The organism is Pseudomonas rhizosphaerae, assembly GCF_000761155.1.
Classification (GTDB): Bacteria; Pseudomonadota; Gammaproteobacteria; order Pseudomonadales; family Pseudomonadaceae; genus Aquipseudomonas; species Aquipseudomonas rhizosphaerae.
The window spans coordinates 973,941-1,089,283 of the sequence record NZ_CP009533.1; the positions used below are offsets into that span (position 1 = coordinate 973,941).

At 61.7% G+C, this 115,343-nt stretch carries 93 protein-coding genes and 2 tRNA genes (1 of these 95 only partly in view); 43 read left to right on the forward strand and 52 right to left on the reverse strand.

Going from position 1 to position 115,343, the window contains the following annotated elements; translation table 11 throughout:
• On the forward strand, nt 1–624 hold the 3' portion of the coding sequence (locus LT40_RS04445) for a class I SAM-dependent methyltransferase (protein WP_043187000.1). 573 nt of this gene lie to the left of the window's left edge; 624 of the gene's 1,197 nt are visible here — the last part of the coding sequence; the start codon falls outside the window, past its left edge; its stop codon occupies nt 622–624.
• A gap of 95 nt (nt 625–719) precedes the next feature.
• Nucleotides 720–932, forward strand: a complete 213-nt coding sequence (locus LT40_RS04450) for a response regulator transcription factor (protein ID WP_324184114.1) — start codon at nt 720–722, stop codon at nt 930–932.
• A 22-nt stretch (nt 933–954) separates the two neighbouring features.
• Here the strand turns inward: LT40_RS04450 and LT40_RS04455 are convergent, their stop codons facing one another.
• Nucleotides 955–1,974, reverse strand: coding sequence for a DUF4917 family protein (locus LT40_RS04455; RefSeq protein WP_043187004.1), 1,020 nt, complete (start codon nt 1,972–1,974; stop codon nt 955–957).
• Nucleotides 1,975–2,114: 140 nt separating this feature from the next.
• Here LT40_RS04455 and LT40_RS04460 point away from each other — a divergent pair, with 140 nt between their 5' ends.
• Nucleotides 2,115–3,185, forward strand: coding sequence for a glycerophosphodiester phosphodiesterase (locus tag LT40_RS04460; RefSeq protein WP_043187006.1), 1,071 nt, complete (start codon nt 2,115–2,117; stop codon nt 3,183–3,185).
• A 77-nt stretch (nt 3,186–3,262) separates the two neighbouring features.
• Here LT40_RS04460 and LT40_RS04465 read toward each other — a convergent pair whose 3' ends face one another.
• The 3 genes from LT40_RS04465 to LT40_RS04475 form a co-directional block, all read right to left on the reverse strand.
• Nucleotides 3,263–3,577, reverse strand: a complete 315-nt coding sequence (locus LT40_RS04465; protein ID WP_052393237.1) for a hypothetical protein — start codon at nt 3,575–3,577, stop codon at nt 3,263–3,265.
• A 100-nt stretch (nt 3,578–3,677) separates the two neighbouring features.
• Nucleotides 3,678–4,259: an AAA family ATPase gene (locus LT40_RS04470; protein WP_043187008.1), complete on the reverse strand. Its 582-nt coding sequence runs from the start codon at nt 4,257–4,259 to the stop codon at nt 3,678–3,680.
• 328 nt (nt 4,260–4,587) lie between these two features.
• Entirely contained in the window at nt 4,588–6,027 is a 1,440-nt protein-coding gene (locus LT40_RS04475) for an NCS1 family nucleobase:cation symporter-1 (RefSeq protein ID WP_043187010.1), read from the reverse strand.
• 307 nt (nt 6,028–6,334) lie between these two features.
• Between LT40_RS04475 and LT40_RS04480 the strand changes: the two genes are divergently transcribed.
• Together LT40_RS04480 and LT40_RS04485 are read left to right on the forward strand one after the other, a co-directional pair.
• Nucleotides 6,335–7,048: a GntR family transcriptional regulator gene (locus LT40_RS04480; RefSeq protein WP_052393241.1), complete on the forward strand. Its 714-nt coding sequence runs from the start codon at nt 6,335–6,337 to the stop codon at nt 7,046–7,048.
• 19 nt (nt 7,049–7,067) lie between these two features.
• On the forward strand, nt 7,068–7,802 hold the full coding sequence (locus tag LT40_RS04485) for an aspartate/glutamate racemase family protein (RefSeq protein ID WP_043187011.1): 735 nt from the start codon (nt 7,068–7,070) through the stop codon (nt 7,800–7,802).
• 57 nt (nt 7,803–7,859) lie between these two features.
• On the opposite strand, the gene LT40_RS04490 is transcribed toward LT40_RS04485, so the two are convergent.
• From LT40_RS04490 to LT40_RS04510, 5 genes are all read right to left on the reverse strand, one after another.
• Nucleotides 7,860–8,825, reverse strand: coding sequence for an alpha/beta hydrolase (locus LT40_RS04490; RefSeq protein ID WP_043187013.1), 966 nt, complete (start codon nt 8,823–8,825; stop codon nt 7,860–7,862).
• A 49-nt stretch (nt 8,826–8,874) separates the two neighbouring features.
• Entirely contained in the window at nt 8,875–9,897 is a 1,023-nt protein-coding gene (locus LT40_RS04495) for a transketolase family protein (RefSeq protein ID WP_043187015.1), read from the reverse strand.
• Entirely contained in the window at nt 9,894–10,742 is an 849-nt protein-coding gene (locus LT40_RS04500) for a transketolase (RefSeq protein WP_043187017.1), read from the reverse strand. The genes LT40_RS04495 and LT40_RS04500 overlap by 4 nt, the downstream gene beginning before the upstream one ends.
• 18 nt (nt 10,743–10,760) lie before the next feature.
• Nucleotides 10,761–12,062, reverse strand: coding sequence for an MFS transporter (locus LT40_RS04505; RefSeq protein WP_043187019.1), 1,302 nt, complete (start codon nt 12,060–12,062; stop codon nt 10,761–10,763).
• 100 nt (nt 12,063–12,162) lie between these two features.
• Nucleotides 12,163–12,912, reverse strand: a complete 750-nt coding sequence (locus tag LT40_RS04510; protein WP_043187022.1) for an SDR family NAD(P)-dependent oxidoreductase — start codon at nt 12,910–12,912, stop codon at nt 12,163–12,165.
• 190 nt (nt 12,913–13,102) lie between these two features.
• Between LT40_RS04510 and LT40_RS04515 the strand changes: the two genes are divergently transcribed.
• The gene (locus tag LT40_RS04515; protein ID WP_043187026.1) at nt 13,103–14,020 is read left to right on the forward strand and encodes a LysR substrate-binding domain-containing protein; all 918 of its coding nucleotides are present in this window, start codon (nt 13,103–13,105) and stop codon (nt 14,018–14,020) included.
• 230 nt (nt 14,021–14,250) lie between these two features.
• Here the strand turns inward: LT40_RS04515 and leuS are convergent, their stop codons facing one another.
• The 4 genes from leuS to LT40_RS04535 all read right to left on the reverse strand — a co-directional run bounded on the left by leuS (nt 14,251) and on the right by LT40_RS04535 (nt 18,624).
• Nucleotides 14,251–16,845, reverse strand: coding sequence for a leucine--tRNA ligase (leuS, locus tag LT40_RS04520; protein WP_043187028.1), 2,595 nt, complete (start codon nt 16,843–16,845; stop codon nt 14,251–14,253).
• Nucleotides 16,846–17,460: 615 nt separating this feature from the next.
• A tRNA-Gly gene (locus LT40_RS04525) sits at nt 17,461–17,534 on the reverse strand.
• 165 nt (nt 17,535–17,699) lie between these two features.
• Nucleotides 17,700–18,392 (reverse strand): pseudouridine synthase, encoded by a 693-nt coding sequence (locus tag LT40_RS04530; RefSeq protein WP_043187031.1) that lies wholly within the window; start codon nt 18,390–18,392, stop codon nt 17,700–17,702.
• Between the two features lie 7 nt (nt 18,393–18,399).
• On the reverse strand, nt 18,400–18,624 hold the full coding sequence (locus tag LT40_RS04535) for a cysteine-rich CWC family protein (protein WP_043187032.1): 225 nt from the start codon (nt 18,622–18,624) through the stop codon (nt 18,400–18,402).
• A gap of 216 nt (nt 18,625–18,840) precedes the next feature.
• Between LT40_RS04535 and LT40_RS21070 the strand changes: the two genes are divergently transcribed.
• Complete coding sequence (locus LT40_RS21070) at nt 18,841–19,230, forward strand: hypothetical protein (protein ID WP_084139713.1); 390 nt, start codon at nt 18,841–18,843, stop codon at nt 19,228–19,230.
• Between the two features lie 54 nt (nt 19,231–19,284).
• Here the strand turns inward: LT40_RS21070 and LT40_RS04540 are convergent, their stop codons facing one another.
• Nucleotides 19,285–20,397, reverse strand: a complete 1,113-nt coding sequence (locus LT40_RS04540) for an enoyl-CoA hydratase/isomerase family protein (protein ID WP_043187034.1) — start codon at nt 20,395–20,397, stop codon at nt 19,285–19,287.
• 176 nt (nt 20,398–20,573) lie between these two features.
• On the opposite strand from LT40_RS04540, the gene ung reads away from it, so the two are divergent.
• Nucleotides 20,574–21,260 (forward strand): uracil-DNA glycosylase, encoded by a 687-nt coding sequence (gene ung / locus LT40_RS04545; protein ID WP_043187036.1) that lies wholly within the window; start codon nt 20,574–20,576, stop codon nt 21,258–21,260.
• Here ung and LT40_RS04550 read toward each other — a convergent pair.
• From LT40_RS04550 to LT40_RS04565, 4 genes are all read right to left on the reverse strand, one after another.
• Complete coding sequence (locus tag LT40_RS04550; RefSeq protein WP_043193296.1) at nt 21,257–22,294, reverse strand: AbrB family transcriptional regulator; 1,038 nt, start codon at nt 22,292–22,294, stop codon at nt 21,257–21,259. The genes ung and LT40_RS04550 overlap by 4 nt on opposite strands.
• Entirely contained in the window at nt 22,287–23,801 is a 1,515-nt protein-coding gene (locus LT40_RS04555) for a tripartite tricarboxylate transporter permease (RefSeq protein ID WP_043187038.1), read from the reverse strand. The genes LT40_RS04550 and LT40_RS04555 overlap by 8 nt, the downstream gene beginning before the upstream one ends.
• 1 nt (nt 23,802) lies before the next feature.
• Complete coding sequence (locus LT40_RS04560; protein ID WP_043193299.1) at nt 23,803–24,261, reverse strand: tripartite tricarboxylate transporter TctB family protein; 459 nt, start codon at nt 24,259–24,261, stop codon at nt 23,803–23,805.
• 153 nt (nt 24,262–24,414) lie between these two features.
• Complete coding sequence (locus LT40_RS04565; protein ID WP_043187040.1) at nt 24,415–25,398, reverse strand: Bug family tripartite tricarboxylate transporter substrate binding protein; 984 nt, start codon at nt 25,396–25,398, stop codon at nt 24,415–24,417.
• 281 nt (nt 25,399–25,679) lie between these two features.
• Here LT40_RS04565 and LT40_RS04570 point away from each other — a divergent pair, with 281 nt between their 5' ends.
• Nucleotides 25,680–26,351: a response regulator gene (locus LT40_RS04570; protein ID WP_043187043.1), complete on the forward strand. Its 672-nt coding sequence runs from the start codon at nt 25,680–25,682 to the stop codon at nt 26,349–26,351.
• Entirely contained in the window at nt 26,344–27,726 is a 1,383-nt protein-coding gene (locus tag LT40_RS04575) for a sensor histidine kinase (protein ID WP_043187044.1), read from the forward strand. The genes LT40_RS04570 and LT40_RS04575 overlap by 8 nt, the downstream gene beginning before the upstream one ends.
• Here the strand turns inward: LT40_RS04575 and LT40_RS04580 are convergent.
• Nucleotides 27,723–28,535 carry an HDOD domain-containing protein gene (locus LT40_RS04580; protein ID WP_043187046.1) on the reverse strand — a complete coding sequence of 271 codons (813 nt, stop codon included), beginning with the start codon at nt 28,533–28,535 and terminating at the stop codon, nt 27,723–27,725. The two genes, LT40_RS04575 and LT40_RS04580, sit on opposite strands and share 4 nt — an antisense overlap.
• 53 nt (nt 28,536–28,588) lie before the next feature.
• Nucleotides 28,589–29,530: a CAF17-like 4Fe-4S cluster assembly/insertion protein YgfZ gene (gene ygfZ / locus LT40_RS04585; RefSeq protein ID WP_043187047.1), complete on the reverse strand. Its 942-nt coding sequence runs from the start codon at nt 29,528–29,530 to the stop codon at nt 28,589–28,591.
• 126 nt (nt 29,531–29,656) lie between these two features.
• Here ygfZ and LT40_RS04590 point away from each other — a divergent pair, with 126 nt between their 5' ends.
• Both LT40_RS04590 and LT40_RS04595 read left to right on the forward strand, forming a co-directional pair.
• On the forward strand, nt 29,657–29,911 hold the full coding sequence (locus tag LT40_RS04590) for an FAD assembly factor SdhE (RefSeq protein WP_043187050.1): 255 nt from the start codon (nt 29,657–29,659) through the stop codon (nt 29,909–29,911).
• Entirely contained in the window at nt 29,895–30,347 is a 453-nt protein-coding gene (locus LT40_RS04595) for a protein YgfX (protein WP_043187052.1), read from the forward strand. Before LT40_RS04590 ends, LT40_RS04595 begins: the two co-directional genes overlap by 17 nt.
• Here the strand turns inward: LT40_RS04595 and nadB are convergent.
• Nucleotides 30,316–31,932 carry an L-aspartate oxidase gene (nadB, locus tag LT40_RS04600; protein WP_043187054.1) on the reverse strand — a complete coding sequence of 539 codons (1,617 nt, stop codon included), beginning with the start codon at nt 31,930–31,932 and terminating at the stop codon, nt 30,316–30,318. The two genes, LT40_RS04595 and nadB, sit on opposite strands and share 32 nt — an antisense overlap.
• 565 nt (nt 31,933–32,497) lie before the next feature.
• Between nadB and rpoE the strand changes: the two genes are divergently transcribed.
• The 11 genes from rpoE (at nt 32,498) to pdxJ (ending at nt 42,890) form a co-directional block, all read left to right on the forward strand.
• Nucleotides 32,498–33,079 (forward strand): RNA polymerase sigma factor RpoE/AlgU, encoded by a 582-nt coding sequence (gene rpoE / locus LT40_RS04605; protein WP_011535354.1) that lies wholly within the window; start codon nt 32,498–32,500, stop codon nt 33,077–33,079.
• Between the two features lie 30 nt (nt 33,080–33,109).
• Entirely contained in the window at nt 33,110–33,703 is a 594-nt protein-coding gene (locus tag LT40_RS04610) for a sigma-E factor negative regulatory protein (protein WP_043187057.1), read from the forward strand.
• An 8-nt stretch (nt 33,704–33,711) separates the two neighbouring features.
• On the forward strand, nt 33,712–34,662 hold the full coding sequence (locus LT40_RS04615; RefSeq protein ID WP_043187060.1) for a MucB/RseB C-terminal domain-containing protein: 951 nt from the start codon (nt 33,712–33,714) through the stop codon (nt 34,660–34,662).
• 320 nt (nt 34,663–34,982) lie between these two features.
• Nucleotides 34,983–36,368: a DegQ family serine endoprotease gene (locus tag LT40_RS04620; protein ID WP_237749312.1), complete on the forward strand. Its 1,386-nt coding sequence runs from the start codon at nt 34,983–34,985 to the stop codon at nt 36,366–36,368.
• Between the two features lie 252 nt (nt 36,369–36,620).
• Nucleotides 36,621–38,417 (forward strand): translation elongation factor 4, encoded by a 1,797-nt coding sequence (lepA, locus tag LT40_RS04625; protein WP_043187066.1) that lies wholly within the window; start codon nt 36,621–36,623, stop codon nt 38,415–38,417.
• Between the two features lie 9 nt (nt 38,418–38,426).
• On the forward strand, nt 38,427–39,281 hold the full coding sequence (gene lepB / locus LT40_RS04630; protein WP_043187067.1) for a signal peptidase I: 855 nt from the start codon (nt 38,427–38,429) through the stop codon (nt 39,279–39,281).
• Nucleotides 39,282–39,333: 52 nt separating this feature from the next.
• Nucleotides 39,334–39,711, forward strand: a complete 378-nt coding sequence (locus LT40_RS04635) for a DUF4845 domain-containing protein (protein ID WP_043187070.1) — start codon at nt 39,334–39,336, stop codon at nt 39,709–39,711.
• Nucleotides 39,708–40,397, forward strand: a complete 690-nt coding sequence (gene rnc / locus LT40_RS04640; protein WP_043187072.1) for a ribonuclease III — start codon at nt 39,708–39,710, stop codon at nt 40,395–40,397. The genes LT40_RS04635 and rnc overlap by 4 nt, the downstream gene beginning before the upstream one ends.
• Complete coding sequence (gene era, locus LT40_RS04645) at nt 40,390–41,292, forward strand: GTPase Era (protein WP_043187075.1); 903 nt, start codon at nt 40,390–40,392, stop codon at nt 41,290–41,292. Before rnc ends, era begins: the two co-directional genes overlap by 8 nt.
• A 125-nt stretch (nt 41,293–41,417) precedes the next feature.
• On the forward strand, nt 41,418–42,104 hold the full coding sequence (gene recO / locus LT40_RS04650) for a DNA repair protein RecO (protein ID WP_043187077.1): 687 nt from the start codon (nt 41,418–41,420) through the stop codon (nt 42,102–42,104).
• A 9-nt stretch (nt 42,105–42,113) separates the two neighbouring features.
• Nucleotides 42,114–42,890 (forward strand): pyridoxine 5'-phosphate synthase, encoded by a 777-nt coding sequence (gene pdxJ, locus LT40_RS04655; protein WP_148308511.1) that lies wholly within the window; start codon nt 42,114–42,116, stop codon nt 42,888–42,890.
• On the opposite strand, the gene LT40_RS04660 is transcribed toward pdxJ, so the two are convergent.
• From LT40_RS04660 to copM, 5 genes are all read right to left on the reverse strand, one after another.
• Nucleotides 42,887–44,074, reverse strand: a complete 1,188-nt coding sequence (locus LT40_RS04660; RefSeq protein ID WP_043187081.1) for a M20 aminoacylase family protein — start codon at nt 44,072–44,074, stop codon at nt 42,887–42,889. The two genes, pdxJ and LT40_RS04660, sit on opposite strands and share 4 nt — an antisense overlap.
• Nucleotides 44,075–44,098: 24 nt before the next feature.
• Entirely contained in the window at nt 44,099–45,400 is a 1,302-nt protein-coding gene (locus LT40_RS04665; RefSeq protein ID WP_148308512.1) for an MFS transporter, read from the reverse strand.
• A 347-nt stretch (nt 45,401–45,747) separates the two neighbouring features.
• Nucleotides 45,748–46,677 carry a LysR family transcriptional regulator gene (locus tag LT40_RS04670; RefSeq protein ID WP_043187083.1) on the reverse strand — a complete coding sequence of 310 codons (930 nt, stop codon included), beginning with the start codon at nt 46,675–46,677 and terminating at the stop codon, nt 45,748–45,750.
• Between the two features lie 54 nt (nt 46,678–46,731).
• Nucleotides 46,732–47,559, reverse strand: a complete 828-nt coding sequence (nadE, locus tag LT40_RS04675) for an ammonia-dependent NAD(+) synthetase (RefSeq protein ID WP_043187086.1) — start codon at nt 47,557–47,559, stop codon at nt 46,732–46,734.
• Nucleotides 47,560–47,645: 86 nt separating this feature from the next.
• Nucleotides 47,646–47,987, reverse strand: a complete 342-nt coding sequence (copM, locus tag LT40_RS04680; RefSeq protein WP_043187088.1) for a CopM family metallochaperone — start codon at nt 47,985–47,987, stop codon at nt 47,646–47,648.
• 302 nt (nt 47,988–48,289) lie between these two features.
• Between copM and LT40_RS04685 the strand changes: the two genes are divergently transcribed.
• From LT40_RS04685 to LT40_RS04695, 3 genes are read left to right on the forward strand one after another with little or no spacing between them, the layout of a single operon-like run.
• Nucleotides 48,290–48,640 (forward strand): metalloregulator ArsR/SmtB family transcription factor, encoded by a 351-nt coding sequence (locus LT40_RS04685; RefSeq protein ID WP_043187091.1) that lies wholly within the window; start codon nt 48,290–48,292, stop codon nt 48,638–48,640.
• 22 nt (nt 48,641–48,662) lie between these two features.
• On the forward strand, nt 48,663–49,952 hold the full coding sequence (locus LT40_RS04690) for an arsenic transporter (protein ID WP_043187093.1): 1,290 nt from the start codon (nt 48,663–48,665) through the stop codon (nt 49,950–49,952).
• Nucleotides 49,953–49,961: 9 nt separating this feature from the next.
• Nucleotides 49,962–50,432, forward strand: a complete 471-nt coding sequence (locus LT40_RS04695; RefSeq protein WP_043187095.1) for an arsenate reductase ArsC — start codon at nt 49,962–49,964, stop codon at nt 50,430–50,432.
• A gap of 164 nt (nt 50,433–50,596) precedes the next feature.
• Here LT40_RS04695 and LT40_RS04700 read toward each other — a convergent pair whose 3' ends face one another.
• The 8 genes from LT40_RS04700 to LT40_RS04735 form a co-directional block, all read right to left on the reverse strand.
• Entirely contained in the window at nt 50,597–53,482 is a 2,886-nt protein-coding gene (locus tag LT40_RS04700) for a ribonucleoside-diphosphate reductase subunit alpha (RefSeq protein WP_043187097.1), read from the reverse strand.
• 470 nt (nt 53,483–53,952) lie between these two features.
• The gene (locus tag LT40_RS04705; protein ID WP_043187099.1) at nt 53,953–58,389 is read right to left on the reverse strand and encodes a SpvB/TcaC N-terminal domain-containing protein; all 4,437 of its coding nucleotides are present in this window, start codon (nt 58,387–58,389) and stop codon (nt 53,953–53,955) included.
• Between the two features lie 144 nt (nt 58,390–58,533).
• Nucleotides 58,534–63,366 (reverse strand): Tc toxin subunit A-related protein, encoded by a 4,833-nt coding sequence (locus LT40_RS04710; protein WP_043187102.1) that lies wholly within the window; start codon nt 63,364–63,366, stop codon nt 58,534–58,536.
• A gap of 99 nt (nt 63,367–63,465) precedes the next feature.
• Nucleotides 63,466–66,996: a Tc toxin subunit A gene (locus LT40_RS04715; RefSeq protein WP_043187104.1), complete on the reverse strand. Its 3,531-nt coding sequence runs from the start codon at nt 66,994–66,996 to the stop codon at nt 63,466–63,468.
• A gap of 168 nt (nt 66,997–67,164) precedes the next feature.
• Complete coding sequence (locus LT40_RS04720; RefSeq protein WP_043187106.1) at nt 67,165–71,928, reverse strand: Tc toxin subunit A-related protein; 4,764 nt, start codon at nt 71,926–71,928, stop codon at nt 67,165–67,167.
• Between the two features lie 165 nt (nt 71,929–72,093).
• Nucleotides 72,094–75,630, reverse strand: a complete 3,537-nt coding sequence (locus LT40_RS04725) for a Tc toxin subunit A (RefSeq protein WP_158497436.1) — start codon at nt 75,628–75,630, stop codon at nt 72,094–72,096.
• A 190-nt stretch (nt 75,631–75,820) separates the two neighbouring features.
• Nucleotides 75,821–78,754, reverse strand: a complete 2,934-nt coding sequence (locus tag LT40_RS04730; protein ID WP_052393244.1) for an RHS repeat protein — start codon at nt 78,752–78,754, stop codon at nt 75,821–75,823.
• A gap of 134 nt (nt 78,755–78,888) precedes the next feature.
• Nucleotides 78,889–80,412 (reverse strand): fumarate hydratase, encoded by a 1,524-nt coding sequence (locus LT40_RS04735; protein WP_043187111.1) that lies wholly within the window; start codon nt 80,410–80,412, stop codon nt 78,889–78,891.
• A 330-nt stretch (nt 80,413–80,742) separates the two neighbouring features.
• On the opposite strand from LT40_RS04735, the gene LT40_RS04740 reads away from it, so the two are divergent.
• Together LT40_RS04740 and LT40_RS04745 are read left to right on the forward strand one after the other, a co-directional pair.
• Nucleotides 80,743–81,849: a GGDEF domain-containing protein gene (locus LT40_RS04740; protein WP_043187113.1), complete on the forward strand. Its 1,107-nt coding sequence runs from the start codon at nt 80,743–80,745 to the stop codon at nt 81,847–81,849.
• Nucleotides 81,842–82,771: an iron-sulfur-binding ferredoxin reductase gene (locus tag LT40_RS04745; protein ID WP_043187114.1), complete on the forward strand. Its 930-nt coding sequence runs from the start codon at nt 81,842–81,844 to the stop codon at nt 82,769–82,771. The genes LT40_RS04740 and LT40_RS04745 overlap by 8 nt, the downstream gene beginning before the upstream one ends.
• Nucleotides 82,772–83,048: 277 nt before the next feature.
• Here LT40_RS04745 and pyk read toward each other — a convergent pair whose 3' ends face one another.
• A complete protein-coding gene (gene pyk, locus LT40_RS04750) occupies nt 83,049–84,503 on the reverse strand; it encodes a pyruvate kinase (protein ID WP_043187116.1) in 1,455 nt (484 codons plus the stop codon).
• Between the two features lie 190 nt (nt 84,504–84,693).
• On the opposite strand from pyk, the gene LT40_RS04755 reads away from it, so the two are divergent.
• Both LT40_RS04755 and LT40_RS04760 read left to right on the forward strand, forming a co-directional pair.
• On the forward strand, nt 84,694–85,068 hold the full coding sequence (locus LT40_RS04755) for a tetratricopeptide repeat protein (protein WP_043187119.1): 375 nt from the start codon (nt 84,694–84,696) through the stop codon (nt 85,066–85,068).
• Between the two features lie 122 nt (nt 85,069–85,190).
• Entirely contained in the window at nt 85,191–85,553 is a 363-nt protein-coding gene (locus tag LT40_RS04760) for a PilZ domain-containing protein (RefSeq protein WP_043193304.1), read from the forward strand.
• Between the two features lie 15 nt (nt 85,554–85,568).
• On the opposite strand, the gene LT40_RS21535 is transcribed toward LT40_RS04760, so the two are convergent.
• Genes LT40_RS21535 through LT40_RS04775 form a run of 3 tightly spaced genes read right to left on the reverse strand, consistent with a single transcriptional unit; the run spans nt 85,569 to nt 88,662 of the window.
• Nucleotides 85,569–87,374 carry a DUF4350 domain-containing protein gene (locus LT40_RS21535; protein ID WP_052393245.1) on the reverse strand — a complete coding sequence of 602 codons (1,806 nt, stop codon included), beginning with the start codon at nt 87,372–87,374 and terminating at the stop codon, nt 85,569–85,571.
• A 44-nt stretch (nt 87,375–87,418) separates the two neighbouring features.
• Complete coding sequence (locus tag LT40_RS04770) at nt 87,419–88,126, reverse strand: 4'-phosphopantetheinyl transferase family protein (RefSeq protein WP_043193307.1); 708 nt, start codon at nt 88,124–88,126, stop codon at nt 87,419–87,421.
• Between the two features lie 41 nt (nt 88,127–88,167).
• A complete protein-coding gene (locus tag LT40_RS04775) occupies nt 88,168–88,662 on the reverse strand; it encodes a SprT family zinc-dependent metalloprotease (RefSeq protein ID WP_043187121.1) in 495 nt (164 codons plus the stop codon).
• Between the two features lie 158 nt (nt 88,663–88,820).
• Here LT40_RS04775 and ttcA point away from each other — a divergent pair, with 158 nt between their 5' ends.
• Nucleotides 88,821–89,645, forward strand: a complete 825-nt coding sequence (gene ttcA, locus LT40_RS04780) for a tRNA 2-thiocytidine(32) synthetase TtcA (RefSeq protein ID WP_043187124.1) — start codon at nt 88,821–88,823, stop codon at nt 89,643–89,645.
• Nucleotides 89,646–89,914: 269 nt separating this feature from the next.
• On the opposite strand, the gene LT40_RS04785 is transcribed toward ttcA, so the two are convergent.
• The 6 genes from LT40_RS04785 to minC form a co-directional block, all read right to left on the reverse strand.
• Nucleotides 89,915–92,053: a mechanosensitive ion channel domain-containing protein gene (locus tag LT40_RS04785; RefSeq protein WP_043187127.1), complete on the reverse strand. Its 2,139-nt coding sequence runs from the start codon at nt 92,051–92,053 to the stop codon at nt 89,915–89,917.
• 106 nt (nt 92,054–92,159) lie between these two features.
• Nucleotides 92,160–93,449 (reverse strand): M18 family aminopeptidase, encoded by a 1,290-nt coding sequence (locus LT40_RS04790; RefSeq protein WP_043187129.1) that lies wholly within the window; start codon nt 93,447–93,449, stop codon nt 92,160–92,162.
• A gap of 252 nt (nt 93,450–93,701) precedes the next feature.
• Entirely contained in the window at nt 93,702–94,337 is a 636-nt protein-coding gene (locus tag LT40_RS04795; protein WP_043187131.1) for an RluA family pseudouridine synthase, read from the reverse strand.
• Nucleotides 94,338–94,427: 90 nt separating this feature from the next.
• Nucleotides 94,428–94,682: a cell division topological specificity factor MinE gene (minE, locus tag LT40_RS04800; protein ID WP_043187133.1), complete on the reverse strand. Its 255-nt coding sequence runs from the start codon at nt 94,680–94,682 to the stop codon at nt 94,428–94,430.
• Nucleotides 94,682–95,494 carry a septum site-determining protein MinD gene (gene minD / locus LT40_RS04805; protein WP_043187135.1) on the reverse strand — a complete coding sequence of 271 codons (813 nt, stop codon included), beginning with the start codon at nt 95,492–95,494 and terminating at the stop codon, nt 94,682–94,684. The genes minE and minD overlap by 1 nt, the downstream gene beginning before the upstream one ends.
• Before the next feature lie 153 nt (nt 95,495–95,647).
• Nucleotides 95,648–96,373, reverse strand: coding sequence for a septum site-determining protein MinC (minC, locus tag LT40_RS04810; RefSeq protein WP_043187137.1), 726 nt, complete (start codon nt 96,371–96,373; stop codon nt 95,648–95,650).
• A 138-nt stretch (nt 96,374–96,511) separates the two neighbouring features.
• Between minC and LT40_RS04815 the strand changes: the two genes are divergently transcribed.
• Nucleotides 96,512–97,441: a lipid A biosynthesis lauroyl acyltransferase gene (locus tag LT40_RS04815; protein WP_043187139.1), complete on the forward strand. Its 930-nt coding sequence runs from the start codon at nt 96,512–96,514 to the stop codon at nt 97,439–97,441.
• A 102-nt stretch (nt 97,442–97,543) separates the two neighbouring features.
• On the opposite strand, the gene LT40_RS04820 is transcribed toward LT40_RS04815, so the two are convergent.
• The 3 genes from LT40_RS04820 to LT40_RS04830 all read right to left on the reverse strand — a co-directional run bounded on the left by LT40_RS04820 (nt 97,544) and on the right by LT40_RS04830 (nt 100,306).
• Nucleotides 97,544–98,323, reverse strand: coding sequence for an MlaA family lipoprotein (locus tag LT40_RS04820; RefSeq protein WP_043187141.1), 780 nt, complete (start codon nt 98,321–98,323; stop codon nt 97,544–97,546).
• Nucleotides 98,316–99,614 carry a serine/threonine protein kinase gene (locus LT40_RS04825; RefSeq protein WP_043187143.1) on the reverse strand — a complete coding sequence of 433 codons (1,299 nt, stop codon included), beginning with the start codon at nt 99,612–99,614 and terminating at the stop codon, nt 98,316–98,318. The genes LT40_RS04820 and LT40_RS04825 overlap by 8 nt, the downstream gene beginning before the upstream one ends.
• Before the next feature lie 179 nt (nt 99,615–99,793).
• Nucleotides 99,794–100,306, reverse strand: a complete 513-nt coding sequence (locus LT40_RS04830; protein WP_043187145.1) for a DUF2062 domain-containing protein — start codon at nt 100,304–100,306, stop codon at nt 99,794–99,796.
• A gap of 147 nt (nt 100,307–100,453) precedes the next feature.
• On the opposite strand from LT40_RS04830, the gene LT40_RS04835 reads away from it, so the two are divergent.
• The 8 genes from LT40_RS04835 to LT40_RS04870 all read left to right on the forward strand — a co-directional run bounded on the left by LT40_RS04835 (nt 100,454) and on the right by LT40_RS04870 (nt 107,461).
• The gene (locus LT40_RS04835) at nt 100,454–102,685 is read left to right on the forward strand and encodes a DNA internalization-related competence protein ComEC/Rec2 (RefSeq protein WP_043187146.1); all 2,232 of its coding nucleotides are present in this window, start codon (nt 100,454–100,456) and stop codon (nt 102,683–102,685) included.
• Nucleotides 102,686–102,765: 80 nt separating this feature from the next.
• Nucleotides 102,766–103,401, forward strand: a complete 636-nt coding sequence (locus LT40_RS04840) for a MotA/TolQ/ExbB proton channel family protein (protein WP_043193308.1) — start codon at nt 102,766–102,768, stop codon at nt 103,399–103,401.
• Nucleotides 103,398–103,826 (forward strand): ExbD/TolR family protein, encoded by a 429-nt coding sequence (locus tag LT40_RS04845; protein ID WP_043187149.1) that lies wholly within the window; start codon nt 103,398–103,400, stop codon nt 103,824–103,826. The genes LT40_RS04840 and LT40_RS04845 overlap by 4 nt, the downstream gene beginning before the upstream one ends.
• The gene (lpxK, locus tag LT40_RS04850; protein WP_043187151.1) at nt 103,826–104,821 is read left to right on the forward strand and encodes a tetraacyldisaccharide 4'-kinase; all 996 of its coding nucleotides are present in this window, start codon (nt 103,826–103,828) and stop codon (nt 104,819–104,821) included. The genes LT40_RS04845 and lpxK overlap by 1 nt, the downstream gene beginning before the upstream one ends.
• 26 nt (nt 104,822–104,847) lie before the next feature.
• Nucleotides 104,848–105,033, forward strand: coding sequence for a Trm112 family protein (locus LT40_RS04855; protein WP_043187152.1), 186 nt, complete (start codon nt 104,848–104,850; stop codon nt 105,031–105,033).
• Nucleotides 105,030–105,794: a 3-deoxy-manno-octulosonate cytidylyltransferase gene (gene kdsB / locus LT40_RS04860; RefSeq protein ID WP_043187155.1), complete on the forward strand. Its 765-nt coding sequence runs from the start codon at nt 105,030–105,032 to the stop codon at nt 105,792–105,794. Before LT40_RS04855 ends, kdsB begins: the two co-directional genes overlap by 4 nt.
• Complete coding sequence (gene murB, locus LT40_RS04865; RefSeq protein ID WP_043187156.1) at nt 105,791–106,813, forward strand: UDP-N-acetylmuramate dehydrogenase; 1,023 nt, start codon at nt 105,791–105,793, stop codon at nt 106,811–106,813. The genes kdsB and murB overlap by 4 nt, the downstream gene beginning before the upstream one ends.
• A 54-nt stretch (nt 106,814–106,867) precedes the next feature.
• Nucleotides 106,868–107,461: a nucleotidyltransferase family protein gene (locus LT40_RS04870; RefSeq protein WP_043187157.1), complete on the forward strand. Its 594-nt coding sequence runs from the start codon at nt 106,868–106,870 to the stop codon at nt 107,459–107,461.
• 65 nt (nt 107,462–107,526) lie between these two features.
• Here LT40_RS04870 and LT40_RS04875 read toward each other — a convergent pair.
• Nucleotides 107,527–107,603: transfer RNA gene (locus LT40_RS04875), tRNA-Met, on the reverse strand.
• Nucleotides 107,604–107,859: 256 nt separating this feature from the next.
• Between LT40_RS04875 and dinB the strand changes: the two genes are divergently transcribed.
• Nucleotides 107,860–108,924, forward strand: a complete 1,065-nt coding sequence (gene dinB / locus LT40_RS04885; protein WP_043187162.1) for a DNA polymerase IV — start codon at nt 107,860–107,862, stop codon at nt 108,922–108,924.
• Between the two features lie 9 nt (nt 108,925–108,933).
• On the opposite strand, the gene LT40_RS04890 is transcribed toward dinB, so the two are convergent.
• From LT40_RS04890 to LT40_RS04900, 3 genes are all read right to left on the reverse strand, one after another.
• Complete coding sequence (locus LT40_RS04890) at nt 108,934–109,884, reverse strand: lipoprotein (RefSeq protein ID WP_043187165.1); 951 nt, start codon at nt 109,882–109,884, stop codon at nt 108,934–108,936.
• A gap of 15 nt (nt 109,885–109,899) precedes the next feature.
• On the reverse strand, nt 109,900–111,615 hold the full coding sequence (locus LT40_RS04895) for a proline--tRNA ligase (protein ID WP_043187168.1): 1,716 nt from the start codon (nt 111,613–111,615) through the stop codon (nt 109,900–109,902).
• 162 nt (nt 111,616–111,777) lie between these two features.
• The gene (locus LT40_RS04900; protein WP_043187171.1) at nt 111,778–113,049 is read right to left on the reverse strand and encodes an OprD family porin; all 1,272 of its coding nucleotides are present in this window, start codon (nt 113,047–113,049) and stop codon (nt 111,778–111,780) included.
• An 860-nt stretch (nt 113,050–113,909) separates the two neighbouring features.
• Here LT40_RS04900 and LT40_RS04905 point away from each other — a divergent pair.
• Together LT40_RS04905 and LT40_RS04910 are read left to right on the forward strand one after the other, a co-directional pair.
• Entirely contained in the window at nt 113,910–114,341 is a 432-nt protein-coding gene (locus LT40_RS04905) for an HIT domain-containing protein (protein ID WP_043187173.1), read from the forward strand.
• Complete coding sequence (locus LT40_RS04910; protein ID WP_043187176.1) at nt 114,338–114,544, forward strand: SlyX family protein; 207 nt, start codon at nt 114,338–114,340, stop codon at nt 114,542–114,544. The genes LT40_RS04905 and LT40_RS04910 overlap by 4 nt, the downstream gene beginning before the upstream one ends.
• 61 nt (nt 114,545–114,605) lie before the next feature.
• Here the strand turns inward: LT40_RS04910 and LT40_RS21900 are convergent, their stop codons facing one another.
• A complete protein-coding gene (locus LT40_RS21900) occupies nt 114,606–115,196 on the reverse strand; it encodes a cold-shock protein (RefSeq protein ID WP_043187178.1) in 591 nt (196 codons plus the stop codon).
• Between the last annotated feature and the right edge of the window lie 147 nt (nt 115,197–115,343).

A 115,343-nucleotide genomic window follows, 5' to 3' on the forward strand; every position in this document is an offset into this window, starting at 1 on the left:
TTTGGCTCGGGCAAGGGTTACCTGACGTTCGCCATCCATGACTACCTGGCCAATTCCTTGCAGCGGCAGGCACAGGTCACCGGTGTGGAACTGCGCCCGGACATGGTCGAGTTGTGCAACGCCGCAGCCGCTTCGCTGGAGCATCCGGGGCTGGTGTTCGAGTGCGGCGACGTACGCTCGGTGGTGCCCAGCGAAATCGATGTGATGATCGCCCTGCATGCCTGCGACGTCGCCACCGACTATGCCATCCATACCGGTATCCGTTGCGGTGCGGCGATCATCATGTGCTCGCCATGCTGCCACAAGGAAATCCGCCTGCAGATCCAGAGCCCGGGTCTGCTCAAACCCATGCTGCAATACGGCCTGCACCTGGGCCAGCAGGCCGAGATGGTCACCGACAGCCTGCGCGCCCTGCTGCTGGACGCCTGCGGTTATGAAACCAAGGTGTTCGAGTTCATTTCCCTGGAACACACCAACAAGAACAAGATGATTCTGGCGGTCAGACGTGACACGTCCGGCCCGAGCGGCGAGGCGCTGGCCAGGATCGAAGAGCTGAAGGCGTTCTACGGCATTCGCGAACAGCGCCTGCAGACCCTGCTGCAGGAAGACGGCCTGCTGGGATAGCCGCTGTCAGGCGTCGGCACTACAAGTCGCCGTCGTTGTGACCCGCTCCAGCCGAGCGCCACCATGGGCGCTCAAGTCAAGGGTTGGAGTTTGCAGTGACGCTCGACATCAAGCTGACGCCGCGCGAGCAGGAAGTGCTCGTGTGGAGTGGCAGGGGCAAGTCCTCATGGGAAATCTCGCGCATATTGGCCTGCTCCGAAGCCACCGTGAATTTCCATTTCGCCAACATCCGCCGCAAGTTCGCCGTGGGCTCGCGCAGCGTGGCGGTCCTTTTGGCACTGGAAAAAGGCCTGATCACGTTGTGCTGACAGCGCTGCCGGTTTCCAGCTTTCAGCGACGTTTCTTCACCACCGCAGGCACCGCCACATTCAGTTGCGCACTGCCCAGGCCATGGCTGGTCGCGTCGAAAAAGTGCAGGGTTTTGCCGCTGCCGGCAAACAGTGCTTCGAAGCGTTGTTTCTGGGTGATGATCCAGGCATCGCTCAGCGGAAAGATCGAAATGTACAGGGTCTGCGCAGGCGCCGAACACAACGCCTGGAGAATGTGCGCATCGTCGCCGTCCAGGTTGTGGCCGAAGATGCACAGCGTGCCGTCCTGCCGGCTCAACTCGCCATGGCACCAGCTCAGATAATCCGAATCGCGGATGGTGCGCAGTTTCTGCGCGCTGCTGCCTTCGTTGACCAGCAGCGGCACATCCCCAGGCGTGTTGATCGCAAACCCATCGAGCAAGGCTTCGCCTTCTGCAGTGCGTTGCCGGGTGGTGCCGTCGCTGTTCTTGATCAGGTGCAACCCGCCGTGCAGGTACAGCATGCGGCAGCCTTCAGCCCCGGTGCGACGGATATCGAAGCCGGTGTCCACGTCCATCAGCTCGGCGAAGCCATGCGGGTCATGCTGGACGGCCCATGGGCAGAGCAGGTCGTAGTTGCTGCTGTACACCGTGTCGAAGGCGCGCAGTTCGCGGTTCAGGACGGCCAGGCGCGCTCCATCCAGTAGACGAAAGGGAATGTGCACGCTGCGCACCGCATGGATCAACGCTTCCTTGATCGCATAGTAGCGGTTGAGCGGTGCAGTCGAACTGATCGCCAGGGCGGCGTTGACCCGTACGGTGCTGTTGAGCAGCGCGAGCACCTGCTCGAAACTGTGGGTCTGCAGCGACTTGAACAAGGCCAGGTCGGTGAGGCTCAAGGGTTTGTTGCGCACCTTTTGCGCGCGTTCGAACAGGGACGCGTAGGCGAAGCTGCGCCAGACTGCGCGGCTGGCGCCGTTGCCCAGCAGCAGGCTTTGCGCGCGCTGTCGGGTGTGCAGGGTCTGCCAGTCGTCGAGCTGGGCGTCGAAGGTGTCATGTGCCATGGTGATGATTCGTTCTACTCGTGTCTGGAACAAGGGCGCGACTCTAGCACGCCATCTCCTGTCATCCGACGCCGTCTATGCTAGGTCGGTTCATCGGCATTGCGCCGCGCCGTTTTCGATCATCTCTGAAAGGACTAAGCATGTTGGCACACCTGTACAAGACCCTTTGCCTGACCGCCGCCCTGGGCGCCGCCGCCTCGGCCCATGGGCAAACCCCCGAGCAGTTGGCCCACGCCGCCAACATTCCCCACCCTGCAGTGATTGCCCACCGCGGTGCTTCGTACGATGCGCCGGAGTCGACGCTGCCGGCTTACCTGCTGGCCCGGGACCTGGGCGCCGACTACCTGGAGCTCGATGTACAGCGCACGCGCGACGGGCAATTGATCGCACTGCACGACGACACCCTGCTGCGCACCACCGACATCGCCAGCAAGTTTCCCGAGCGCAAGGACAAGCCCGTCAGCGACTTCACCCTGGCCGAGCTGAAAACCCTCGACGCCGGCAGCTGGTTCAATGCCGCGCATCCGCAGCGTGCCTGTGACAGCTACAAAGGTCTGAAGATTCTGACGCTGGACGAAGTGCTCGACGTGGCCCAAGGCGGCGCCCATAAGCCTGGGGTGTACATCGAAACCAAGGTGCCGCAGCAGTTTCCCGGCATCGAGCATGATCTCAAGGCCAAGCTCGCGCAGCGCGGCTGGCTAGACGGCCAGCATCGTGTGGTTTTGCAGACGTTCGAGAAAGGCAGCCTGGAATTGTTGGCCAAGGAAATGCCCCAGGTGCCCAAGGTGTTGTTGCTGTGGGTCGGCGAGGGCAGCATCGAGCCCAAATCCACGGTGGCATTCGCTGCGTCCGGCATGAAGGACAAGGCCGCCTACTATGCCCAGCAACAGCCCCGTGATCGGGCCGAATTCGAGCGCTGGTTAGACATCGCCAAGGCCAACGGTGCAGTGGGCACCGGTCCGTCGGCAGCGTTGACCGAAGGCGGCGAGCAGAGCTACATGGACCTGGTGCAGCCCTGGATGAACAAGCTGACCCACGACAAAGGCCTGCTGGTCCACGTGTATACCGTTGACGAGGCCGTCGATTTCAAAAAGGTCAGCGAGGCAGGTGTGGACGGTATCTTTACCAATCGCACCAGTGAATTGCTGAAGTTCTACGACCGTGCTTCGACCGAATCCGTCAGCCAGATTCTTCAGCGAAACGGTTACTGAAGGGCAGACATGACAACGGCGCAGATCGCCTGTCACTGAAGACCGAAATCTGCGCCGCTGTGACGGCTGCGGTGCGCTTATTTACCGGCGCCGCTGCCATTGCCACCGCTGTTGCCCGAACTGCCGTCGCCTTTGGTCGCGCCCATTGGCGTTGGACCGCCATCGGTAGTGCCGGCATCGGCGCCCTGGCTCATGGACCCGGACTTGCCATCGATCCCGGTGGCATTGCCGTTATCCGGGGACTTGTCGGTGCCTGGAATGACCTGCTTGCCCGATGGCGCTTCCGGGGTGGCGGTGGGGTTGCTGTCGTTGGACGCCGCCATCGCCGCGAAGGACGAGGCCGACAGAAGACCGGCCAGAGCCAGCGAGGCGAGCTTTTTGCTAATCATCATGGTGCATCTCCGCAGTGAGTGGGGGGTACAAGCATTGGGCCACCCCCCGGTGCTCAACGTGCCCTCGGGGCGACGAGCGGCATGTTGCCCATGGACTGACTCAGCGGTACAAACGATGAAACCCCGGTGGATGGCTTCGGGCGGTATCGATGGAAATGGGCTGGCCGCGCTTCAGCCAGGCGTCCACGGTCTGGCCGAAGCTGTGTTCGGTGCAGTCGCGCAGTAACATCAGCGGAATCTGGAGATGGCGCGCCACCGCCCGCGCGCTGTCCCGTTCCTGTTGCTGGAACACCTCCACTTCGGTCGCCGACGCATGACTGGCCGGCAGGCGCTGGAGCACCGTCCACGGCTCGCTCTCCAGCAACACGATTGCACCCAGGGAAAGCCGCTCGAAGGCGGCCAGATCAATGCCCAGCGCGCGAGGGCGCTTGCCCATCAACACAACGTTGCCTTCCAGCAACATCGACTTGCCGGTGGCGGCGATGCTGGTCAGGGCCAGTTCGAGAGCCTGGCGATTCCGGTCGCGGTTGGTCGCATAGCGATCATCGCTCCATTTCACACTGGCCAGCACCTGCCGCACCAACCCCGTCGCACTGCTGTGCAACACGCCTCGCCGATGGGCGTAGTGCTCGCAATGCCAAGTCTTCCCTACGCCATGAATACCCGCTACCAGGATGATCATGATGGATGTCCCTATCAAGTGAGAGGTTATTACTAGACTGGACGGACTGCGGAAGCGTCAACCGAAGTGTCAGAAATTTCTGATTGATGCTGGAGATATTTCTTCTGGGATTGGCGTAACTTGCTGTTTGCGGGGGGAAAGCAAGGAGGCAAAAGCGCGGGGGCGAGGGCGTAGAGAACGCTGATCTGTACTGGTCGGTACGGGCTATCTGTAGCTTGTTAACGCCTGATAAATGAGAAATGGCTTATAAAAGCGTTATGCCCTGGTACTCCTGTGATTGAAGGTGTACGCCGCCGCATCCACTGCGGCCGACGTACACCTTCTCCAATCAGACCCCTGCCAGGCTCAACGAACGCACGTCTCGCCGCGCCAGCAGCCAATAGAAACCGCCACCCAGGAAGCAACCGGTGAACCAGGCGAAGTTGGCGATCGGCTTGAACCAAGGCACGAAGGTCACGACCACCCCGATCAGCGTCGCCGCCAGCAGCGCCTTGATTGCCACCGGGTTGAAGCCGTTGCTGTACCAGTAGCGCCCGCTCGGTGAGTCATCGAACAGCGCCGCCACGTCGATCCGCTGCTGCTTGATGCAGTAGTAGTCCACCAGCAGGATCCCGAACAGTGGGCCGATGAAAGTCGCCAGCACGTCGAGGGTGTAGTGGATCACTTCGGGGTTGTTGAACAGGTTCCAGGGGGTGATGAAGATCGACGCCACCGCGGCAATCATCCCGCCCGCACGCCAGCTGATCTTGCTCGGCGCGCAGTTGGCGAAGTCGAAGGCCGGCGAGACGAAGTTGGCGACGATATTGATGCCGATCGTTGCCGTGACGAACGCGAATGCGCCCAATAGCACCGCAACGTCGTTGTCGATGCGCGCTACCGTCGCGATGGGGTCGTGAAGCATTTCGCCGAACACGGGCAAGGTGCCCGATACGATCACCACAGTGACCAGCGAAAACGCCAGGAAATTGACCGGCAAGCCCCAGAAGTTGCCGCGCCGCACATCCGCCATGGTCCGGCAATAACGGCTGAAATCGCCAAAGTTCAGGGTCGGACCGGAGAAGTACGACACCACCAGGGCGGTCGCCATCACCACCTGGCCAAAGGCTTCCCAGCCGCTCAGGGATTTTTCCGCAAGGGTAAAGCTGATGTTGCTCCAGCCCGCTTTCCAGACGATCCAACCGGCGAGAATGAACATCGCTGCGTAGACCACCGGCCCGGCCCAGTCGATGAAGCGCCGGATCGAGTCCATGCCGGTCCAGAACACCGCTGCCTGCACCGCCCACAAGAACAGGAAGCCCATCCAGCCCAGGTACGACAAGCCCGCAAACTGCACCTGTGCGTAGCTTTCCATGCCAGGGAAGAAGCGCAACACCACGATGATCAGCGCGCTGGAGGCCAGGTACGTCTGCACGCCGTACCAGGCGACCGCGATCAGGCCGCGGATCACCGCCGGAATGTTCGCGCCGAACACGCCGAAGGCCAGTCGGCAGATGACCGGGTACGGTACAGCGGCCTGCTGGCTGGGCTTGGCGACCAGATTGGCGATCACCTGAATGATCCCGATGCCCACCAGCAGCGCGATCAGCACCTGCCAACTGGCCAGGCCCAGGGCGAACAGGCTGGCAGCGAACACATAGCCGCCGACGCTGTGCACATCGCTCATCCAGAAGGCGAAGATGTTGTACCAGTTCCACTTCTGCGCCACCGGGCCCAGGTCTTCGTTGTACAAGCGAGGGCTGTAGCCCTTGGGAAGGTCGGGATTGTTCACGCACACGCTCCAGGGTCGTGGCCGTTCCGGGCATTGCATACGGAGATCGGCAGGGTTGTATACGATCTGCCGAGCAGGATGCGTGCCAGAGAGTATCGAGGCCTTAGGCAACGGGGTGTGTAGCCATAATCTGGCCGGTGCAAGACTGTCCGCAAGACTATGTGAGCGCCTCTTTTAGCGCATCTAAACGCTGCCGAGACCCGTGTTGGTGCAGCGGCAATGCTTCCCATACGTTGCAAGACGAGCGTTGGCCAAGGCCGGCCTCTTTGTATACGATTGTCCCCGTGTGATCCCAGGAACCGATTCCGTGAACTCTCGTCTTTTTCTTGCCAACAGCGTTGATGGTGCGACTGCGACCAGCCGCGACGAGCACATTTATCAGGAGATTCTCGACGCTATCGTCGAGCGTCGCTTGCAGCCCGGCGTGCGCCTTCCTGAAGATGCCTTGGCCGAGGTGTTCAACGTCAGCCGCACGGGCATTCGCAAGGCCTTGCAGCGGTTGGCGCTGGAACGGCTGGTCACCTTGCGTGCGAACCGCGGCGCGGAAGTGGCGCACCCCAGTGCCAAGGAGGCCCAGGACGTGTTCGCCGCTCGGCAACTGATCGAGCCTGCGCTGATGCCGACCGTGGTCGCCCATGCCACGGCCGAGCATTTCAAGCAACTGCGCGAGCTGGCCGAACAGGAGCAGCAGGCGCAACGCCAAGGCAGGCACAGCCATGCCATTCAGCTGTCGGCGCGCTTTCACGTGCAGCTCTCGGTGGCCGCCGACAACCAGGTGCTCAGTGAGCAGATCGCCCAGTTGACTACCCGCTCTTCATTGATCATCGCGGTGTACGGCTCGCGCCACAGCGTCGGCTGCGATTGCGGCGAGCATGGCGAGTTGATCGAACTGCTGGAACGCGGGGAGGGCGCCCAGGCGTCGAACTGGATGGCCCGGCATCTGGCGAGCATTCGCGCCAGCCTTCAGCTGGACGCCAAGCCCATGGCCGAACCCGACTTCAAATCTATCTTCAAGCGCTAATGCAGCCGTCGAGTCCCGTATGAAAGTTCAGGTCATCAACCCCAACACCAGCCAGTCCATGACCGCCAGCATCGGCCGCGCAGCGCGTGCCGCCGCCGGCCCCGACACGCAGGTCATCGCCTGTTGCCCAGACGATGGCCCGGAATCTATCGAAGGCCACTTCGATGAAGCCATCGCCGCCGTGGGTGTGCTGGAAGAAGTGCGCAAGGGCGTAGCCGCCGGTTACGACGCGCACATCATCGCCTGCTTCGGCGACCCCGGCCTGCTGGCCGCCCGCGAGCTGGCACGCGGCCCGGTGATCGGCATCGCCGAAGCCGCCTTCCATGTCGCCAGCCTGCTGTGCACCCGCTTCGCCGTGGTCACCACGCTCACCCGCACACGCATCATCGCCGAGCACCTGCTGCGCAACTACGGCATGGCCGAGCATTGCACCTCGGTACGCTGCGTCGACATCGCCGTGCTGGAACTTGAAACCCTGGGCGACGATGCATTGGTCGAGCGCATTGCCGAACAGGCCCTGCAAGCCCGTGACCACGAAGGCGCCGGCGCCATCGTGCTGGGATGCGGCGGTATGGCGGACCTGCCAGCGCGGGTCAGCGAACGCGTCGGCCTGCCCGTGATCGATGGCGTGGCCGCAGCGGTGAAGCTGGCGCAAGTGTTGGTGGAAATGGGATTGGGGACGAGCAAGCACGGGGATCTGGCGTATCCGCTGGCGAAGCGGTTCAGTGGACGGTTTGGGCATTTTGGGGGGTGAGGCGGTTTGCCCGAAGCGGAATCAGTGAGAACACGCACACAGAAGATTCGCGTCTAGTCACGCTTCAGTTGCCACTGCAACGTGCAACATCTTCTCAAGTGCTGTTCTCACGTCGTTTTTGCTTTGCTCGGTCACGGCCCCCGGGTACTGATCGAACATATGAGGCACGCCTGGGTAGACGTGCATCTCCACCGGAACGCCGGATCGTGACAATTTCACACCGAATTCCACGTTTTCTTCCAAAAACAGATCCAGCGCGCCAACACCGATGAAGCTCGGTGGAAGGCCCTCGAGATGGGGCGCGAGCGAAGGAGACAATAAATACGCTCGTTCATCATTGGCCTCGTATCCCCCTTGCATGCACTGCCAACAGAAATGGTTCGCCGCTCGCGACCAACTCAGCCTGCCTGTCGTCAGGTTATTCATGGTCGATGAGGCAGATCCCGTTCGATGATCGAGCATGGGGTAAATCATCACCAGACCTGCAGCCTTGCGTTGCTCCCTGTCTCTTGCCAACAGCGCCAGAGCGGCAGCGAGCCCGCCCCCGGCGCTGTGGCCCATGATGACTATTCTATGTTCGTCTATGCCTTGGGAAGCCGAGTTGAGACGCATCCAGGTCAGTGCCCTGTAGCAATCCTCGAGGGGCGCCGGGAAAGGATGTTCCGGCGCCAGGCGATAGTCGACTGCAACCACGACGACCTTTAGATCGTCGGCAAGGCCGGCCAGATAGCCGTCCGCCATCTCCGGACAACCCAGAACGAAGCCACCCCCGTGGATATACAGAATCGCCGGCAATGGTGGGTTTTGGGTCGGTCTGGATCTTGGTCGATGAATGCACAAGCGCACCGGTGGACAGGCACCATCACCCTCGGTCCATTGTTGCTGGCCGTGAGTCGTGTCGGCTGAGGGATAGTCGTTGTGGATGTGATCCCGGATGCTTGCAAGGGTTTCTCGAGTCCACAGCCTGGTGGGCTCGGTCAGGAACAATTCATAGGACGGATCAAGGAGCCTATCGGTGTACATCAGGCTGTTCCTTCTCGGCATCGGGGGCACGCAGCCCCCGGGGAACGATTCAAAGCCAGCCCTTGATCTGGGCGCATACGGCCTGGGTTGAAATGCCGTAACGATCGTGCAGCGTAGGCAGAGCACCAGCGTCGAGAAAGGCGTCGGGCAATGCAATTTGCCGGAATGCAGGCGTGACACCGTTTCGCAGCAGCACAGTCGCCACTGCTTCACCCAGACCACCAATGATCGAATGGTTCTCTGCCGCCACGACCAGCCTGCCTGGCTTTCGAGCTTCCGCCAGAATGGTTTGCTCGTCCAGTGGCTTGATGGTGGGCACGTGAAGTACAGCCACATCGATGCCATCGGCTTGAAGTGCCTTGGCGGCCTCCAAGGCCCGCATGGTCATCAAGCCGGTCGAGATGATCAGCACGTCATTGCCTGTGCGCAGGGTCTTGGCTTTTCCAATCTCGAAGGTGTAGCCATATTCGTCCAGTACCAGCGGAACGTTGCCGCGCAGCAGACGCATGTACACCGGCCCGTTGTGAGCGGCGATGGCGGGAACGGCCTGCTCGATTTCGAGCGCATCGCAGGGGTCGACAATCATCAGATTCGGCATCGCGCGGAAGATGGCCAAATCATCGGTGGCTTGGTGGCTGGGCCCATAGCCGGTCGTCAACCCCGGCAACCCGCAGACGATCTTTACGTTGAGATTTTCTTCGGCGATGGCCATGCAGATGAAATCATAGGCACGGCGCGAGGCGAACACTGCATAGGTAGTGGCAAAGGGAACGAAGCCTTCGCGGGCCATGCCTGCAGCGGCACTCATCAGCAGCTGTTCAGCCATGCCCATCTGGTAGAACCGGTCGGGATGCGCCTGGGCGAAGATATGCAGATCGGTGTATTTGGCCAGGTCGGCGGAAAGTCCGACGATATCCTGCCGCTCTGCAGCCAGGGCCGCCAGTGCATGGCCAAAAGGCGCCGATCGGGTTGCCTGGCCTTCAGAAGCAATCGACGCAATCATTGCAGAGGTCGTGAGTTTCTTCTTGGCGGCCGCTGGAGCCTGGGCTGCGTCGTTCTTCAAGTCGTTCATACGGTGTCCCCTTCTTCGAGGTGGTTCAAGGCCAGGTTCCACTCATGCTCGTCCACGCGAATGAAATGGGCCTTCTCCCGGGTTTCAAGAAACGGCACGCCTCTGCCCATTTTGGTATCGCAGATGATCACTCGCGGCTGCGTTCCGCCATGACTGCGCGCGGCATCGAAAGCCTCGACCAGCGCGTCCAGATCATTGCCATCCACGCGCTGCGTGAACCAGCCAAACGCCTGCCAACGGTCAACGATGGGTTCGAAGGCCAGCACCTCGCTGGAGCGGCCATCCGCTTGTTGATTGTTGACGTCCACGATGGCGATCAGATTGTCGAGCTTCCAGTGAGAAGCAGACATCACCGCTTCCCAGGTCGACCCTTCGTTCAACTCACCGTCGGACAGCAGATTGTAGACGAACGAGTCGGAACCTTTGCGCTTGAGCCCCAGGCACGCACCAACAGCAATGCCCAGGCCCTGGCCCAGCGAGCCGCCGGTGATTTCCATCCCCGGGGTGTAGGTTGCCATCCCGGACATCGGCAGGCGGCTGTCATCGGAACCGTAAGTTTCGAGCTCGTCCAGCGGGACGATTTCCGCTTCGATCAGTGCCGCATACAGCGCAATGGCGTAGTGGCCAATGGAGAGATAGAAGCGGTCACGCTGTTCCCATTCGGGGTCATGGGGCTTGTAATTCAGCGCGTGAAAGTAGGCCACAGCGAGCAAGTCAGCAGCTCCCAGCGCCTGACCGACGTAGCCTTGGCCTTGAACCTGGCCCATGCGCAGCGCATGACGGCGAATATTGAGGGCACGTTGTGCCAGTGATGTTTCTGAAACAGCGGGCGAAATAGCAGTCATTCCAAGTACTCCGTGGACTCAACGATTGACCGAAGCGGCGGGGATTCGCAGTACCAGGCAGGCACCGATGCACAGCACGCCGGTGATGAGGTACATCCCTATCGCGCTCGATCCGGTCGTAGTGGTAATCCAGCCAATCAAGTAGGGCGAGCAGAAGCCGGCGAGGTTGGCGAAGCTGTTGATGCCGGCGATCCCCGCAGCGGCTGAGACCCCGCCCAGCAGTGTGGTCGGTAGCATCCAGAACAAGGAAGAGGCAGACAGAACGCCTGCAGCCGCCAGGCAGAGGCTCAGGACAGAGAAGACCAGGTTGGCGCCGAAGATGGCTGCCAACGTAAGACCCAAGGCCCCGGCGATCATGGGTGCAATCAGGTGCCACCGACGTTCGCGGTGCTTGTCGCCACTTCGGCCCATCAGCAACATGGCCACGATGGCGCACATGTAAGGCAGGCTGGTGACCAGGCCAATGTGTAGCGGGTCGGAAACCCCGGCGTTGCGAATCAAGGTCGGTAGCCAGAAGGTGATCGCGTATTGACCCATCACGACACAGAAGTAGATGCAGGCGAGCATCCACAGGCGACGATCGCGCAGGAAGTCGCGGACCGAACCGTGAGTGACCTTACGGCTGTTGTCTTCCGCCAATTCCTTGGTCACCAGCTCCTTTTCTTCATCGGTAAGCCAGGTGGCCTGGTGTACACCATCCTTCAGATACGCCAGTACGAAGAAGCCAACGATCACCGTAGGTATCGCTTCAATGACGAACATCCACTGCCAGCCGGCCCATCCGTGAAAGCCTGCGAATTTGGCCATGATCAAGCCGGAAAGGGGTCCGCCGATCATTCCGGAAAGTGGAATCGCGATGAACCAGAGCACGGTCATCTTGGCTCGGCGATACGAGGGGAACCAGTAGGTCAGGTAGAGCAGCAACCCCGGCGCCAGGCCGGCTTCGGCGATGCCCAGCAGGAAGCGCAGCACATAGAACTGCCAGGCCGTTTCGACGAAGGCGAACAGGGCGGAGATAATGCCCCACGAGATCATGATGCGGGCGATCCATCGACGCGCCCCCACTTTGTGAAGAATCAGATTGCTGGGCACTTCGCAGAGAAAATAGCCAAGAAAGAACATGCCGGCACCGAGGCCGTACACAGTTTCACTCAGTGACAAGTCACTCATCATTTGCAGTTTGGCGAAGCCCACATTGACGCGATCCAGATAGGCACACAGATAACAGAGCATCAAGAAAGGCATCAGCCGCCAGGCAGTTTTGCGATAAGCATTCGAGCGCACGGTCGAAACCGCTTCGAGCGTCATGGAAGTCATCATGATTGTCCGATCTCTTGTTTTTATAGACGGCCAGGCGCTGTGGCCTGGCATGCCATCGATCTAGAACACCACGGGTCACTGGCGACCCGGTTACCGGCCCTCAGTGGATCAGCATGCCGCCATTGACATCCAGCGTGATGCCAGTGAGGTATGAAGACAGATCGCTGGCCAGAAACAGCGCAGCGTTGGCGACATCCTGAGCCGCGCCCAGGCGACCCAGCGGAATGCCGTCGATGATCGCGTGGCGACGCTCGTCTTGCATCAAGCCTCCCGTGATATCGGTATGAATCAGGCCGGGAGCGATGGAGTTGACACGGATATTGTCCGGACCGAATTCCCTGGCCATCGCTTTGCCAAGGCCCAATACGCCCGCCTTGGCGGCGCTGTAGTGCGGGCCACCGAATATGCCGCCGCCACGTTGAGCCGATACTGAAGACATGCACACGATGCTGCCGGAAGCTTGGCTCTTCATGACCGGAATGACGGCTTGGGACATGAGCAAAGTGCCACGCAGGCTGACATCCAGCACCTTGTCGTAGTCCGAAGGGCGGATATCGAGGGTCTTGATCGGCTGGGTAATGCCTGCGTTGTTGACCAGAATGTCTATTCGCCCGAACTGCGCGATGACCTTGTCCACGGCCTGCTTGACCTGGTGTTCATCCGCGACGTTGGCGGCCAGACCCAGATGGCCTTCACCCAACGCCGAAGCGGCGTCGCGCGCGGCGGATTCATCGAGATCCACAATGACGACATGGGCACCCTGCTGGGCGAACGTGATGGCCGTGGCCCGGCCAATTCCGCGCTCAGATGCAGCACCCGTGATGATTGCGACTTTGCCTTGAAGAAGCATGGGGGAGTTCCTGTGATTGTTTTTATGATTCGATTCGGGAATCGATGACTCAGGGTGTTCCGCCAACGCATTGGCAGCAATATGGCAAACCTCACTGCTGGCTGAGAAAAATTCACCTCTCGTCAGCAGGCCCGCGGAATGCTTGAATGAGACTCGCCCATAACATCTCAACAATAAGAGCCGAGTACTTATGCGCCTCCACGACAGTGCGCCCCGGGACCTGCCACCGCTGAGGGCCATTCAAGCCTTCGAGCAAACGGCCCGCTTTGGCAATCTCGCCAGAGCCGCCGAAGTATTGAATCTGACACCCTCAGCCGTGAGCCATCAGTTGGCGAATCTGGAAGCGATGATTGGCCGCCAGCTGTTCGTGCGCGCAGCCCGTGGCGTCACCCTCACCCCGGTGGGCGAGCAGTACCTGAAGGATATTTCCGGCTTGTTGCACAGCCTTGAAGTGGCAACCGAAAGAGCCGCCAGTGACGTGAGTCTCGACTGCCTGCGACTGCACTCGTCGCCAAGCTTCGGCCTGCTTTGGCTGATGCCGCGCCTGGAAGCATTCCGCGTGAGTCATCCCGATATCCAGATCAACCTGTCGTGTTCCTACGAGTCACTACACTTTAGCCGGGACAAGATCGACGTCGACATACGCCATGGCCTGCCCAACTGGCCCAGCTACGAAGTGCGAACGGTGCGCAACGAAGCCTTTGCGGTGCTGGCCTCCCCGCAGTTATTGGCAAAACGTCCAGTCGCCAGCGCCAGTGACTTGTTGAACAAGGAACTGATCCTTTCCGAAGCGACGCTGCTCCAATGGCCTGAATGGTTCGCCCAGCACGGCCTCGCCCGCCCCGAACATCCCTATGCGTTGAGCTTCGATCGCTCCTACATGACATTGGAAGCTGCCAGCCACGGCCTTGGGTTCGCACTGGAAAGCACGCTGCTGGCACAGAAATACCTGGCATCGGGCGCACTCGTGGAAGTGGCTCCTGAAGCGCTCAGCGCTGCGGTTGCTGCTCACCACTTGGTGTTTCCCAAAGCCCACTCGTCCTTTCCCAGGGTCAGACGGTTTCTGACGTGGATGGAGGGGGAGATGGGGCATCGGTTTGTATTTTGAGACTTTGTTTGTGAGTGGCCCATTTTGCTTGGGCTCATCTTCTTGGCTTGGAGATACATTTTTAATTCCCGACTCACCCACGTGTGAGCGAGGGTCGAAGCGCTGACCGGCTCGACCGGCGCAGAGCAGTTCCACAGATCTGCTTTGCTACCCGACTTAGGGCTGAACGATAAAACCGGCATTCCGCGAGAAATGCCGGTTTTCTTGTTTCCAGCGGATCAGCTAAATAGTCAGACGATGAAGTTCACCAACCGGTTAGGTACTACGATCATCCTTCCAGCCCCTTCCAGATGTTTGCTTAACACCGCATGGGACAGCGCCTGGCCGCGTATCGTGTCATGGTCGGCGTCGGCCTGGACCAGAATTTCCCCACGCAGCTTGCCATTGACCTGCACCATCATCTTCACTTCGTCCCGCTTCAGGGCGTCGCTATCCGGGGTCGGCCATGCACTGTCGTAGATTGCGCCGGCGAACCCCAATGCCTCCCAGAGCACCTGGGAGACGTGCGGCGTGACAGGGTGCAGAACCTGCAAGAGAATGGACATGCTTTCCCGACACGTTTGACGACCGGCATTGCGAGCCCCCTCCAGCACCTTGAGCATCTTCATCGCACCCGAGACTACGGTGTTGTACTGCAGCCGCTCATAATCGTTATTGATTTGCTGCAGCAAGCTATGGGTCATAAAGCGCACGCGCCTGGCTTCTGCGGCATCTACCGCTTGGTCGTCACCTTTGCCCCAGTGTGCCTGGTCGTCGACGGCAAAACTCCAGAGGCGACGCAGAAACCGATAAGCCCCTTCAACACCGCTATCGCTCCAGATCGTGCTCTGATCAGGAGGGCCGGCGAAGATTGTGAATAATCGAGCAGTGTCCGCACCAAACTTGTTGATGATGTCTTTGGGCTCGACCACGTTGTTCTTCGATTTGGACATCTTCTCCACGCCACCCAAGGTGACGGGCAAGCCGTCTTCAAGCGCTGTCGCACTAATCGGGCGGCTTTTTTCGTCGTAGTGAACCGATACTTCCGAGGGGTAGAACCATCGTCGGCTACCGTCCTCGGCTTTGCGGTAGTAACTTTCCCGCAACAGCATGCCTTGGGTGAACAGATTCTTGAACGGTTCACTGAAGTCCACCAATCCCTCGTCGCGCATTGCTCTACTCCAGAACCTGGCGTAGAGCAAATGCAACACGGCATGTTCAATGCCGCCAATGTATTGGTCGACGGGCATCCAGTATCGATTGCCGGGCCCTACCATCGAGGTGTGGCAGTCGGGATCGCAGTAGCGCATGAAATACCAGCTTGAATCAACGAAGGTATCCATGGTGTCCGTTTCCCGAAGCGCGGGTGCGGCACAACGAGGACAAGCGGCGTGGCGAAACGCTTCATGCTGCAGCAACGGATTGCCACTTCCGTCGGGAATGCAATCGGTCGGCAATACCACCGGCAGATCCGCGTAAGGTACCGGTACATCGCCACAGTGTTCACAATGAATAATCGGGATCGGGGTTCCCCAATAACGCTGCCGGGAGATTCCCCAGTCACGCAGGCGCCACGTGGTGGCTTGCTCGCCGCACCCGCGTTCGGCCAGGGCATCAACGATTGCCTGGGACGCTTGCTCCACCGCGAGACCGTCGTAGGCTCCCGAATTGATCAGGTGACCTTCCCGGCTGCTGTAGCGATCCGACCAGACGGCAGGGTCATAGGGCAACCCCTCAAACGCGATGACAGGCTGCACAGGCAACCCGTACTGACGGGCAAAATCGAAGTCGCGCTCGTCATGGGCCGGAACCCCCATCAAAGCGCCTTCCCCATATTCGCTAACTACATAGTTGGTAATCCACACGGCGATCGGTTCGCCGGTCAACGGATGCTCAACGTGCAATCCACTCGGGATACCGAGCTTCGCTTGCGCGCCGGCGGCCGGGCTGCCCTGCACCGCCTGTCGATACTCCTGCACCTGCGGTTCAAGCCCAGGATCTAGCTCTATGGCACGCCTGGTCAGCGGATGTTCGAGGGAAACGGCGCAAAACGTCACCCCCATCAGCGTATCGACGCGGGTGGTGAACACCCATAGCTTACCCTCGTCGATCAACTGCCCGCTCGCGTCTTCGATAGTATGGACAAACGCCAGGCGGACCCCGCTAGCCTTGCCAATCCAGTTGCGCTGCATGCTACGGACCATGTCCGGCCAACCCTCCAGGGTATCGATGGCCGACAGCAGCTCCTCGCCATACTGGGTGATACGCAGGTAGTAACCGGGAATCTCGCGCTTCTCGACGAGCGCCCCGGATCGCCAGCCGCGACCATCTACCACTTGCTCATTGGCCAATACGGTTTGATCAACGGGATCCCAGTTGACGATCTGAGTTTTTTTGTAGGCCACGCCTTTTTCCAGCAACTTCAAGAAAAACCACTGGTTCCACTTGTAGTACTTGGGATCGCACGTGGCAATTTCCCGTGACCAGTCAAATGCCAGCCCGAGCGGCTGCATCTGCGACTTCATGTCAGCAATGTTCATCCGCGTCCACTGTGCGGGAGACACGCCCGACTGCATTGCAGCGTTTTCTGCTGGCAAACCGAACGCATCCCAACCCATCGGCATCAGGACGTTGTAGCCCTTCATCCGTAAGTGGCGGGCCAACATGTCATTGATCGTGTAGTTGCGCACATGCCCCATGTGTAACTTCCCAGAAGGATAGGGCAGCATGGAACAGGCATAGAACTTTGGTCGGCTTTCGTCTTCGACAGCCTTGAATACATTGTCGCGAAGCCATCTGGCCTGCGCCGTACTTTCAACCCATGCTGGATCATACTGCGACCGCATAAAATTTCCTCTTTTATGAAGGATCCAGCCTCCGATAACAGCCCCTAACCAATAGGATAGTCCTGGGAGTGCCCTTTTTTTGGCACCAGGAATATCCGTGGGTAGGTGATCACCGGCATCCCGCCCTGCTCGTGACCAATCAACTTGATAGTAACGATCCCTTGGCCAGGCCGCGAGCGCGACTCACGTTTGGAAACAACCTCGCTCTCGGCGTAAAGTGGATGCCGACATAGATAGGGTTCGACAGACTTATTTCATCCCACCCTAGATTGGCAATCGCCCGCGCACTCATGGTTGCTACCGTCATGCACTCATGCGTCCTTAGAAGACTGTTCTTTGCACGGGGGAGAGCGAATACCTGCCGGTCTGTAGCTTCCGTTGAGTCTGGTTGGTGGCGGCTGCGTGAAAGGGGTCAGGTGGAAATTATTGCGCGCACGGCTTCGTGGGAGGGTATGGGGCTGCGGGCGGAGAATTCGGTTTCGTTCATAAAAAAATTTCCAGTCTGGCGGGGTGTGCCGTTGCTGCCGTGTGTGCCAGGAGGGAATAAGCGATAGTTGAGCGTGCGGAGATTTAGTGCGGAAGTTTTGATTAAAATCAGTTTTTCTTTGGGAAAACTGGAGCGGGTAGAGGGAATCGAACCCTCAACTAAAGCTTGGGAAGCTTTCGTTTTGCCACTAAACTATACCCGCATGACGCGTTGTTTCCGTGCCGCCGGCCGTTCATTGCGAACTCGATTGCCAGCTTGGCCACCTCGGTGCGATGCGTCTTTCGACACCTGCTCCGGGCGGCTGACTTTGTACCAGAAGCGCCCTGCAATTTGAAGCGCTAATTTTCGTTTCTGTCCTCGATTCCACTCAAACCATACCGATTTCCTCTGCGCTCAGGCTGCGGTATTGGCCGGGTTGCAGGCTTTCGTCCAGCACCAGCTCGCCCATGCGTTCGCGGTGCAGTCTGACCACCTTGTTCTGGAAGTGCCCGAACATCCGCTTCACCTGGTGGTAACGCCCTTCGACGATGCTCAGGCGCGCCTGGCGCGGGCCGAGGATGTCGAGGTGGGCGGGCAGGGTGGTGAGGTCTTCGAAGGCGAAGTAGATGCCTTGCGCGAAGGTCTCGACGTAATGGGGTTCGATGACCTGCTCGGTTTCAACCCGGTAGACCTTGGGCAATTTGGTGGTTGGTTGAGTGAGGCGGCGTGACCATTGCCCGTCGTTGGTGAGGATCATCAGCCCGGTGGTGTTGAAGTCCAGTCGACCGGCCATGTGCAGCTGATCTTTGTCCGGCACTTCGATCAGGTCGAGGACGGTGCGGTGCTGCGGGTCCTGGGTGGCGCTGACGCAGCCGGGTGGTTTGTGCAGCATCAGGTAGCGGGCGGGATGGCCAGCCTGCAGCAATTCCTCGTCGAGGCGGACTTCGCTGAATTCGGTGACGGCGTGCAGCGGGTCGCGTACCACGCGACCGTCGACCTGGATGCGCCCTGCGATCAGGGCAAGGCGCACCTGTTTTCGGTTGAAACGTTCGAGATTGGAAAGAAATCGGTCCAGGCGCATGGCGGCGTTACGCCCTCGATGCGGACAGTTGCTCACTCACTTGAGCGCAGCGGGGGCACAGGCAGGCGGCGTTGCGCAGGTGCTCGGGCAAGGCCTGCAGCACAGCGGGGTCGATGCTCACCGAATAGCACCAGCAGGGCTGGGCGGCGGTCTTTGCATCGGCCAGGGTGCAGTCGTTGCGGCTTCCGCAGGCTGGGCAGAGGTGGCTGGCGAGTGAAGCGGGGGTGGTCATGGGAAATCCATGTAAAGGTGGATGGCCGTATTCTACGGCAGGCTGCAGTACGGCGGTGGATGATGTCGGCGGCACCCTTGAATGACGCTTTGTATCAATTTATTGCCGGGTGAAATGCAGTATCTTTCCCGCTGTCTGAGTTATGCCCAGAACCATCGTTCTGAGTACCGACCAGTCGTGCTGGTTCGATCCCTCTCGCGGTCCAGGAGGCCGCTTATGTCCCTTAGAGCTCTTTTGATCGTGGTATTGGCCTTGTCGACAAGTGCCTGTGTGCCCTATGGAGGGGGAGGTTACTACCGCACCCAAGTCTATTCCGTGGACAGCTCGCCACGAGGGGGCTACTACCCTTACAGCCAGCCCTACAGCAGCGGTTACTACGTTACGCCTGCGCCGCGGTACTACGAAGGACCGCGTTACTTCTCGGCACCACGTTATTACGCGGTGCCCCAGCCGCGTTACTACGGCCCACCACCGCCGCATTTCCGGCCGGGGCGCGGTCCCGATCCGCGTTGGCGCGATGGGCCCGAACGCCACTACGGTCAGGGCTGGAACCGGGGCCGTGGCTCCGACCATGGCCCGGGCCGAGGCCGTGGCGGTCGGCACTAGCCTGCAACGGCGCCCTCAGGGGCGCCGTTTTTCGTTCTCCCAGTCAAACCGGGTTCAGTAGTCACACAGGTCCGCGAGCGGGTGACGTCCCTCCCACGCCTTGCCGAAATGCGCCTCTACCACTGCTTGCGGTACATGGTCGACGTCGGGCCAGTGCCAATGCGGCTGGTTGTCCTTGTCGATCAGGCGCGCACGCACGCCTTCGCTGAATTCAGGGTGGCGGCAGCAGTTCAGGCTCATGCTGTATTCCATCTGGAACACCTGGGCCAGCGACAAGTGCCGGGCGCGGGCCAGTTGTGCCCAGATCAAATGGGCGGTCAACGGGCAACCCTTGGCCAGATTGCCGGCGGCCTTGGCCAGCAAGAGGTCGTCGTGGCGCTGCCATTGCACCAGCGCGTGCCAGGCAGCGGGTGCGTCGCTGACATCCAGTTGCGCGTCGATGGCCGTGCGGCGGGGTAGCCATTGCGCGGCGGGCACCGTGTCGCGGGCATCGTGCTCAAGGGCCTTGAGCAGGCTGTTCAACTGCATCGGTGTCTGTTCCTGCCAATTGAGTTGCAGCAGGCCGTCTAGCAAGTCTTCGTATTGATCATCGCGCAGGCAGCGGTCGGCCAGGTCCAGATCCAGGGCATCGCGCGCGTTGATCTGCGCGCCGGTCAGGCCGAGGAACAAGCCGAGCTTGCCGGGCATGCGCGACAGGAAGCCGCTGGCGCCAACGTCCGGATACAGGCCGATGGTGATCTCGGGCATGGCCAGGCGGCTGCTGGGTGTGACGATGCGGATGCTCGAGGCCTGCAGCAGGCCCATGCCGCCGCCCAGTACGTAGCCATGGCCCCAGCAGATCACCGGCTTGGGGTAGGTGTGCAGGCGGTAGTCGAAGCGGTATTCGGCAGCAAAGAAGCGTGCGGCCAGGTCAGGGACTTCACCGGGGTGGGCGCGACAGGCCTGGACCAGGCTGCGCACATCGCCCCCGGCGCAGAAGGCCTTTTCGCCCTCACCGCGCAGTACGACGCACACCACGCGGTCGTCCTGCGCCCATGCGTCGAATTTTCCTGCGAGCGCTTCGAGCATCGGCAAGGTCAGAGCATTGAGGGTTTTCTCCGCATTCAGGGAGACGATGCCGATACGCGCGCCATTGCCGGCGCTGAGTTCTTCGAAATTCAAATCCATCCTGACCTCGCTTAAAAAGGGGCGGTAGCCGTGGAACGATGACCGCGAATGGCTGATGCAGGGTTGCAGTGCGTGATCCCGTCTGGATTTGACTTTCCGGGTCGGCTTTCCTACCGTCCGCGCACTGATTTCCGGTGCCTGTTTATTGCGGGTGCCTATTCATTTCTGGTGACTAAATGACCGCAGAAGACCGCATCAAACTCGAGCCTAGCTGGAAAGCTGCACTGCGTGAGGAATTCGACAAGCCCTACATGGCGCAGTTGCGCGAATTCCTGCGTGAAGAACATGCGCAGGGCAAAGAGATCTATCCGCCCGGGCCAATGATTTTCAACGCACTGAACACCACGCCGCTGGATCAGGTGAAAGTCGTCATCCTCGGTCAGGATCCCTATCACGGTCCGGGCCAGGCCCACGGCCTGTGCTTTTCGGTACAGCCGGGCATCCCTACGCCGCCGTCGCTGGTGAACATCTACAAGGAGCTCAAGCGCGACCTGAACATCGACATTCCCAACCATGGCTATCTGCAGAGCTGGGCGGAGCAGGGCGTGTTGCTGCTCAACACCACCATGACCGTGGAGAGGGCGAATGCGGCCTCACACGCCAAGAAAGGCTGGCAGCCGTTCACCGACCGCATCATCGAAGTGGTCAGCGAGCAACAGTCCAGCGTGGTGTTCATGCTGTGGGGCGCCCATGCGCAAAGCAAGCAGAAGCTGATCGACACCAGTAAGCACCTGGTGCTGACGTCCGTACACCCGTCGCCGTTGTCGGCGCACAAAGGCTTCATCGGCAACGGCCATTTCAGCCGCGCCAACAAGTTTCTCGAACAGAACGGCAAGACGGCCATCGACTGGCGCCTGCCCTAGGACAGCGGTCGGCGCTTCTGCCACTGGCGAAACAACGGCTCGGCCAGAAACAGCACGAACAACAGGCGCATCACCTGCATCGCCGTCACCAACGGGACCGACAGCTGCAACACCTCGGCGGTCAGGCTCATCTCGGCGATGCCGCCGGGCATCATGCCCAGGGTCAGCGAGCGCAGGTCCAGTTGGGTCAAAGCGCTCAAGCCCAGCGCGCAGCCGGCGGCGATGGCCATGGTCAATGCAGTGCTGACCAGCGTGCGGGCGAGGAACGACGGCGCCCGCCGGAAGAACGCCCGATTGAAGTGACAGCCCAGGCCACTGCCGATCAGCCACTGGCCGATCTGGCTGCCGCCGTCGGGCAGGCCGATGTGCAAGTCGAAACTCACGCTGATGACCGCACTGACCAGCAGCGGGCCGAACAGCCAGGGGTTGGGTTGGTCGAGGCGTTGCCAGATCCAGGCGGCAAGGCCCGCCAGCGGGAAGATCAGCGCGAGCCACGCCCAGTCGACGCCGCCTTCATGACTGATGGGCGTGCCTTCGCCGAGCAGGAACTTGAACAGCGCCGGCACGCACAGCACCACCGCCAGTACCCGCAGGCTCTGCCCGGCGGCGACGCGGCTGAGGTCGGCACCGTTGCGTGCGCCCAGGTTGACCATCTCGCCGGAGCCGCCCGGCATGCTTGAAAAGAAAGCCGTGGGCCGGTCTTCACCGGTGCGCAGCATCAGCCACACGCCCACGGCACTGGAGACGCTGGTGATCAGCGCCCCAAAAAAAATCAGGCCGAAATGGCCTGCGACTTGCTCCATCACCACGGGTGTGAAGTGCAGGCCAATCCCTATGCCGACGATCCATTGGCCGAGCTTGCGGCCGTTGGGTATTTCCGCCAGTTGCCAGGGTGTCAGGCAGCGCACCAGGATGATCGCCAGCAACGAGCCGATCATCCAGGGCAGTGGCCAGCCGATCAGGCTGGCGAGGTAACCGCCAGCCAGACCGACGAAGGGTGTACCCCACCAGTTATGCAGGAACCGATCAAACATCGGCAGCGGCACGACGCAGGGCGGCACGCTTGCGCCAGATACGAACCACGGGCAACAGCAGCATCAGAACGGTCAGTACCCACACACCGGCGGTGATCGGGCTGCCCCAGAGAATCTGCAACTCACCGTTGGAGATCGACAGCGCACGACGCAGGTTCTGCTCCATCAGGCCACCCAGGATGAACCCGAGCAGGACCGGCGACAGCGGGAAATCCAGCTTGCGCAGGATGTAGCCGAAGATGCCGATACCGATCATCAGGAACAGGTCGAAGGTGGTCGCGTGGACTGCGTACACGCCGATCCCGGTGATGATGGCGATCACCGGCACCAGTGCCCAGTTCGGCACGGCGAGGATCTTGGTGAAGATGCGGATCATCGGGATGTTCAGGATCACCAGCATGATGTTGGCGATGAACAGCGAAGCGATCAGGCCCCAGACGATGTCCGGCTGCTGTTGGAACAGCAGTGGGCCGGGGGTGATGTTGTACAGCGACAGGGCGCCGATCATCACCGCGGTGGTGCCCGAACCTGGTACGCCCAGGGTCAGCATCGGTACCAATGCGCCGCAGGCGGTGGCGCCGATGGCGGTTTCCGGTGCGGCCAGGCCGCGCTTGTCACCTTGGCCGAACTTGCCGCTGGCACCGGCCAGGCGCTTCTCGGTGGTGTAGGCCACGGCACTGGCCAGGGTCGCGCCGGCGCCGGGCAGTACGCCCATGATGAAGCCCAGCACGCCGCAGCGAATGTTCACCCAGAACACCGAGGCGGCCTCCTTGAGGTTGAACATCATGCGTCCGGTGGCGGTGACGGCCACGCTGCCGTGGTGAGTCTTTTCCAGCAGCAGGAGGATTTCGCTGATCGAGAACAGGCCCAGCACCAGCACGACGAACTGAATGCCGTCGGCCAGGTGGATGTTGTCGCCGGTGAATCGGTACACGCCACTGTTGGCGTCGATGCCGACGCTGGACAGGAACAGGCCGATCAATGCCGCGATGAAGGTCTTCAGCGGTCGGTCGCCGGCCATGCCGCCCAGGCAGACGATGGCGAACACCATCAGCACGAAGTACTCCGCCGGGCCAAAGGCGATTGCCCATTTGGCCAGGATCGGGGCGAACATGACCATGCCGCAGGTGGCGATGAACGCGCCGATGAACGAGCTCCAGGCCGACAGCGACAAGGCCACGCCGGCCAGGCCCTGACGGGCCATCGGGTAGCCGTCCAGGGTGGTCATCACGGTCGAGGCTTCGCCGGGGATGTTGAGCAGGATCGAACTGATGCGGCCGCCGTATTCGCAGCCCAGGTACACCGCCGCCAGCAGGATCAGTGCCGATTCGGGCGGCAGGCCCAGGGCGAAGGCGATCGGGATGAGCAGTGCCACGCCGTTGATCGGCCCCAGGCCCGGCAACAGGCCGACCACGGTGCCGATCAAGGTGCCCGACAGGGCGGTGATCAGGTTGTAGGGGGTCAGTGCAACGCCGAAGCCCTGACCCAGGTAGCCAAGAGTATCCATGTCAGTTCTCCAGAACGCTGAGCAGGCCCAGGGGCAGCGGCACGTCCATGACTTTATCGAAGAGCACGTACAGGCCGATGCTCATCAAGGTGATGATGATCACGCTGGGCACTGCGCGGCCGCCATACAGCAAGGCCATCGGGATGCCGATCAGCACGCTGCTGAGAATGAAGCCCAAAGGCTCGAACAGCCCGGCGAACACCAGCAGCAAGCCGATGCAGATGGCGATCTTCTTCAGGGTCGGACGGTCCAGCGGCGGTTCTTCCTCGCTGTGCACGATCGGGGTGGGGCGAAACACCAGGTACAGCAAGGCCAGGCTCATAAGGCCCAGCATCAACAGCGGGTAGGCGCGCGGGCCGACCGGTTCATAGGAAAAAGGCGCTTGGTAGGGCCAGGCCATTATCGCCAGGCCGGCACAGACAAGCAGCAACAGCAGGGCGAAGAGCCGTTGAACGATCATGATCATGGTCATGTTCCTTCGTGAAGAGTGAAGGTGGTGGGGGCAGGGCTGAAGCTTTCGCGGGCAGAGCCCCGCTCCCACAAGGGTTCAGAATGTGCAGACCTGTGGGAGCGGGGCTCTGCCCGCGAATGGCTTCACACGTACCCAGCCCGATTACTGAACCAGCCCGAATTCCTTGGCCAGGGTCTTGTACTCGGCCACCTGTTTCTTCACGTAGGTGTCCAGTTCCTGCCCGGTCATGGCGAACGGGAACAGCTCGCGCTGGTCACGCAGCTTGGCGAACTCTTCGGACGCCAGCAGTTTGTCGAACGCCGCTTTCCACCAGTCGTATTCCGCGTCGGTCACCTTCGGCCCGAGGTAGAAGCCGCGCACCACCGGCCAGACGATGTCGTAGCCCTGTTCCTTGGCGGTCGGGATGTCCTTCATTTCCGGCTCGTCCAGGCGCTTGTCGGCGAATACCGCCAGCAGGCGCATGTCGCCGCTGAGGATGTGCGGCATGGAGTCGGAGATGTCGGTGCTGCCTACCTGGATGTGGCCGCCAAGCAAGGCCGTGGCGATTTCGCCGCCACCTTCCAGGGCCACGTAACGCAGGTCGCGCGGGTTGATCCCGGCGGCCTTGGCGATCAAGGCGGTCTGCATCCAGTCCTGGCTGCCGACGGTGCCGCCGGAACCGATCACGACCTTGCTCGGGTCGGCCTTCAGCGCTTTGACCAGGTCGTCCAGGGTCTTGTAGGGCGAATCGCTCTTGACCGCGATGGCGCCATAGCTGGTGCCCACTGCCGCCAGCCAACGTACCGCGTTTTCGTCGAAGCGGCCGAACTTGCCCTGGGCCAGGTTGAGCAGCGAGCCGCTGGACCAGGCCACGAGGGTCCCGGCATCGGCTGGGCGCTGGGCGACCACGGCGTTGTAGGCCACGGCGCCGACGCCCCCTGGCATGTAGGTCACGCGCATGGGCTTGGACAGCAGCTTCTCGTTGACCAGCGCGCTTTGAGCGAGTTTGCAGGTCAGGTCGAAACCACCACCAGGCGAGGCGGGGGCGATGCATTCGGGACGTTTGGGTTCTTCCTGGGCGAGCAGCGGGGCACTGATGAACAGGCAGCTGACAGCCAGGGCTAGCGGACGCATGGCGCGGATCATGGGCATTTCTCCATTGTTGTTCTTGTTATCGAAAACGTATCGTGACGTTTGCGTGGCAGGGTTTCTTTGAACCCGCCTTGCTGAAACTTTATGTTGCGAACCTTTCGCCAAGCTTTCAGTGGCCGGCAATCTGCCAAGAGCGCTTCACAGGCGGGCGCGGCCCTGTAAACTCGGGCACATAAAGCGGTTGATGACTTGCATTCGCCCGCCTTGGCGGCAGCGAACACCGTACTACGGCGACATCATCCCGACCTAGAAAAGATTGGCCGTGAGGAATACCGATGCGTGTCCTGCTTGTAGAAGATCACCTGCAGTTGGCCGAAAGTGTCGCCCAGGCGCTGAAGGCCACCGGCTTGACCGTCGATGTGCTGCACGACGGCGTGGCGGCGGACCTGGCCCTGGCCAGCGAGGAATACGCCGCCGCCATTCTCGACGTCGGCCTGCCCAGGCTCGACGGCTTCGAGGTGCTGGCTCGCCTGCGCGCGCGAGGCAAGAACCTGCCGGTACTGATGCTCACCGCCCGCAGCGACGTCAAGGACCGCGTCCATGGCCTGAACCTGGGCGCCGATGACTATCTGGCCAAACCGTTCGAGCTCACCGAGCTTGAGGCCCGGGTCAAGGCCCTGCTGCGGCGCACCGTGATGGGGGGAGAGCGGCAGCAACGCTGCGGTCCGCTGGCCTACGACCTGGACACGCGCCGCTTCACCCTGGGCAAGGACCTGCTGACCCTGACTTCCCGTGAACAGGCGGTACTCGAAGCGCTGATCGCGCGGCCGGGGCGGGTGATGAGCAAGGAGCAATTGGCAGCCCAGGTGTTCGGCCTGGACGAGGAAGCCAGCGCCGACGCCATCGAGATCTACGTGCACCGCCTGCGCAAGAAGCTCGACAAGCAGCCGATCGCCATCGTCACCTTCCGCGGCCTGGGCTACCTGTTGGAAAGCCGCGATGCGTGACGTCAGCAGCCTGCGTTGGCGGCTGCTGTGGAACCTCGCCATGCTGATGGTCTTCCTCATGCTGGCCAGCGGCATGAGCGCCTACTGGAACGGGCGCGAGGCGGCCGACACGGCCTATGACCGGACGCTGCTGGCCTCGGCCCGGACCATCGCCGCCGGGCTGTCCCAGCGCGACGGCACGCTCAGCGCGGACGTGCCCTACGTGGCACTGGACACCTTCGCCTACGACAGTGCCGGGCGTATCTACTACCAGGTCAACGACATCGACCACAAACTGATCTCCGGCTACGAAAACCTGCCGGCACCGCCCAAGGGCACACCGCGCACGGACGATTATCCAGCGCTGGCCACTTTCTACAGCGGTCGCTACCTGGGGCAGGACGTGCGTGTGGTGAGCCTGCTCAAGGCCGTCAGCGAGCCGAACATGATCGGCATGGCAGAGATTCGCGTGGCCGAAACCGAAGAAGCACGGGTGTCCATGGCCCGCAGCCTGATGGCCGACACCTTGTTGCGTCTGGGCATGTTGGGCATCGGCGCGTTGCTGCTGGTGTGGATCACCGTCAGCGCGGCGCTGCGGCCACTGGAACGGCTGCGCGACGAAGTCGAGGAACGTCAGCCCGATGACCTGCGCCCCCTGCCGCTGGTGGAGGTGCAGCGCGAGCTGTGGCCGCTGGTGCAGGCGCTCAACCATTTCACCGAACGTCTGCGGGTCCAGTTCGAGCGCCAGGCGCAGTTCATCGCCGATGCCGCCCACGAGTTGCGTACGCCGTTGGCGGCGCTCAAGGCGCGTGTTGAGCTGGGTCTGCGGGCCGAACAACCGGAGGTCTGGCGGACCACGCTGCAGCAGGCGGTGCAGGGCACCGACAAGCTCACCCACCTGGCCAATCAATTGCTGTCCCTGGCCAGGGTCGAGAACGGCGCACGGGCCATCGCCGAAGGCGGCGCCCAGCGCCTCGACCTGAGCCAGCTGGCCCGGGAACTGGGCATGGCCATGGCGCCGCTGGCCCATGGCCGCGGCGTGGCCCTGGCGCTGGAGGCCGACGAACCGGTCTGGCTGCGCGGCGAGCCAACCTTGCTCAACGAGTTGCTCAGCAACCTGGTGGACAACGCCCTGGCGCACACCCCGGCCGGCGGCAACGTCATTCTGCGCGTGCAAGCCCCCGGTATCCTCGAAGTCGAGGACGACGGGCCGGGCATTCCAGCCGATGAGCGCGACCGTGTGTTCGAGCGCTTCTATCGGCGCAACATGCAAAGCGCCGGAACCGGACTGGGCCTGGCGATCGTCGGCGAAATCTGTCGCGCACACATGGCGCGGATCAGCCTGCACGACGGCGCCAGGGGCGGTTTGAAGGTGCGGGTCGACTTCGCCCTCTAGCTCAGCATTTTCTGCGCATGCAGCAGGTCACTGGCCAGCAGCACCGGGCTCTGCTTGATCTCCAGGCGTTGATACGCAGGGAGCTCGATCAGGGTCGGCAGCCCCGAATTGTTCGGCAGGCGCAGCAGGGTGGCGATCATCACCAGATCGCCATAATCGGTTTCCGCATTGTTGCGGTTCAGGTCCATGAACTGTCCGGGCACCTGCGCCAGCATCGCCGGGAAGTCCCATTTGCGCAGAATCTGGTCGCCTATGCGCGGGTGTATGTGTTCGATCACATGGGTGAGGCAGACCGGGTCCGAGAGCAACTCGTTGTGTTCCTGGGCATAGATCAGGATGGGCAGCACGCCGATCTGGTGCACCAGGCCGGCGAGGGCGGCCCGGTCGGGCTTGAGCGAGGTGAAGCGGCGGGCCAGTTCGGTGCACATGCCGGCCACTTCCAGGCTGGTTCGCCAGGCCTCGCGCATGCGGCTCTGCACGGCCGGCGCGCGGGCATGGAAAATCTGCTCGATGACCAGGCCGATGGCCAGGTTGCTGCTGTAGTTCACACCCAACCGGTTGATTGCCGTGCGCACGTCCGTGACTTCGAAACTGGCCCGCAGCAGCGGGCTATTGACCACCTTGAGCAGGCGCGCCGACAGCGCCGCGTCCTGGGCGATGACCTGGCTGAGACGATTGACGCTGACATTGTCGTCCTCGGCCGCTTCGCGGATCTTCAGGGCCACTTCCGGCATGGTCGGCAAGACCAGGTCGTCACGGTCGATGGCGGCCAGCAAATCGCTTTGTACGGTATCTGCCAGCTGGTTCATTCGGGGCCTCGGCATGGCGGGGATGGGGTTCGCAGGCCTTGCTAGGGGCGCTGCTATCGCTGTATTTCACGGTCTCGATCAAGTGTATAGGGCAAGGTCAGAAGTTCCAGCGACGGACCTTCGAGACTGCCCAGATGAATGCGGCCATCCTCCACGGCGTTGTCCTGCAACACTGCCAGTGCCTCGTAACCCTCGGCCGTTGGCGCGGCCAGGGCAATCTCGCCGATGGCGCTGCCGTGCACTGGCGAGAATAGAGCAGTGCCTGGCTCGGGCCGCGTCGAGCCGGACAGCCGGACGTGGTAGAGGCGGCGCTTGAGCTTGCCCAGGTACTGCATGCGCGCGACGATTTCCTGGCCGGTGTAGCAACCCTTCTTGAAACTCACACCGCCTACGGCCTGCAGGTTGAGCATCTGCGGGATGAATAACTCGCGGGTCGGTTCCAGCACCTGGCCGATACCGGCGCGTATCTGCCCCAGCAGCCAGTCGTCGAGCGAGCCCTGGGCCAACTGTTCGGCCAGCCGGGCGGCAAGGTTCTCGGCCTGCTCGGCGGGCGCCCACAGTTCGGCGCGAGCCGGCGATACGCGCACGGCGATCAGTGCGCCATGGCGCACCACGGCATCGGTTTCCAGAGGGAGTTGCAAGCCCAGGGCGGCCAGCGCGCCGTCGCCGTGCTGCACGCCGAAGCGCACCCAGGCATCGCTTTCGTCGGTCAGCTTGGACTTGGAGAACACCGCGTATTTCTTCAGGTCCGCCAGTTGCGCTTCGAGCAGGCCGCGGGCCATGGCCAGGACGCAGCCATCGCCCTGCAACAGGATGCGAAAGCTGGACTGCATGCGGCCTTTCTGCGTGCAGCGCGCGCCGAGGCTGGCAGTGTGCTCGTCCAGGTAGTTGAGGTTGCAGGTGAGCTGGCCCTGCAGAAACTTGCTGGCGTCCGAGCCGCGAACGGCCAGGACGCCCTCGTGGGTCAGATTGCAGAACATGGCGGTATCGGACATGGGTCATCGCTGAGTTGAAAAGACTGGACATCATCATAGAGCCCCGCACCGGGGGAATGCTATCCCCGCCGCCCTGACACCCCACCGGCGCCTCTGTATACTGCGCGCCTATTCAAGGAGCCCCCCATGGTCGAAAACGTTGAACTCAACCGGCTTTACTGGCACAGCCGCCGCGGCATGCTGGAGCTGGACGTGTTGCTGGTGCCGTTCGTCAAGGAAGTCTATCCCCACTTGAATCAGGTGGATCGCGACCTCTACGTACGCCTGCTCGAATGTGAAGATCAGGACATGTTCGGCTGGTTCATGGAGCGCAACGAGTCCCAGGATCCCGAGTTGCAGCGCATGGTCCGGATGATCCTGGACCGTGTCCAGCCCAAGTAACTGCTTCGAGTGCCGCTGGCAGCCGTCTCGGCGGCTGCTGGTGGTCTACGCGCTGGCGCAGGCTGCCGCATGGCTGGCGAACGGTTTGATGGAGGCGCCACTGCTCGTGCATCTTGCAGCCGGGATGCTGTGCATCGCCCATGGGCTTCATGTGCTGCCGCGACAGGTTTTACTGGCCCACCCCCAGGCCGTCACCGGGCTGCGTCGCGATCGCAGCGGCTGGTCGGTCTGGACCCAGGCCGATGGCTGGCAGGCGGTGCAATTGCGTCCGGACAGCATGGCGCTGCCCCAGGTGATCATCCTGCGCTTTCGCCGGGCCGGTCAGCGCTGGGTGCGCAGCGCCTGTGTGTTGCCCGACAGCCTGGATGCAGACACCCATCGACGCCTGCGCCTGCGCCTCAAGTTCAGCCGGCGAAGGTGGGCGGCTGCAGGATAGTGTCTCGCGCCTGTGGCAGCAGCTGCGGGTAGTCCAGCGTGTAGTGCAGGCCGCGACTTTCCTTGCGCTGCATGGCCGACGCGATCATCAGCTCGGCCACTTGGGCCAGGTTGCGCAGTTCGATCAAGTCGCGGCTGACTTTGTAGTTGCTGTAGAACTCGTCGATCTCGTCGAGCAGCAGGCGCACTCGGTGTTGCGCCCGCTGCAAGCGTTTCGTGGTGCGCACGATGCCTACGTAGTCCCACATGAAGCGGCGCAGCTCATCCCAGTTGTGGGCGATGATCACGTCTTCGTCCGAGTCGGTCACCTGGCTCGCATCCCATCGCGGCAACGGCGCAGGCGCTATGGTCTCGTCCAGCTGCGCAACGATGTGCTCGGCAGCTGACCGCGCATAGACGATGCATTCGAGCAACGAATTGCTGGCCATGCGATTGGCGCCGTGCAGGCCGGTGCAGCTGGTCTCGCCGATGGCGTACAAGTGGGGCACGTCGGTGCAACCGCGCTCGTCCACCAGGACGCCTCCACAGGTGTAGTGCGCCGCAGGTACGACGGGAATTCGCTCGCGGGTGATGTCGATGCCGAACTCGAGGCAGCGCTGGTACACCGTGGGGAAATGGCTGCGCACGAACTCGGCAGGCTTGTGGCTGATGTCCAGGTACACACATTCGGCGCCCGTGCGCTTCATTTCGTGGTCGATGGCACGCGCGACGATATCGCGCGGGGCGAGTTCTGCGCGCGCATCGAAGCGCGGCATGAAGCGCTCGCCATTGGCCAGCGTGAGCAGGGCGCCTTCACCGCGCAACGCTTCGGTGATCAGAAAGCTTTTGGCTTGGGGGTGGTACAGGCACGTGGGGTGGAACTGGTTGAATTCCAGATTGGCCACGCGACATCCCGCGCGCCAGGCCATGGCGATGCCATCGCCGCAGGCGCCATCGGGGTTGCTGGTATACAGGTAGACCTTGGCGGCGCCGCCGGTGGCCAATACGGTGAAGCGCGCCCCGTGAGTGTCCACCTCGCCGCTGCGGTGATCCAGCACATAGGCGCCCAGGCAGCGATCCTCGGAACGGCCCAGTCGCCGTTCGGTAATCAGGTCGACAGCGGCACAGTGTTCCAGCAGCTCGATGTTCGGTCGTCGGCGTGCTTGAGCCAGTAGCGTGTCGAACATCGCCGCGCCGGTGGCATCGGCCGCATGAATGATGCGCCGCTGACTGTGTCCGCCTTCGCGGGTGAGGTGGAAGGGGAAGCCGGTGTGTTCCGGATCCGATTCATCTTCGCGAGTAAAGGGTACGCCCAGTTCGACCAGCCACTGGATCGCCGCGCGGCTGTGCTGCACTGTGAAGCGCACGGCCTCTTCATCGCACAGGCCGGCGCCTGCGTCGAGGGTGTCCTGGACGTGCGCCTCCACTGTGTCGGTGTTGGCCAGTACGGCGGCAACACCACCCTGGGCCCAGGGCGTCGAGCCATCACCCAGCCCACCCTTGCTGATGACCGCGATGCGCAACGTATCGGGCAATGCCAACGCAAGGCCCAAGCCTGCGGCTCCGCTCCCGATCACCAGAACATCGTGTTGCCGTTGCTTGCCCATTCGAAGGTCATCCGCATGCCGAAGATAATGTTCCATGGTTGGCCAGCCACGGTGCCGTTCGTGCCCGTTATGCACGTCCCGCTGGTATATCCAAGGGGGTAGCGGCACAATAGCGGCACCTTCGGCACACGGGGGAATCGACTTGCCCCGATATGGCGCCGCCTTTATAGCAGCCACATTGGCGCATGCGCTACGTGAACGAGCGTCTTGATCAGAGCGCCGACGCTGAATCACTTCAGTTTCTGATGTCGATCATTCGTGTGCACAGGCCATGCCGTCGTGTTTGTGGGAACTTTCCGAGAACCCCTGCAATCAATAGAAGGTTGCCTATAAGAAGGAAACAGCACCGAATCACGCAGGCACCGGCTTGGCCCGTGCACAGCGATCGGTGAAAAGATTATCGGCGCAGCCCGGCATGTTCGAGCTGCGCTTTCCGTGCAGGCTTGATCCGGGCCTGCGGGAAACTTGCCTGGAGGGGAGAACTTTTGCGAATAGCCCGAGTCTATGGTTGCAAGCCTGAACGATGGCCTGAGCAACGCTCCTTCCGGACCCATGAGGAGTGTTCATGCTAACCCAGGAAGAGGATCAGCAGCTGGTCGAGCGTGTACAACGCGGTGATCGGCGAGCTTTCGATCTGTTGGTGCTGAAATACCAGCACAAGATTCTCGGGTTGATCGTGCGATTCGTGCACGACACCCATGAAGCCCAGGACGTCGCGCAGGAGGCTTTCATCAAGGCCTACCGCGCATTGGGTAATTTCCGCGGTGACAGTGCGTTCTACACGTGGCTGTATCGCATCGCCATCAACACGGCGAAGAACTATCTGGTGTCCCGCGGACGCAGGCCACCGGACAGCGACGTAAGTTCCGAAGACGCGGAGTTCTATGACGGCGATCATGGCCTCAAGGACCTCGAGTCCCCGGAACGTTCTTTGCTGCGCGATGAGATCGAGGGCACCGTCCATCGAACCATCCAGCAGCTGCCCGAAGACCTGCGCACGGCGTTGACGCTGCGCGAGTTCGACGGTTTGAGTTACGAAGACATTGCCAGTGTCATGCAGTGTCCGGTGGGGACCGTACGGTCGCGGATTTTCCGTGCCCGGGAAGCCATCGACAAAGCCCTGCAGCCGTTGTTGCAGGAATCCTGAGACAGCGGCGATAGCCAAGAGAGGAACGCCATGAGTCGTGAAGCCCTGCAGGAATCGCTGTCCGCAGTGATGGATAACGAAGCGGACGAATTGGAACTGCGTCGGGTACTGACCGCGTTGGACGATGTTGAAACCCGTGCCACTTGGGCACGCTACCAACTCGCCCGCGCTGTCATGCACAAGGATCTGCTGGATCCGCGTCTGGATCTGTCGGCTGCAGTCTCGGCAGCGATTGCCGAAGACGTGGCCCCGGCACCGGCTGCTCGCGGCCCGTGGCGCAGCCTCGGTCGTTTGGCCGTTGCGGCCTCGGTGACCGTTGCCGTGCTGGCAGGTGTTCGCCTGTACAACCAGGACGACATCACCGGTTCCGAGCTCGCTCAGCAACAGCCTGCGCAGCAGGCGCCGTCGACGCCGATGGTGCAAGGTCCAGCAGTGCTGGCTGGTTACACGCCTGACAGCTCCGACGCACCCGGCCCGATGGCCAGTGGTGTGCTCAAGGGCGAGGAAGGTTTGAACGACCAGCGTCTGCCGGGCTACCTGCGTCAGCATTCGCAAGAAGCTGCTGCCAAGGGTGCTGACAGTGCCCTGCCATCCGCTCGCTCCGCGAGCATGGAAAACCGTTAATTCCAACCATGCGTGCGGCCCTGTTTCTGCCAATTCTGATTGGCCTGGCCGCACCTGCAGTCGCTGCACCCGATGCAGCGCAGTGGTTGGAAACGATGGCGCAAGCCGAACGTACCCAGGCTTTTGAAGGTACGTTCGTCTACGAGCGCGACGGTGACTTTTCTACCTACCAGATTTGGCACCGCGTCGGCGACGGCGCGGTGCAGGATCGTGTGCTCAAGCTCGATGGGGTCGCTTCCGAGCGTGTCCAGTCCGATGGTCGTACTGTCTGCATGACGGGGCGCTCGTTGGTAGGGATTGCGCAGTTGTCCCATGGCGCTATCGCCTCTGTCGACCCGCTCAAACTGATGTCTTGGTACGAACTGCGTGTGGCCGGAGCCTCCAGGGTAGCCGGGCGCGACGCTGTGGTCGTTACACTGGTGCCACGTGACCGCGACCGCTATGCCTTCGAGATGCATCTGGATTCGCACACGGGGCTGCTGCTCAAGTCTTTGTTGATCGACGCCAAGGGCCGCTTGCTCGAGCGCTTGCAGTACACGCGCTTGCAGCCAGGAGCGCCTGTGCTGGCCGACCTGAAATCCACGGCAAATTGTAAGCCTGTGTTGCATGCGGACAGTGGATCGGTACCCGCCAGCCTGCTTGCATGGCGGGCCAGGTGGGTGCCTGCCGGCTTCGAGTTGGCGCACACCGGCATGCGCAGATCCTCTGTCAGCAGTGCCAATGTCATCAGTCTGTTGTACGCCGACGGACTTGCGCATTTCTCGGTGTTTCTCGAGCCGCTCAATGGTGCTGCGGCGCGCGACACCCGCGTGCAGCTTGGCCCGACAGCGGCAGTTTCGCGAAGGCTGAAGACATCGGACGGTGAGTTGATGATCACCGTGGTGGGTGAAATTCCGTTGGGTACGGCGGAACGAATTGCGCTATCGATGCAGCGGCAGGACGTCCATGCCGTGCGCTGAAGTGTGCCTGCGGGAGGGCATTGCAGGATTTGATACTGCGCCTTCATGCTCGATTAATCGTCGCGCGGTAATGTGAAACCTGTTTTATGCGGGTTGCAAACCGCCGGTTTTTTTCTTATAGGTCAATGCTTCGGAGGCGGGCCGTTTCGGTCGCCACAGGTTCGCTGTCGTGCGCCGCATTGAAGTAGGGATTCTGCCCATTGCGGAATCCGGTTTCAGCGGCCGTACAACCCTATTGCTCAACCACGCTCGTTACGAACGGGAGCCGTATGTCGATACCACGTTTCAAACCCTTTCTTTCACTGTTCGCGGCAGTGCTGATGCTGGGCCAGATCGCCAGCGTCCAGGCTGAAGCGCTGCCTGATTTCACGACCCTGGTCGAACAGGCTTCGCCCGCCGTGGTGAACATCAGTACCACGCAGAAACTGCCGGACCGCGGTGTGGCTGCCAGCCAGATGCCGGACCTGGAAGGCCTGCCGCCGATGTTCCGCGAGTTCTTCGAGCGCAACATGCCACGCGGCGGGCCGCGATCTCCGCAACGCGGCGATCGGCAGCGCGAAGCGCAATCGCTGGGTTCGGGTTTCATCGTCTCGGCCGATGGCTACGTGCTGACCAACAACCACGTGATCGCCGACGCGGACGAGATCATCGTGCGTCTGTCCGACCGCAGCGAGCTCAAGGCCAAGCTGGTCGGCACCGATCCGCGGACCGACGTGGCGTTGCTGAAAATCGATGGCAAGAACCTGCCCACAGTGAAGCTGGGTGATTCCGCCAAGCTGAAAGTAGGCGAATGGGTATTGGCCATTGGCTCGCCGTTCGGCTTCGATCATTCGGTTACCAAAGGCATCGTCAGCGCCAAGGGTCGTACGTTGCCCAACGACGCCTACGTGCCGTTCATCCAGACCGACGTGGCCATCAACCCAGGCAACTCGGGCGGCCCGCTGTTCAACATGAACGGCGAGGTCGTGGGTATCAACTCGCAGATCTTCACCCGTTCCGGTGGTTTCATGGGTCTGTCCTTCGCCATTCCGATCGACGTGGCGCTGGATGTTTCGGATCAGCTCAAGAAAGACGGCAAGGTCAGCCGCGGCTGGTTGGGCGTGGTGATTCAGGAGGTCAACAAGGACCTGGCCGAGTCGTTCGGCTTGGACAAGCCGGCCGGCGCGCTGGTCGCACAAGTGCTCGAAGACGGCCCGGCGGCCAAGGGTGGCTTGCAGGTGGGCGATGTGATCCTGAGCATGAATGGCCAGCCGATCGATATGTCGGCGGACCTGCCGCATCTCGTGGGCGGTCTCAAGGCCGGTGCCAAGGCGAGCCTGGAAGTGATCCGTGAAGGCAAGCGTCGCACGGTCGATGTGACCGTCGGTGCGATGCCCGACGACGATCAGGACCTGGACGCCGGTGCCAAGGCGCAGACCGAGCGCAGCAGCAACCGCCTGGGCGTTTCGGTGGCGGAACTGACTGCCGAGCAGAAAAAGTCGCTGGAGCTCAAGGGCGGTGTGGTGATCAAGGAAGTGCAGGACGGTCCGGCGGCACTGATCGGCCTGCAGCCTGGCGATGTCATCACCCACCTGAACAACCAGGCCATCGAGTCGTCGAAGCAATTTGCCGACATCGCCAAGGGCTTGCCGAAGAACCGTTCGGTGTCCATGCGCGTGCTGCGTCAGGGGCGGGCGAGCTTCATTACCTTCAAGCTGGCCGAATAAGCTTGGGGTAGGTGAACGAAAGGCGACCTTCGGGTCGCCTTTTTTGTGATCGGTGGTGTGGCCTTCGCGGGCAGAGCCCCGCTCCCACAACCTTATGGAGTGCGCCGCTTTGTGGGAGCGGGACTCTGCCCGCGAAGACGTCGGCACTGCCACCCGTAACCCACCGGCTCCCACACCCGAACGTTATTCAGGTACAATTCCCGGCTATTTTTCGTTGGGCGTCCGGCCCGCAGCCTTTTTGAGTGTTGACCCGTGAGTGATTTGAGTCATATCCGCAATTTCTCCATCATCGCCCACATCGATCACGGCAAGTCGACCCTCGCCGATCGGTTCATCCAGATGTGCGGCGGCCTGGCCGACCGCGAAATGGAGGCCCAGGTCCTGGACTCCATGGACCTGGAGCGTGAGCGCGGGATCACCATCAAGGCGCACAGCGTCACCCTGCACTACAAGGCGCAGGACGGCAAAACCTACCAGCTGAACTTCATCGACACCCCGGGCCACGTCGACTTCACCTATGAAGTCAGTCGCTCGCTGGCGGCCTGCGAAGGCGCGCTGCTGGTGGTCGATGCGGGGCAGGGCGTCGAAGCCCAGTCCGTGGCCAACTGCTACACGGCCATCGAGCAAGGCCTGGAAGTGATGCCGGTGCTGAACAAGATGGACCTGCCCCAGGCCGATCCGGACAAGGTCAAGGACGAGATCGAGAAGATCATCGGTATCGATGCCACCGACGCCGTGGCGTGCAGCGCCAAGAGCGGCATGGGCGTGATCGAGGTGCTCGAGCGCCTGGTGCATACCATTCCGGCGCCTACCGGCGACATTGATGCGCCTTTGCAGGCCTTGATCATCGATTCCTGGTTCGACAACTACCTGGGCGTCGTCTCGCTGGTACGCGTGCGTCATGGCCGGGTGAAGAAGGGCGACAAGATTCTGGTCAAGTCCACCGGCAAGGTGCACCTGGTCGACAGCGTCGGTGTCTTCACCCCCAAGCATACCGCAACGGCCGACCTGAAAGCTGGCGAAGTGGGCTTCATCATCGGCAGCATCAAGGACATTCACGGTGCGCCGGTCGGCGATACCCTGACCTTGAGCAGCACCCCTGACGTGCCAGTGCTGCCAGGTTTCAAGCGCATCCAGCCACAGGTCTACGCCGGCCTGTTCCCGGTCAGCTCGGAAGACTTCGAAGATTTCCGCGATGCCCTGCAGAAACTGACCCTCAACGACTCGTCGCTGCAGTACCTGCCGGAAAGCTCCGACGCCCTGGGCTTCGGCTTCCGCTGCGGTTTCCTGGGCATGCTGCACATGGAAATCATCCAGGAGCGCCTGGAGCGCGAGTACGACCTGGACCTGATCACCACGGCTCCGAGCGTGATCTTCGAAGTGGTCATGAAGACCGGCGAAACCATTTATGTGGACAACCCGTCGAAGCTTCCGGATGTTTCATCTGTGGAAGACTTCCGCGAGCCGATCGTATCGGCGACTATTCTTGTGCCTCAAGAGCACCTGGGCAACGTCATTACCCTGTGCATCGAGAAACGCGGCGTGCAGCGCGACATGCAATTCCTTGGCAGCCAGGTTCAGGTTCGCTACGACCTGCCGATGAACGAAGTGGTGCTGGACTTCTTCGACCGCCTGAAATCCACCAGCCGCGGCTATGCCTCGCTGGACTACCATTTCGAGCGGTACCAGTCGGCCAACCTGGTCAAACTGGATGTGTTGATCAACGGCGACAAGGTCGATGCCCTGGCGCTGATCGTGCACCGCGACAACGCGGCCTACAAAGGCCGTGCATTGACCGAGAAGATGAAGGAGCTGATCCCTCGGCAGATGTTCGATGTGGCAATCCAGGCCGCCATTGGCGGGCAGGTGATCGCGCGGACCACTGTCAAGGCGCTCAGAAAGAACGTACTGGCCAAGTGTTACGGCGGCGACGTGAGCCGTAAGCGCAAGCTGTTGGAGAAACAGAAGGCCGGTAAGAAACGCATGAAGCAGGTCGGCAACGTGGAAATTCCACAGGAAGCCTTCCTTGCTGTGCTCAGGTTGGAATAATCGAGTCCTATGTCCCTAAATTTCCCGCTGTTGTTGGTTATCGCCGTAGCCGTTTGCGGTCTGCTGGCCTTGCTTGATCTGGTCTTCCTGGCGCCGCGGCGCCGGGCTGCGATCGCCAACTACGAGGGCAGCGTCAGCCAGCCCGAGCCGTCGGTGGTCGAGCGCCTGGACAAGGAACCGCTGCTGGTCGAATACGGCAAGTCGTTCTTTCCAGTGCTGTTCATCGTGCTGGTGTTGCGCTCGTTCCTGGTTGAGCCGTTCCAGATCCCCTCGGGTTCGATGATCCCGACCCTGGAAGTGGGCGACTTCATTCTGGTCAACAAGTTTTCCTACGGTATTCGCCTGCCGGTGGTGGACAAGAAGATCATCGAGGTCAACGACCCCAAGCGCGGCGACGTCATGGTGTTCCGCTACCCCAGCGACCCCAACGTCAACTACATCAAGCGCGTGATCGGCTTGCCCGGCGACCGCATCCGCTACTCCTCGGACAAGCAGCTGTACGTCAACGGCGAACTGATCGCCCGGCAACTGGTTGGCAGCGAGCCCGGCAGCCTGGGCAGCGCCGAGCTGTACAAGGAAAAGCTGGGTGAGGTCGAGCACGTGATCCGTCAGGAGATGTCTCGTTACCGTGCGCCGCCCGACAGCCAGTGGACGGTGCCCGCCGGGCACTATTTCATGATGGGCGACAACCGCGACAACTCCAACGACAGTCGCTACTGGGATGACCCCTCGATTCCCAAGGAACTGTTGGGCATGGTCCCCGACCAGAACATCGTCGGCAAGGCCTTTGCCATCTGGATGAGCTGGCCCGAACCCAAGCTCAGCCACTTGCCCAACTTCTCGCGAGTCGGGCTGATCAAGTAGCGCCCCCGGCGCCGTCCATGGACGGCGCCGACTGTTTTCCGAGGTGTCCGGCATGAACGCAATGAAGTCTCAGCAAGGCATGTCCATCGTCGGCTGGTTGCTGACCCTGGCGGTGGTCGCGTTCGTGGCGAGTACGGCATTCAAGCTGGTGCCGCACTACATGGATAACCGGACCCTTACCCAAGCCATCGAATCGGTCGGTGCCGACAAGTCCACCCGAATCGATACGGTGGGTGAATTTTATGGCCACGTCAGCCGGGCCATGCAGGTCAACAATATTCAGGATCTGGATTTGAACAAGGTTTTGAGCGTCACCGATGCGGGCAATGTGTTTCAGGCCCACCTCAAGTATGAAAAGCGTGAGCCACTGATCCAGAATCTGGACGTGGTAGTGAAGTTCGATCGTCAGTTCAGCGTGGTCAAGCCGTGACCGCTTCCCTGGATCGCCTCGAACGCCAGCTGGGCTACACTTTCAAGGACCAGGACCTGATGGTGCTGGCACTGACCCATCGCAGCTTCGCCGGGCGCAACAACGAGCGCCTCGAGTTCCTGGGCGATGCCATCCTCAACTTCGTCGCCGGCGAAGCGCTGTTCGAGCGCTTTCCGCAAGCCCGTGAAGGCCAGCTTTCACGGCTGCGCGCGCGTCTGGTCAAGGGCGAAACCTTGGCCATATTGGCCCGTGGCTTCGATCTGGGCGATTATCTGCGCCTGGGCTCGGGGGAGTTGAAGAGTGGCGGTTTTCGCCGCGAATCGATCCTGGCCGATGCCCTCGAGGCCTTGATTGGCGCGATCTATCTGGACGCGGGCATGGACGCGGCGCGCGACCGCGTGCTGGCGTGGCTGGAAGGTCAGTTCGAAGGGCTGACCCTGGTCGATACCAACAAAGATCCCAAGACCCGCCTGCAGGAGTTTCTGCAGTCGCGCGGTGCTGAACTGCCGCGCTATGAAGTGGTGGATATCCAGGGTGACCCGCACTGCCGACAGTTTTTCGTCGAGTGTGAAGTCGTCCTTCTGAATGAGAAAAGCCGGGGCCAGGGCGTCAGCCGTCGCATCGCCGAACAGGTGGCCGCCGCGTCTGCCCTGATCGCCCTGGGCGTGGAGAATGGCAATGACTGATGCACCCGTTACCCGTTGTGGCTATGTAGCCATCGTTGGCCGCCCGAATGTCGGCAAGTCGACGCTGCTCAACCACATTCTGGGGCAGAAGCTGGCGATCACGTCGCGCAAGCCGCAGACCACCCGCCACAATATGCTGGGCATCAAGACCGAAGGCGAGATCCAGGCCGTCTACGTAGACACCCCCGGCATGCACAAGGGCAACGAGAAGGCCCTGAACCGCTACATGAACAAGACCGCCTCGGCGGCGTTGAAAGACGTCGACGTGGTGATTTTCGTGGTCGACCGCACCAAATGGACGGACGAAGACCAACTGGTACTGGAGCGCGTGCAGTACGTGCAGGGCCCGGTGATACTGGCGATCAACAAGACTGACCGCATCGAGGACAAGGCTGACCTGATGCCGCACCTGGCCTGGCTGCAGGAACAGTTGCCGAACGCCGAGATCGTGCCCATTTCCGCACAGCAGGGGCACAATCTGGACGCGCTGGAAAAAGTGATCGCCGGGCATCTGCCGGAGAACAAGCATTTCTTCCCGGAAGACCAGATCACCGACCGCAGTAGCCGCTTCCTGGCCGCCGAACTGGTGCGCGAGAAGATCATGCGCCAGCTGGGTGCGGAGCTGCCGTACCAGATCACCGTCGAGATCGAAGAGTTCAAGCAGCAGGGCAAGACTCTGCACATACATGCGTTGATCCTGGTCGAGCGCGATGGTCAGAAGAAGATCATCATTGGCGACAAGGGCGAGCGCATCAAGCGTATCGGCATGGAAGCGCGCAAGGACATGGAAGTGCTGTTCGACTCCAAGGTCATGCTCAACCTGTGGGTGAAGGTGAAGGGCGGCTGGTCCGATGACGAGCGGGCCCTGCGTTCGCTGGGGTATAACGACCAGTAATTCCGCACCGCGAGCGATCCCCTGTAGCAGCGGCGCAAGCCGCGTCAAAGGGCGCAGCAGATCTTCTGTTCGTTCGCGTGGGTTCGTGACGCGGCTTGCGCCGCTGCTACAGGTTTGCGTAAGTCATGTCCAATCCCCCAACGCCACAACCCGCCTACGTCCTGCACTCGCGTGCCTACCGCGAAACCAGCGCCCTGGTCGACTTCCTCACCCCCCAGGGCCGACTGCGGGCCGTGCTGCGCAATGCGCGTGGCAAGGCTGGCACCCTGGCGCGGCCTTTCGTGCCACTGGAAGTCGAGTTTCGCGGCAGGGGCGAGCTCAAGAACGTCTCGCGCATGGAGTCTGCCGGCGTGGCCGTGTGGATGCTCGGTGACGCGCTGTTCAGCGGCTTGTACCTCAACGAACTGATCATTCGCCTGTTGCCCAGCGAAGACCCTCACCCACATCTGTTCGAGCACTATGCCGCCACCTTGCAAGCGCTCGCCGCAGGGCGGCCTCTGGAGCCGCTGTTGCGCTCGTTCGAGTGGCGCCTGCTGGACCAGCTCGGCTATGGCTTCGCCCTGGACGTGGACGTCATGGGTGACCCGGTGGCAACCGATGGTTTGTACCGCTTACTAGTCGACGCGGGGCTGGAGCGAGTCGAGTTGTTGCAACCTGGGCTGTTTCAGGGCGCCGAATTACTTGCCATGGCCCAGGCCAGTTGGGAAACGCCGGGTGCGCTGGCCGCCGCCAAGCGCCTGATGCGCCAGGCCTTGGCCGTGCACCTGGGCGGTCGCCCGTTGGTCAGCCGTGAGCTGTTTCGCAAGCCCTGAGCACCACGTATGCTGTGGGCCTGGATTTTTCGGAGAGTTCTCGTGGATACCTGTAACCGCATTCTGTTGGGCGTCAACATCGATCACGTGGCCACCTTGCGCCAGGCCCGTGGCACGCGCTATCCCGACCCGGTCAAGGCCGCGCTCGACGCCGAGGAAGCGGGGGCCGACGGCATCACCGTGCACCTGCGCGAAGACCGCCGGCACATCCAGCCGCGCGATGTGCTGCTGCTCAAGGACGTCTTGCAGACCCGCATGAATTTCGAAATGGGCGTGACCGAGGCAATGCTGACCTTCGCCGAGCAGATTCGCCCGGCCCATGTGTGCCTGGTGCCCGAAACCCGCGAAGAGCTGACCACCGAAGGCGGCCTGGACGTCGCTGGCCAGGAAGCCAAGATCAAGGCCGCCGTCGAGCGCCTGAGCAAGCTGGGTTGCGAAGTGTCATTGTTCATCGATGCCGACGAACGCCAGATCGAAGCCTCGAAACGGGTCGGCGCTCCGGCGATCGAACTGCACACTGGCCGTTACGCCGACGCTCAGACCCCGACCGAAGTCGCCGATGAGCTGCAGCGTATCGTCGACGGCGTCGGCTTCGGCTTGGGGCAGGGCTTGATCGTCAATGCCGGCCATGGCCTGCACTATCACAACGTTCAAGCGGTAGCGGCGATTCGCGGTGTGAACGAGTTGAACATCGGTCACGCGCTGGTCGCCCACGCACTGTTCGTGGGGTTCAAGGCGGCAGTGGCAGAGATGAAGGCGTTGATCCAGGCGGCCAGCAGGGCCTAATCATCTGCGGCATGCAGATAGCTTTCCACAAGGTTTACCCAGCAAGCGGCGCCGATGGGGATGACCGCGTCATTGAAGTCGTACCGATCGTTGTGAACCGAACAGCCGTTGAACGAACCGGTGCCATTGCCCAGCACGAAGTAGCAGCCTGGACGCTCGTTGAGCATCCAGGCAAAATCCTCGCTGCCCATCAGCCGTACCGGCATGCGCTCCAGCACGTTTTCCGCACCCAGCACCGAGCACGCTGACGCATACAGCCGCTGTGTTTCGGCAGGCGTATTGACCAGAACTGGCGCCAACAGTGTGTACTCGATGATCGCTTCGACCCCGAAACTGGCAGCTTGCCCGTGGACGATTTCGCGGATTCGCCTCTCGACCCTGTCCCGCACGGCGGGATCGGCCGTGCGGACGCTCAGCATCAAGGTGGCCGTCTCCGGAATAATGTTGTACACGGTACCTGCGTTGACCTTGCCGACGCTCAGCACCGCTGCATCACTGGTAGAAAGATTGCGTGAGATGACCGTCTGTAGCGCGGTGATGATCCCTGCCAAGGCCGGGATCGGGTCAATGGCACGTTCGGGCATGGCGCCATGCCCGCCGCGCCCGACCAATGTGATGAGCACCTGCTCGGATGACGCCATGAATTCGCCTTGCTGAACTACGGCCTGGCCCACCGGCAGGCCGGGCATGTTGTGCAGGGCATACACCGCATCGCAGGGGAACCGATCGAACAGGCCGGCTTCGATCATCGAGCGGGCGCCGGTCAAACCCTCTTCATCAGGCTGGAAGATAACGTGCAGTGTGCCCTGGAATTGGCCGTGCCAGGCCAGGTGCTCAGCCGCGGCCAACAGGGTTGCGGTATGGCCGTCATGACCGCAGGCGTGCATGCGGCCGGGGTGCTGGCTGGCCCAGGGCAATCCGGTGTTTTCGGTAATGGGCAGGGCGTCCATGTCGGCGCGGATGCCCAGGCTGCGTCCCGCACTGCCACGTCTGAGCACGCCTACCACGCCCTGACCGACGTCCCTGTGCACTTCATAGCCCCAGGCGCGCAAGCGGTCAGCCACCAATGTGGCGGTGTGACGTGTTTGGGTACCCAGTTCGGGGTGTCGGTGAATTTCCCGACGCAATTCGGCGAAGCGCGGCGCGCTGTTTTCCAATTCGGGGTAGATCGTCGCGTTACTCATGTGCCTCTCCTTTTTTGTTCTTGTTCAGTCACGGCCGGGATGTTCTGGAAACCAACGCAGGACGCACAGGGCCAAGGTGACAGCAGCCGTCAGATACAGGGCTGGCGTTAGCGGGTTGCCGGTCATACCGATCAGCCAAGTCACCAGCAAAGGTGAAAAGCCACCGAACAGCGTCACGCCGAAGCTGTACATGATCGACAGGCCGGTGACCCTTTGGTCTCGAGGGAAAGCCTCCATCAGCATGGCCATGCTCGGTGCCAGGCCTATGGCCAGCGGTAGAATCAGCAAGGTGATGGCCAGGACGCACAGCAGCGTGTTTTCCTGACTCAGCAGGATGAAGGACGGGTACACGGTCAGCATGGCCAGAGCCGTGACGGCATAGAGCAATGGCTTGCGACGCGTGAAGCGGTCCGCATACCGGCCGGCAATGGGCGTGATGACGGCCAGCAATGCACTGGCCAGGGCAACCAGGGCAAATCCGAAGCTCTGCGGCCGCCCCAGGGTTTGTGTCAGGTAGGTAGGCATGTAGTAGACCACCATGTACATCGTCACGGTGGGCGCGGCCATCCAGCCCATGCCCATGGCCAGGGTGCGGCCATGGGTACGCAGTAGCTGCGCCAGGGAGCAGGCCGTAGCCGTGGCCGTGTGCGTTTCGTTCAGGTGCTGGCGGATGTACCATCCCACCGGACCGATCAGCAGGCCGATCACGAACGGCACTCGCCACCCCCAACTGAGCAGTGATTCGTGGCTCAGGCTGCTGGTCAGAAGCAAACCCGTGCCCGCACCCAATAATGCTGCGGCGCCTTGACTGGCGCCCTGCCAACTGACCATGAAGCAGCGGTGGTCGGCGCGTCCCGACTCCATGAGAAAGGCCGAGGCACAGCCCACCTCGCCGCCCACCGATAGCCCTTGCAATAGCCGGGCGACCACCAGCAGGACACTGGCGCTGATACCGATGCTGGCGTAGGTCGGGGTGAACGCGATGATGCCGGTGCCCAGTGTCATCAGCGCGATGGTCAGCGACAATGCGGCCTTGCGTCCGCGACGATCGGCGACCCGTCCGATCAGCAGCGCGCCCAGGGGGCGCATGACGAAGCCGACCGCAAACGTGGCCAGGGACATCAGCAACGATGCCACAGCCGAACCACTGGGGAAGAAAAGCTGACCGATAATGACCGCGAAGAAGCTGTAGACGGTGAAGTCATAGATTTCCAGGCCATTGCCCAGGGATGACGCAAAAATCACCCGTCGCATCTGCGGTGACGCCGGCTGCCGTATGGCATGGCTGGGAAGAGCAGGCGAGTCGCTGGCAGAAGTGCTGTTCATGATGAATGCCTGTACCGGGAGTCGAATTACCGGCAAGTGTCGAGTACGGGTTCGCCCAGCGCACATCACTTTTATTCAAGGGGTTAAGCGTTGGTTGGGGTAGGTGTAGCAGGTAGCGATCCGGTTCTGGCCATTGAGGTTGAATGACTCCGGAATCCCTCAGATGAAGGGCAGCAGAAGTGCAGTCTGGTAACTGGTCCTTCGAGGATCAGCCTGTAATAAGTGCAGGTTCGTTGGCATTTTATCGATGATCGGCGTGGTTCGCGGATCAAACCAGCGGGTGTCTGCAATCGCAAGGGCTTGAGAAAGCCGCAAGGATAAACTGCGTTTCACTCTGTCTGGATGGCTCATAAAGCGTTCGACGTCGAGTGCTCTACCGCGAAACCGCTTTGCAATTGGGTGAACAACAGTCCTGCCGCCCGTGTCAGGTAGCTTCGGTTCACGCAGACGATGTTGACGGAGTAGTCGGGCACCGATTCCTCGAGTTCGACAGGATGCAGATGCTTGACCATGTCACCCAGACCTACCAGACCAGGCCCTAATGCTCCCTGGCTTATCACCATGACCGAATCGCTGTTGAGCAGCATCTTGATCGCCAGGTTCATGGCCGTGCATTCGAACACCCGCCGCGGCCGGCCCAGAGCACTGCTGGCAAACAGCTGGTTGAACTGCGACAGGGTATCCGCAACGCTATCGACGCTGATCCACTGCGCTTCCTGAAACAAGCGCAAGGAGCGAACATGTTGCAGCGGGTGGCCTTTGCGTACGGCCACCACACCTGGGATCCGACACAATGGCTGCCAGTCCAGACCCACGGCGTGGCTGGGTACCTGTGAGGTCAGGGCAAAATCCAGCAAGCCGTCACGCAGGTGCTGCAACAGTTGCGCAGGGCGCATTTCCAGAACCTTCAACGCGGCGTTCGGGTAGGTTTGCTGGAAATGCAAAAGGGTCTGTTGCAGAGGCGATAGTAGCGCCGTGACAGGTGTCACCCCAAGGGTGATCTCGCTCACGGTCAGGCCTTTCATGTCTTCGATTTCCTGGCGCGCCCGCCGTACGCTTTCCAGTGCCTGCCGGGCATGACCGAGCACGCGTTGACCATGCTCGGTGAGACTCATTCCTTTGTTGGAGCGAACCAGAAGCGTCACCCCCAGCTGACTCTCGAGCTCTTTCATCGACCGGCTCAACGCTGACTGCGTCAGGTGAAGCACCTGCGAGGCGTCTTGCAGGCTGCCGGTTTCATGAATGCAGACGAGCGCGCGCAGTTGATGCAATTTCATTGTGTGTTGATCTCCCTGACCTCCGGAGATGATCAACTGCGCAATCGAAGGAAATCAAGGCGCAAACGGCAACTCGCGCTTGTGAAGGGTCTGGTCGTAGGCCTTGACGATGATCGCGTAGGCTTCGTCGCCCACGGGTTCGCCGTGCAGGAACGCGTCGATCTGCTTGTAGCTCACCCCATGGGCGTCCTCATCAGGCTTGCCGGGGCGCAGTTCTTCGAGGTCGGCCGTGGGTACCTTCATCACCAGGTTGTCCGGCGCGCCCAGGCGGCGGGCGATGGCGCGCACCTGGTTCTTCACCAGGCCGCTCAAGGGTGTGAGATCGCAGGCGCCGTCACCGAATTTGGTGAAGAAGCCCATGACCGCTTCGGCCGCATGGTCCGTGCCGATCACCAGGCCATTGTTGGCGTTGGCAATGGTGTATTGCGCGACCATGCGCACTCGCGCCTTGACGTTGCCCATGACGAAGTCGCGACGGGCGTCGCTCAGCTCGTGCAGCTGGGTGATCTGCTGAGCCAAGCCTTGTACGGCGCTGGCAATGTTGACCGTTTCTTCGACATCGGCGCGAATGAAGCGCATGGAGGCCGCTGCGTCGTCCTCGTCGTGCTGCACGTTGTAGGGCAGGCGCACGGCGATGAATCGGTAGTCCGTGTCACCCGTGCTCGCGCGCAGTTCCTCGATCGCGAGCTGTGCCAGGCGCCCGGCCGTGAGCGAATCGACGCCGCCGCTGATGCCCAGCACCAGGACCTTCAAGCCCGCCGCTGTCAGGCACTGCTTGATGAACGCCTTGCGGCGTTCGATTTCCTGGTCGATGGCGTGGTCGTCGGCGAACGGGGGGACCACGGCCAGGGCGGCAGCGATCTCGCTTTGGCGGTTGCTCATGGGCGGACTCCTTGAAGGTGGGGTTCGAGCGGGGAGGGGTGAAAGCTTACCTCGAAATGGCCGGTACTACCGGCCAAGCTTTCGAATCACTTCTGATGCTTCTTGACCCATGCTTCCATCTGGTCGATCTCGGCCTGTTGGGCTTTGATGATTTCTTCTGCCAGCTTGCGCATCTCGGCGTCCTTGCCGTATTTGAGTTCGATCTTGGCCATGTCCACTGCCGCTTTATGGTGGGCCAGCATGCCTTTGGCGAAGGCGACGTCGGCGTCTTTTTCCATGCCGCCTTCGTGCATAGATTTCTGCATGGTTTCCATGCTCATCATGTATTCATGCTGCATCGGCGTCATGTCGCCATTACTGTGCGACATCTCGGCAGCGAAGGCTGGGGTGGCCAGACAGGCCAAGAGCAGGGCGGCGGTGGTTTTCATGGTGGTGACCAATCCGTGAGTGGGTTCGATGGGTTGACGGGTAACCTGGGGGAAGGTTCCGTAGGCGGTGTTTCTGGATGTGCAAGCCGAAACCTGGCACAGATGAGCCCGCTTCACGTTACCGTGAGGCGGGCGTCGAGGTCTAGCGAGCAGCGCTTGATCTCGCCGTATCGCTGCCTTTGAAGTGATCCGCGAGTATTGGTACCCAGATCATCAAGCCCCGTCAGTTTGTCGTTTGTGTAAGCGAGCTGAAGCGTCTATATTTGCATATTCGATTATCCACATATTCTGGTCGATTGTTCATGAACCTTCCACCTCACACCTTCTTCAAGTGCCTTGGGGATGAAACTCGCGCTCGGATCATGCTCATGCTTTCGGCTGAAGGTGAGCTGTGCGTATGCGAGTTGATCTGGGCACTGGACGATAACCAGTCGAAAGTTTCGAGACACCTCGCCCAGCTTCGGGCCTGCGGGTTACTCGCAGATCGAAGGCAGGGGCAGTGGGTTTACTACCGACTGCATCCCGAGCTTGAACAATGGGCGCTGGATGTTCTGAGCATCACTATGCAGGCTCACCAGTGCTGGGTTAGCGACCATCAGGGACGGCTCGCTGCCATGGAAGACAGACCCGTGCGCCAAGCCTCCTGCTGCTGACCTTCTGATCCGGAACATGCCCATGCTCATCGCTGCCTCGATTTTTGTAGTTACGCTCGTCTTTGTGATCTGGCAACCAAGGGGCTTAGGCGTCGGCTGGAGCGCAGCATCAGGTGCAGTTCTGGCACTCCTGACGGGCGTGGTCAGCCTGGAGGATGTACCGGTTGTATGGCACATCGTCTGGAACGCCACCGCGACCTTCATTGCCGTGATCATCATCAGTTTGCTACTGGATGAGGCGGGTTTCTTCAAATGGGCAGCGCTTCATGTAGCCCGCTGGGGCCGAGGCAAAGGCGGACGCCTGTTTGCGCTGATGATTCTGCTCGGTGCAGCCGTCTCTGCACTGTTCGCCAACGACGGTGCAGCACTGATCCTCACTCCCATCGTTATCGCGATGCTGACGGCGCTGCGGTTTAGTCCTGCATCGACCCTGGCATTCGTGATGGCTGCCGGTTTCATCGCCGATACCGCCAGTCTGCCCATGGTGGTGTCCAATCTGGTCAATATCGTCTCGGCAGACTTTTTTGGCGTTGGTTTTGGCGAGTACGCTTCTGTCATGTGGCCAGTGAACCTGGTGGCGGTGGCCGCGACGCTGTTCATGCTTTGGCTCTTCTACCGCAAGGACATTCCCGGCCAGTACGACGCGAATCAGCTCGAGGCCCCAGAAGCGGCGATTCGTGACCGTGCCACCTTTATTGCCGGGTGGTGGGTACTGGCCTTGCTGCTGGTGGGTCTATTTGCACTGGAGCCGTTGGGTATCCCCATCAGCGCCGTTGCTGCTGCGTGTGCGGTGATTCTGCTGGTCATCGCCGGCAAAGGTCACATCATCTCCACGAGAAAGGTCATCAAGCACGCGCCCTGGCAAATCGTCGTGTTCTCACTGGGCATGTATCTGGTGGTCTATGGCCTGCGCAATGCAGGGCTGACCGACTCGCTCTCGGCCTTGCTGAACACATTCGCCGAGCACGGACTGTGGGCCGCTACCTTGGGCACGGGCATGACCGCTGCGCTGCTGTCCTCGATCATGAACAACATGCCGAGTGTGCTCATCGGTGCGCTGTCCATTCAGGGCAGTGACGCTACGGGCCTGCTGCGTGAGGCCATGATCTACGCGAACGTCATCGGTTGCGATCTTGGCCCGAAGATCACGCCCATCGGCAGCCTCGCCACGCTGTTGTGGCTGCATGTTCTGGCCCAGAAAAACATCCGCATCAGCTGGGGCTACTACTTCAAAGTCGGAAGTATCCTCACCTTTCCGATCTTGCTGGTAACGCTAGTGGCACTGGCGTTGCGCCTCAGCATCCCTGTCTAGGAGAAAACGATGAAAGTGCTCTTCATGTGTACGGCAAACAGCTGCCGCAGTGTTCTGTCGGAGGGGCTGTTCAACTATCTTGCACCGAGCGGCTTTAGCGCCGTCAGTTCAGGCAGCTTCCCAAGCGGTCAGCTCAACCCTCGCGCTGTGAGCACGCTGCAAGCGCTGGGTATCGACACCACAGGTCTCTACAGCAAGGGCTCCGAGGTATTTTCAGACTCACCACCGGATGTTGTGATCACCGTGTGCGACAAAGCGGGGGGCGAACCCTGTCCAGTGTATTTTGGGCCTGCCATCAAAAGCCATTGGGGCCTTGCCGATCCGTCTGACGTGGAAGGGTCAGACAGCGCAATACAGGCAGCATTTGACGCGACAGTTCTCCAGATCAAAAAGCGCTTCGAAGCGTTTTTCAGTCTGGATCATTCGGCGCTTGGACCGCAGGAATTAAAGCAGGAGTTGGATCGGATAGGCGAGATGTGATGGACGAATCTTCTTTGGAGCGAAGTCCGGATTTTTCACATCCAAATCTGGCGCTAGCTGGATCGGGCGCCGAGCATAGGGAGGGCATACGAGGTGTAACCCCCCAACCCAGCGTATTTCATGGGGTTGGAGGGTAGGCGTCAGTCAGATGTGTACGAAGTGAATTACTGGCAGGCTTCGCAATCCGGCTCGTCGATCGCGCAGGCTTTCGGCACAGGCGCCGGGCCGGCTGGTGCGGCTTGCATCGGCGCGCTGTCGCCACCGCTGGACACGGCGTTGAGCTTGCTGGTGCTGATGGTCGACTTCTCGGTGCTGGTCGCGGCCAGGGCACGGAGGTAGTAGGTGGTTTTCAGACCACGGTACCAGGCCATGCGGTAAGTCACGTCGAGCTTCTTGCCCGAGGCACCGGCGATGTACAGGTTCAGCGACTGAGCCTGGTCGATCCACTTCTGGCGACGGCTGGCGGCATCGACGATCCACTTGGTGTCCACTTCGAAAGCAGTCGCGTAGAGCTCTTTGAGTTCCTGCGGGATGCGTTCGATCTGCTGCACCGAGCCATCGTAGTACTTCAGGTCATTGATCATGACCGAGTCCCACAGGCCGCGTTCTTTGAGGTCGCGAACCAGGTAGGGGTTGATCACGGTGAATTCGCCCGACAGGTTCGATTTCACGTACAGGTTCTGGTAGGTCGGCTCGATCGACTGCGACACGCCGGTGATGTTGGCGATGGTCGCGGTCGGTGCGATGGCCATGATGTTCGAGTTGCGAATGCCTTTCTGCACACGGGCACGAACCGGCGCCCAGTCCAGGGATTCGTTGAGGTCGACATCGATGTACTTCTGGCCACGGGCTTCGATCAGGATCTGTTGCGAATCCAGCGGCAGGATGCCCTTGGACCACAGCGAACCCTGGAACGTCTCGTAGGCGCCACGCTCGTCGGCCAGGTCGCAGGACGCCTGGATGGCGTAGTAGCTGACCGCTTCCATCGACTTGTCGGCGAACTCGACCGCAGCATCCGAACCGTACGGGATGTGCTGTTTGTACAGCGCGTCCTGGAAGCCCATGATGCCCAGTCCGACTGGACGGTGCTTGAAGTTGGAGTTGCGCGCCTGCGGGACCGAGTAGTAGTTGATGTCGATCACGTTGTCGAGCATGCGCACGGCGGTGTTGATGGTGCGCTCGAGCTTGGCGGTGTCCAGCTTGCCGTCGGCGATGTGGTTCGGCAGGTTGATCGAGCCCAGGTTGCAGACCGCGATTTCATCCTTGTTGGTGTTCAGGGTGATCTCGGTGCACAGGTTCGAGCTGTGGACCACGCCGACATGCTGCTGCGGCGAGCGCAGGTTGCACGGGTCCTTGAAGGTCAACCATGGGTGGCCGGTTTCGAACAGCATCGACAGCATCTTGCGCCACAGGTCTTTGGCCTGGACGGTCTTGAACACCTTGATCTTGTTGTACTCGGTCAGCGCTTCGTAATACTCGTAGCGCTCCTCGAAGGCCTTGCCGGTCAGGTCGTGCAGATCAGGCACTTCGTTGGGCGAGAACAGGGTCCACTTGCCGTCGTCGAAGACGCGCTTCATGAACAGGTCGGGGATCCAGTTGGCGGTGTTCATGTCGTGGGTACGACGGCGATCGTCACCGGTGTTCTTGCGCAGCTCGATGAATTCTTCGATGTCCAGGTGCCAGGTTTCCAGGTACGCGCAGACTGCGCCCTTGCGCTTGCCGCCCTGGTTGACTGCAACGGCGGTGTCGTTGACCACTTTCAGGAACGGCACGACGCCTTGTGATTTACCGTTGGTGCCCTTGATGTACGAGCCCAGTGCGCGCACGGGTGTCCAGTCGTTGCCCAGGCCGCCGGCGAATTTGGACAGCATGGCGTTGTCGTGGATGGCGCCGTAGATACCCGACAGGTCGTCCGGCACGGTGGTCAGGTAGCAGCTGGACAGCTGCGGACGCAGGGTACCGGCGTTGAACAGGGTCGGGGTCGAGGCCATGTAGTCGAAGGACGACAACAGGTTGTAGAACTCGATCGCGCGATCTTCCTTGTTCTTCTCTTCGATCGCCAGGCCCATGGCCACGCGCATGAAGAAGATCTGCGGCAGTTCGAAACGCACGCCATCCTTGTGGATGAAGTAACGGTCGTACAGGGTCTGCAGGCCCAGGTAGGTGAATTGCTGATCGCGCTCGTGGTTGATCGCTCGGCCCAGTTTTTCCAGGTCGAAGGTGGCCAGCACGGGGTTCAGCAGTTCGAATTCGATACCCTTGGCGATGTACGAAGGCAGGGCCTTGGCGTACATATCGACCATTTCGTGGTGAGTGGCGCTCTCGGCCACTTCCAGGAAGCTCAGGCCTTCGGCGCGCAGGGTGTCCATCAGCAGGCGGGCAGTGACGAACGAGTAGTTCGGCTCGCGCTCGACCAGAGTACGCGAGGTCATCACCAGGGCGGTGTTGACGTCCGTCAGGGCCACGCCGTCGTACAGGTTCTTCAGGGTTTCTTTCTGGATCAGACCGCCGTCGACTTCGGCCAGGCCTTCGCAGGCTTCGCTGATGATGGTGTTCAGGCGACCCATGTCCAGCGGCGCCAGGCTGCCGTCGGCCTTGGTGATGCGAATGCTGGGATGCGCTTCGACCGGTGCGTCGGCCGGGGTGCGGGTGGCGCGTTCCTTGGAGCGTTCGTTGCGGTAGATCACGTAGTCGCGGGCGACTTTCTGCTCGCCGGCACGCATCAGGGCCAGTTCGACCTGGTCCTGGATTTCCTCGATGTGGATGGTGCCACCCGATGGCATGCGCCGCTTGAACGTGGCGGTGACCTGTTCGGTCAGGCGCGCGACGGTGTCGTGGATGCGCGACGAGGCGGCAGCGTTGCCGCCTTCAACTGCAAGGAACGCCTTGGTGATGGCCACGGTGATCTTGTCGTCGGTATAGCCGACCACGGTACCGTTGCGCTTGATCACGCGCAGTTGGCCAGGAGCGGTCGCGGCCAGATCCGGACTGGCATCGTTGGCCTGCGGCGCCTTGGCCGGCGAGTTCTCGCGAGTTGTGTCGGTCAGCATGGGGTGAGTATCTCCACGTTCATAAGTTTGACTGGACGCCAATCATTGGCTCAGCCATTAAAAACTGTCCGCGGAAGGCCAGGGCCTTCAACGCTGGGTGTAGGAAAGAGCGAAAATTGCGGCCATCCGCAGGTAACGGTAGGCAAGGAATTCGTGGGCAAAAAACGTAGGAAAAGCACACCGCAAGGGCTTGAGTTCTTGCTTTGACTTGTGCTTGGTTTTTTGAGCAAAACCCTACATGTAGTGGTTTCGCGCGCCGGGGATACAAGATAATGCGGTCAGGGGGGTATTGCAAGGTGCCTTGCTGTGGATAACGTGTGGGTAATGTGTGGGTGATGACGCCAGCCCGCGCCGTGTCTGGCACGGGCGGGACATGACCGTTTGTCCATGACTTTCGTGCAGCGTCATGGCGGGCGATACCAGGAGGAGGGCGCCGCGAGCGCTGGCCACTGCGCTCGCGGCGGCACGGTTCAAGCGGTGGCGGCGCGCATCGTCAACACCTCCTGGGCCGTGTCGTTTTCGTCCTCGCTGATGCTGTACCACGGGGTGTAGCGCTGGCGTCGCAGCCAGCCTGCAGCGGTCCAGGTTTCGGTCGGGCGGCCCAGGGCGTCGTAGTACTGCAGGTCGTGGTAACCGTGCTCGGCGTCGCGCTGGCTGTCGTCATTGATGTAGCGGTCGCTGTTGGCGAAATACGGACGATAGGCTCGGATCACCTGGCCCTTGGTGTCGTATTCGACCCGCTCGCTGACCCGCCAGCGCGGGTCGGCCTGGGCTTGACCCGGCAACAGTGCGCCGTCTTCATCTACCTGATAGGCCAGGCCGGGCTCGACCCGTTGCTTGCTCTGCACACTGCGGCCGAAACCGTCGAAGCTCTCGATGCTCATGCGCACCTGGCGTTGCGGATCCCCCGGGTAGCGGTCGGCCTGGAAGGCGGCGACCCGCACCGGCTGTCGGCTGCGGCTGACCAACGGCGCCAGGGCTTCGGCGCTGTCGCTGTCGAGCAACCCCAAGTGCCACTGACGTCGCGCACTGGCACGCAGCCGCCCGTCCAGCGTCACGCGACCCGCGCTGACCTGCGCAGCGATGGCCGCTTCGTCGGCCACACCGGTGGCCGGCGGCTCGCCCATCCAGGAATCGCTTTCGTAGACATAGGCCATGGCCCAGTCGCCCAACCCTGCCGCATCGTCGGCGATGGCGTCGGCGATGCTTCCGGCCATGGTCTGACCGTTCAACGGTGCGAAGCCCACCGGCTCGCCCATTTCCGTGCCGTGGAAGCTGCTCAGGGACAAGCGGCCCAGTGCGTCGTAGCTGGCCTGCTGCAGGTTGTCGTTGGGGTCGGTGATCTGCACCGGTTGCAAGGTGCGGTAGTCATGCACGGCTTGCGTGGTGCAACCGTCGGCGGCGATGACCTTCACCGGCAAGCACTGGTAGCGGTCGTACTCCACGCGGGTTTCGCCCACCGCTGGCGTCTGACGGTAGGCGAGCACACGATGGAAAGCGTCTGCGCCGCCGTAGGTGGCGTACCCCTGGCGCACCGACCACAGCACGCGGTCTGGCTCGTCCGGCAGGAAGGCCGGCATGCGGGTGTAGCCCAGCTCCAGCAGTTTGGCGTCGAGAGCGGCAGGTTCCAGTACGTCGGCGTAGGCTTGCAGCGCCGCTTCGTCCAACTCGGCGGCTTCGCTGAAGTCCGCCAGCGCCAGGAAATTCGCGGTGCCGTCGGCGCAGCCCTGGTAGCGTTGCAGGCTCAGTGCCGTCAGCGTCCTGGGAGCGGCAGGGCTCAACAGGCCGTCCGCACCCAGCAGCGCTTCATAGCTCAGTTGCTGCAGCGCCACCTGCTCCTTGGGCAGCGACCAGGCATTGGCGCGAGCCCGGTAAGGCAGGTGCAGGCGCCAGTGTTGTGGATCACTGTCCAGATGGAGGGTTTGGGCGCGGCTTTCGGTAAAGTAGAAACGGTGCTGAGCCGGGTCGAAGGCATCGCGCCACCAGGTCTGCTCGTGCTCGTCGCTGTACGGCGGCGTATCGATTTCATGCTTGCGCCGCGCGTAGGCGATCGACAGCGCATGGGTCACTGCGCCGTAGCGATCGGTACGCAGTTGCACGCTATGGTTGCACTGCGGATCATCGACCAGGCGTTCGTATTGATAGGCAACGGTTTCCAGGGTCATGGGCAGCAGAACTGCATGGCGCTGGTGTTCGCTGCAGGGCTGCAGCAACCGCACGCCCAAGCGTACCTGTGTGACCGAGTAGGGCAGGGCATCGCGGGCATCGCCGTCGAAGCCGAAGACTTCGCTGCGCAGCAGCTGACCGCTCAGTGCCCGGGCCATTTCGTGACGCAACGACGCATCGATGTCGGTTACGACGCTGTCGTCGCCGCTGGCTTCATCGTGACGCAGCAACAGCGTGGGCCCCAGCACCCGTGCCTGGGCATCGCTGGTGTCGATCTGCGCCAGGGTTTCATCGACGGCTCGGCCGGTGTGGTACCAGGTCTTGGTCAGCATCGGTGGGGAATGCGGCGTTTCATTGGCTACGTCGGCAGCGGTATCGGTGGCGCGCACCAGACCGAAGCCGCGCATTTCCCGGTCGTGGCCGTCGTAGTAGCCGCGGCGATATTCCAGGCGTTGCGTCAGGGTGTTGCCGGTGATTTCGTCGTGTTGCACCTGGCGCACCACCACATGCACAGGGAACGGCAGCTCGCACACCGGAGCCTCGCCACGTGCAAGCATTTCGGCCTTTTCATCCAGCCATTCCAGTGCCGAGCTGCGGTAGAACGCCTGGGTTTCGGCGCCCATGTTGTTGTTCGAACCCGCCAGAAGATACGGTTTGCGGCCGTTGTTGAAGTCCAGGCGCCAGTGCTGGCCGTGTCGATGGGGCACGCTGATCACCAGGCTGGTGCAGCCCAGGCCTTGCAGATCGGCCACGCTGACCTGCCAGGTGTTGTCGTAACGCAGGCCCTCGGGCCAGGCCTGAGTCACCGGTTCGGCCAGGCCGTTGCCACCCTGGTTGAGGAAAATCAGGGCCTGTTCGCTGCCCAGGTAGACCAGGTCTGCCGCGCCGGAGCCATCGAGGTCGGCCAGGCGCACGCGTGCTGCGTCGAACTCGCTTTGGGCAAACGGCAGGCTGGCGAGCTTGAAACTCTTGCCGAAGACACCGCGGCCCAGGTTCGGCCAGCAACGCAGCTCGTCGTGGCGAATACGGATCAGATGCTGCTGGCCACTGCCCAATACGTCGCTGAAGGCCACCAGTTCATGGCGGCTATCGCTGCCCAAGGGCAGTGGGTCTTCGGCGTGGGCAATGTCGCAGGCCGGGTGGAAGCCCTGTTCGCGGCCACTGGCATACAGCCGCACGCTGCGGCTGCCGATCATGGCCAGGTCGCGCAGGCCATCGCCCATCAAGTCGGCCAACTGTCCTTCGGGGTTGAAGAATTCCAGCGGCAAAGCATTGAAGGGCGTGAAGCCGGACCAGCTGCGGTCGTGGTTCAGGCTGAAGAAGCCGCTGTAGCCCGGCTGCGCCACGATCCAGTCCAGACGGCCATCGCCGGTCATGTCGCTGAGGAACTGGCGAACGGGTTTGCTCGAGTCGGCCACCGGTTGCGTGGGCAACTGTTTCCAGGGCGCATACATCACTGTATCGGTGTCGCCTGCGTCGAAGTCGCGCAGCGGTTCACGGTAGCGCCAGCTGTTGTCTTCGCGGTACAGCACACCTGCCAGACCTTCGCCGAACAGGTCGACCAGTTGATAGGTCTGGCCGTCGTCCAGGCCTGGCATCTGTTCGAATCGGCGGTACTGGTGATCGTCGAAGCTGAAGTGCTCGTAGCGAAACTCGAGCGGCGGCAATTCGTGGATCTCGTCACCTTCGCTGGCCTGGCTGATGGCCGCCGTGAGCAGGCTGTAGCCATGGCATTCGCGGTACTCCAGCCACAGCCGACTGACCAGCACGGGCGCCGGAGCCAGGTCGGCGAAATGGTGGAACATCAATACCTGTTGGCAGCGACGCAGGGTGCGCACTTCAAAGCCGTAGCTGAAGCTGGCGACCGGGTCCGGCCGCACGGGCCAGGGTTGGCTGGCAGCATAGCCGGGCAAGGTCCCCTGTTCGCAGGCACGTTCGCCGTAGTCCAGCACCAGGTCGAAATGCCACTGGGGCGGCAGGCTCGATTCGTCCCACAGGTACAGCGGGGCATGGGCGGTGAGGTTGCCGTAGCGCACGCGAGTCAGGTAGCGCTGGGTGCTGTGGTCGCGCTCGTCGGCAGCAGGCAGGCCACGGCCGTCTTCGGCCTGGTATTCGTAGAGGATGTGCTCGCCGTTGGGCGTAACCGATTCCTCCAGCAGCCATTCGGCCACCTTGTGCGGTGCGTGGCTGGGGAACAGTTTGGCGCTGTCGCGCTTGCCGTACAGGTACAGGCTGCCGTCGGGGCTGTGCACCAGCCAGAAGCCGCTGTCGGTGTCGCTCAGCTGCCAGCGTTCGATGCGGGCGAAGCTGCCTTCCACCCGTGGAAAGTGCCGTGTGACCTTGTACGAAGCACCCAGCGCCTGACCGCGAAAGCGATCGACTTGGGTGCTGACGATCGCGCCCTGGGCGTTGCGCTCGGGCAGCAGGATGTCACCGCTGGGTCCGACTATTTCGTCGTCGGTGGTGTAGGCCGGCACACCTCTTTGCGTGCGTCTGGCGATGGCGTTGCGGCCCAGGCTCCAGCCCATGCCGCACAGGCCGTTGCCCGCCGCACTGCTGTAGCCCAGGCCCAGTTGCGGAGCGCTGCCGCGTCCTGCGGACACGGGCAGGGGAATGTCGAACGTCGCGGCGCCGGTGGCGCCCACGGCGCCCCAGCCCTTGCCGATGCTTTGGATGGCGCCGCCGCCTTTGGGCAGGGACGGCGGATTGATGCCCATGGGGCTTTGTTCTGATGTGTTCATGATTGGGGTATCGCTGAATGGGTAGACAGAATCGAAGTGTCGGTCGCGCCTGCGGCCTTTCGCTATCCATAGAAGTGATGGGTAGGCAGGCGCGACCTTGTGTGCTGTGGGAGCGGGTTCTACCCGCGAATGGGCCGGGCCTGTTTACGCAGACTTGGCCGTATAGCTGACGCGTACGATCACATCGCTCAACGACGCCAGCAGCTCGGGCGTGGAACGGGTGAAGCGCAGGTTCCAGCTGGACACGGCGCCCGTGCCTTCGAACGGCAGGTAACGCTCGTCGTCGAAGTTGAGGGTGAACATGCCGTCGTCATCCATACCGCTGGAGATCGCGATCTGCTGGCTGGCGCGCATGTTTTCCCAGACGTTGCTGCCCACGGTTTCGCCCATTTCCACCTTGCTGTAGGTCTGGGTGAGGATCGCGGCGAGGTCTTCGTACGGGCCCAGCACGGCGGGCAGCGTCACGCTGATGCGTTTGATGCGGCGCAGGTACTGGCCGGGGTAGTCGTTGTCGAACAGCCCCTGTTCCAGCTTGATTTCCAGACCGCCGTTCTTGCCCAGATCGGCCACCACGGTGGCCCACGGCTTGGCGTCGGTTTCCAGCAGGCGACGCACCGAGACGGTCTTGGTGATCTCCAACTGGCGCGCATTACGCTGCAGGTACGCCGCTTCCATCTTCATCAGGTTGAGCTTGAGCGACTCGCCGGCGGTAAGGCCGCGGTAGCTGTCCTTCCAGGCGCCCGGCTGAATGAAGCGGGTTTTCAGGTCGGCGATCTCGTACTGCCAGCAGGCTTCGGCCGCCAGGCACAGCGACACGGTGGTGTCGTAGGCCTGGTAGTAGAAGGTGGCGAACTGGCCGTTGAGCCACTGGTACAGCTGCGCGTTGGTGAAGCGCTTGCTAAGGAACTGATAGGTAGTGGCGGCCTGGTCCACCATCAGCTCGGTCTGGCGCAGTTGCTCGGCGGTGACCTTGGCCTGCTCGTCGTGGACGGCGAGTTGCGCATCGATCTGCTCGATCTCGCGCTTGGCCTGGTCTTCGGCGTGCATCCATTCCTGGTGGCGACGACGGTATTGTTCGGTGCGGTCAAGGGCTTCGGCGGCGCCGTGGAAGCCGGCGGCTGCGCCTTTGGCGATGGCCGTGGCAATGCCGGCGACACCTTCCAAACGCCAGCCGCCGGTGCTGGCACCGACAATGGCACCGCCGGCCATACCGGCAATCACACCGCCTACGGCGCCGACTTGGTTAGGTGGGACCTTCAAGCCTTCGCCAATGGCTTCGGAAACCGCGCCTACGCCTTCGGCCACGCGACCTTGTAGGTGCAGGGCACCGGCCGCGACTTCACCGGCGCTGACCACTTCGTCGGCCAGCCTGCCGTAGTAGGCTAAGCGTCCCTCGGCAATGGCCCGGTTGGCCAACAGTGCTTTGCGGCCCTCGGCTTCTACCTGCTGCACAAGTTGCTGAAGCACGACGCCTTGCTTGGCCATATCCCAAGCCTGCTGCTGTTGCATTTCTTGCAGCTGCGCGCCTTCTTTTCTCTCCAGCAACGACAGCAGCGTGCTGCCGAACTGGATCAGGTTGTCCACGGCGCGGGTGGCTCGCTCGTGCATGACGCGGAAGCGGTAATGCGGAATCTCCTGCGTCAGCAATCGACCGGCGGCGCCACCGGCAGCCCCCGAGCCGAATGCCGACAGCAGGGCACGCGGATCCAGCGGGGCGGCGAACAACGGTAATTGCAGCGGCTTGCCGTCCAGAGTGCGGTTGTGGCGCAGGTTTCGCAGGCGCGCTTCGGCGTTGTCCCAGTTCTGGACGAGCTCGCGATTGAGCGCGACGCGGAAATGCGGGCTGTCCAATTCAGGCACGGTGGGGTCGGTTCTGAACGGCATCAGTACAAGGGGCGGTTGCTCGAATATCACCAGCGACCGACCTTCGTTCGCTGCCGCGCTTTGCGCCACGATACGAGCTTGATCATTCAAACGTTGTTCGAAAGCGCGCAGCTTGCCGTTCACGGAGTTACGCAGTTTTTCCAAGGTGATTGGGCTCCAACCGCTGACGAGGCGCTTGTCCGGACGCGGCCCAAGCAGATCGAGGACACGCACGTACCACAACTTGGCTTCGTTCAAGGCATCCGGGGTCAACTGGCGGTAGGCAGCATCGCCGCGATCAATCAGATTCTTGATGTAGTGGTTGTAGATCGCCTTGCGGTAATGCACCGGGTTGTCGCTAGCAATGCCGTCGGGGTCGATGGGGCCGCGGGTGGATCGTTCGCGACTGATGGCATCTACCAGGGGACGTACATTCCAATAGTCTGGGCGCCCGCTGCTGTCACTGCGACGACTGGGATCGAAAATGAAGCCAAGCCAGTATTCGGCTTCGCCAAACTGCTGCTCGGCATTCAAACGATGGCTTATGAGGAAGGGCAGATGGAAGAACAGCTCCCAGAAGTAGAGACCGTTGGCGCCTTTGAAGTCCATGTATGGCTCGTCACCGGCATTACCCAGTGCAGGCTCGGGTAGATGTTGAGTGGTCCAGGACAGCAAGTTCTCCAAGGCAATACTGGCTCGCTCGATCAGATTACGCGCGAACAGAGTATTCATGCGAATAGGTTGACGGGCACGATCATTTTTGTCGTTCTGAGCAATCGAAGAGCCGGTAAAATCGATAAATTCCGCGATGCCAAGTGATGAGTTGGTATAGGTAGATATCTTTGGAGACCGTAGTGCATCACTGGCACCAACCGTACGCAGTTCGATCTTCGTCGCTCGAACGCAGTGGCCAAGGCTGTTTACTTGCGGGCCCTGCTGCTCTGTAACATAAACACCATGCATCACAGTGAATCCCGTTTCCCCACTTGGCCATGTCGTTGACCAGTCTGGGCGTAGTGTCTCAGGATTGATGGCGAAGCTGACCGTCTGCGGATTTTGTCCAGGCAGAAGTTGCGGGTGTACTGTTGAGTCAACCTTCAGATTCACCTTCGAGGACAGGGATACAGGCGTAGGTTCAAGCATCGACGAAGGGCGGGCCAGGAACAGCTGATAGCCGTTGACGGCCGACTCGTAGGTGCAGACGCCTTGTGTCCACAAGGTCGCGCTTGAGCCAGGGTAATATATGAACCTCAAAGCTATGCTTTCGCCATTCGGTACGAGCCTTAATAGGTCGCGAACCAGCGCCATATTGACGAATTTACCTACCAGACTTGCGCTGCCGCTGGAAACGTCCAAACGAACGTCGTGATCATACGAAAAATCGGAATTGGCGAGTAAAGCTCTGGACGGTGAGTTTCCCAGCGTTGCTGCTATACGAAAGGAGCCATTGGCTTTGAATTTGCCCCCGGTCGCTTTGAAGGTCGATGGGCCTGTCAGCGCCAGTCTTTCGGTAGTGTCGTCTCCAGTCGGCAGGGTTATCGAGATTTCATAATTGTCTACGCCTGTTGCTGTAATTTTCAGAACACTCGTACGGCGCTGTGGACTGAATTCCGTCTGGGTGCGTGCGGTAACCGTTAGCCGATTCGCTGCAAGGGTCACCGTTGTTCCACTTTGAAGGTCGGCTACCCGGCGTTGCCAGTTTGCATAGTTCCAACCACCGACGCCGGCAGCGTTGTCGGGGTGTGGATCGCGCGTGACAACGCTGGCTATGGAGATCTCGCCGCCAGTCACTGGAAACTGAAAACGCCCGGTATTGGATATTCCAAAAAGTCTACCGGCGCGCATGACCAGCGGACGATGCTGGCCCGAGTCGTTGGAGCTACCGTCTACCACACCACTGGTGGGAAACAGCGGCATTGGGTTGAAATTTTTGTCGATCTTGACCGTTTTAAGCACCGCGTAGGTATCAAGAGCCCCATCGGCACTCGTCCCTGCGACCTGACCGCCATACAATAGAAGCAGCATGGCCTCTGGATTAGTTGAGGTATCGACTACCGCCACTGAGTTGATCAGTAATTTTGCAGTGCCATATTCTGGATCGTCCTTATCTTTATCTGTCCACTGGCGGGTGATCTTTGCGGTGTCTACTTCAACTTCCAAATAGCACTGTGGCGCGCTCCAGCTGTCATCGTATTTCTTGTACGTCAGGTTCAAGCGCAGCCTCGAGGCTGCTTTGGGTTTGGCCAGGCTACGATGGGCGTATCTACCGTCGCTCTCAGGCGCCTCTGCTTCCAATGCTTGTGTCTGCGTGGTTTCAACGCTGTGAGTCAGTTCCGCCCATGTCACAAACAATCGTCTGTTGAAATAAACCGGCCTGATCGTGTGCTCAATCGCCGCATCTGAAATCGGCAGGTTGGCCTTTTTCCAGTCCGACCAAGCACCGGGGTTGGGGTTGTCGTGCTTGGGGCCTTCGCCGTGGGAGATGTAACTGCGCTCGGCCATATTGACCGAACGCCAGTAATAGGCACCCTCGGCGCGGGACTTGCCGATAAAATAGTAAGTGGATTCCTTGAAGTCCGTACCGGCTATGTAACCATTGATAATGGTCAGGTTGGCCACTTCTTCGAAGCTGGCCAGGTAGTTCTGCACTGCTTCCTGCGTTGTGTCCAGGCTGATCCGGTTCTGATTGATATCGTTTTCCAGCTGCTGGAAGTAACTCGACTTCTTCATGCGCAGCGAAGGGTCGATGTACAGCGACGGGTACCACGTCAGCTGCTGGTTGGCCGCCCAGATCGGGTATTGGCTACGAATGTCACGCCATTCGCCAAGCAGGTTTTCGCTGAAGCGCACGTCGTCGTACCCCGGCTCCATGCCCAGCAGGGCACCGTTGACGTACTGCTGCAGGCTGGCGATGGCGCTGGCCACCGGGCTGGTTTCCACCGCCTGGGTGACCTGAGTGTCGAGCAGCAGGTATTCGTAGAGGTCGTTCTCGGTGCGCAGTTTTTCGGTCAGGCCGAGGTCGGCCAGGGTGACGTCGTTGGGCACGACTTCGCCCAGGTAGTAAGCGACGAGGGCGTCGCGAAAGCTTTCGTTCAATGAGGCTGCAATGGTCATGGAATGGATTCCTGTGTGGTTTCAAAGGTTGTGAGGCGTCATTGCGGGCCTGTTCGCGAGCCCTCTGCCCGCGAAAAGGCCTACACCGATACCGAAGGGTTAAGCGCTCACTGCCGCCATGGCCGCCTGGCCAACCGCTTGCCAGTCGGCCTCAGGGCTGTCGGCGTTCAAGGCGCAGGCTTGCAGCAAGGTCGCGCCGTTGAGGCCGGTTTGCAGTGCAATGGCCTGGGCACGGCGCAGCCAGTCCAGGTGCGCGACGGTTTTGGCGATGCCTTGGGGCAGCGTGGCGGTCAGTGCGGCGACGTCATCGACGTTCCAGCCCAGCAGGCTGGCGGCAGCGGCGTTGCAGTGCTCGGCCTGGGTGGCCAACTGGCGTTTGCCAGGACGTTTGGAGACGGCGGTGTTGGCCAGTTCCAGGTAGCCCAGCAGGCGTTCCTCGGGTTGTCCGAGAGTGTTGAACAGGCTTTCGTAGGCTTTGAGCAGATGCAGGGTGTGCAGGGTCTGCGGCCACAGGGTGGCGGTGCCCAGCCAGGTGGGTTCAGCCAGGAACATCCGCAGGGCTCGTGCACCCAACTGGCTCCATTTGACGCCCACTGCCGCACAGGTAACGCCGTGCAATTGCTGCAGAACAGCGTCGATACGGTCTTGCACCGGTTCACCCGAAGCAGGCCAGGCTTCGTTTACGCAATCCAGAAAGGCCTGCGGGGTTACTATGGCCCAGCGAGCGGCCAGCAGTGCTTGCTCGGGCAGCAGGCCGGTGTACTCCTGCACGAAGCCCTCAACCAGGCGCTGCTGCCGGGCCAGCCTATCGGCAAGCCATTCGCTCAAGCGCAGCGTGGTGGGCTCGACGGCTTCCGGGGCAAGTGGTAGCACTGTCAGCATCCCTAGCACTGTGGCCACCAGTTGGGCGTGGTCGGTGTCCTGCACGGTGACGTCCGGAGCGATGATGAATCCGCCTGAGCTGATCAGATAGAATGCGCGCAGCTGTGCATACCAGTTGATCACTGTTCCGTCGACGGTCGTTGGCAAGCCCAGATCGTCCACCTGTTCAGGGGTAATGCGCTGGGTAAACGCATCACCGGCCAGTTGCTGCAGGCGCTCGAGCAGGGCTGCGCTCGGCTCGACGCTGCCGGTGGCGTCGAGCAGTTCGCGCAATGCGGTAACGGTCAGCTTGTTGGCTTTAAGCCAGCGAATAGCCCAGTCCACGCGCATCAGCACGTCCAGGATATCGACGCCCGGGGCGCTGGTACGCGACAGCATTTGCCCTCTGGCCACCAATTGGCGGAATTCAGATCCACCTAGCAGCTCCAGCAGCCACTGGCTGTCTTCGACGCTAAGCGCAAACATCTGCGCGATCCGAGCCTGACGATACAACGAGGAAACGAACGGAAGATCGAGTTGCGGTGCACTCACATAAGCAGAAGCATCGGCAATGATACAACTCAGTGAACCAGCGCCCGACAGCGCCAGGGCAGCGCACAGCTGTTGCACTGTCTGTTTTACGCTCATCTCGTTGGAGTCGAGATTCAACGGCGTTTCATTCAATACCAGCGGGGCATTGAACAACGTCGGCGTATTGAACACCTGATCGAACATGGGTGGCTTTCCATCGAAAGCGTAGGGATTGACCTCGCACACCAGCGCCGCAAGCTCTCGCGCTGTCAGGTCGTAGGTACGATTGAAATGACGGTAAGCTCCGATCAACCGCAGGGTATTTGCGTTGAGCAGAAGACGGATGTTATCTCCCTCGCTGCGCATGCCTGCCACGATCAAATTGTCCAGTTCGGGGAACGGTATATGGGTCAAACGCTGAAGACGGATCATGCGTTGCAGGCGGTCGAGTCTGTCAGGCGACAGATTACGGATGCGTGACGGCGCGCCGCGCTCGATACACATGCTGTTGGTATAAATGTCGTTCAATGTCGGCAGGCTGTCATCCAACCCACCCGAACCATTGACGTAGCGGGCCCCGGCGTCCATCGGCTTGGGTGCTGGGTTGGCAGGGTTTGCGCTGGTAATGATGTAGTGCAAGCGGGGGCAGTTGACCGAGACCTGCGGTGCGGTCAGCCCAACGGCCAGCGCCTGCTTGATTTCAGCAGCGCCCAGGCCGGTCTGAGCCATGAAAACGTTCAGGGCTGCTGACGACATATGTCGGTTGGAGTGTTCTGGGATGCCCAGATGAGTGAGCAGGTGCTGTTTTTGCTGTTCGCTGAGTTGACAGTCCGCTGCGTGCAAGTTTACTTCCAGTCGCTGTAATAACTGATCCTTGTGCCGTTGGCCGTAAACGTCGAAGATCAAAGCTGCAGAATAATCACCGCTCAGTTCCACACCTGGATTATCTTCAGGTTTCATGACTACAGCCAGGCATCTTGCATACGCACTGCTCCCGGTCATAGGCGCATTGATCGAACGGTCTAGCAGAGGTCTGCGCTGGAAAAAGTGGGTGTACGCCCGGACTTTCACGATTTTTTCGCCTGCGCCTCCGGTCAGCCTCACTGTGATCAATGTATCAGTGCCATCGGCCGCTACCGCACTGGTAGTGGCAGCAGGCACGCAATCAACCACTGATGGCTGCGGTTGGAGTAGCACGTAGGTCGCTTGAGTATTCCATACGATAACCTCGCTATACGAGGGCGACACCCACGGCTGGCCAGCGGCCAAGATTTCAGCTAGATCGATATCGAAACTTGGGAAGTGCACTGGCTCGAGCAATAACTTCTGGTGTGCAGGACTGATCTGACTCAGCAGACACAATGCGTCATCCGAGCCGTAGACGGCTTCAGGAAAGTCAGGCACGTCCTGGCTGACACGATAATTGATCTCCCCCAGCCTCGGCTTCTCCCCACTCAACGCCAGACTCACCTGCTGATGAGCAAACTGATAGGGGAACACGAACGGGTGTTTCTTCTCGGCCAGCAATTGGTGCACTGGCCGCACATCGCCTTTGTCCGCCTGATACTTGCCGATGCCCTGGGTCAGTACGTCGTTGACCAGGTCCAGCATGGGCCTGCTCTGGTAGGTGCTTTGCTCGTCGATCACCAGCTTGTCCAGGTCCGGGCGGCGGACTGCCAAGGGGATGCGCTTGGGTGAAGTCGAGGCACCTTCGATGCGCTGCTCGGCGAAGCGGCGCAGCGAGCCCAGGTAGGCGACCGGGCCGTCCATGGCTTCGATGGCGCCGACCTTGCAGAACTGGTCCCAGTTTTCCTTGAACAGGTTAGGGTAGCTGGGGCCAACGTCGACCAGGGCGCGCACACCGGTCTGCGGAGCGATCTGCGGCAGGCTGCGGCCCGACGAGACTTGCTCTTCGCGGTAGGAGCGGGCGATCTGGGTGGCGTAGCACAGGGCGTTGTCGTAGGCCATTTCGCCGTCCGCATCGCTCAGGCTGCGCACCTGGCGAACGAAGGCTTGCTTGGGCTGACGGATGATGTCGAACACCGAGCTGTAGCCTAGCCGGGGCATTGCGTCGGCGAAGCTGAGTTTGCCATTCAGGGTACGGGTCTGTGGCGTTTCAGGGACGAGGTTCTGGAACAGCGGGTTGGGTACATAGCTGTCGTCAGAAGGCTGGATAGTGTGCTCGTCGACGTCGTGCTCGATCGGTGCTGTGAAAACGGGTTCATCGTGAATAGACATCGTGGTTCTCTCAAAAAAAGGTCAGCAGGTGCCGGCCCGGCAAGCGCGGCCGGCACGAATCAAAGGAGGTTGGGTAGTCCCTTGCGCGGCGCCTGCTCCCACACTGATCGGCGCTATCACCAAGATCAGTGTGGGAGCGGGTTCTACCCGCGAAGAGGCCAGGCCTGTTTACGACTTGGCGGTATAGCTGACGCGTACGATCACATCGCTCAACGACGCCAGCAGCTCGGGCGTGGAACGGGTGAAGCGCAGGTTCCAGCTGGACACGGCGCCCGTGCCTTCGAACGGCAGGTAACGCTCGTCGTCGAAGTTGAGGGTGAACATGCCGTCGTCATCCATACCGCTGGAGATCGCGATCTGCTGGCTGGCGCGCATGTTTTCCCAGACGTTGCTGCCCACGGTTTCGCCCATTTCCACCTTGCTGTAGGTCTGGGTGAGGATCGCGGCGAGGTCTTCGTACGGGCCCAGCACGGCGGGCAGCGTCACGCTGATGCGTTTGATGCGGCGCAGGTACTGGCCGGGGTAGTCGTTGTCGAACAGCCCCTGTTCCAGCTTGATTTCCAGACCGCCGTTCTTGCCCAGATCGGCCACCACGGTGGCCCACGGCTTGGCGTCGGTTTCCAGCAGGCGACGCACCGAGACGGTCTTGGTGATCTCCAACTGGCGCGCATTACGCTGCAGGTACGCCGCTTCCATCTTCATCAGGTTGAGCTTGAGCGACTCGCCGGCGGTAAGGCCGCGGTAGCTGTCCTTCCAGGCGCCCGGCTGAATGAAGCGGGTTTTCAGGTCGGCGATCTCGTACTGCCAGCAGGCTTCGGCCGCCAGGCACAGCGACAGGGTGGTGTCGTAGGCCTGGTAGTAGAAGGTGGCGAACTGGCCGTTGAGCCACTGGTACAGCTGCGCGTTGGTGAAGCGCTTGCTGAGGAACTGATAGGTGGTGGCGGCTTGATCCACCATCAGCTCGGTCTGGCGCAGTTGCTCGGCGGTGACCTTGGCCTGCTCGTCGTGGACGGCGAGTTGCGCATCGATCTGCTCGATCTCGCGCTTGGCCTGGTCTTCGGCGTGCATCCATTCCTGGTGGCGGCGACGGTATTGTTCGGTGCGGTCCAGGGCTTCGGCGGCGCCGTGCAGCGAGGCTGCAAGGCCTTTAGACACAGCGGCAGCGATGCCAGGAACGCCTTCCAAACGCCAGCCGCCTGTAGTGGCGCCTACGATAGCACCGCCGGCCATGCCGGCAATCACACCGCCCACTGCACCGACCTGATTAGGCGGCACTTTCAAGCCTTCGCCAAGGGCTTCGGATACGGCACCGACGCCCTCGGCTACGCGTCCTTGTAGGTGCAATGCGCCGGCGGCGGTCTCGCCCGCGCTGACTACTTCGTCAGCCAGCTTGCCGTAGTAGGCCAGACGGCCTTCGACAATAGCCCTGTTTGCCATGAGGGCTTTGCGTCCTTCGGCTTCAACTGACTGCACTAATTGCTGCAGGATGATGGCCTGCTTGCTCATATCCCAAGCTTGCTGCTGCATTTCCTGTAACTGAGCGCTGTCTTTGCGCTCAAGCAGTGATAACAACGTGCTACCGAACTGGATCAGGTTGTCCACGGCGCGGGTGGCCCGCTCGTGCATGACACGGAAGCGGTAGTGAGGAATTTCTTGACCCAATAGCCGGCCTACTGCGCCGCCAGCAGCACCGCTGCCGAAGGCCGACAACAAGGCGCGTGGGTCAAGCGGAGCGGCGAACAATGGTAGTTGCAGTGGTTTACCGTCCAAAGTGCGGTTGTTACGCAGGTTTCGCAGGCGCGCTTCGGCGGTATCCCAGTGCTGCACCAGTTCTCGGTTCAAGGCAACTCTGAAGTGCGGGTTGTCCAGTTCTTGAAGCATTGGGTCAGCGTTGAACGGCATCAGCACCAAAGGGGGCTGGTGGAAAATGATTGCTGATCGGCCACCGTTTTCCGCCTCGCTGTCAGCTTTGCGCTGAGCTTCCTCATTAAGACGATACTCAAAGGTACGCAATGTGCTGTTATGCGAATTGGACAAGGCTTGCAACGTGACGGGGTTCCAGCCGCTAAGCAGCTTCTTGTCCGGGCGCGGACCAAGCAAGTCCAAAGCGCGCACGTACCACAGCTTGGCCTCATTCAAACCATCGGGTGTCAACTGACGGTAGGCACTGTCGCCACGGTCGAGCAGGTTCTTAATGAAGTGGTTGTAAACCGCCTTGCGATAATGCACAGGGTTGTCACTGGCAATGCCGTCCGGATCGATCGGTGCCCGAGTTGATTGTTCCCGGCTGATGGCATCCACCAGCGGACGCACGTTCCAGTAATCCGGGCGGCCGGTAGTGTCCCTGCGTCGGCTCGGGTCGAAAATGAAGCTGAGCCAATAGTCCGCTTCGATAAACTGCTGTTCTGTGTTAAGACGATGGCTGATCAGGAAAGGAAGGTGAAAGAACAGTTCCCAGAAGTAAAGGCCGTTGGCGCCCTTGAAGTCCATCGGAGGTTGGTCGCCAGTTGCAGCCAAGGCGGGCTCCGGCAAATGCTGCGTTTCCCACGACAGCAGATTTTCCAGAGCGACGTTGGCGCGTTCGATGAGATTACGGGCAAATAGCGTGTTCATGCGGACCGGCCGGCGATCAGCCGTATTCTGATCATTCTTGCGGATCGAGCATCCATTGAAGTCGATAAATTCTGCTGTTCCGAGCGTCGGATTGGTACTGTAGGAAATCTTCGGCGCGACCAGCGTCGCACCGCTGCTGATTGTTTCCAGCTCTATTGTAGTGGCTTTGACGCAATGACCTTCCCCGGTATAATCATTACCGATGCGGTTCATCACGAACACGCCATGCAGCACAGTGAAATGCTTTTGAGCACCTGGCCATTCAACCCCCCAATCCGGACGTAGGCTTTCTGGATCGATATTGATTGTAATGGTTTGAGTGTGTTGGGCTGGGTAAAGAGCGCTCTGTATTTCACTGACATGCAGATTGACTTTCTGACCGATATCGACAGGCGTTGGATTACCCATCGAATTTGATCGTGCAAGAAATTGCGCAAAGCTAGAGTCGCCGTGGCTGAGGGTAGCGGAGGTGGTGAAAGTACGAGCGTCTATGAATCGCAAGATATTCATGCTGCAGGTGGCACCCACTGAACTCTTTAACTGCCGGATGAGCGCCATGTTGATTTTCTTGCCATTCAGGTTGGCGCTGCCGCTTTGCGCATTGAAGCTGATGGAGCCGCTGTCGGTATTTTGAATGAAGTTGGCCAAAGCCACCGACGGTTTTTGGATAGCTATCAGTCCAAGAAATGCGCTTTTAAATACGCCCCCGCTAGTGGTGATCGTAGAACCTGCCCTCAGCGTGGCCCATTCTGCTCCATTGTCTTCCGGCAGCTTAAGTGTAAATACATAGTTGTTTGTGCCGGTGGCCGTCAGAGTAAACTCATTGATCCGATCAAAGCTAGCAGTGATGCGGGTAGATACTTTGATTTGTTTGCGAGATTCATCGTAAGTAATGTCGCGACCGTTCTCGATCTGAGCAATGAGGGACTGACGTCCACCATGGTTCCAACCGCTGAATCCAGTGGTTTGGGAGTTTGGCGATGTCGTGACACTTGGAGTCTTAAGCCGTACCGTTGCAGAGGTGACTGGAAACTGGAATCGACCTTTGTTGGCATTTGCAAAAAGCAGCCCGGTACGCATGACCAGTGTACGGTGAGGACCGTTGTCCGTCGCGGGCACGTCGTCTACTTTGCCGCGTGTAGGAAACAAGTCGAAGCTGTTAAAGTTCTTATCGATCTTAAGCGCCCTCAGCATCTTATAAGTATCCAGGCTTCCATCCGCAGCGTTCCCTACTCGCGCATAGCCCGCGTAGACAGCAAGTAATAGCGCTTCAGGATTGGTGGAGGTGTCGGCAACAGCAATCGTGTCGACATCCACATTTCCACGGGCGTCGGTGATTGCCGAGTAATCGGTTTCGAACTCCAGGTAACACTGCGGAGCACTCCAGCTGTCGTCGTATTTCTTGTACGTAAGGTTCAGACGCAACTTTGCCGTGACTTTGGGTTTTGCCAGAGGCCGGTGTTCATATTTGTCCCCCTGGGGAGGCACCGCTTCCAGCGCATTGCTATTGTCTGCTTCAAGGCTGTCGGAAACCTCTGTCCAGACCACAAACAGACGATTGTTGAAGTACACCGGGCGAATGCTTCGTTCGAGTGCTGATTCCGAGATGGGCAAAGCGGCTCGCTTCCAATCCGACCATGCGCCCGGATTAGGGTTGTCATGCTTGGGGCCTTCACTGCCTTGAGCGATATAACTGCGTTCAGCCATATTCACCGAACGCCAGTAATACGCCCCCTCGGCACGGGATTTACCGATGAAGTAATAGTGAGACTGGGCAAAGTCGGTCCCGGCGATATAGCCATTTATGACGGTCAGGTTGGCCACTTCCTCGAAGCTGGCCAGGTAAGCCTTTACCGCGTCCTGAGTGGTATCGATGCTGATCCGGTTTTGATTTATATCGTTTTCCAGCTGCTGGAAGTAACTCGACTTCTTCATGCGCAGCGAAGGGTCGATGTACAGCGACGGGTACCATGTTAGTTGCTGGTTGGCCGCCCAGATCGGGTATTGGCTACGAATGTCGCGCCATTCCCCAATCAGATCCTCACTGAAGCGCACGTCGTCGTAACCCGGCTCCATGCCCAGCAGGGCACCGTTGACGTATTGCTGCAGGCTGGCAATAGCGCTGGCCACCGGGCTGGTTTCCACCGCTTGGGTAACCTGAGTGTCGAGCAGCAGGTATTCGTAAAGATCGTTCTCGGTGCGCAGTTTTTCAGTCAGGCCGAGGTCGGCCAAAGTGACATCGTTGGGCACGACTTCGCCCAGGTAATAGGCGACGAGGGCGTCGCGAAAGCTTTCGTTCAATGAGGCTGCAATGGTCATGGAATGGATTCCTGTGTGGTTTCGAAGGTTGTGAGGTGTCAGTGAGGGCCTGTTCGCGGGCAAAGGGCTCGCCGCCCGCCCCGCTCCCAAGAGGGTTTGATTAACACCTCGAACCCTTGTGGGAGCGGGCTTTGCCCGCGAAGAGGCCTGCACCGATACCTAGGGTTAAGCGCTTACTGCCGCCATGGCTGCCTGGCCAACCGCTTGCCAGTCGGCCTCAGGGCTGTCGGCGTTCAAGGCGCAGGCTTGCAGCAAGGTCGCGCCGTTGAGGCCGGTTTGCAGCGCGATGGCCTGGGCACGGCGCAGCCAGTCCAGATGGGCGACGGTTTTGGCGATGCCCTGGGGCAGCGTGGCCGTCAGTACGGCGACGTCATCGACGTTCCAGCCCAGCAGGCTGGCGGCAGCGGCGTTGCAGTGCTCGACCTGGGTCGCCAACTGGCGTTTGCCGGGACGTTTGGAGACGGCGGTGTTGGCCAGTTCCAGGTAGCCCAGCAGGCGTTCCTCGGGTTGTCCGAGGGTGTTGAACAGGCTTTCGTAGGCTTTGAGCAGATGCAAGGTGTGCAGGGTCTGCGGCCACAGGGTGGCGGTGCCCAGCCAGGTGGGTTCAGCCAGGAACATCCGCAGGGCTCGTGCACCCAGCTGGCTCCATTTGACGCCCAGGGCCGCACAGGTGACGCCGTGCAATTGCTGCAGAACAGCGTCGATATGGTCTTGCACCGGTTCACTGGAAGCAGGCCAGGCTTCGCCTACGCAATCCAGAAAGGCCTGCGGGGTTACTATGGCCCAGCGAGCGGCCAGCAGTGCTTGCTCGGGCAGCAGGCCGGTGTACTCCTGCATGAAGCCCTCAACCAGGCGCTGCTGGCGAGCCAGCGTATCGGCAAGCCATTCGCTCAAGCGCAGCGTGGTGGGCTCAACGGCTTCCGGGGCAAGTGGTAGCACCGTCAGCATCCCTAGCACTGTGGCCACCAGTTGGGCGTGGTCGGTGTCCTGCACGGTGACTTCCGGAGCGATGATGAATCCGCCTGAGCTGATCAGATGGAATGCGCGCAGCTGTGCATACCAGTTGATCACTGTCCCGTCGGCGGCCGCTGGCAAGCCCAGCCCGTCCACCTGTTCAGGGGTTGTGCGCTGGGTGAGCGCATCACCGGCCAGTTGCTGCAGGCGCTCGATCAGAGCAACGCTCGGTTCCGCGCTGCCGGTCGTGTCGAGCAGTTCGCGCAATGCGGCGACGGTCAGCTTGTTGGCCTTAAGCCAACGTACGACCCCATCCAGCTCCATCAGGATATCGAGTACATCGGCATCCTCACCGCCATTCTCGAGGCGCGGCGACAGCAGTCCAATAGTACAAGCGTTGATGTACGCAGCGCCGCCGAGCAGGTTCAGCAGGTACTGACATTCCGCCACGCCAATGCCGAACATTTGTGCCATGCGGGCTTGCCTATAGAAGGCCGACACGATTTTTAGCGAGCGCTTGAGCGGGCCTACGACGGCGATGACGTTGGCCGCCAGTAGGCCGAACGATTCTGCGGCAGGCGACAGATTCAGACCTGCACACAGCTGGCTGATGGTTTTCTGCGCAACACTGTCTTTGCCAGACTCGGAGAAAGCATTCCGGTCCAGATACAACGGCGTGTCGAACAACACTGGCGAGTTGAATACGCGGTCGAACAACGGCAGCTTGTCGCCTGTGGCGAATGGCGTAATGTTATCCACAAACGCTGCGAATTCCTCAACGCCGATCTCGTAATGAGCGTCGAAGTAGCGGTAGGCACCCAGGATACGCAGCGTGTTGCGGTTTGCGTGCAGCCCGGGATTGGCGTCGCCTTCGCTACGCATGGCCGAGGTTATCAAAGTATCGAGTTCGGCAAATGGGATGTTCATCCAGCGTTGCAGGCGGATCATGCGCTGCATACGATCGAAACGATCCAGTGACGTGTTGGCCAATAACGTCGTGGTGGAGCTTTCGGCTGGCTGCCACAGGGTCAGGGCGTTATCGTACAGATCGAGATTGGTACCTGGTTTGAGACGATCCTGGCCGCCGTTGCCATTGATGAACACGGCTCCATAGTTCATGGGGTTGGGCATCTTGCGAGTCGGGCTATTCCAGCCCGTTGTGTTGACAATTGGACAATTAGCGGAGAGTTTTGGGTGAGCGTGCTTTCGGCAAATCAAGCTTTGCAACTGCTCGGCGTCCAACGCCGAAGCATCGCAAAGCTGCTTCACTTCGCTAAGTGAAGAGCTGCCGAACACGCGTTGCTCAACACCTAGATGGTCACGCATATATTGCTGTTCATCGACATCGAGTTGCCGAATCAGTTTGGCATCGCCAGTGGTGCTCAGTTCGATGGTCAGTTGCCGACCTATACGCGACTGACCTTCAACGGTTGCAATGACGTTGAGTGTGAGGGCAGCGCAATAGCCTTCCGGCATATCCGAACCTGCATTGTCCTCGGCGTGATACTCGATCCTGAAGCAGAGTCCCTGAACGGTGTCGACATACCTACGGTTCAATGGCCAACTGTAGCCTACGCCTTCTTTTAAACCGACGGCGCGCAACGTGATGGGCTTGGTCTCAGAGCCATTACTCATGCGCAGCTCGATGAGGGTATTGTTTGTTTGGTGGGCGTACCCAATCATCGAGGGCTGAGCCGGGATATCGATGTGGGTCTCGTTGGTTTCCCACAAGCAGGTGTTGGACTGGATCGGGGTATACCAGGCATTGTCAGCAAGCGCGTGCCCTAGAGCAGCATAGGGAGCAGGCTGGATCAGCAATTGCTGTTGTGCAGGGCTAAGACCTGATAGCAGTGCCAGAGCATGTGTTTGATCGATGGGTTGCAGCCCCGTGTATTGCGGTCCCATTACCAAGGCATGATTGAGTTCGCCCAGCGCCGGTTTGTCACCCTTTAACGCCAGACTTACCTGCTGGTGCGCGAAGTGATACGGGAATACCAACGGATGTTTCTTCTGCGCAAGCAATTCATGCACAGGCCGCACATCGCCTTTTTCCGCCTGATATTTGCCAATGCCCTGGGTCAGTACGTCGTTGACCAGGTCCAGCATGGGCCTGCTCTGGTAGGTGCTTTGTTCGTCGATCACCAGCTTGTCCAGGTCCGGACGGCGGACTGCCAGCGGGATGCGCTTGGGTGAAGTCGAGGCGCCTTCGATGCGCTGCTCGGCGAAACGGCGCAGCGAGCCCAGGTAGGCCACCGGGCCGTCCATGGCTTCGATGGCGCCGACCTTGCAGAACTGGTCCCAGTTTTCCTTGAACAGGTTGGGGTAGCTGGGGCCAACGTCGACCAGGGCGCGCACACCGGTCTGCGGGGCGATCTGCGGCAGGCTGCGGCCCGACGAGACTTGCTCTTCGCGGTAGGAACGGGCGATCTGGGTGGCGTAGCACAGGGCGTTGTCGTAGGCCATTTCGCCGTCCGCATCGCTCAGGCTGCGCAGTTGACGAGCGAAGGCTTGCTTGGGCTGGCGAATGATGTCGAACACCGAGCTGTAGCCTAGCCGGGGCATGGCGTCGGCGAAGCTGAGCTTGCCGTCCAGGCTGCGGGTCTGCGGTGTATCAGGGACGAGGTTCTGGAACAGCGGGTTGATGATGGGTTCCGGCATGACCGCGGGAGCCTGCTCGATCGGCAGTTCAGCGTCGATCGGCTGTTCCGGATCCAGCACGAAATCGGGATGGGGTGTTTTTGTCGTCATGGTGCGCATCACTCAATGAATAAATCAGAGGTGACGTTTTAAAACCGCAGGCGGTTGCGCGGTATCCACATAACAGATGGGTAGGCAAGCCGTTCACATAGGTGTAAGGGAAGCGTTTCCCAAGCATCCATGCATCGTGATCCGAGGCCGCGCGCGCTATCGCGCGCGGCGGCTTTCAGGCTGATGGCTTCTACGGTCGAGCGTTTCTCAGGACGATTTTCGAGTTGCGGGCGACTCGGCTGTCTTGCGAAAACAGCACGGTGGCCTGCTGGGTCACCTGTTTGCTGATGAAACCCGTGGTGCGGCTCTCCACCGCCATGATCTGTGGCGTGTTCAACAGGCTCTGATGGTGAATGGCCCAGCCCTTCGAACGCTGGTCATATTGCATGAAGGCCGTGCCTTGGACGCTTTCCAGCAACGGGCCGGCGCCTGCCTGGAAGTATCCGTAGTCGCGGTATTCCATGGCGTTGGCCATGCCCAGCCCATGCTTGATGGTCGCGCTGTTGTATTGCGCGTCTTCCTTGCCACCTTCGACGTGACGCACGCGCAAGGTATCGGCCGACAACTGGTCCACGGCCAGCGTACAACCGCTGAATCCGGGTGTGAACACCAGTTGCGGCTGACCGTTGCTCGGGTGCGCGGGAATGTCGACATAGCCGCCTTGCGGCGCCCAGTAGGCATATTCCCCCGCGGCTTGGGGCTTGGTGGTGCGAGGGTCGACGGCGGTCAGTGCATTGAACCGGCGACCCTGGCTGCTCACCTGCAGCGCGCCGAACAACAGCTGACCGCCACCCTCCTTACGGTTCAGCGTGGCCGTGTCGGCCGTACTGACCAGGCCTTTCGCCGGGTTGAGCAAGTCGGTGACCAGGGGTTGCTGACCCAGGCTCGTATCGCTCAGCGCGTCGCGCAGTGGTATGGGCTTGACGTCGGATTTGATTTGCTTCTGGGCGTCGGCCGGTATCCCCGGATGTTTGGCTCCGTCACGATCCCGGGCCTTGCCTGTGCGCAACACGGGTTTGTACAGCCCGTTGGGCAGTTCATCGCCCACCGGTTGCAAGCCGTCTTCGTCCCACAGGGTCATGGGGTTGTTGCGCACCATCCTGAACAGGTTGAGCCCGTCGATGGCGCCGGCCGGGTCTGCGCTCAACCAGCGTGCAGCCCAAGGTTGGTAGTAGCGCAGGCCATAGTAATAGAGGCCGGTGGCATCACATTCTTTGCCTGAATAGCGAACCGTCTTGTAGCGCGCTTCTGCCTGGCTGCGGCTGGTCCACACCGCCGTGCCGCCATACGGGTAATACTCTTCCTGACTGATCAACTGGCCGGTGTCGTCCAGTTCCAAGCCACTGCTGCCGACTCGATCCGGGTAGCTGTAGCGCAGACCGCCATTGTCGATACCGTCCGGTTTGCCGACTTCCCAACACAAGGCTCGCACTTGGCAGTGCGCGGCTTCGTCGATACTGATCACTTGCCAGGCTTCGCGCACTGCCTCGCCCGTTGCGCTGGCATGCAGCTCCAGCCCGTCGAGATACAGGGTGCGGTGTGTCTGCACCTGAGTCGCGCCGTGTTGGCTGCCCTGTTTGACGCGCCGCTTGCCCTGCGCGTCGTAACGGTACCACTCGGTATCCGAGGCCCGGCCCTCACGGGTGACCGGGCTTACCTGGCCCAGCTCGCCGCGCGCATTCCATTGCAACCCTTGGCCTGGTGCCAATTGACGCTGATGTCCGCCGGCGTCGAACAGGTTGTGGACCAGCAGTGGATCTTCGGTCAACTGGCTGGGCACGGCCCGATTGCTTCGGGCGGCGACGGTGATGTGGCGGGTGTAATTGTTGCCACTGGCCGGTGCGCTGTGACGCACCTGTACCAGGTTGCCTGCCCGATCATGCCGATAAGTGCGCAGGTAGCGTGTGAACGCACTGTCATCCAGGGTGACCGGCACTGTCGCGGTAGGCGGTGTCGGCGTCTGTTGGCCGCGGTCGATGCGCTCGCGCCCCGTGGCACTCACCAGTTGGTAAAGGGTGTCGTAGACGAAGGTGCTGCTGGCCTCTACGCGCTGGTTGCGCCAGAAGCGCACCGCCTGGGAGGCATCGCAGCGCTCGACGAGATTGCCCACCGGATCGTGACGGTATTCAAGGTCCTGCAATACCTTGGCGCCCAGTGGATGGTTGGCCGGGCGCGCCACGCGCTGGCGTGTGAGTCGTTGGGTGTGGGCGTCGTATTCATAGTCGCTGACCACCCCGTTACCCTGCGTCTGCCGCAGTGGCCGCCCACTTTCGGAGTAGTGCACGGCAACCACGATGGGCCGTTCTGCTTGCCCGGGTACGAGCAACGCCGTGGCATGAAGCTGGCCGGCCAGATCATAGGCATAGCGTCTTTCGTGCTGCCTGGGGTCGACCTTGGCCAGGGGCGCGTCGAGGGCATCGACTCGGCAGTGCTGCCTGAACACCTCCGGCCCCAGCAAGGCCGCCCAGTCGGCTGCATTGTCACCGTGCCAGTTTGCCCGGGCCTCGTCGTCGAGTACCTGCCAGGTGTCGGCCAAGGTAGCACCGCCCAGGCTCAGGCTCAGGGTCTGTTTCAAACCGGCGGTATCGTAATGGTGGGTACACTGCCCGGCCAGATTGGCGGCCTGCTGTGACGGGCTGGCGTCAGCCCAGACCAGACGCTCGACCACGCAGGGCTGGGCATTGGCGGACTGTTCGGTGATGGTGTCCAGGTGATGGGCAGGGCAGGCGGGTCGATAGCGACGGGTATGCACGACGCCCGTCGCGGAAACGTCGATGGCCAGGCGGCCAGTGGCATCGTTGAGTACGGTGTGCACCCCTGCATCGACACTGTCGGTCTGCACAACGGCGTCGGACAGCGAATAACGGTGCCGCACGTTCGGTACAACGCTGGCATCGCGCAGCGCCAGCGTAGCCAGGCGCGGGTCGATGCTGGCGGCCAGTCGGCCACCCGGATCGAAACGATGGCAGGTGATGCGCCTGTCCTGTTCGGTTGGGGTATCAGGATGGCGATGGTAGTGGATGTCGCGCACGGTTTGCCCACGCGGATCGCGTACCGTCAGGCACGGTGTGCCGGCAAACAGAAGGACGTTCGAGTCGAGGTGGGCGAAGGTCGAAGGGGTCATGGCAGGGTTTGCTCATTGAATGGAAAGGCAGCGTTTCTATGCCTTGGACGCCCTCCTGAGAACCCTCACATCTGTCAGCTAGACAAACGAAAAGCCCGGCGCTAGGCCGGGCTTTTTCAGACAGCCATGGTCGACTATTGCACTTCCACCGCCAGGCTTTCGGCGATCTTGCCCTGCCAGATTGCAGGCCCGGTGATGTGCACCGACTCGCCCTTGCTGTCGACCGCGACGGTCACTGGCATGTCCTTGACGTCGAACTCGTAGATGGCTTCCATGCCCAGTTCCTCGAAGGCCACCACGCGCGATTTCTTGATGGCCTGGGCCACCAGATAAGCCGCGCCGCCGACGGCCATCAGGTACACGGCCTTGTGGTCCTTGATCGCCTCGATGGCGGTCGGGCCACGTTCGGACTTGCCGATCATGCCCAGCAGACCGGTCTGGTCGAGGATCTGCCGGGTGAACTTGTCCATCCGCGTGGCGGTGGTCGGGCCAGCCGGGCCGACCACTTCTTCGCGGACCGGATCGACCGGGCCAACGTAGTAGATGAAACGGCCCTTGAGGTCCACCGGCAGGGTTTCACCTCTGTTCAGCATTTCGACCATGCGCTTGTGCGCAGCGTCGCGACCGGTGAGCATCTTGCCGTTGAGCAGAATGGTCTCGCCCGGCTGCCAGCTTTGCACGTCTTCGGGGGTCAGCGTGTCGAGGTCGACGCGGCGAGCCGACGGGCCGGCTTCCCAGACGATTTCCGGGTAGGCGTCCAGGTCCGGCGCTTCCAGCTCGGCCGGGCCGGAACCGTCGAGCACGAAGTGGGCGTGACGGGTGGCGGCGCAGTTGGGGATCATGCACACCGGCAGGGAGGCGGCGTGGGTCGGGTAGTCCATGATCTTCACGTCGAGCACGGTGGTCAGGCCGCCCAGGCCTTGGGCGCCGATGCCCAGTTGGTTGACCTTGTCGAACAGCTCCAGGCGGATCTCTTCGATACGGTTCTGCGGGCCGCGGGCCTTGAGCTCGTGGATGTCGATGGACTCCATCAACACTTCCTTGGCCATCACCGCGGCTTTCTCGGCCGTGCCGCCGATACCGATGCCGAGCATGCCGGGCGGGCACCAGCCGGCGCCCATGGTCGGCACGGTCTTCAACACCCAGTCGACGATCGAGTCGGACGGGTTGAGCATGGCCATCTTCGACTTGTTCTCGGAACCGCCACCCTTGGCCGCCACGTCCACTTCCACGGTGTTACCGGGCACGATGGAGTAGTGGATCACCGCCGGAGTGTTGTCCTTGGTGTTCTTGCGGGCGCCGGCCGGGTCGGCCAGGATCGAGGCACGCAGGACGTTTTCCGGCAGGTTGTAGGCGCGACGCACGCCCTCGTTGATCATGTCGTCCAGGCCCATGGTGGCACCGTCCCAGCGCACGTCCATGCCCACGCGCACGAACACGGTGACGATGCCGGTGTCCTGGCAGATCGGCCGATGGCCGGTGGCGCACATGCGCGAGTTGATCAGGATCTGAGCGATGGAGTCGCGCGCCGCCGGGGACTCTTCACGCAGGTAGGCCTGGTGCATGGCCTGGATGAAGTCAACGGGGTGGTAATAGGAAATGAATTGCAGGGCGTCGGCGACGCTCTGAATCAGGTCGTCTTGTTTGATCACGGTCATGGGGCGCGCTCCTCTTGGTGGGGAACATTCGTTAAGAAAGCGGGTCAGGTCTTGCCTGACGCTCGGCTTTCGAGGTGCGTCAACATGTAGCAGGTTGGCGCGAAAAAGGCGCGGCAGTATAGCGCGGCCGGAACCACCTGACACGCTGGATCGACGGATTGACGTGGGGTAGAGACGAATGCGCCGTTGGTCCGATTGCCGGTAGACTTCGTCGAGCGATCCAAATTTGAATAGTTATTTCACCCCTTGGCCATTACTATGGCATCACGCCTTTGCACTATTACGGTGCAATCAGGGGAGGGATTCCCATTCAGCACAGCGAGTCTGCGAGTGACCGAGTCCGCCCTGCAACACCTATTGATCAAGCGTTTCTCATTGGCTGCCGGCACTTACGTTTTGGTAATTGGGCTCGTGTGGGTGGCGATCCTGACCCAGTACTGTCGTGTACCTGTGGTAACGGCAGTCGGCACCACCTGCCTGGTCGCGGCCAGCCAAGGCGTGCTGTATTGGATCTTCCGCAGTGGTCTCAACCAGCGCTTCAGCGATCCCAGCCTTACCGAGTTCCAGGTGCTGCTTGCCGTGGCCTGGCACACCTGGCTGATCGCCAACCTCGAGGTGGCTCGCGGTACCTTCATGGTGGTGTATGTGCTGATCCTGCTGTTCGGCGTGTTCCATTTGCCACGTCTGGCATTCGTGCGCTGCGCACTGGTGGTGTTCGTCGCGTTCGTCGGGGTCAACCTGTGGGAGGCCTATCGCATGGCCTTGCCGGACCCTGGGCTGGCCACCCTGCAGATCTGCGCCATGCTGGTGGTGCTGCTGTGGTTGTGCATGTATGCAAGCTACGTGCAGACCTCGCGCCAGCGCATACGCCAGCGTCGCTATGCTCTGCAGGCGCACCAGGACACCCTGCGCGGCATGATGCGCCAGCTCGAAGAGCTGGTCGCCACCGATGAATTGACCGGCTTGTTCAACCGTCGACATTTCCTGCGCCTGGCCTCCCGTGAACTGGCGACGCTCAAGCCGGGTGTCGAGCACGGCCTGGCGCTGATCGACCTCGATCATTTCAAGCGCATCAACGATATGCACGGCCATGCGGCCGGTGACCAAGTGCTGCAGGCCTTCGCGGCGGTGACTCAGGATTGCCTGCGTGACGGTGATGTGCTGGCGCGTTATGGCGGCGAAGAGTTCGTGTTGCTGATGCCTGACGTCGACGCCGATCGCTTGGTGCGCTGTTGCGAGCAGCTGCGCCGGGCCTTTGCCGACGCCGACCCGCAAGGGCTGGGCGCGGCCAATCTGAGTCTGTCGGTGGGCATGACGTTGCTGGTGCAGGGCGACGACCTGGACGACGCCCTGCACCGTGCCGACCAGGCCCTGTACCGCGCCAAGCGCGAAGGCCGTAATCGCTGCGCGGCGGCGTGGGACATGGCCGATGCCTGAGCTGGACACCGGCCATAAGCGCTGGACGGTGGCGGCCGGCAGCAACCTGCTCGACGCCCTCAACGAGGCCGGCGTGCAGGTGCCTTTCAGCTGCCGCGCGGGCAGTTGCCATGCCTGCCTGGTGCGCTGCCTTGCCGGCGAACCCCAGGACCGCAAGCCTGATGCGCTGAGTAGCGACAAGCGTCAGCGAGGTTGGCGCCTGGCCTGCCAGTGTCAGGTCGTCGAAGACCTGCGAGTGGCGGTTTTCGACCCTCAGGGTGACGGTACCAGTGCCCAGGTGATCGGCTGGGACTGGCTTTCGGCGCATGTGCTGCGCCTGCGGTTGCAGACCGAACGCCCCTTGCGTTATCACGCCGGCCAGCATCTGGTGCTGTGGACGTCCACGCCCGAGGGCATGCGGATCGCGCGACCTTATTCCATTGCCAGCCTGGCCCAGGCGGATGACTTCCTCGAGTTTCACCTGGACTGTAGGCGCCCCGGCGCCTTCATCGACCAGGCGCGGCAGTTCGAGGTTGGCAATACGCTGCAAGTGGGCGAGGTCCGCGGCGGGGCCTTGCACTATGACCCCGAATGGCAGGCTCGACCCCTGTGGCTGTTCGCCGCCGGTACCGGATTGGCACCCCTGTGGGGTGTACTGCGCGAAGCTTTGCGGCAGGAACATCACGGCCCGATCCGGGTACTGCACATGGCCAATGAACATTATCTGGATGAACCCTTGCGTGCGCTTGCCCAGAGTCATCCCAACCTTTTCGTTGAACAGTTCCCAGCAGGCGAGCCACCGCCATTGCGTCTCTCGTCGCGCCAGACCATCGCCCTGGTGTGTGGGTCGCCGATCAGCGTCGAAGAATTCTCCAGGCGCCTGTTCCTGGCCGGATTGCCCAGAAGCCAGCTGTACAGCGACGTGTTCGTCGGCCGCGGCTGAGGCGATTGCCGTCCCCTGTAGGAGCGGTCATCGGCCGCGAAAAGAGCCCCAGGCTATACCTGACACACCGCAGCGCACCCTTCGCGGCCACGGACCGCTCCCACAGAGCTGAAGCGATGACCGTGCCCTGTGGGAGCGGTCATCGGCCGCGAAAAGAGCCCCAGGCTATACCTGACACACCGCAGCGCGCCCTTCGCGGCCACGGACCGCTCCTACAGAAATGCAAAAGGCCCCGAGGTTTCAACCCCGGGGCCTTTGGTCTTTCAGCGAGCAATCATCAATCGACCAACGGGTCACCCACGTGCAGGATCTTCATCCCGTTCGTGCCACCGGTCTGTGCATAGCTGTCGCCCTTGGTCAGGATGACCCAGTCGCCCTGTTGCACGATGCCCATTTCCAGCAGTTTGTCGATGGCGGCCTTGCTCACTTCGCTCGGCGGCAACACGGCCGGATCGAAGTCGACCGGGTAGACCCCGCGGAACATCGCGGCGCGGGCCTGGGTGGCACGCTGCGGCGAGAAGGCGAAGATCGGCACCGACGAACGCAGGCGCGACATGATCAGCGAGGTGTACCCGGTTTCGGTCAGGGCGATGATCGCCTTCACGCCCGGGAAATGGTTCGCCGTGTACATGGCCGCCAGCGCGATGCTTTCGTCGCAACGCTCGAACTGCGTGTACAGGCGATGGCTGGACTTCTTGCTGGTCGGATGCTTTTCCGCGCCGACGATGATGCGCGCCATGGCTTGCACGGCTTCGATCGGATAGGAACCGGCAGCACTTTCGGCCGAGAGCATCACGGCGTCGGTGTAGTCGAGCACGGCGTTGGCCACGTCGGACACTTCGGCGCGGGTCGGCATCGGGTTCTGGATCATCGACTCCATCATCTGGGTCGCCACGATCACCGCCTTGTTGTTGCGGCGAGCGTGCTGGATGATCTTCTTCTGGATGCCGATCAGCTCGGCGTCGCCGATTTCAACGCCCAAATCGCCACGGGCCACCATGACGGCGTCACTGGCGCGGATCAGGCCGTCGAGGGTCTCGTCGTCGGCCACCGCTTCGGCGCGTTCGATCTTGGCCACCAGCCAGGCGGTACCGCCCGACTCGTCGCGCAGTTGGCGCGCGTATTCCATGTCCGACGCATCGCGCGGGAAGGAAACGGCCAGGTAGTCCAGGTCCATTTCCGCGGCCAGCTTGATGTCGGCCTTGTCTTTCTCGGTCAGGGCCGGTGCAGTCAGGCCGCCGCCGCGACGGTTGATGCCCTTGTGGTCGGACAGCGGGCCGCCGATCAGCACCGAGCAATGCAGCGAATCGGCGGTGGCGGTTTCCACGCGCATGACCACACGGCCATCGTCGAGCAACAGCTCGTCGCCGACGCCGCAATCCTTGACCAGGTCAGGGTAGTCGATACCCACGACGTCCTGGTTGCCTTCGGTGAGCGGATGGCTGGTGGAGAAGGTGAAGCGATCGCCGACCTTCAGTTCGATGCGTTTGTTGGTGAACTTGGCGATGCGGATCTTCGGACCTTGCAGATCGCCCAGCAGGGCGACGTGACGCCCCAGCCGTGCGGCGATCTCGCGGATCAGACGGGCGCGAGCCTTGTGCTCATCCGGTGTACCGTGGGAAAAGTTCAGGCGAGCGACGTCCAGGCCGGCCTTGATCAGTTGTTCGATCACTTCCGGCGAGTTGGAGGCGGGGCCCAGGGTGGCAACGATTTTGGTACGGCGAACGGTCATGCACTGACTCCTTTATTGAAGCGCTGGCAAAGGCTACTCCTCAATTGCGCTGTCGTCATCGTTCCTCTGCACTATCTCGGGAGGATTTGCCTCGAGAGGATTGGCGCGCCGCGGGTTCGGACGTCCGGGTATTGAAGATTCCCGTCAACGGGTCGATAAAGCCAGATACCCCCTGCGGCAGGAGAATCCCATGCGCGCGCTTTTATTGATTGCCCTGGCCATCGCCGTGTCAGGCTGTAACCGCTGGTCGATGGACCAGCACTTGAACAGCGCCTACCGCGCCTACGACGAGGGCAACTGCGAGAAGGTCGTGCTGGAGCTGTCCCAGGTCGACCGCAAGAGCCGCTCGCGGCCCTACGTGCAACCGGAAGTCTCGATGCTGCGTGGCCAGTGCCTGGAGCGTCAGAAGCTGTACGTGGATGCCGCACAAACCTATCAGTACATCATCAATCGCTACCCCTCCAGCGAGTACGCCTACCGCGCCCAGGCACGTCTGCAGACGCTGGATCAGTTGGGTCACGTTCGTCCGGGAGTACCCGCCCAGCCACGCCCGGCGGCATTCTGAGGTAAATTTCCTGTACCCTGAAACGGCCTTGCAGAAGGCCTGGGCCACCCTGAACGAGTGGACCTGTGAAACGACAGAGGATGAGCGCGACAGTTATGCCGGATATCTACAGCAGGCCCATCATGTACACCGAGCGTCGGATCGAACGGCATCAACTGCCGTACTACCTCAAGGTCTACAACCGTCACACCGGTCGTGCCATGGGTTACATGGGCAACATTTCGGATGTGGGCTTGATGCTGATCAGCGAGCTGCCGTTGCTGGTCGGGCCCGTGTTCGAATTGCAGGTGAAAATCCCGTCGGTCGAGGGCGAGGCCAAGTTGATCGACCTTTCGGCGCATTGCCTGTGGTGCAAGGAAGACGCCACGCCCGGGCACTACGATTCCGGCTTCGAACTGCAAGGCCCGGCGCCGACCGAGTTTCTCAAGCTGGTAGATGCGCTGCGCCACTATTTCACGTTCCATCCCCAGGGCTCTTCGGCCTGACGCATCGGCCTTGGCTCAGCCGCGGGGCTGACGCAGGCTTCGGTAGCGCAGCAGCGACTCGGTGGCCATCTCCCCAGGCCATGCGTCCACCACACTGACCCCGGCAGCAGCCAATCGATCATGCACGCGCTGGCGCATCAGCAACCGCTGCATCGCGCCGCAGTAGATCAGGGCTTCGCGGCGGTTCCGCACCGGTTGCTGACGCAGCCGCTCGAGTGCCTCATTGCGCAGGCTGGCCAGCAACACCGGCTGGCGCTCGGCGATCCTGCCCAACGCAGCGGGCAACTCACGCTCGATGTCGGCATTGAAGCCGGCCACCATCATCACCAATGCGCAAGCTTGCGGCTCGTCATCCAGGGTATCCAGGCTCGCAGGCACCTCGAGGGCGTTACGCAGAGGCTCTAGGTGCGCGATCGCGTCAGCCATGCGCTGCAACTGCTCGGCACCGCATTGCGGCAGCAGCCTGACCGGCAGCGCACAGGAGACTGCCTGCAGGCCCACGGCGAACCCGTCAGCCAGCGCCGCTTCGCTCAGTTGCAGACAGGTTTGTACGGCATGCTGCAACACGCCTGGTTGGTCGACCCAGGCGCCGCATTCGAGCAGCACCCACACCGTCCGATCGACCGGCCCCATGGCAGCACCCATATTACGGCCAGGCCGCGCGACGGACGACATCGGCCCCAGGTTGTCCCTCACGCTTTGCAGTTGCGCCACTGTGCGAACGAATGCTCGGCCTGACAGGCGCTGGCTGCCTATCGGCAGCAACGCGGCGCCGATGCTGCGAGTCGAGTGCTGCGACAGCTGCGCCAGTACCTGCCATTGCTCGGCCACGGCGAGCCTCTCGAAGCCGGGATGATGCAGGCACGCACGTTGCAGCACGTCTCGTTGCAGGGTGGCGAGCAGCTCTCCTGGGCCTTGTTCGCGCAAGCACCGACGGCCTTGCTCGTACAGAAAATGCAGTTGGCGTCGGTCCAGCAGGCGCGATCCGCGGTGTGGGCGATGCCGCACTCTTATCCACCCCAGGCCCACAATGACGACCAGCAGTCCAGCCAGCGCCCACGGAACGTACCGCCCATGGGCTTCGGGCATCGGTTCGAACAGCCAGGTCACCTGGCTGCCCTGGTTCAGGTACCACAGCAGCCAGGCATTGTCGTAGCGCTGGATCTGCTCGTCCTTCCACAATTGCGCGTCGCTGACCAGGGTGATGAGTCCGTCGCCGTAGGCCATTTGCATCAGGTGCGTGGCGCCGTTGCTGTTGGCCCATGACTGGACTTTGCCGGTCGGGTCGTCCAGATGGCGTTGCGTGTCGAAACCCAGGTAGGCCGGTGCTTCTTCGTCCTCCAGGTAGAGCTTGGTCAGACTCGGGTACTCATCGCCCTGAGCAGGGGGCAGTTGCGGCAACTGCGCACTGAGCTGTACGCGAATCTGCAGGCGATCGAGCAAGGCATCGCCACTGCTGGCACTGGCCTCGTCCCACAAGGCGTCGGCAACCGCCAGCAGGCGCCCGCCGCGTTGCACCCAACCCAACAGTTGGTCGACCTGCTGCACCGACAGCGGTGTTTTTCGGTCCAGTAGCAGAAGGCTGTGGCCCGGTGCGGGCAGTGTGTCCAGGTCAGCCCAGGTAGCGGTCGCGTGGTTGACCAGCCCCTGAGCCTGCAGAAAGCTCAGGGCACTTTGATAGGGCATGCTGGCCGGTGGTTGCGAGGCCACGACCCGCGCGATGGATTGCCTGGCCGTCTGGCTGTCCAGCGTCTGCTGCAGCAGCCGGGCGCCGTCCGGTTCCGCTGCGCCGGTCAGGCTGGCCCACAGGGTCAAGGCCACGAGCCCGGCTGCACAGCGTCGGACGCGTTGCCGGTTGGCTGGACTCAACGGACCGCTACCAGGCTCAACAAATGTCCGTCGAACCAGGCAAACTGCCCGTCGATTTCGAAGCCGTTGCCGAACTGCGCGGACAGATCGGTTAGCAGGCGCAGCCGCGCGTGCCCCTCGGCAGTCCAGTGCAGCACTTCGGCATGTTCGAAATAAAAGCGCTTGCCAACCAGTGGGTACAGCGCCTTGAACAGGCTTTCCTTGAGCGAGAACGTCAGCGTCACCACGGTATCCACCTGCGCCGGATCCATCCGGGCCTGTTCGGCCGGGGTCAGTATCTCTGCGCACAGCCGTTCGGCGCGCGCCGCTGGCAGCAGGCTTTCGATGTCCAGGCCCAGGCCCTTGCAATGTTCCCGATGGGCAATCACGGCCGCTGCCCGACCGCTGCCATGGGTGATCGATCCGACGATGGGATCAGGCCACACCGGGGCACGGTCGGCGCCGATGGCCGGTACCTGCGCGGCACCGGTCAGGGCCAGCAGGGCGCTGCGTGCGCACACGCGTCCGGCCAGGTACTCGGCCTGGCGCTTGCTCACCGAGCGCTGGATCGACTCGGGCGCGATGATGTCGCACTGCGCGAAGGCATCGGCCGTCAGTGCGCTGTGGTCGAAACGGTTGCTGAACAGGCATGCGCCGGGTACGTCCAGGGGCAGTGGCCAGTGCTGTCGCAGATCGCTCAGGCAAGCGGGGAGGGCTGTATTCATGTGCGCATTCTGCCCAGCCGCGTCGTGCAAGGGAATGGCGATCATTGCACGCGCGTTTCACCGCTGAACACCAGGGTCTGCCGACACCGTCGGCACAGGTAGCGACGACCTCTGCCCACCAGGCCATGGCGTTGCGCCGAGAATGGAAAGTCGCTGTCGGCGCACGGGCATTTGTAGATATAACGGATGACCTGGCGACGTTTCACCGCGTAGCTGTGGCAGCGGTGCGGCGTCAGCTCGTAGACCCCACGCATGATCAGTTGCCATTCCTCGCCATGGGGCGCGATGCGGTCGCCGAACAGCTGGTGTGCGACCAGGTGCGCGACTTCATGGGGCACGGTCTGCTTGAGGAAATCTTCAGCGTTTTCGCGGTACAGCTGCGGATTGAAGCGCAGCAGGTTTTCGTGCAGGTGCGCGACGCCGGCCTTCTGTCCGCGCAGCTTGATGCTGACCACCGGGCGCTGGAAAGGGCGCTTGAAAAACAGTTCGGCTTGGCGAAAACAGGCTTCGACGCGTTGATTGAGTTGCTCGGGCATTCTTCGACACACTCCAGAAGCGGCGATTATGCCGCAACGTCCAGGGATTGCCGAGCCACCCGTCGCCCGGTTGCATCGCGTGCGGCAGCGGTACACGCCACGGGTCAAAGCGCGTAAAATGCCCGGCCTTTGTCAGCCACCTCGCGGATCCTGTCGCCATGGGCACTCTTTCGGTCAACCAGAACAAACTGCAGAAACGCCTACGCCGACTGGCCGGTGAAGCTGTCGCCGACTACAACATGATCGAAGACGGCGACAAGGTCATGGTCTGCCTTTCGGGCGGCAAGGACAGCTATACCCTGCTCGACGTGCTGCTGCACCTGCAGAAGGTCGCGCCCATCCAGTTCAGCATCGTCGCCGTGAACATGGACCAGAAGCAGCCCGGCTTTCCCGAGCATGTGCTGCCGGCCTACCTGGAACAGCTGGGCGTGGAGTACCACATCGTCGAGAAAGACACCTATTCGGTGGTCAAGGAGCTGATCCCGGAAGGCAAGACCACGTGCTCGCTGTGCTCGCGCCTGCGTCGCGGCACGTTGTACAACTTTGCCGACGAGATCGGTGCAACCAAAATGGCGTTGGGGCACCATCGCGACGACATCGTCGAAACGTTCTTCCTCAACATGTTCTTCAACGGCTCGCTCAAGGCCATGCCGCCCAAGCTGCGCGCCGACGACGGGCGCAACGTGGTCATTCGGCCCTTGGCTTACTGCCATGAGAAGGACATCCAGGCCTATTCGGATTTCAAGGGATTCCCGATCATCCCTTGCAACCTGTGCGGCTCCCAGGAAAACCTGCAGCGCCAGGTGGTCAAGGACATGCTGGTGGAGTGGGAACGCAAGACCCCCGGCCGCACCGACAGCATCTTCCGCAGCCTGCAGAACGTGATGCCGTCGCAGCTGGCCGACCGCAACCTGTTCGACTTCCACAACCTGCGCATCGACGAAAACGCCCCTATGCGGATCGCCAACGTGGTGAACCTGTAGCACCGAGGCGCACCCTTCGCGGCCGATGACCGCTCCCACAGCGATCCAGATCTCCCGTAGGCGCGACCATCGACCGCGAAGGGCAAGGTACAGATCCCTCAGGGCACCCGTGGGAGCGGTCATCGGCCGCGAAGGGCCCGGTACAGATCCCTCAGGGCACCCGTAGGAGCGGTCATCGGCCGCGAAGGGCCCGGCACAGACCTCTCAGGGCACCCGTAGGAGCGGTCATCGACCGCGAAAGCCCCGGCACAGATCCCCCAGGCACCCCGCTATTTCTCGCCAACCGCCCCCGCCGTGATCACCTGCACACTCAGGCGCGGCGTCGCCAGGTCCAGCCCGGCCTCGTCCATCTGCCGCTTGAGCGCCAGGTTGAAAGCCCGCGACACTTCCCACTGCTTGATCGGCCCGGTCTTGAACCGCGCGCGCAGGATCGCCGTGCCCGACTCGAAGCTTTCCACCCCCTGAAACTCCAGCGGAGACCAGATATCGCGCCGATGCAACGGATCGCTGCGCATCTTCTGGCCCACTTCGCGCATCATCTTGATGGCGTCGTCGATCCCCATGCTGTAGGGCACCGCCACACGGAAGATGGCATAGCCGAATTCCCGCGAGTAGTTCTTGATGCTCTTGATTTCGCTGAAGGGAATGGTGTGCACGATACCGTCGATGTCGCGCAGGCGAACCGTGCGGATGGTCAGGCCCTCCACGGTGCCCAGGTGCCCGCCGACGTCGACATAGTCATCGATGGCCAACGAGTCCTCGATGATGATGAACAGCCCGGTGATCAAATCCGCCACCAGCGACTGCGCACCGAAACCGATGGCCAGACCGATCACACCCGCACCCGCCAGCAGCGGCGTCACGTTCATGCCCATATTGGCCAGGGCAATGATCGCGGCAATGATGAAAATGGTCACGAACAGCACGTTGCGGATCAGCGGCATCATGGTCTGCGCGCGCGCGTTGGCCATGCCTTTGCGTGAACGGGTCAGCGCGTGATGGATGCCGGTGTCGGCCAGAATCCATACCAGCCAGGCAAAAATCAACGTGCCCACCAGGCTGGCCAGGCGCACCGAAATTTCGTGGCCATCGCCCTCGGTGAAACCGACCAGCGACATGCCCCACACGCGCAGGCCCAGATCGATGAACACCACCCAGATCAGCAGGTGCATGAGGGTGTAGGCGAAGTGGCTCAAGCGTTCGGAATACAAGGCATGGCGCCTTGGACCCTTGGGTGGGCGCAGGGCATGGCGACGGATCAGGCCATTGATGACCATGCACAGAATCAGCAGCACCGCGCACATCAACGATTGGCGCAGGGCCGTGCTGGTGTCACCGGCGGAGAAGAACGTGGCGAACAGTGAGATGCCCACCAGCACCAGCGCCGGCAGGTACCAGAAGCTGCCGAGAATCTCGATGGTATCGCTGAGGGCGCGACGGGTCAGGCGCCGTGACAGCGGCTGGTTGCGAATCAGGTGGGCGATGGGCCGACGGAAACGCAGGATGAACAAACCAGTGGACAGGGCGGCCAGCACGTTGGCCAGGGTCGCCGCACTGTGCGCCAGGTGCTGGCCGAGCGCGGCAACCATGCGCGGATCGCTCAGGGCCTCGCCGAACGCAGCAAAACTGCCGATCAGCCACAGTGGCCGAAATGCCTGGTGACGCAGGATGTTCAGGGCACGGTGCCGATGCGGACCATCGAGCAGGGAAAACGCGATCACGCAAATGGCCGAAAACAGCGTGCCGACCACCAGGGCATAGGCCATGACCATGGCCAGGCTCTTGCCCAGCGACGAGGGCAGGGCATACCCCACGTACACGGTGATGACCAGTGCCACCAACCAAGGGCCCAGCTTGCGCAGGGCGAAGCGCAGCAGGTCGAGCGTGCGCGGATGCTGCGGCAGTTCTTCCGACAAGCCAAAACGCACGCGCACACGATGGCCGACCCAGATCAAACTGTAGGCGAGCAGGCTCCACACCAGGATGATCAACAGAAAGGCACCGATGATCGGCGGCCATTCGGCCATGGGCAGGGCCAGTGCCAGGAGTTCGTCGTGGGCCAGGGCAACTTCCTCGCTCCAGCGCTGGAACGGGCTGTTATCGCCGGAAAACTGCTGGTCGACGTGCGCCAGGGCGCTGCCGATCATGCCCAGCACGCCTTGCTCGGCGGCCGGCTGGGCCTGCCGGGTACTGTCCCGCAGCTTTTTCAGGTCGCTCAACAGCTTGGTACGTTGCTGGTCGTTTTCCAGGGTCTGGATGACCTGGTCCAGAGACTGGCCCAACGGCTGGGCAGGTTGTTCGGCCGGTTTCTCCGAACTGCCTCCCAACAGGCCGGGCAGGCCGACGGCCTGGGCGGTGATGGGCAGCAAAAGCAGGACGGCAAGCGCCAGGCGCAGGAAAAGGACCATCGGTTGAATCACCTGTAACTCGGTGTTTGGGTGGTGCGCCCTGAGCGGACAGAGGGCGACCCTCTGCCCGCGAACGGGTATTCAGGACACGCCGCGGCTGGCGTGACTACGGCAGCTCGCTGCTGGCATAGAACGCCCCGAGCACCTTGACCAGATGGGCCAGGTCCTGGCTGCCGGCCAGCTCGCGAATCGAGTGCATGGCGAACGTCGGCAGGCCGATGTCGACGGTCCTCACCCCCAGGTGGCTGGCGGTAATCGGGCCGATGGTCGACCCGCAACCCATGTCGCTGCGCACCACGAAGCTCTGCACCGGCACTTCCACCGCCATGCACAGGTGACGGAAGAAGCCGGCCGTCTCGCTGTTGGTCGCGTAGCGCTGGTTGCTGTTGACCTTGATCACCGGCCCGGCGTTGAGCTTGGGGCCATGATTGGCATCGTGCTTCTCGGCATAGTTGGGGTGCACGCCATGGGCGTTGTCCGCCGACACCAGCAGCGAACGCTGGATGCTGCGCACGTACTCGTCGCCTTCGGGAATCAGACGCTGCAGGACCTGTTCGAGCATCGGCCCGTCGGCGCCACAGGCCGAACTGGAGCCGATCTCTTCATGGTCGGTGCACACCAACACGCAGCTCTCGTCGCCTTCGGCGTCGAGCAGGGCTTGCAGGCCTGCATAGCAGGACAGCAGGTTGTCGAGCCGCGCACCGGCGATGAAGTCGCCGTTCAGGCCGATGACCGCTGCACTCTGCGTGTCATAGAAGCTGAGTTCGTAATCGAGTACCACGTCGGCATTGAGCCCGTGTTCGCGCGCCAGTTGTTCGGTCAGCAGCGCGCGGAAGTCGACACGCTCATCACCTGCCACCTGGGCCAGCACCGGCGGCAGTTCGGTCTGGGCATTGATCGCCCAGCCCTGATTGGCCTCGCGATTGAGGTGGATGGCCAAGTTGGGCACCACGGCGATCGGCAGGCGAAAATCGATCAGCTGGCTTTCGACCTTGCCGTCACGGCGGAAGGTGACCCGGCCGGCCAGCGACAGGTCGCGGTCGAACCAGGGTGCCAGCAATGCACCCCCATAGACCTCGACGCCCAGCTGGAAAAAGCCCTGGCGCTGCAACTCGGGTTGCGGTTTCACGCGCAGGCAGGGGCTGTCGGTGTGAGCACCGACCATGCGCAGGCCGTTGAGCAGCGGTGAGTGCTTGCCCAACCTGATGGCGATGATCGAGGAATCGTTGCGGGTCACGTAGTAGCGCCCGCCGGGCACCGTGTTCCAGCTCTCGCGCTCGTCCAGCCGCTGATAACCGGCGGCCTCGAGGCGTCGTGCCATGGTGGCAGTGGCATGGAATGGGGTAGGGGAGGCCTTGAGGAAATCGATCAGGCCCTGGTTCAAAGCTTCGCGCATAGAAAACTCCAGACAGCAATGCCGCCAGTTTACCCGATTGCCCACTTATAGGGCTGCCCAATCCGCTGCCACAGACAACTGCGCCTACCCGTGGGCGCGGTCATCGGCCGCGAACCAGGCACCGCGGTACATCGGGCACACTGTGCTGAGCACTTCGCGGCCACGGACCACTCCCACGGACAACTGCGCCTACCCGTGGGAGCGCTCATCGGCCGCGAACCAGGCGCTGCGATGCATCGGGTACACCACCGTCTAGAACGGTGCAACACACTCGAACGTCATCCGCTCACCCGTCGCCGGATGGGTGAACGCCAGCATGCTCGCATGCAGGCACAGCCGCTCATGGGCCTCCAGCGCTTGGGGATGGGCATACAGTCGGTCGCCCAGCAACGGATGACCGATCGACAACATGTGCACGCGCAACTGGTGCGAACGCCCGGTGATCGGCGTCAGCTCGACGCGACACCATTCCCCGCAGCGCTCCACGACCTTCCAGAAGGTCAGCGCATGCTTGCCGTGCTCGTGATCCACCACATGCCGTGGTTTGGTCGGCGGGTCGTAGCGCAGCGGCAGGTCGACACTGCCGCTGTCCAGCGCCGGTTGCCCCCAGGCCAATGCGGTGTAGGCCTTTTCCGTCTCGCGGTCGTGAAACTGACGGGACAACTCGCGATGGCTGTCGGCATCGCGCGCGAGCAGGATGATGCCGCTGGTTTCCCAATCCAGGCGATGGACGATGCGCGCCTCGGGAAAGCCGTTCTCCTGCAAGCGGGTGATCAGGCAGTCCTTGTTGTCTTCGGCGCGCCCCGGCACCGACAACAGCAGGGTCGGCTTGTCGATGACCAGCACGGCGGCGTCCTGGTAGATGATGCGAATGTTCGACAACGGCATGAAAGGTCTATCTCTCAGAAACGCCAACGGCGGCGCGTCGACCCCTTTCGAAAAGGGGCCGGCGGGCCGCCGTGGAGCCGAGCGCGAGGCTCAGCGGTCAGGCAGGGTAATGTTCAGTTCCAGAATCGAGCAGCTACCCTGATTCTCGAGGGCGACCTGTACTTGGTCACTCTCGATGTTCACATACTTGCGAATCACTTCCACCAGCTCTTTCTGCAGAGCGGGAAGGTAATCAGGGGTCGTGCGTTGGCCGCGTTCATGCGCCACGATGATCTGTAGACGCTCTTTCGCAACCGACGCGGTGGTGCCTTTCTTGCGATCACGAAAGAAGTCGAAAATATTCATTAGCGACCTCCAAACAGGCGCTCGAAGAAGCCTTTCTTCGCTTCTTCAACGAAGCGAAGATTTGTATGCTTGCCCAGCAGACGGTCGACGGCATCGCTGTACGCCTGACCGGCGTCGCTCTGGTCGTCCAAAATCACCGGCGTACCCGAGTTGGAGGCCTTCAGTACAGCCTCGGATTCCGGAATCACGCCCAGTAGAGTGACCGAGAGGATGTCTTTGACATCTTCCACGCCGAGCATTTCACCTTTGCTGACGCGCGAAGGGCTGTAACGGGTAATCAGCAAGTGTTCCTTGATCGGATCCTCGCCCAGTTCGGCGCGGCGCGACTTGCTCGCCAGCAGGCCCAGCATGCGGTCCGAGTCGCGTACCGAAGAGACTTCCGGGTTGGTTACCACGATCGCCTCGTCGGCGAAGTACATGGCCAGGTGGGCACCTTTCTCGATGCCGGCAGGGGAGTCGCACAGAATGTAATCGTGGGTCTTGGACAGCTCGGTGATGATCTTCTCGACGCCTTCCTTGGTCAGGGCGTCCTTGTCGCGTGTCTGGCTGGCAGCCAGGACGAAGAGGTTCTCGACGCGCTTGTCCTTGATCAAGGCCTGCTGCAGGGTGGCTTCGCCGTTCACGACGTTGACGAAGTCGTACACCACGCGGCGTTCGCAGCCCATGATGAGGTCGAGATTACGCAGGCCGACGTCGAAGTCGATGATGACGGTCTTGAAGCCGCGCAGAGCGAGACCGGTGCCGATGGCGGCGCTGGTGGTGGTTTTGCCCACGCCGCCCTTGCCGGATGTAACCACTAGAATCTTGGCCAAGGTGTATCACCCCTACTGAAAAAGGGATTGTTAATCCCCAAAAAAACATGACTTCAAAACATCGGCGGACTACATGAGCTTGCGGTACCGGTAGCAGTACCGCTCGACAACCGCGCTATTTGAAAGTTGCGCTGAAAATGGCGGCAGTATCCGTCAAAGACGGGTGATGTTCAACACATCCCCGGACAAGCTGACCTGAACCGGTGCGCCCCACAACGGGTCGCGGCGAAGGTCCTCGGAAACCTTGTATTGCCCGGCGATGGACAGCAGCTCGGCGCCCAACTGCTGACAGAAGATGCGTGCCTTGCGGTCGCCCTTGATACCGGCCAGTGCTCGGCCGCGCATCGGGCCGTACACATGGATGTTGCCATCGGCCAGCAGCTCCGCCCCCGAACTCACCGAACTGATCACCACCAGGTCGCAGCCCTGGGCATAGACCTGCTGGCCACCACGGATCGGCGTGGTGATCACGCGAGTGGGTTGGATCAACGGCTCGGGTGGCTTCTCCGGCTTCTTTTCCTCGATTTCGATCGGCCGCTCGCGGGCGCCCGAGGGCGGTAGCACGGGCAGGTCGATAGCGATTGCAGCGGCGATGTCTTCGATGCGGCTGGCGCGCACCGCCAGGGTCCGCAGGCCATGGTGACGGCAGATGCGCATCAGCCCCGGCAGGTCGATGCTGCCCTGGTTGGCAGGCAGTTTGTCCAGCGCCAGCACCAGCGGCGTGTTGCTGAAGAAGTTAGGGGCCTGCGCCACCTTGGCCGCCAATTGGCGGTCGAGGCCTGCGAGGTCGTTCTGCGCCAACTCAAGCACCGTGATGGCGAGCATGCTGCCCTTGAGTTGGAACACAGGTTCCTGGTCTAGCTGATCGGTCTGGCTCATGGTCGGCAAAACGCGCCTTGTAACTAAAAAAGTGCCGAGACTTATAACGAGAACCACCTCCCCCTGCAAGCCGCGACGCAGCGATGGGTGGCCAACCCATGTAGAATGCCCCGCCTTGTTGCCTGTTCGGAATCGTCAATGGAACGCCCGCGTTTTCGCCGATATTTTCTTCACCCGCGCTTCTGGCTCCTGTGGCTGGGGCTGGCCGCGCTGTGGCTGGTCGTGCAGTTGCCCTATGGGGCCTTGCTGCAACTGGGGCGGTGGCTGGGCCTGGGCATGTACCGCGTCGCCAGCGAACGTCGACGTGTGGCGGCGCGCAATCTGGAACTGTGCTTCCCACAGATGCCGCCCGTCGAAAGAAAACGCCTGCTCAAGGAAAACTTCGCCTCGACCGGCATTGCCTTCTTCGAAATGGCCATGAGCTGGTGGTGGCCCCAGGCGCGCCTGGCCAAGCTGGCGCACATCGAGGGGCTCGAACACCTGCAGGCTGCACAGCGAGATGGCGAAGGGGCGATTCTCATGGCCCTGCATTTCACTACCCTGGAGATCGGTGCGGCATTGCTCGGCCAGCGCCACACCATCGATGGCATGTACCGCGAGCATCGCAACGCGCTGTTCGATTTCGTGCAGCGTCAGGGCCGTGAGCGGCACAACCCCGATTCGCTGGCGGTGGAACGCGAGGACGTGCGCGGAATGATCAAGCTGCTGCGCAAGGGCCGCGCGATCTGGTATGCACCCGATCAGGACTACGGCGCCAAGCAGAGCATCTTCGTGCCGCTGTTCGGTATCGAGGCAGCCACGGTGACGGCGACTACGCACTTCGCTCGATTGGGCAAGGCACGGGTCATCCCGTTCACGCAACGGCGGCTGGAGGATGGCAGTGGCTATCGTTTGGTATTGCATCCGCCCCTGCCAGGGTTCCCCGGCGAGAGCGAAGCGGCCGATGCATTGCGCATCAACCAATGGGTGGAGCAGGCCGTGACCGAATGCCCAGAACAGTACCTCTGGGCTCACCGGCGCTTCAAGTCACGACCGGCCGGTGCCCCCAAACTCTATGACAAGCGCTGAGCGGGGCGAGGCAGAGGTATTTCCGCCCGCCCTCACAGTGACCCGCAACGCGGTTCCTGTGGGAGCGGGTTCTACCCGCGAACAGGCCCGTCGCAGATGCACCTACTCGGCGATCTGCAGCTTGCGCGCCTCGGTGTAGACGTAGCGCACCTTCTCGTATTCGAACGGCGAGTTCATCTGGCCGTAGCGAAAGCTGTTGCTGTAGCGCCGGTCCACGGCCCGCAACGCCCACAACTCCGGATGATTGCTGCTCACCTCGGATACGTTGAGGAAGTTGATCTGGTTCTCGACGGCGAAGTCGAACACCAGGCCGGTGGTGTCGCGCAGGTTCGACGGCCCCAGGATCGGCAGCACCAGGTAGGCGCCGTTCGGTACACCGTAGAAGCCCAGTGTCTGGCCGAAGTCCTCGGATTGCTTCTGCAACCCGAACCAGGTCGCCGGATCCCACAGCCCTGCAACGCCCAGCGTCGTGTTCACCAGCAGCCGTCCCGAGGTGTCCAGGGCGCGCTTGCCCTTGAACTGCAGCAGGCTGTTGACCAGGCTCGGCACTTCACCCAGGTTGCTGAAGAAGTTGCTGACGCCGGTGCGCAGGAACGACGGCGTGATGTAGGTATAGCCATTGACCACCGGCAGGAACACCCACTCGTCGAAGCGGTAGTTGAAGTGGTAGAGGCGCCGGTTCATGTTCTCCAGCGGGTCGTAGACGTTCAGCGCGGTCAGGGTGGAGCGTTCGAACTCGCGCTGGTCCAGGCCAGGGTTGAATTTGAGGACCTGCAACGGTTGCTTGAAGCCGTCGCTGTCGACCTTCTGTACGGTGCTCTCGTCGGCCTGGGCAAGGCCTGCGCAGAGCAGCGCTGCCATCAGCAGGGATGTTCTAGCCACGGAAGAACTCCAGCATAGCGTCGCTGTTGACGCGGTAATTGAGGTTGCCGCAATGGCCGCCATAAGGGTAAACGGTCAGGCGATCGCCAAAGGTCTTGCGCAGGAAGCCCAGGTCGCCAGGGCCCAGAATCACATCGTCGGCGTTGTGCATGACGCTGATCTTGGTGCTGTTTTGCAGGTAGTCCTTGATGCCGTACAGGCTGACTTGATCCACCAGTTGCAACAGGCTGCCGCCATCGGTACGGGCACGCCACATCGGAATCACCTGCTCGGTCAGGTAGCAGTCGAAGTCGCACTGCAAGGCCCGGCGCAGGAACGGCGTGAGGCTGGTGCCTTCACTGATTGGAAACTTGGGCGGCGTGATCAGCCCGCGGCGGTTGATCAAGTCGGACGTAAACGCGATGTCAGCGGCCGAGAAGCGGAACGAGGTGCCGATCAGCATCGCCATCTGTTCATTCGACAGATGCTGCTTGGACTGCTGGAAATCGTAGAGCAGGGCGTCATTGAGGTCGATGTAGCCCTTCTGCTGGAAGTAGCGCGTCAGCTTGTTGAGCACCAGCTCGTAGAACGTCGTGCTGTTGTTGATGCCCTTGACCTGAGTCTGCACCAGCTTGTCGAGGTTGGTGATCGAGGTATAGAGATTGACCGGCGGGTTGAGCAGCAGCACTTTCTTGAAGTTGAAACTGCGGCGAGTTTCATCCAGTTGGCTGACGAACGCCGCGTCCAGGGCGCCCAGGCTGTAGCCGGTCAGATAGAATTCGGTGATCGGCAGCTTTGGATGCTGGGCACGCACGCCCTGCATCACCCGGTACAGGTCTTCGGCATCTTCGCGGGTCACGCCCGGCGTGGCGAAGCGCGAGGCGGCGCTGATGAAGTCGAAACTGGTGGGCGATGACAGCTGCACCACGTGGTAGCCGGCCTGGTAATACAGTTTTTTCAGGTATTCGTTGAGCGAACTGCTATAGGGCGCACCGGTACCGGCGATGAGGAAGATCAGCGGCGCGGCGTGGTCCTGCTGCGCCAGGCGATAACGCAGTTTCTTCACTGCCCAGAAATTGTCCGGCAGGATGAACTCGCGCTCCGGACGCACGTTGAGGCTGTAGTCGGCCTGGTCGATGTCTTCGTCCAGAGGCAGCTTGGGGCGCAACTCCGGCGGCGTCGACGCGATGGTGGCCTCGAACGGGTTGGTGAGCGGATAGCCATAGGTGGCGGGGTCGATATCCTTCGCCAACGCGGACGCACTCATGATGAGGCCGCCAAGCAGGGCAGCGAAGCGCAATGATCGGAGCATGACGGAGTCCCTAGAGGAGAATGCTGTGTTGACGTTCGAGGCTAGGACAAGCGCAATGGTGGCAAGTTGCCAAACCGCTGAGTTTTTAACGCAGTTACTGGTCCTGGGTGGCTGCAAGATACACCGAATCCACGACCCGATGCGCGCACTCCGACCTGTTGCATGGCGCTGCGCGCAGGTTAGCGTCGCTGCTTGCGCTGCCGCCACTGGCGGCTGACCCACCAGCGCCAGTAAAGCATGGTCAGAAAGTAGGCCAGGGCGCCCAGCACCACACCCGTCACCACCGAACCCAGCAGGAACGGCTGCCACAGCGTGGACATCTGGCTCATCACCCAGTCCCAGCTATAGGAGTCGGGCAACTGCCGGGGCGGCTGGCCCAGCAGCCACGACCCCACTTTATAGGTGCAATAGAAAACGGGCGGCATGGTGATCGGGTTGGTCAGCCAGACCAGGCTGACCGCAATAGGCATGTTGCCGCGCACCAGGATCGCCAATGCAGCTGCCAGGAGCATCTGCAAGGGGATCGGCATGAACGCGGCGAACAGGCCCACCGCCATGGCCCGGGCCACCGAATGACGGTTCAGGTGCCAGAGGTTGGCGTCATGCAGGAGGCGCCCCAGAAATCGCAGCGACTTGTGCTCGCGAATTGTCTCGGGGTCCGGCATGTAGCGCTTGAACAGGCGACGCGGCATAGCGGTCTCGCACATATCTGTCTGGATGTGTCCGGCAGTATGCACAGATTCGCCAATGTCCGAGCTCAGACTTTGTGACATTTGATAAGGCGCGACGCCGCACATTTCCCCTTAGCCTTGGCCGGCGGTTTTTCCAGGGAGGAAGGTATGCGCACAGCGACGTTGGCGCTGGCAATGGGGATGGTGTGTCTGCGCGGGCTGCCGGCATTGCCGTCATTGGGCTGGCTGATGGCGATGGCTGCAGGAGCAGCGCTGTTGCTGGCCGTGCGCCGCTGGCACTGCGGGCTGTTCCTGCTGGGCCTGTGCTGGGCCTGCCTGCATGCTCATTGGGCGACGAACGAACAGCTGGCGCCTGCGCTCGACGGGCAGACCCTGTGGCTGGAAGGGGAGGTGGTGGGGCTGCCGGCGGCCAACGGCAGCACGGTACGCTTCGAACTGGCCGACGCCTGGTCGCGTCGCGCGCAGTTGCCGTCCCATCTGCGCCTGGCCTGGTATGGCGGTCCGCCGGTGGCCAGTGGCGAACGCTGGCGCCTGGCCGTGAAGCTCAAGCGCCCACGGGCGTTGGTCAACCCCGGCGGATTCGACGCCCAGGCCTGGGCGCTGGCCAAGGGCGTCGGCGCGACCGGCAGCGTGAAGGCCGGCGAGCGGGTCCGCGCCGCGCGCCTGGCCTGGCGTGATGGGCTGCGCCAGCGTCTGCTGGCGGTCGATAGCCAGCAACAAGGCGGTACCCTGGCCGCATTGCTGCTGGGCGACGGTTCGGGTGTGTCGCGCCAGCAATGGGAGGTGCTGCAGGCAACGGGGACCGTGCACTTGCTGGTCATTTCCGGCCAGCATGTCGGCTTGCTGGCCGGCATGCTGTATGGCCTGGTCGCCCTGCTGGCAAGAATCGGCTGCTGGCCCGCCCGTTGGCCGTGGTTGCCCTGCGCCTGTGCACTGGCCTTCGCCGGCGCCCTGGCGTATGGGCTGCTGGCCGGTTTCCAGGTGCCGGTACGCCGGGCCTGCATCATGATCGGCCTGGTGCTGTTGTGGCGTCTGCGCTTTCGCCACCTGGGCGTGTGGTGGCCGCTGCTGCTGGCCTTCACACTGGTGCTGCTGGTCGATCCTCTGGTCAGCCTGCAACCCGGATTCTGGTTGTCGTTCATTGCGGTGGCAGTGTTGCTGCTGACGTTTTCCGGACGTCTGGGCGGTTGGCGATGGTGGCAGGCCTGGACGCGTGCGCAGTGCTGCGTGGCGCTCGGCCTGCTGCCGGTGATGGTCGCCCTGGCCCTGCCGGTCAGTGTCAGCGGGCCGCTGGTCAATCTGCTGGCCGTGCCCTGGATCAGCCTCGTGGTACTGCCTATGGCCATGGCCGGCGCCGTGCTGCTGCCGGTGCCCTGGGTCGGCGAAACCCTGTTGTGGCTGGCCGGCGGTGCTCTGAGCGGTCTGTTTCAGTGGCTGACCTGGACCGCCGAGTGGGGGCCTCCCTGGTTGCCGCCTGGCTTGTCGCCGCACGTGTGGCTGGTGCTGGTCATGGGCATCCTGCTGCTGTTGCTGCCGGCCGGGGTCCCGTTGCGTTGGCTGGGCGTGCTGATGCTCGGGCTGCTGCTGTTCAGCCCGCGCCAGGCACCGCCTGCGGGCCAGGCTGACGTCTGGGTGCTGGATGTCGGCCAGGGGCTGGGCGTGCTGGTACGCACCGCCCACCACCAATTGCTCTACGACACAGGTCCCGGGCTGGGCGAAATCGATGCGGGCGCCAGCGTGGTGGTGCCCAGCCTGGTCGCGTTGGGCGTACGGCGCCTGGATGCGATGATCATCAGTCACGCGCACCTCGACCATTCCGGCGGTGCAGGCACTGTGCTGCGCCGCCTGGCGGTCTCGCAGACGCTGGCCGGGGAGCCGGGTTCGCTCCCCGCTGCGTGGCATGCACAGCCTTGCAAGCCCGGTCGCAGTTGGGAATGGGACGGGGTGAAGTTCGTCCTGTGGCGGTGGCCTTCGGCAGTGCCCGGCAACCCGGCCTCCTGCGTGTTGTGGGTCGAAGCCAATGGCGAGCGCCTGTTGCTCAGCGGCGATCTCGACGCAGCCGCTGAAAAGGCCCTGCTTGCCAGCGGTCTTCCAGTCCAGGCGAACTGGCTGCAAGCGCCGCACCATGGCAGCAAGACTTCGTCGAGCAAGCCGTTCCTGGAAGCCGTAGGTCCGCATACTGCGTTGATCTCGCGGGGCCATGGCAACACCTTCGGTCATCCTCACGCTGCTGTGCTGGCGCGCTACCGGGCATTGGGCATCACCCCCCACGACACCGCCGAAGAAGGCGCATTGCGCGTGCGGCTGGGTGCCCATCAGCCCGTGGACCGGCAGCGCGCCCAGCGACGTTTCTGGCGTGAAGCCCCCGCCGGGCTATGAGCTTTCCAGCGGTCATCGCGCGCTTCGACCCGCCGCACCCCTATGGTAGAGTGGCGAACTTTTTCGAGGGGATCGCACCTGTGTGGGAATTGGTTAAGTCTGGCGGCTGGATGATGTTGCCAATCATAGTGAGCTCCATCGTCGCGCTGGCCATCATTGCCGAGCGCCTGTGGACCTTGCGCGCCAGCCGTGTCTCGCCTGCCCATCTGGTCGGCCAGGTCTGGCGCTGGAAGAAAGACAAACAGCTGAGCAAGGAAAAGCTCAAGGAACTGCGCGCCGACTCGCCGCTGGGCGAAATCCTGGCCGCCGGTCTGGCCAACTCGCGCCATGGCCGCGAAATCATGAAGGAAAGCATCGAGGAAGCGGCCAGCCGGGTCATCCACGAGCTGGAACGCTATATCAGCACCCTGGGCACCATCGCTGCGATGGCGCCGCTGCTCGGCCTGCTCGGCACGGTCATCGGCATGATCGAAATCTTCGGCTCATTCACCGGCGGCGCCGTGAGCGGCAATCCCAGCGTCATGGCCGGCGGCATCTCCAAGGCCCTGGTCACTACCGCTTCGGGCTTGATCGTGGCCATTCCGGCGCTGTTCTTCCATCGCCTGCTGCAGCGGCGCATCGACGAACTGGTGGTCGGCATGGAGCAGGAAGCCATCAAGCTGGTGGAAGTCGTGCAGGGTGATCGCGAGGTCGACCTGGCCGAGGAAAAAGCGTGAAGTTTCGTCGCCGCAGTCGGGAGAACATCGAGCTCAACCTGATCTCGCTGATAGACGTCGTGTTCGTGCTGCTGCTGTTCTTCGTCATCACCACGACGTTCACTCGCGAGACCCAGCTGCGTGTCGAGCTGCCCGAAGCGGTGAACGGCGCGCCGGAGCAGGCCAGCAACCTCAAGCGCATCGACATCGCCATCAGTGCCGAGGGCGTCTATGCGGTGAACAACCAGTTGCTGCCCAAGAGCGACTTGCCGACCCTGCTCGAGGCCCTGCGTACCGCTTCGGCGGGCGACAGTTCGTTGCCCTTGTCGATCAGCGCCGACGGCAAGACGCCCCATCAGGCGGTGATCAGTGCCATGGATGCGGCCGGCAAGCTGGGCTTCAGCCAGATCAGCATGATCACCGTCGAGGCGCAGGCGAACCCCTGATGAGCCTCGCCGACCGATTGTCCGCCGCCTGGTACACCGGCCATCGTGGGCTTTGGCTGTTGCGACCGCTGGAATGCCTGTACCGCCGTGTCGTGGCACGCAAGCGGCGGCGCTTCGAGGCAGGGCAGGGCGACATCTACCGAGCGCCTGTGCCGGTGCTGGTGGTTGGCAATATCACCGTCGGCGGTACGGGCAAGACCCCTGTGATTCTCTGGCTGATCGAGCACTGCCGCGCTCGCGGCTTGCGTGTCGGCGTGGTCAGTCGCGGCTACGGCGCCACGCCGCCGAGCTTGCCCTGGCGGGTCCGCGCCGACCAGGACGCTGCTCAGGCGGGCGATGAGCCGCTGCTGATCGTGCGCCGCAGCGGCGTACCGCTGGTGATCGATCCCGACCGTGGCCGCGCCGTGCGAGCGTTGCTCGAGGCCGAGCCCTTGGATCTGGTCCTCAGTGACGATGGCCTGCAGCATTACCGCCTGGCTCGCGACATCGAACTGGTGCTGATCGACGCCGCGCGTGGCCTGGGCAACGGTCGCTGCCTGCCCGCAGGCCCGTTGCGCGAACCCGCCGAACGCTTGCAGACGGTCGATGCGGTGTTGCGCAACGGCGCCGCCGACGATTCGCCGCAAGGCTATGGCCTGACCGTGCAAGCCCAGGCGCTGATCAACGTGCGCAGCGGCGAGCGCCGTCCACTGAACCATTTCCCTCCAGGGCAGGCGGTGCACGCCGTGGCCGGCATCGGCAATCCGCAACGTTTCTTCGACACCTTGCAGGCGCTACACTGGCAGCCTGTCGCTCACCCTTTCGCCGACCATGCCCGGTTCACGGCCCAGGCCCTGTGTTTCGAGCCGCCGCTGCCGGTGGTCATGACCGAGAAAGATGCGGTGAAGTGCCGAGCGTTCGCCGCTGCCGATTGGTGGTACCTGGCCGTCGACGCCCAGCCCTCGCCACGCTTCATCGACTGGCTCGACCAGCGCCTGACCGACCTTTTGCCCTGATCTCCCTTGCCTTGAAGGATTTTCCCATGGACACCAAACTGCTCGATATCCTCGCCTGCCCGATCACCAAGGGTCCCCTCAAGCTCAGCGCCGACAAGAGCGAGCTGATCAGCAAGGGTGCCGGCCTGGCCTATCCCATTCGCGACGGCATCCCGGTGATGCTGGAAACCGAAGCGCGCACCCTCACTGACGACGAGCGCCTGGATAAATGAGCACGGCCTTTACCGTGGTGATTCCCGCTCGCTACCAGTCGACCCGCCTGCCGGGCAAGCCGCTGCAGATGATCGCCGGCAAGCCGATGATCCAGCACGTCTGGGAGCAGGCTTGCAAAAGCACGGCGGCGCGGGTGGTGGTGGCCACCGACGACGGCCGCATCGAGTCCGCCTGCCGGGCATTCGGCGCCGAGGTGGTCATGACCCGCCCTGACCACGAATCCGGTACCGACCGCCTGGCCGAGGTGTGCCAGGCGTTGGGCTTGGACGCCGAGTCCATCGTGGTCAACGTACAGGGCGACGAGCCGCTGATTCCGCCGGTGGTGATCGATCAGGTGGCGGCCAATCTCGCCGCCAGTCGCGAGGCGGCCATGGCCACCCTGGCCGAGCCGATCGCCGACGTGGAGGCGCTGTTCAACCCCAACGTGGTCAAGGTCGTCACCGACGTGCACGGCCTGGCATTGACCTTCAGCCGTGCGCCGCTGCCTTGGGCTCGCGATGATTTCGCCAACGATCGCGACATCTTGCCGGCTCACGTGCCCTACCGTCGTCACATCGGCATCTATGCCTACCGTGCCGGCTTCCTCCAGGATTTCGTGCAGTGGGGTCCTTGCTGGCTGGAGAACACCGAGCGCCTGGAGCAGCTGCGCGCCCTCTGGCACGGTGTGCGTATCCATGTCGCCGACGCCGTGCAGGCGCCGCCCGCCGGTGTCGACACCCCGGAAGACCTGGAGCGCGTGCGGCGCCTGCTGGCGTCATGAGCCTGGACATCCGCGCCGATCAGTCGCTCAAGCCGTTCAATACTTTCGGTATCGAGGTGAAAGCGGCGTTCTTCGTTTCGGTGCACAGCGATGCCGAGCTCGAGCAGGCGCTGGCCTGGGCGGCAACGCAAAATCTGCGCGTGCTCGTCATCGGTGGCGGCAGCAACCTGTTGCTGACCGCCGACTTGACCGACGTGTTGGTGGTGCGCATGGCCAGCCGTGGCGTGCGCCTGCTCGAAGAGGTCGGTGATCGAGTGTTGCTGGAAGCCGAAGCCGGCGAACCCTGGCATCCCTTCGTTTTGCAGACGCTCGAACTGGGCTTGGCCGGGCTGGAAAACCTCAGCCTGATTCCCGGCACTGTTGGCGCAGCGCCCATGCAGAACATCGGAGCCTATGGCGTCGAGATCAAGGACGTGTTCGCTGGCCTGACCGCGCTTGACCGGGACACGCTGCAGGTCCGCAACTTCAGTGTTGCCGAGTGCGCATTCGGCTACCGCGACAGCCTGTTCAAGCGCCAGCCGGGGCGCTGGGTGATCCTGCGTGTGCGCTTCACGCTGTCGCATTCGGCCGCGCTGCACCTGGACTACGGGCCAGTGCGTCAGCGCCTGGCCGAGCAAGGCATCGACGAGCCCACGCCCAGGGATGTCAGCGCCGCCATTTGCAGCATCCGTCGGGAAAAGCTTCCCGATCCTGCCGAACTGGGCAACGCCGGCAGCTTCTTCAAGAACCCGGTGGTGACCGCACCTGTGCTGGACGCCATCCGTGGCGAGCATCCTGATGTGGTGGCGTATCCCCAGGCGGATGGAGGCTTCAAGCTGGCGGCCGGCTGGTTGATCGAACGCGCAGGTTGGAAAGGCTATCGCGACGGCGACGCTGGCGTGCACCGCTTGCAGTCGCTGGTGCTGGTCAATTACGGCGGCGCCTCGGGCAAGCAACTGCACGACCTGGCCCAGCGGATCCAGGACGATATCCAGGCGCGCTTTGGCGTAGCGCTGGAGATGGAACCCAATCTGTATTGATCGGCGCCGTCAGTATGCCGATACGGCCCACCGTGATGACCGGAGCTCACCGACATGTCAGCCATCATTGCACCCTGCGCCCTGATCCTCGCGGCAGGCCAGGGTCGCCGCTTTCAGGAAGCCGCAGGGCAGGGCAGCGATAAGCTGCTCGCGCAGTGCCGGGGGTTGGACGGTATCGAGCGCAGTGTCATCGAGCACGTGCTGCGCAACCTCGGCAACGCGGTCGAGCGCCGTGTGCTGGTCACCCGTGCGCACAAGACCCACGTCATACGCCTCGCCGAAGCCTACGGCTGCGAAGTGGTGGTGCTCGACTCTCCAGGCATGGGCGACAGCCTGCGCACAGGCGTCGAAGCCAGTGCCGACGCCGATGGCTGGCTGGTATGCCTGGGCGACATGCCCTTCGTGACCACTGGCACCTTCGCCAAGGTGTACCGGTCCATGGCGCCGGAGCGTATCAGCATCGCCCATGGCTTGCAGGGGCAGGGGCATCCGGTGGGCTTTGGCCGCGCTTTTCGCGAGCAGCTCTTGGCGCTGCACGGCGATCAAGGCGCTCGGCGACTGTTTGCCGAAGAGTACATGCACCGTGTGGCGTGTGATGACCTGGGCATCTATCGCGATATAGATCGGCCTGATGATCTGGCCGGATAACCAGCGGCAGTACAAAACGCAAGCAACAAAAAAGGCCACTTTTTCAAGTGGCCTTCTTCGTTGTTTGGTTGCGGGAGCCGGATTTGAACCGACGACCTTCGGGTTATGAGCCCGACGAGCTACCAGACTGCTCCATCCCGCGTCTGTGTGGGCTATTCTACAGCGCAACGTGCGCTTGTCAAACCCTGATTTCAAGAAAACTCTTTTCCATCAACCGCTTAGCTTGCTCGATTGCGCTACGAGGCAGGCGGGGCGGGGCTTCCAGCGGTATTTGCGGCAGAGGCTCCATCAGCAAAAAGCCAGCTGCCCCGGCTTTGGCCATGGCGCTTGGGGCTGCAAGTGAGATAATGCCGGCATATTCGTACGATCTATTACCAGCTCGGTACCCCGCCAAGACCATGACGCAGCGCAAGATCATCCATGTCGACTGTGACTGCTTCTACGCCGCCATCGAAATGCGTGACGACCCCCGGCTGGCTGGCAAGCCGCTGGCCGTTGGCGGCTCTGCGGAGCGTCGCGGGGTGATTGCCACCTGCAACTATGAAGCACGTGCCTATGGGGTGCGCTCGGCCATGAGCTCGCGGCATGCAGTCAAACTGTGCCCCGACCTGACCATCGTCAAGCCGCGCATGGATGCCTATAAGGAAGCCTCGCGGGAAATCCAGGGAATCTTTCGCGAGTACACCGACCTGATCGAGCCGCTGTCGCTGGACGAGGCCTATCTAGACGTTTCCGACTGCCCACATTTTTCCGGCAGTGCCACGCGCATTGCCCAGGACATTCGGCGCAAGGTCTCCAAGCGCCTGCACATCACCGTCTCGGCGGGTGTAGCCCCCAACAAGTTTCTCGCCAAGATCGCCAGCGACTGGCGCAAGCCGGACGGGTTGTTCGTCATTACCCCTGCCCAGATAGAGGATTTTGTCGCGGCCCTGCCGGTCACCAAGCTGCACGGGGTGGGCAAGGTAACCGCCGACAAGCTGGCTCGCCTGGGGATCGACAGTTGCCTGGAGCTGCGCGAGTGGACCAAGCTGGCGCTGGTTCGAGAATTCGGCAGCTTCGGCGAGCGCCTCTACAGCCTGGCCAGGGGCATCGACGAGCGTGTGGTCCAGAACGATAGCCGTCGGCAGTCCATCAGTGTCGAAAATACCTACGAAGCCGACCTGCCCGACCTGGCCAGTTGCCTGGGCAAGCTTCCGGAGCTGATGCAGACCTTGGCCGAGCGCATCGGTCGGATCGACAGCAGCTACCGCCCTGGCAAGCCGTTCGTCAAAGTGAAGTTCCACGATTTCACCCAGACCACCCTGGAGCAGGCGGGGGCGGGCAGGGACCTGGAAAGCTACCAGCAGCTGCTGGGCCAGGCCTTCGCCCGGGGCGGCAAGCCGGTGCGGCTGTTGGGCATCGGCGTGCGCCTGTTGGACCTGCGCGGTGCCCACGAACAGTTGGAGCTGTTCAACGACGGCTGATCGGCAGGCTCAAGTGCCGGGGTCGGCTACCAGTCGGCCGGTTTGCTTGCGCAGCGACTTGAGAAAATCCTGTTGCAGCTCGGGATCGTTGCGGGTGAGTTCGATCAAGCTTTGCTCCAGCTCGCTGGCCTCGTCTTCCAGGCCCAGCTCGGACAGACGCCTGACCCGATACACCCACTGCCCCACCTCGTCACCTTCCAGGTCATCGAAGATCAGCGTATGCGCCTCGGCAAGCTTGCCGCGCAGATCCGGGCTGACCGGCAGCAGGGCGCTGGCGCGGGTCTGGCTGTCCTCGTCCACGACACTCAGTTGCAGGCGCGTGACATGGGTCAGGTCCTGCTCCGCGAACGGGTTGTCGAGCAGGTTGATGCGCAGCACGCCGTTGGCATCGGTTTCCAGGTCGTAGGTCTTGCGGCCGGTGGCAACCTGTACCGGGCGTTCACTCCAGGGCGTGCTGTTGTGCTCGACGCGCTTGTCGGTCTGCACCTCGTCGATACCGGCAAGGTTCTGCTCGGCACGGCCGTTGGATTGCACGTTCATGAAGGGGTTGAGCCCGGCGAACCCATAGCTGACCCAGTCCTTGGTAACGCTGTCGGGCAGGCTGCCGAAGGTCGCCACGTTCACCACGTTGGCACCGACGCCCGCCACCACGGCGACCGCGCCCAACGGGATCTCGTAAACCTCCCGCCAAGGTTGGTAAGGCGTGTAGCGATCATAGTGACGGGTGGTCTCGAACGCGGTGACCTCGAAGTCCTTGAGTTCGCGAATGCGCACGCGGCGTTGTGGCGTCTGCAGCACCTCGGGCTTGCCCAGATCGATCTGCAGGCTGTGTTCGAGCAGCTTGCGCTCGATCCGCTCTTCGTGTTCGTTGCGCTGCGACATCTGGTTGGCACAGCCACTGACCAGCAGGGTGCTGCACAGGGCAGCACCACCGAAGGCCAAGGTAGTTCGCTTGAACATGGTTTCTCTAGTCTGTCAGCGGCGCACGCGAGCCTGGATGAAAGACAGGACATCGGCCACAGGCAAGGCCTGCGCAGTGTCCTCGGTACGGCTCTTGTATTCCAGGTTGCCTTCGGCCAGGCCACGGTCGCTGATGACGATCCGATGGGGAATGCCGATCAGCTCCATGTCGGCGAACTTGATGCCGGGGCTGGTCTTCTTGTCGCGGTCGTCCAGCAGCACTTCGAAACCTGCATCGGTCAGTTGCGCGTACAACCGATCGGTGGCCTCGCGGACCTGCTCGGTTTCGTAGCGCAACGGCACCAGTGCAACCTGGAAGGGTGCCAGGGTATCGCTCCAGATGATGCCGCCGGCGTCGTTGTTCTGTTCGATGGCGGCTGCCACCACACGCGACACACCGATGCCGTAGCAGCCCATGGCGAGGGTCACCGGCTTGCCGTTTTCGCCCAGTACCTGGCACTTCATGGCTTCGCTGTACTTGGTGCCCAGCTGGAAGATATGACCCACCTCGATCCCGCGCTTGATGGTCAGCGTGCCCTGGCCATCCGGGCTGGTGTCACCGTCCACCACGTTGCGCAGATCGGCCACCTCGGGCAGCGGCAGATCGCGTTCCCAGTTGACGCCGAAGTAATGCTTGTCGTCGATGTTGGCGCCCACGCCAAAGTCGCTCATGAGCGCAACCGAGCGATCGATGATGCACGGCAGCGGCAGGTTCAACGGGCCCAGGGAGCCTGCGCCCGCACCGATGGCATCACGCAGTTCGGCCTCGCTGGCCATGACCAGCGGATTGGCGACCTGGGGCTGGTTGGCTGCCTTGATCTCGTTCAACTCATGGTCGCCACGGATGATCAAGGCAATCAACTTGCCCTCTTCGGCAGCATGCACCACCAGCGTCTTGACGGTTTTCTCGATCGGCAGGCCGAAGTTTTCCACCAGTTGAGCGATGGTCTTGGCATTAGGCGTGTCGACCAGGCGCAGTTCTTCCTGCGCAGCGCCACGCTCGGTCTCGCGCGGGATCGCCTCGGCCTTCTCGATGTTGGCCGCGTAGTCGGAGGTATCGCTGAACACGATGTCGTCTTCGCCCGATTCCGCCAGCACGTGGAACTCATGGGAGCCAGCGCCACCGATGGAGCCATTGTCGGCTTCCACGGCGCGGAACTTCAGGCCCAGGCGGGTGAAGATATTGCAGTAGGCCTCGTGCATGCGGTCGTAGGTGACCTGCAGCGATGGCTGGTCGGCATGGAAGGAATAGGCATCCTTCATGATGAACTCGCGGCCACGCATCAGGCCAAAGCGCGGACGGATCTCGTCACGGAACTTGGTCTGGATCTGGTACAGATTGATGGGCAACTGTTTGTAGCTGTTCAGCTCGTTGCGCATCAGGTCGGTGATGACTTCTTCGTGGGTAGGGCCTGCACAGAACTCACGGTCGTGGCGATCCTTCAGGCGCAGCAGCTCGGGGCCGTACTGCTCCCAGCGACCCGATTCCTGCCACAGCTCTGCCGGCTGGATACCCGGCATCAGCACCTCGAGGGCACCGGCGGCGTCCATTTCCTCGCGCACGATCCGCTCAACCTTGCGCATCACCCGAAGACCCATCGGCAGCCACGTGTACAAGCCCGAGGCGAGTTTGCGGATCATGCCGGCACGCAGCATCAGCTGGTGGCTGATCACGACCGCATCGGAAGGGGTTTCTTTCTGTGTGGCGAGCAGATATTGACTGGTGCGCATGGTTGACCGTTGTCTTGGCGAAATTTTATCGAGGCCTGGCATTGTACGGGCGTGATTGGGCGACGTACAGGCATAGGGCCGCGCTTTGCGGAGCACGGCAACCCAGACGCAGAAAAGCCCGGCGGGGCCGGGCTTTTCAAGGGTGCAGCTACCCGCAGCGGATTACATGATGCTGAGCGGGTACTCGACGATGAAACGCAGATCGTTGTTCGACGGACCGTAGTCGGCATCGTAGGCGTTGTTGGCGCGGTAGATGGCGCTACGCAGGCGGAAGGACATGTCCTTGATCGGGCCCTGCTGAACCACGTACTTGGTCTCGAAGTCCCACTCGTGCTCTTTGCCTTCCTCGCCGTTGCTGGCTTCGATGTTGTCGCCAGTGATGTAGCGAGTCATGAAGCTCAGGCCAGGTACGCCGTAGGTAGCCATGTTGAGGTCGTAGCGAACCTGCCACGACTTCTCTTCGGCGCCGACGAAGTCGGAGTACTGTACGGAGTTGTTCAGGAACACGGTGCCGCCGCCGTCCACGCCATAGGCGTAGCCAGTGTCGCCGGTGCTGCGCTGGTAGCCCAGGGTGAACTTGTGTGCGCCCAGGCTATAGGCAACCGCGGTGCTCCAGATCTTGTTGTCGACGTCGCCGCCCAGGTCTTCGCCCTGGCTCTTGGTGCGATAGGCGTTGAAGTCGAAGTTCAGCGACTGCAGGTCGTCGATCGGCAAGGTGTAGTTCAGGTTGACGTACTGACGCTTCCAGTAGTCTTCCACGTCGGACGCTGCAACCGTACCGGTGAAGTTCTTGGTGAAGGCGTAGGTGGCGCCGGCGATGTCGGCGGACGTCAGGCCCAGGGAGTCGCGACCCATGCCGGTCTGCGCGCTCATCGAGGTGAAGCGACCGATGTTCAGGGTCAGGTTGTCGATTTCGTTGCTGGTGATCGAAGTGCCAGTGGCGACTTCAGGCAACAGACGGCCGTCATCGGTCGCGAAGACCGGGCTGGCAACGATCTGCTGGCCGTACTTGAGCACGGTGTTGGAGAAGCGGAACTTGACGGCCGCGCCGCCCTTGGTCTGGCTGTGTTCCAGGTTGCCTTCGTCATCGGCCGCGAACAGGCCGTTGCTGCGGCGACCGGTACCGCCGTCCAGGCGCACGGAGCCAAAGCCCATTGCATCGACACCCGCACCGATGGTGCCTTGGGTGAAGCCCGACTCGTAGAACATCTGGGCGCCAAGGCCGGTGTCTTCACGATAGCCCTTGTCGCTGCCAGCGGTAGGGTTGCCTGCGCCGTGCTTGTAGTCACGGTTCATGTACAGGGCACGCAGCTTGAGGTTGAGAGTGCTGTCTTCCACGAAACCCTTGGAATCGTCCTGGGCGGACGCCAAAGCCAACTGCGAGGTGCCGGCTGTTACAGCCAGTGCGATCATGCTCCACTTCATCACGCGCATCGTGATTTGCTCCTTTGGTTTTAAGAAGAGTAACCACTGCCTCACCTGTTTTTTTATCTGAGGCAGTTCTTTCTTTTTATGACGGCGCGGAACGTATACCACGCCGGTCATGTTGACGATACTTTCAAGTTCGCTGTTACAACTGCACTTCGCTTGCGCGCATGTACCGAGGTTGTTTCACTGTTTCATTGAATCGTTTCATTGATTCACGATGATTCACGATCACTGTATGTCCCCGGTTCTCGTCTTCCCACGTCCCCGGTGAACCTGGCGATGTTGAATGCAACAAGCGTGCACAAACGTGCCAGCAGTTCACATATTTTTCACTTTTCTTCCGGTGCCTTGGCCCAGCCCACGTAAAACCGGCCTGTCGAGCCATTCCCGCTTCCCTAAGCCGTGACTGCCTGCCTGCGATCGAATCCCATTTCGCCGCGCAAACGTTACCGCACGGTGACAAGAGTGGGTAGATTGCGAAGCCGCTGTGCACCGTCTGCTTCCCTGGTGGACCTTTTTGGTGCGAAAGGTGACGTCCTGAATGGCAAGGCTAGCCCAGACATGGCAATTGGCAACGCTGAGCATGTGTAAAGAAGTACCGCTTGTCAGGTAGTTACGCGTGGTACTGCATGAAATGCGTGAGGTCTTGGCAAATGCCGCACGACACCGTCCGAAGCGGCGGGCAATCGTGGGGCAAAGAGCACCAAAACCGTGCCGGGCTACGGACGCATCGGGCTCATGGCCCCCGTGACCTGCTGAATGAATGACCGATGCACTCGGTAAAAGCCGATCGAGCACGGTATCCTAGGCGTTCGATGATTCGCGGCCATGGCCCGGTCACCCATTCCGCCTTCTGGAGAACGCCCATGTTCAGCCTGGATGCCCGACTTGCCCAAGATGCTCATGTCATCGGCGATTTCCCGCTCTGCCGTCTGCTGCTCAGTAACGATGCCAATTATCCTTGGTTCATTCTGGTGCCACGCCGTCCTGATATCACCGAAGTCTTTCATTTGAACGATGCAGACCGCCAAGTACTGTGGAACGAGACCGATACGTTGGCGAAGTTGCTTCACCAAGGCTATGGCGCCGACAAGATCAACATCGCCACCCTGGGCAATGTAGTCAGCCAGTTGCATATGCATGTGATCGTTCGGTATCGAACCGATGCTGCCTGGCCTGCCCCCGTCTGGGGCAGGCTGCCAGCCGTGCCCTATACCGAGGAACAGCTGGCGGCCGTCCGCGACACGCTGGCCAGCGTGCTGGGCACCGATTTCGTGTTCTCGGAGGGCAGGGCATGAGTCTGGAAAATCGTGTGATGGAGCTGGAAACCCGCCTGGCGTTTCAGGATGACACCCTGTCTTCGCTCAGTGACGAACTGGTGCTGCAGCAGCGAGCGATCGAGCGCCTGCAACTGCAGCTGGCCGCGATGCTCAAGCGTCAGGAAGAGATGGTCGGGCAGTTCGAAACGGCCACCCAGGAAGCGCCGCCACCGCATTATTGAAGGCTTTTTCGAAGCAATAAAAAACGCGGGCAATGCCCGCGTTTTTTATTGCCTGGCGTATTCAGCGACGCGGCGATGCCGCGATCACGTCTTCGGCCTGCAGCCCCTTGTCACGGTTCATGACCGAGAACTCAACCCGCTGTCCCTCGACCAGCACGCGATGGCCTTCGCCGCGAATGGCACGGAAATGCACGAAGATGTCGTCGCCCGAGTCACGCGAAATGAAGCCGAAGCCCTTGGATGTGTTGAACCACTTCACGGTGCCCGTATCGCGGTTGGTCATGTCGTACTGCACGGCACTGGGTGCGGGCGACGCGCGGTAGTAGCTGATCGACAAGTGCGCCAGGCACGCAAGCAATGCACACAGCAGGCCGGGCAGGATGCCGATGGCAGGCAGCGGCACCAGCAATGTCAGGGTCTGGGTGATCACCGAGGCAACCAGCAGCACACTGACCAGATTTTGCAACAGATGACGTGGGCCTTTGTTCCAGCGCGGAATCACCGGAGCCAAAAGCAGGTTGAGCAGACCGAACAGCGCCAGGTAGATTGCGTCGGGTTGTTGCAGGTAAGGCGCTACATCGGCCCGCAGGCTTGGTATGAAGGACAGCAGCACGGCCGCTGCGCCCGTCAGGAGGTGGACGATTTTCAACATTTGATTGGCTCACTCTAAGATCAGGCATCAGGAAGAGCTGATACCGCAACAAGCACAGCGTTGGGGTGACAAGAATTGCCGAGCATCTGCAGGGATCAGCCTATGCGCCAGGGCTTGATAAGTCGCCCCGACGGCACGCGGTCTATT

Coding starts and splice junctions, on each gene's coding strand:
- LT40_RS04455 (WP_043187004.1), bottom strand. CDS start 1,974: ATGGCACATGACACCTTCGACGCCCAGCTCGACGACTGGCAGACCCTG.
- LT40_RS04460 (WP_043187006.1), top strand. CDS start 2,115: ATGTTGGCACACCTGTACAAGACCCTTTGCCTGACCGCCGCCCTGGGC.
- LT40_RS04465 (WP_052393237.1), bottom strand. CDS start 3,577: ATGATGATTAGCAAAAAGCTCGCCTCGCTGGCTCTGGCCGGTCTTCTG.
- LT40_RS04470 (WP_043187008.1), bottom strand. CDS start 4,259: ATGATCATCCTGGTAGCGGGTATTCATGGCGTAGGGAAGACTTGGCAT.
- LT40_RS04485 (WP_043187011.1), top strand. CDS start 7,068: ATGAAAGTTCAGGTCATCAACCCCAACACCAGCCAGTCCATGACCGCC.
- LT40_RS04490 (WP_043187013.1), bottom strand. CDS start 8,825: ATGTACACCGATAGGCTCCTTGATCCGTCCTATGAATTGTTCCTGACC.
- LT40_RS04495 (WP_043187015.1), bottom strand. CDS start 9,897: ATGAACGACTTGAAGAACGACGCAGCCCAGGCTCCAGCGGCCGCCAAG.
- LT40_RS04500 (WP_043187017.1), bottom strand. CDS start 10,742: ATGACTGCTATTTCGCCCGCTGTTTCAGAAACATCACTGGCACAACGT.
- LT40_RS04505 (WP_043187019.1), bottom strand. CDS start 12,062: ATGATGACTTCCATGACGCTCGAAGCGGTTTCGACCGTGCGCTCGAAT.
- LT40_RS04510 (WP_043187022.1), bottom strand. CDS start 12,912: ATGCTTCTTCAAGGCAAAGTCGCAATCATCACGGGTGCTGCATCTGAG.
- LT40_RS04515 (WP_043187026.1), top strand. CDS start 13,103: ATGCGCCTCCACGACAGTGCGCCCCGGGACCTGCCACCGCTGAGGGCC.
- leuS (WP_043187028.1), bottom strand. CDS start 16,845: ATGCGGTCGCAGTATGATCCAGCATGGGTTGAAAGTACGGCGCAGGCC.
- LT40_RS04530 (WP_043187031.1), bottom strand. CDS start 18,392: ATGCGCCTGGACCGATTTCTTTCCAATCTCGAACGTTTCAACCGAAAA.
- LT40_RS04535 (WP_043187032.1), bottom strand. CDS start 18,624: ATGACCACCCCCGCTTCACTCGCCAGCCACCTCTGCCCAGCCTGCGGA.
- LT40_RS21070 (WP_084139713.1), top strand. CDS start 18,841: ATGTCCCTTAGAGCTCTTTTGATCGTGGTATTGGCCTTGTCGACAAGT.
- LT40_RS04540 (WP_043187034.1), bottom strand. CDS start 20,397: ATGGATTTGAATTTCGAAGAACTCAGCGCCGGCAATGGCGCGCGTATC.
- ung (WP_043187036.1), top strand. CDS start 20,574: ATGACCGCAGAAGACCGCATCAAACTCGAGCCTAGCTGGAAAGCTGCA.
- LT40_RS04550 (WP_043193296.1), bottom strand. CDS start 22,294: ATGTTTGATCGGTTCCTGCATAACTGGTGGGGTACACCCTTCGTCGGT.
- LT40_RS04555 (WP_043187038.1), bottom strand. CDS start 23,801: ATGGATACTCTTGGCTACCTGGGTCAGGGCTTCGGCGTTGCACTGACC.
- LT40_RS04560 (WP_043193299.1), bottom strand. CDS start 24,261: ATGATCGTTCAACGGCTCTTCGCCCTGCTGTTGCTGCTTGTCTGTGCC.
- LT40_RS04565 (WP_043187040.1), bottom strand. CDS start 25,398: ATGATCCGCGCCATGCGTCCGCTAGCCCTGGCTGTCAGCTGCCTGTTC.
- LT40_RS04570 (WP_043187043.1), top strand. CDS start 25,680: ATGCGTGTCCTGCTTGTAGAAGATCACCTGCAGTTGGCCGAAAGTGTC.
- LT40_RS04575 (WP_043187044.1), top strand. CDS start 26,344: ATGCGTGACGTCAGCAGCCTGCGTTGGCGGCTGCTGTGGAACCTCGCC.
- LT40_RS04580 (WP_043187046.1), bottom strand. CDS start 28,535: ATGAACCAGCTGGCAGATACCGTACAAAGCGATTTGCTGGCCGCCATC.
- ygfZ (WP_043187047.1), bottom strand. CDS start 29,530: ATGTCCGATACCGCCATGTTCTGCAATCTGACCCACGAGGGCGTCCTG.
- LT40_RS04590 (WP_043187050.1), top strand. CDS start 29,657: ATGGTCGAAAACGTTGAACTCAACCGGCTTTACTGGCACAGCCGCCGC.
- nadB (WP_043187054.1), bottom strand. CDS start 31,932: ATGGGCAAGCAACGGCAACACGATGTTCTGGTGATCGGGAGCGGAGCC.
- rpoE (WP_011535354.1), top strand. CDS start 32,498: ATGCTAACCCAGGAAGAGGATCAGCAGCTGGTCGAGCGTGTACAACGC.
- LT40_RS04610 (WP_043187057.1), top strand. CDS start 33,110: ATGAGTCGTGAAGCCCTGCAGGAATCGCTGTCCGCAGTGATGGATAAC.
- LT40_RS04615 (WP_043187060.1), top strand. CDS start 33,712: ATGCGTGCGGCCCTGTTTCTGCCAATTCTGATTGGCCTGGCCGCACCT.
- LT40_RS04620 (WP_237749312.1), top strand. CDS start 34,983: ATGCTGGGCCAGATCGCCAGCGTCCAGGCTGAAGCGCTGCCTGATTTC.
- lepB (WP_043187067.1), top strand. CDS start 38,427: ATGTCCCTAAATTTCCCGCTGTTGTTGGTTATCGCCGTAGCCGTTTGC.
- LT40_RS04635 (WP_043187070.1), top strand. CDS start 39,334: ATGAACGCAATGAAGTCTCAGCAAGGCATGTCCATCGTCGGCTGGTTG.
- era (WP_043187075.1), top strand. CDS start 40,390: ATGACTGATGCACCCGTTACCCGTTGTGGCTATGTAGCCATCGTTGGC.
- recO (WP_043187077.1), top strand. CDS start 41,418: ATGTCCAATCCCCCAACGCCACAACCCGCCTACGTCCTGCACTCGCGT.
- pdxJ (WP_148308511.1), top strand. CDS start 42,114: ATGCTGTGGGCCTGGATTTTTCGGAGAGTTCTCGTGGATACCTGTAAC.
- LT40_RS04660 (WP_043187081.1), bottom strand. CDS start 44,074: ATGAGTAACGCGACGATCTACCCCGAATTGGAAAACAGCGCGCCGCGC.
- LT40_RS04665 (WP_148308512.1), bottom strand. CDS start 45,400: ATGAACAGCACTTCTGCCAGCGACTCGCCTGCTCTTCCCAGCCATGCC.
- LT40_RS04670 (WP_043187083.1), bottom strand. CDS start 46,677: ATGAAATTGCATCAACTGCGCGCGCTCGTCTGCATTCATGAAACCGGC.
- nadE (WP_043187086.1), bottom strand. CDS start 47,559: ATGAGCAACCGCCAAAGCGAGATCGCTGCCGCCCTGGCCGTGGTCCCC.
- copM (WP_043187088.1), bottom strand. CDS start 47,987: ATGAAAACCACCGCCGCCCTGCTCTTGGCCTGTCTGGCCACCCCAGCC.
- LT40_RS04685 (WP_043187091.1), top strand. CDS start 48,290: ATGAACCTTCCACCTCACACCTTCTTCAAGTGCCTTGGGGATGAAACT.
- LT40_RS04690 (WP_043187093.1), top strand. CDS start 48,663: ATGCTCATCGCTGCCTCGATTTTTGTAGTTACGCTCGTCTTTGTGATC.
- LT40_RS04695 (WP_043187095.1), top strand. CDS start 49,962: ATGAAAGTGCTCTTCATGTGTACGGCAAACAGCTGCCGCAGTGTTCTG.
- LT40_RS04700 (WP_043187097.1), bottom strand. CDS start 53,482: ATGCTGACCGACACAACTCGCGAGAACTCGCCGGCCAAGGCGCCGCAG.
- LT40_RS04705 (WP_043187099.1), bottom strand. CDS start 58,389: ATGAACACATCAGAACAAAGCCCCATGGGCATCAATCCGCCGTCCCTG.
- LT40_RS04710 (WP_043187102.1), bottom strand. CDS start 63,366: ATGACCATTGCAGCCTCATTGAACGAAAGCTTTCGCGACGCCCTCGTC.
- LT40_RS04715 (WP_043187104.1), bottom strand. CDS start 66,996: ATGTCTATTCACGATGAACCCGTTTTCACAGCACCGATCGAGCACGAC.
- LT40_RS04720 (WP_043187106.1), bottom strand. CDS start 71,928: ATGACCATTGCAGCCTCATTGAACGAAAGCTTTCGCGACGCCCTCGTC.
- LT40_RS04725 (WP_158497436.1), bottom strand. CDS start 75,630: ATGACGACAAAAACACCCCATCCCGATTTCGTGCTGGATCCGGAACAG.
- LT40_RS04730 (WP_052393244.1), bottom strand. CDS start 78,754: ATGACCCCTTCGACCTTCGCCCACCTCGACTCGAACGTCCTTCTGTTT.
- LT40_RS04735 (WP_043187111.1), bottom strand. CDS start 80,412: ATGACCGTGATCAAACAAGACGACCTGATTCAGAGCGTCGCCGACGCC.
- LT40_RS04745 (WP_043187114.1), top strand. CDS start 81,842: ATGCCTGAGCTGGACACCGGCCATAAGCGCTGGACGGTGGCGGCCGGC.
- pyk (WP_043187116.1), bottom strand. CDS start 84,503: ATGACCGTTCGCCGTACCAAAATCGTTGCCACCCTGGGCCCCGCCTCC.
- LT40_RS04755 (WP_043187119.1), top strand. CDS start 84,694: ATGCGCGCGCTTTTATTGATTGCCCTGGCCATCGCCGTGTCAGGCTGT.
- LT40_RS04760 (WP_043193304.1), top strand. CDS start 85,191: ATGTACACCGAGCGTCGGATCGAACGGCATCAACTGCCGTACTACCTC.
- LT40_RS04770 (WP_043193307.1), bottom strand. CDS start 88,126: ATGAATACAGCCCTCCCCGCTTGCCTGAGCGATCTGCGACAGCACTGG.
- LT40_RS04775 (WP_043187121.1), bottom strand. CDS start 88,662: ATGCCCGAGCAACTCAATCAACGCGTCGAAGCCTGTTTTCGCCAAGCC.
- ttcA (WP_043187124.1), top strand. CDS start 88,821: ATGGGCACTCTTTCGGTCAACCAGAACAAACTGCAGAAACGCCTACGC.
- LT40_RS04785 (WP_043187127.1), bottom strand. CDS start 92,053: ATGGTCCTTTTCCTGCGCCTGGCGCTTGCCGTCCTGCTTTTGCTGCCC.
- LT40_RS04790 (WP_043187129.1), bottom strand. CDS start 93,449: ATGCGCGAAGCTTTGAACCAGGGCCTGATCGATTTCCTCAAGGCCTCC.
- LT40_RS04795 (WP_043187131.1), bottom strand. CDS start 94,337: ATGCCGTTGTCGAACATTCGCATCATCTACCAGGACGCCGCCGTGCTG.
- minE (WP_043187133.1), bottom strand. CDS start 94,682: ATGAATATTTTCGACTTCTTTCGTGATCGCAAGAAAGGCACCACCGCG.
- minC (WP_043187137.1), bottom strand. CDS start 96,373: ATGAGCCAGACCGATCAGCTAGACCAGGAACCTGTGTTCCAACTCAAG.
- LT40_RS04815 (WP_043187139.1), top strand. CDS start 96,512: ATGGAACGCCCGCGTTTTCGCCGATATTTTCTTCACCCGCGCTTCTGG.
- LT40_RS04825 (WP_043187143.1), bottom strand. CDS start 99,614: ATGCTCCGATCATTGCGCTTCGCTGCCCTGCTTGGCGGCCTCATCATG.
- LT40_RS04830 (WP_043187145.1), bottom strand. CDS start 100,306: ATGCCGCGTCGCCTGTTCAAGCGCTACATGCCGGACCCCGAGACAATT.
- LT40_RS04835 (WP_043187146.1), top strand. CDS start 100,454: ATGCGCACAGCGACGTTGGCGCTGGCAATGGGGATGGTGTGTCTGCGC.
- lpxK (WP_043187151.1), top strand. CDS start 103,826: ATGAGCCTCGCCGACCGATTGTCCGCCGCCTGGTACACCGGCCATCGT.
- LT40_RS04855 (WP_043187152.1), top strand. CDS start 104,848: ATGGACACCAAACTGCTCGATATCCTCGCCTGCCCGATCACCAAGGGT.
- kdsB (WP_043187155.1), top strand. CDS start 105,030: ATGAGCACGGCCTTTACCGTGGTGATTCCCGCTCGCTACCAGTCGACC.
- murB (WP_043187156.1), top strand. CDS start 105,791: ATGAGCCTGGACATCCGCGCCGATCAGTCGCTCAAGCCGTTCAATACT.
- LT40_RS04870 (WP_043187157.1), top strand. CDS start 106,868: ATGTCAGCCATCATTGCACCCTGCGCCCTGATCCTCGCGGCAGGCCAG.
- dinB (WP_043187162.1), top strand. CDS start 107,860: ATGACGCAGCGCAAGATCATCCATGTCGACTGTGACTGCTTCTACGCC.
- LT40_RS04890 (WP_043187165.1), bottom strand. CDS start 109,884: ATGTTCAAGCGAACTACCTTGGCCTTCGGTGGTGCTGCCCTGTGCAGC.
- LT40_RS04895 (WP_043187168.1), bottom strand. CDS start 111,615: ATGCGCACCAGTCAATATCTGCTCGCCACACAGAAAGAAACCCCTTCC.
- LT40_RS04900 (WP_043187171.1), bottom strand. CDS start 113,049: ATGCGCGTGATGAAGTGGAGCATGATCGCACTGGCTGTAACAGCCGGC.
- LT40_RS04905 (WP_043187173.1), top strand. CDS start 113,910: ATGTTCAGCCTGGATGCCCGACTTGCCCAAGATGCTCATGTCATCGGC.
- LT40_RS04910 (WP_043187176.1), top strand. CDS start 114,338: ATGAGTCTGGAAAATCGTGTGATGGAGCTGGAAACCCGCCTGGCGTTT.
- LT40_RS21900 (WP_043187178.1), bottom strand. CDS start 115,196: ATGTTGAAAATCGTCCACCTCCTGACGGGCGCAGCGGCCGTGCTGCTG.